The following is an 81,657-nucleotide window of genomic DNA, read 5'->3' as shown; positions in this document are numbered from 1 at the left end:
ATAGGTCGAGGGCATAACCAAAGCAGTGATAGGTTTGGATGATGATGTTGGTTTTAACTGTATGTAGTTTTGAAGGTATATGATATATAGACAGGAATGAGAAGCAGTGCGAAAGCGCTGTTTTTTTCTTTGCAAAATCAAGTAACCTACACATATTGAAAAAAATAAAAATATAGGTTACAATAATAATGGGTGATGAACTATGGAGATACAACAAACTTACAGAATGTTAAAATATCAAGAAGCACTTTATAAAAAGGAGTTGGATATTAAGAAAAAAGAATTACAAGAAATTTCTACGGAAAAGCAAAACATTACAATAAAGAAAATTCATGGCGAATTATATTATTATGCACAACAACGTAAAGATGGAAAGGTCAAAAGCAGATATCTGTCTCCAGTTATTCCGGGAAAGATAGCAGATATAGAAAATATTCAGTTAAGAATTGAGCATTTGTCAAATGAGATACAAGACTTAGAATGGGATATTATGACTGCAAGTAAGATGTTAGCGTGCTATGAGAAGAGGACTAAAAAAGAAAATTTCATGGATGAATTTACTTTTGAAGTATACTGGAAAGATGAAATTACGGCCAGAGTATATGTGAAAAAGAAAAATGTTATTGTATCACGCTTTTCAGACAATCCAGGGCGACAACTATTTGCAGAGAAGAAGATGACTCGTTATCAGTTAGGCAAGATCTTAGAATTAAGATGCTTTGAAAAAGGTAGGCCTGATATTGATGAAATCTTAAAACATCTGGGACTTAAAGAGTATAATCCATATGAAATAGTACGAAAGACACATGGTGTCAGTCATAATGATTTTATATGGTTTCGCTTTCCGGGAGAAAATATCACAAGCAAAGATGTATTGGTAAGGTGAAGATATGTTTAGTGAAAATATAGGAAATGATTATATTGTTATTCAAGAAGGAACAAGTGAAGGAACCCAGGTTAAGTATAAAAAAGATGGCTATTGGTATAAAAAAGATAATAGAGGAAATGAAGGACGTGCTGAATATCTTGTTTCAAAGTTTATGCAGTTTACTACACTTCAAGAAAATGAATTTATAAGTTATGAAGAAGGAACAATTAATGGAAAATCAGGATGTAGGAGTAAAAATTTTTTAGATGAAGAGGAAGAATTAGTCACGTTTTATAGGCTATATTATAATGAAGTTGGAAAAGATCTTTCGAAAGTCATAGCTAACATGAATACAATGGAAGAAAGAATAGAATATGTTATCCGGTTTATTGATCAAAGCTGTGGATTAAACATCCATGCTTATTTGAGTAAAGTGTTGACATTGGATATGATTTGCTTAAATGAGGACAGGCATTTAAATAATCTGGCTTTGATTATGCGTGGAAATGATTTTTATCCGGCACCAATTTTTGATAACGGAGTATCTTTGTTGACAGCAAACCAAAGTGTAAATTGGAATTTTTCTATAGAAGAAAATGTAAAAAGAGTTATAGCACGTCCATTTTGTGGCTCTCATGAAAAGATGGTTAAATATTTGGGAAGTGGTTTTTCGATTGATGTTAAGTCTGCATTATCATGGTTAGAAACAGAACCTGATTCCATAGAACGAAATGTATTAAGATATCAGATTAATAGATATAACAACCAACTTGATCTATTTTAACATCACTTGACCATATTTAACGAATATAGATAAAAAACAGATTGCACTCTATTTCTGCTTGACAAATCATACTTCTACGAGCTAATATATGACACATAAAGTTTATTATTTTAATTTCTAGGAGGAGATTATTATGAAGATGTGGAAAAAAGCCGCAAGTGTAATGCTTGCATCAGCTATGGTATTTTCATTAGCAGCATGTGGAAGTTCGGGAGATAGTGGAAAGAGTGGAGGATCATCTAACTCTGATACATTTAAAATTGGTGGTATCGGACCTACAACAGGAGATGCAGCAATCTACGGAACAGCTGTAAAGAATGGTATTCAGCTTGCAGTAGATGAGATCAACGCAGCAGGCGGAATTAACGGAAAGCAGATTGAATACAAGTTTGAAGATGATCAGGCTGATTCAGAGAAATCTGTGAACGCTTACAATACTCTGAAAGACTGGGGAATGCAGGCACTGATCGGAACAACAACTTCTACACCTTGTACAGCAGTTGTTGAGGAGACTCATTCAGATAACATGTTCCAGCTGACACCATCTGCTACAGCAGTAGACAGTATCCAGTATGACAATGCATTCCGTATGTGTTTCTCAGATCCTAACCAGGGTAGCGCATCAGCAGATTACATTGCAGAGAACAAGCTTGCAACAAAAGTAGCAATCATTTATAACAGCTCTGACACATATTCATCAGGAATTTATCAGACATTTGCGACAGAGGCAAAGGCAAAAGGACTTGATGTTGTAGCAGCAGAAGCATTTACAGCAGATAACAAGACTGACTTCTCTGTACAGATCCAGAAAGCAAAAGATGCAGGTGCTGAACTTGTATTCCTTCCAATTTACTATCAGGAAGCTTCTCTGATTCTTGCTCAGGCAAACAAAGCAGGATTTGCACCGAAGTGGTTCGGATGTGACGGTATGGACGGTATCCTTGATCTTGATGGATTTGACGCAAGTCTTGCAGAAGACTTAATGTTCCTTACACCATTTACAGCAAATGCTACAGACGAAGCAACACAGAAATTCGTTGCTGATTACAAAGAAGCATTCGGAGACACACCGATTCAGTTCGCAGCAGATGCTTATGACTGTGTATACGTAATCAAAGCAGCAGCTGAGAAAGAAGATGTTACACCGGATAAGAGCGTATCAGATATCTGTGACGCACTTAAAAAAGGTATGACAGAGATCACATATGATGGACTTACAGGAAAGAGCATCACATGGTCAGAGGATGGAGAGCCTACAAAAGATCCTACAGTAGTTGTTGTTAAGAGTGGAGAGTATCAGGTACTTCAGGCAGAAGATGCTGCTGAATAATTGATATATCAGATTCGTTTAGAAAAATAAATACAGAGAGTAGCAACGCTCTTTGTAGATACATTAAAAGAATAGGAGAAATCCCCCCGACAGACATCGTTTCTGCCGGGGGACTTCTTTTTGGAGCAGTGTTAGTCATTTGATTTACAAGATGTTTTTCCGTTGGTGTGGCCATAGTTTCAAGCTTGTGAATTTTCTATAGCATGCTGTTCTATCTTTGTGCTATTATTTATATTATACTTTTTATAAATGTAAGATATGGTGTGCTTCTGAAGAATTCGGAAGAAGCTTAAGAAAGGAAAAAATCATGAATACAGTAAAAGTAAGAAATATTGAAATTGGCGCTGGAATCCCGAAAATCTGTGTACCTATTGTTGGCGTAACAAGAGAAGAGATTCTTGCAGCAGCCGAGAATATCAAGTCAACAAAGGCTGATGTTGTTGAGTGGCGTGTTGACTGGTATGAAGATATCTTTGATTTTGCAAAGACAGAGGCGACAATGCAGGCACTTCGTGAGGTGATTGGGGAGATGCCGATCCTTTTCACATTCCGCACATCCAAAGAAGGTGGAGAAAAAGCAATCGAGACAGGGGCTTATGTTGAACTGAATCAGAATGCAGCAAAGACAGGACTTATTGACCTTGTAGACGTAGAGGCATTTACAGGAGATGAGGCTGTGAAGGCTGTTGTTGAGACAGCACATGCAAATGGAGTAAAAGTGATCGCTTCGAACCATGACTTCCACAAGACTCCGGCAAAAGAGGAAATCGTATCCCGTTTAAGAAAAATGCAGGATCTTGGAGCAGATATTCCGAAGATCGCTGTGATGCCACAGAATAAGAAAGATGTTCTTACACTTCTTGCAGCGACAGAAGAGATGGCAAGCGAGTATGCAGATCGTCCGATCATTACAATGTCTATGTCAGGAACAGGTGTGATCAGCCGTCTCTGTGGAGAAGTCTTTGGCTCTGCACTGACATTTGGAGCAGTTGGGAAAGTATCTGCACCGGGACAGATGGGGATTGAAGATCTGACAACAGTACTTGGATTACTTCATAAAAGCCTGTTTTAATAAAAAAACAGAGCGGATTCTGTTTTTTGTATTGATACAAGAAAATAATTATGCTATAATCAATTCAATTTAAAAGGTTAAAGTAGTACCTTACAAAAATATAAAAAGGATGAGAGGGACGGATATGAGCTTTATTTCATATTTAGTAAATGGACTAAGTCTTGGCAGTGTCTATGCGTTGATCGCGCTTGGATACACAATGGTATATGGAATCGCCAAGATGTTGAACTTTGCACATGGTGATGTGATCATGATCGGTGCATATGTAGCTTTGATCACAATGAAGCAGGCAGGACTTCCTACCTGGGTGGCAATCCTGATTTCAATCATTGCCTGTACAGTACTTGGTGTTCTGATGGAGCGTGTAGCGTATAAGCCGCTTCGTAATGCAACATCTTCACTTGCCGTACTGATCACAGCAATCGGTGTCAGTTATCTGCTTCAGAATGTAGCACTTCTGATCTTCGGTGCGAATGCACAGACATTCCCATCAGTGATCAAGTGGAGCGGACTTTCACTTGCAGATGGCAAGCTGAATATTTCAGGAGAGACAATTGTTACGATTGTAGTTTGTGTGGTTATTATGATTGCATTGATCACATTTGTTCAGAAGACAAAGCCAGGACAGGCGATGCGTGCAGTATCAGAGGATAGAGGCGCAGCGCAATTAATGGGTATCAATGTAAATGCAACAATTGCTCTTACATTTGCGATTGGTTCCGGACTTGCAGCAGTAGCCGGTGTGCTTCTGTGTTCTACCTACCCGAGCCTGACACCATACACAGGTGCGATGCCGGGTATCAAAGCATTCGTTGCAGCTGTATTTGGAGGAATCGGTTCCATTCCGGGTGCATTTATCGGAGGAATTCTTTTGGGAATCATCGAGATACTCAGTAAGGCATACATTTCTTCCCAGCTTGCAGATGCGATCGTGTTCGCAGTTCTGATCATTGTGTTGCTTGTGAAGCCTACAGGACTTCTGGGCAAGAAGATTCAGGAGAAAGTGTAGGTGGATGGAATTATGTTGAAGAATATGAATAAAACAAAGAGAAGTAATCTTATCACTTATGCTATCGTGATTGTAGCTTTCGTAGTGATGCAGACTTTAAGCAGCACAGGAAGTATTTCCAGTCTTTTGACAGGACTTCTTGTTCCGCTTTGTACATATATTATCCTGGCGGTTTCTCTGAACCTTGTAGTAGGTATTCTCGGAGAACTTAGCCTTGGCCATGCAGGATTTATGTGTGTGGGAGCATTTTCCAGTGCATTTTTCTCAAAATGTATGAGAGATGTGATAGAGAATTCGATTGTACGATTTCTGCTTGCACTTTTGATCGGTGTTGTAGTAGCAGCAATCTTCGGTGTTATCATCGGAATCCCGGTACTTCGTCTGAAAGGCGATTACCTTGCAATCGTTACACTTGCGTTCGGTGAGATCATTAAGAACCTTGTAAATGTCCTTTATATTGGAAAGGATTCTAAAGGATTTCATTTTGCAACAAAGGACGTTATGGCACTTGACATGGATCCAGACGGAACAGTTATCCTGAACGGTCCGCAGGGAATCACAGGAACTCCGAAGGATTCAACCTTCCTGATCGGTTTTATCCTGATCATGGTGACATTATTTATCGTACTCAACCTGATCAATTCCAGAGACGGACGTGCGATCATGGCGATCCGTGATAATGTAATCGCAGCTGAGTCTATCGGAATCAATGTTACAAAATATAAACTCATGGCATTTACAATTTCAGCAGCTATGGCCGGTGCAGCAGGTGTTCTGTATGCACATAACCTGTCAACACTGACAGCAAATACAAACAACTTTGGATACAATATGTCCATCACGATTCTTGTCTTTGTAGTACTTGGTGGAATCGGAAATATCCGTGGATCTATTATTGCAGCAGTTATCCTGACACTTCTTCCGGAGCTTCTCCGTGGACTGTCTGATTACCGTATGTTGATCTATGCGATCGTTCTGATCATTATGATGCTCTTTAACTGGGCACCAAAGGCAATCGAGTGGAGAGAGAAGTATCTTCATTTTGGAAAGAAAAAGGAGGCTTAAGTAAGAATGAGTACATTATTAGATGTAAAAAATCTTGGAATTTCTTTCGGAGGTCTCCGTGCGGTAAATGACTTTGACCTCAAGATCCAGAAAGAAGAACTTTACGGATTGATTGGACCAAACGGTGCCGGTAAGACAACCGTATTCAACCTTCTGACAGGAGTATATAAACCGGATTCAGGAAAGGTTCTTTTGGACGGAAAGGATCTTACAGGAAAGAAAAATATTGAGATCAGTAAGGCCGGAATTGCAAGAACATTCCAGAACATCCGTCTTTTCAAAGAACTGACTGTTCTTGATAATGTTAAAGTAGGACTTCACAACCATCATCATTACTCTACAATCGAAGGAATCTTAAGACTTCCGAATTATCGTAAGGTAGAAAAAGAGATGAATGAAAAGGCGATGGAGCTTCTGAAGGTATTCGATCTTGAGAAGTTTGCGTCATATAAGGCTGCAAACCTTCCTTACGGACAGCAGAGAAAACTGGAGATCGCCAGAGCACTTGCGACGGATCCGAAGCTTCTTCTTCTGGATGAGCCGGCAGCAGGAATGAACCCGAACGAGACAGGAGAACTGATGGATATGATCCGTTTCGTAAGAGATGAGTTCCATATGACGATCCTTCTGATCGAACATGATATGAAACTGGTAAGTGGTATCTGCGAGGAGCTGACAGTACTCAACTTCGGTGAAGTACTTGCACAGGGCAAGACAACAGATGTACTGAATGATCCTCAGGTAATCAAGGCATATCTGGGAGAATAGGGGGAAGATAACAATGGCAATGCTTGAAGTCAAAGACTTAGAAGTATATTATGGAATGATCCAGGCAATCAAAGGCATTTCCTTTGAGGTAAATCAGGGAGAGGTTATTGCACTGATCGGCGCAAACGGAGCCGGAAAGACAACAACACTTCATACAATTACAGGACTTCTTTCTCCAAAGAAAGGTTCTGTTATGTTTGAAGGAACTGATATCACAAAGGTCCCGGCGCATAAGATCGTGTCTATGGGAATGGCTCACGTTCCGGAAGGACGAAGAGTTTTCGCTGAATTGAGTGTTTATGAAAACCTGAAAATGGGCGCCTATACAAGAAAAGATAAAAATGAGATCGAAGAGAGTCTTGCAAATGTTTATAAGAGATTCCCACGTCTGGAAGAGAGAAGAAATCAGATGGCCGGAACACTCAGTGGTGGAGAGCAGCAGATGCTTGCCATGGGACGTGCACTGATGTCTAAACCGAAGATCATTCTGATGGATGAGCCTTCTATGGGACTTTCTCCAATCTTTGTAAATGAGATTTTTGATATTATCCAGGCAGTAAGTGAGAGTGGAACAACAGTACTTCTTGTAGAACAGAATGCAAAGAAAGCTCTTTCTATTGCGGATCGCGCCTATGTTCTTGAGACTGGTAAGATCACAATGTCAGGAAATGCAAAAGACCTGCTGGAAGATGAAGCAGTTAAGAAAGCGTATTTAGGAGAATAGGAGGCGATTCAGGTGAGCAGCAATATTGTAATTACAATGGCAAGACAGTATGGAAGCGGTGGTAAGACAATCGGAGCTATGCTTGCAAAAGAGCTTGGAATCAACTGTTATAGCAGAGAAATCTTGCGTATGGCATCCGAGGAAAGCGGAATTAACGAGAGACTCTTCGGTATGAGTGATGAGAAGATGAAGGGAGCCGGCTGGTTCAAGATCCTCAGTCGTCCATACGACGGAGAACTTCTTCCGCCGGAAGATAAAGACTTCGTTTCAGAAGAAAATATCTTTAACTATCAGGCAAAGATCATCAAAGATCTGGCTGAGAAAGAATCCTGTGTAATCGTTGGAAGATGTGCAGATTATGTTCTGAAAGACAATCCAAATGTTGTCAGTGTGTTTGTTCATGCAGATGAGAAATTCTGTCTTGATCGTGCGATGGAGCGTAATAGTATGACAGAAAAAGAAATGAAAAAATACATCGAGAAGACGGATAAATTTCGCGGTGATTTCTATCGTTACCATACAGGACACGAGTGGGCAGATGCAAGAAATTATGATTTGTGCCTGAACAGTGGAAAGCTTGGATTCCAGAAATGCGTGGAAGAGATTAAAGCATATATCAAGATCAGATTTGATCTGTAAATGAAAGAGAAAGCAGACAAAAGAAACAAGTCTGCAAGAAGAAAGAGATACGGTTGCGTATCTCTTTCTTGCTATCTGAAAAGTGCTGCATGCAGGCGACATCGTTTCATCTATCTGAAAAGTGCTGCATACAAAGCGGTATCGTTCCATCTATCTGAAAAGCGCCTATATACCATGCGACATCGTTCTACAAAATGTGAACTGATATCATGCTATACTGTGACAGAAATAAAATAAGTGTAACTGTTCAGAGCCAACCTCCAAAATGCTACGCATTTCGTCGGTGTGGCGTATCCGCCAAATAAAATTTCAAAAACAGTTTTAAAAATGCAAGCATTTTATACCTGTTTTTGAAATTTTGCTTGGCTCTGAACAGTTACAAATAAGTTATTCAAATTACAGTTAGAAAAGAGGTAAAGTTGATGTCAGGAAAAAAAGAAAAGAAGCGTTTTATAGTAGGAGTTATAATGGTTGCAATTATCGTCGCAGCAACAGCAACAATGATCTATTGTTACATAAACCGTTTTGATCCGCAGGAATATGTACAGGCATTTTTAGATGTATCTTATAAGCAGAAAACAGAATCCTATATAAAACAGACCGGCATTTCCGAGAAAGAAGCAAAACAGGTTTTCGAAGATAATCTTGCTTATACAATGGAAAAATTTCCGGAGCATGTAATGACAGATGAGATGACAGAAGAATATAGAGAACTGTTTGCAGATCTTGCAAAGAAGACATCTTATACTGTAGGAGAAGCAACCAGGGAAGAAAATGGAACTTATCAGGTTGTTCTTACAGTGAAAACAATCACATTGCTGAAGGATACTTATGCTGAATTTCAGGAGAAGGCGCAGGAATACGCCACAAAAGTTTCAAATGATGTGATGAACGGACAGGCTATGCCAGAAGAAACACAGATGCAGACAGAAATTTATCAGATCTATTATGAGGTTTTAAGACAGGCGGAAGAGAAAGGGCTGAAGTACGGAAAACCAAATAAAATTGTTCTTCATGTAGAAAAAGATAAAGAGGGAAAATATGGAATCAGAAAAGCAGACCTGCAAAATCTGGATCACCTGCTGATTGAATCTGTCGGAGAAGAACAGGAGAAAGAAAATAGTTAAACAAGAGGAAAAAAGCGAAAAGAGTGGAAGAATTGGAAAGAAAAACAGAAGAGAAAAGGATTCAAAAGAAAGAATTAAGAAGAAAAATAAAAGAAAAACTTTCTTTTATAACAGAAAAATACAGAAAAGAAGCAGACAGAAAGATTACAGAAAGTGTTTTGGAACTGAATGAATACAAGAGCGCAGACTGTGTGTTCTGTTATGTGAGCACAGAGAAAGAAATAGATACATTTTCTATATTGCAAGATATTCTTCAATCAGGAAAGCATCTTGGAGTGCCAAAGTGTACGGGAAAAGGAATTATGAACGTATACGAGATCCGCTCATTACAAGAGCTGTATCCGGGTGCATATGGAATCCTTGAACCAAAAGAAGACCCGGAAAGATTGATTCAGCCGGAAGCAATTGATTTTGCTTTCATTCCATGTATCAGCTGCGATAGAAGCGGAAGACGCCTTGGTCACGGAGGTGGATATTACGACAGATATCTGGAAAAGACGCATTGCGTGAAAGCAGCACTTTGCAGGGAGGAACTGCTTGTAGACGAAATTCCGGTGGAGGAACATGATCTGCGGATGGATTTTGTGATTTCTGAAAAAGGTTGTTATAAGATGTAAATAGTAAGGGCAGATTTAACTCGTATGAGTCAGATCTGCCCTTGAAAATTATTTAATCGTTTTCATTTCTGTAATTGGCCAGTAACGAAAGACTGCTTTCCCAAGAATCTTATCTTTGGATACATATGGATTAATCCAGTAGCGGGAATCTTTCGAATCATTTCTATTATCTCCCATCACAAAATAGCATCCTTCCGGTACGGTATAAGGACCATAATTTCCGACCATGTATTCTTTCGTCTCTACATCTTCGAGCGGTTCAGAAGAGCCATCAATGTAGATGTGACCGTCACGGATCTCCACGGTTTCACCAGGCAGTCCGATGATACGCTTGATAAAAAGCTGGCTTTCATCATCAGGATACTTAAAAATGATTACATCATAACGCTCAGGATCCTTAGTTAAATAAGAAAGCCGGTTACCAACCACACGATCTCCGGTCATGATGGTGTTTTCCATTGAACCGGAAGGGATCTGTGCATTGACGATTAGAAAATTATCAACAAATAGAGCAATAGCAATAGCTGCTAAAATGGCGATCAGCCATTGGAAAAGTTCTTTCGCAGTAGAGTCCTTCTCCTTTGCAGCAGGTTCTTTCGATGTAGATAACATATAAACTCCCCATTTCTGATATTCTTGTTCTTATTCTGAAAGATATCTTGTCTGTGTTAATCAGTATCATAACCGATGCAAAAACGAATCACAATAGAACAGTTACAATCATAACATATCTGGGAGAATGTGGCAAATGTGGGGAAATGAAAATTCTATAAAATCAGATTGCTCCTATGTCAAATGATGACAAAGATAAATGTGTTCAAAACTTCATAAAAGAAGTATAAACAATTCTAAAATAAGCGGTAAATGCACTGACAAAAAGAAAATCATCTGATAAAATACAGCCATGTCAGAAAAGAATAATATGGCATGGGTATATATAGTAGAAATGCAGATCATTTACTTATGATAGGAGACCTGAACAGGAGGTAGAACAGTATGACAATAGAACAATATTATAGATGGATCAATACAAAAGCAGGGAAGAAGATCAAAGATTTTATGAATCGTCTGATCCCGGGACTGATGCCAGAACCAGTACCGGTCAGAGTGCCGGTTAGACAGGAAGATAGATATAATAGAAGATGATGAAATAAAAAGCTTTCGGTTTAAATGAAAAAATCCGAAAGCTTTTTATATTACTACTTCATGTTACTGGTGTAGTAAGTTTGAAGAGAATTCTTAATAACCGGATGCTAGTACAGCGTTTTCAAAATAACTGCCTCATACACTTGCCTGCGAATCCGATTGCTCAGTTGAAAAAGCCTCGACGTAGCCCGCTACGCCTACGTTTTTTCAGCTGAACACTCGAATCCGCATTCTGCGTGAATGAGACAGTTATTTGTGAAACGCTGTACTAGTTACAGAAGCAAGCCGACAGGAAACGTAGCTGAGCGAAGTGACTTGACTGAGTAAATCGAAATGGAAATATGTCTGATAGTGTGATATGATTTGAATGGCAAAAGATATTTTAAGGAACAGACATGCTAGCGTTAAAGCCGGGATAAGATAGCGGTTGCAAATGAAATTCAAACAACAGAGCCAAAACCAGAATATGAGAAAATAGTGAAAGATCCTTAAGTTATGGAATTTCTGCAGATTCAGCCTGACACACATGTATATGAAGGAGATTTGGAACAGGCATAATAGAGACATTAAAATCGGAATTGTGCGCCCAGACAAGGGCGAGTAGTCTAGCAGGTGGAATGCCTGTCTGGTAAGGTCTAACCAACCGCCAGTAGCGAGTCTTGGGTGACTGCCAGTAATGGTAGTTGCTAAGCGTAGACAGCGAGAAAATAGAGAGTGTGATTGAGCCTCGAAATTTTGACATCTAGAAGGCTGACGTTTTAATTCCAGCGGAAAGCAACACAAATCAAATCGTCATGGTAAGAAATGGTTTGCTTCTGCGGGGTCAAAGAGCACTTTATGTTTTACATTGTGACTATTCAGTCAACTGGGGAGAGCCTATTGTTTCTTGCCATTGCAAGTATGGCAAACAACTGCAAAACAGGAGAATGCCAAAAGAATAGTAGGCAGTCGGATAGCTTCATAGTACTGAAGAAGTTGGGTAATGCCAATGGAGGGAAGGGAGCTACATAATAATGGTCTTTCTGAGGACACATCAACCGTACTCAGGGACGGGGGTATTGATGGAAACAAAATTAGAAAGAATAGCAGAAATATCGGCAAGTTCGCCGAGACCAGAGTTCACATCGTTGTATCATCTAATCAATAAAGAAATGCTTACGCAATGCCACAAAGAATTAGACGGAAGTAAGGCAGTTGGTATGGATGAGATTACGAAGAGAGAATACGAGAAGAATCTGGAGCAAAACATAGATGACTTGGTAGAAAGATTGAAAAGAAAATCATACAAACCACAGCCATCAATTAGGGTATATATCCCTAAAAGCAATGGAAAACTTCGACCATTAGGAATTGCGTGCTATGAGGACAAAATAGTCCAATTAGCATTAAAGAAGATATTGGAAGCTATCTATGAACCGAGATTTCTGAACTGCATGTACGGATTCAGACCAAATCGAGGATGTCATAACGCAATAAAAGAACTGTATAAGAGATTAAACAACACGAAAATCTGCTATATTGTGGATGCTGACATCAAAGGATTCTTCGACCATATGAAGCATGAATGGATTATCAAGTTTCTCAAACTTTATATTAAAGACCCCAACATAATTGGTCTTGTCAAGAAGTATCTTAAAGTGGGAGTGCTGGATAATGGTGAACTTATGGTAAATGAAGAAGGTTCAGCTCAAGGCAATATCATAAGTCCAATCCTAGCAAACATATATATGCACAATGTATTGACACTATGGTATAAGTTTATTATTACCAAAGAATGCAAGGGAGATAACTTTCTAATTGTATATGCAGATGATTTTGTTGCAGGATTTCAATACAAATGGGAAGCAGAGAATTACTACAAGCTTCTTAAAGAACGAATGGAAAAGTTCGGTTTGCAATTAGAAGATAGTAAAAGTCGTCTCTTACAAAGCGGTGCTTATATTGCAAGGGCAAAGCAAAAGAGCGGTGAGTGTATCAGATTACAAACATTTGATTTTCTGGGATTCACATTCTATTGTGGGCGTTCACGCAAAGGTATGCCATATATAATGCCAAAGACAAGTTCTAAGAAATTCAGACAGAAAATCCGAGACATAAAAGTGTGGTTATACGCAAACAAAGACCAACCACTAAAGAAACTAATGGGAATGCTTAATCTGAAGCTGACAGGACACTATAGGTACTATGGGATTAGTTTTAATGGCAGAATGATTTCAAACTACAAGCAACAGGTGAGAGAACTTCTGTTTAAGGTGTTGAACAGACGAAGTGACAGAAAGAGTTATACAAGAGAAGGATTCATTGAAATGCTGAAATATTATCCATTGGCAATACCAAAGATTTATGTCAGCTTGTTTTGAAACTGTAAATATTATTATGAAGAGCCGTATGCGGGAAAGCCGCACGTACGGTTCTGTGAGGGGCTTATATTGTGAGGTGTAAGTCTTACTCGACTCAGGAGGTGTTTTTATGCCACAAATGAATAAGGGAGGAAAATTTATTTTCGGGAAATCATTCATTCGGGCGGATGGAACATTGCGGATTCCACCGCAGGCAATGGAAGAATATCACATTGTAGATGAAGGAAAAGTATATCTTTTTACCGAAAGTAAGATTACCGGTGGCTTCTGCGTCACCCGGAAAGGCCTTTTGCATCCGTCAAAACTTGGTCACATTTTGGACGATACTCCACCGTTGCTTGACTACTCAGCAGGTTCTGGCGAATTTATCAAATACAAGGGGCGTTCCTACTGCTGGGTAGAGATTTCACAGGAGGGGCAAATTCTTCTTACGAAGAAAATGATGGATTTTTTGAAGGTGAGACCCGGAATGGAGCTGCTCTCTATCCGCAGTAGCGACATCGCGTTTACGATGGGAGCTAAAGGACCGCTATTGGAAAAAGCAGAAAACTATGATGGTGAAATTCCGCTTTTTTAAGTGTAACAATTTGAATTTGTGGAGGATAACTATTGTGGATAAAGCAGTTATTTATATACATGGAAAAGGTGGTAATGCTGAAGAAGCTATTCATTACAAACCGCTCTTTAGTAATTGTGATGTGATTGGTCTCGACTATACTGCACAGTTTCCATGGGAAGCAAAAGAAGAATTTCCATTACTTTTTAATTCAATTTATAGAAACTACAAGACTGTTGAAGTAATTGCCAATAGCATTGGAGCGTATTTTGCTATCAATGCCTTATCAAATCAGCAAATAGAGAAAGCATATTTTATTTCGCCCGTTGTAGATATGGAAAGGCTTATTGCTGATATGATGATTTGGGCAAATGTTACAGAGGATGAACTCAAAGAGAAAAAAGAAATTCAGACAACCTTTGGAGAGACTCTTTCATGGGATTATCTTTGCTATGCAAGAGAAAATCCTATTATATGGGAAATCCCAATGCACATTTTGTATGGTGAAAAAGATAATCTTACCGCTTATGGAACGATACTTGAATTTGCACAGAGAACGAATTCAACACTTTCTATTATTAAAAATGGAGAGCATTGGTTTCATACGGATGAACAAATGAAATTTCTTGATGAATGGATAATAAAATCTTCCAAATAAATTCCAGTTTGATGGAGAAAGCAAAAATCAGTCATGCCCTTTATCATATAGTTTCTGTATATTTTTTGGAAGTTTGTCAGGCAACATGGCATTTATAGCATCTTCGTTACCATCTTTTATTGCTGTTTCGTAATACCAGCACTTGAATTTTAAGAGGGAGAGAGTTTTTTGAAGTTCCTGAATTTCAGTTTCAACAGCTGATTTTCTGGTTTCAAATAATTCTTTCCTTTTTTCATAGCTGGAGCTGCCTTCAGATACCCAGATAAAAAATTGCTTTATATCTTTTATCTCAAGACCGGATTTCTTCAGACATTCAATGATACGAAGTGCTTCTAATTCATTATCGCTGAAATAACGGATATTTCCCTTGCGTTCCAGATTAGGGAAAAAGCCTTCCTTGTCATAATACCTTAATGTAGAAACAGGAAGATTAAACATTGCAGAGACCTGACCGATTGTATACATAAAAAACCTTCTTTCAAATTTATACTTGACCTAAAGTTAACTTTAGGTTGTAGGATATTTATATCATATACTATTGTTAGTGTAATTACAAGAAATTTTGCATATGGAGGTTATATTTATGTTGAAAACAGAAGAATTAAAACTAGTATCTGAATGGGATAAAACTTTTCCACAGAGTGAAAAAGTAGACCACACGAAAGTGACATTTATAAATCGTTATGGAATCACACTTGCTGCAGATCTGTATAAGCCAAAAAATGCATCTGGGAAATATCCTGCGATTGCCGTAAGCGGACCATTTGGGGCAGTCAAAGAACAGTGTTCCGGATTATATGCACAGACAATGGCTGAAAGAGGATATTTAACAATTGCATTTGACCCTTCTTTTACGGGGGAAAGTGGAGGCTATCCAAGATTTATGGCTTCTCCAGATATTAATACAGAAGATTTTATGGCTGCTGTTGATTTCCTTTCTGTTCGGGAAGATGTGGATCCGGATAAAATAGGAATCATTGGAATCTGCGGCTGGGGTGGAATGGCTCTTAACGCAGCTGCGTTGGATACAAGAATAAAAGCAACCGTTGCTTCTACCATGTATGATATGACAAGAGTAAATGCGAATGGATACTTTGATTCTGAGGACAGTGAAGAAGCACGTTATGCAAAGAAACAGTCGCTGAATACCCTCAGGACAGAAGAATACCGTAAAGGCGAATATTCAAGAGGCGGTGGTTGTGTTCCCCTTCCGGTTCCGGAAGATGCACCTTTCTTCGTAAAAGATTACAGTGAGTATTATAAAGGCAGATGTTATCATAAAAGGAGCCTGAATTCAAATGATGGCTGGAACAGTATTGGATGTATGTCATTTATGAATCAGCCAATATTAAAGTACAGTAATGAAATAAGAAGTGCAGTCCTCATCGTTCATGGAGAAAAAGCACACAGCTATTATTTTGGAAAAGATGCTTATGAAAATATGATTAAGAACAGCAAGTACACATCCAATAAAGAACTGCTGACAATTCCGGGAGCTGTTCATACAGATCTATACGATAATCCGGATGTGATTCCATTTGACAAAATTCAGAAATTTTTTAAAGAAAACGGAGTTGGTTAATTATGACGTGTGAAGAATATTTGAGTAATATGAAGCCCGGATATATCGTAGATGGTGGAAGTGAAGAACATTTGGTTATGCATGAGCTGTCTCAAAGGGCATTAAAGATAACGATGGAGCTGAATAACAAATATCATACAAAAGAAGAAATTATACAGCTTATGTCGGAACTTACCGGACAAAAAATAGATGAAAGTTTTGGAATGTTTCCTCCGTTTTATACAGACTGCGGACGAAATATCCATATAGGTAAAAATGTTTTTATTAATGCAGGATGTAAGTTTCAGGATCAGGGTGGTATTTATATAGAGGATGGAGTCCTGATTGGACATAATGCAGTATTGGCAACGATCAATCATATGGAAGATCCCGAGAAAAGAGCAGGTATGATATTTCAGCCGATTCACATCGAAAAAAAAGTGTGGCTTGGAGCAAATGTAACGGTTCTTCCGGGGGTTACGATTGGTGAAGGTTCGGTCATTGCAGCCGGTGCAGTTGTAACAAAAGATGTTCCGGCCAATATGATTGCGGCAGGAGTGCCTGCGAAAGTTATACGGAAGGTTAAAAAAGACACTGAAAAAGGAGAAATTTAATCATGGCAAAAAAAGTATTGATCATATCGACAAGTCTTCGAGGAGGCAGCAATTCTGATATACTTGCAAATGAGTGTGCAAAGGGAGCAAAAGAAGCCGGGCATGATGTGGAACTTCTTTCTTTGAAAGGAAAAGATATAAAATATTGTATCGGTTGTCTATCCTGTCAGAGGAATGGGATGTGTGTACTGAAGGATGATGTTGCAGATATTATGGCAAAAGTAAAGGATGCGGAGGTCATTGTCTATGCAACACCAATTTATTACTATGAGATGTGTGGCCAGATGAAAACACTTCTTGATAGATTGAATCCTTTATATTCGACAGATTATTCATTCAGAGATATTTATATGATTGCAACTGCCGCTGAGAATGATGAAAGTGCATTTGAAAAAGCCTACAATGGTCTGCAAGGATGGGTAGACTGTTTTGAAAAGGCTTCCTTAAAAGGCATTGTAAGCGGCGGTGGAATTGATGACGCAAATACAGCTGCAAGCCATGTGGATGTGATGAAGAAAGCATATGAACTTGGAAAGGAATTATAATTTGTTGGTTGTCGCTACAAGAAAATCCATAACTTCAAGATGTGTAGGGCTGATAATCAGTCATTCTATGATTAGAAAAAAGAGATAATTACAATCAATAACGCCGGTGCGGGATTTTGATATCCAGTACCGGCGTTATTGATTCCACAGGGGCTTGGGGGGTGTAGCCACCAAATATACTATTCGTTTTCTGCTTCGGCAAGTTTGTTAAGAATCCACTCCCGATTGATAACAATATCCTCATCATCGCGGAGATCTTTGAAATCATTGCAGTGTGAAGAAGCAAATTCATACATATTGTCAATGTCAACTGCACCAGTGATCTCACCCTTATTAATGATTACAAGAATATTTGTTCCGTCGTCATCGACAGCAAAGCACAATTCATCAAATTCTTTATTAGGATCATTTTTGAGGATAGAATCTGTCGCAAGTAATTTAACAAGTTCTATTATTCTGTCATCTTTACCAGCATCAAAGATCTGTATCTTTTCAACGAGTTGATTGGGTGACGTTACGATTCGGGCTAAATATTTTTCAATACGAAAATCAAACAAAGCATTTTCACCATAAAACATTTCATATGTCTTCTTTACTTCTGATTCAGGAACCAGATAAATCATGACAAGATCTTCCATCTGGTGATAGAGTGTGGAGTAGTTTAAACAAAAGGTCTCTCCACAGCTCGGGCAGGTATAAAGGAAAATAGATTGATTAAGTACCTTCTCTTTCATTTCAGGATCCAGTGCAGTATTAATACTGTCCCAGAGCTCAAAATCCCCCTCATGATGGCAGGAAGGACAAGTTACCTTTTCTATATGATGTCTTGACATAAATGTTCCTCCTTTCAGTGAGATAAATCTATAGTTTTCTTATTGCAGAATGCGCTTATCCTTTATTATTTTGCCAGAAAATCACTCTGTATCTCCATCGGCATATGATAAGCCTGGCCTCGTTTTGTCAGGCTGTATAGTTTAAAGCTCATGAGTTCCGGAGTCGCATTCAAAGAGCTGCAGAGTCCGAAATAATCCAGGCCCTCGTTCTGAACCATGCATCAGTTGGAAAAGATCTGATGCCGACAGAAGAGCGCGGCTCTATTGGGCAGGTAAAGCCATCTGGTTGGCATACGATCAAATATGACAATGTGGATGGCAAATATTTATATAATCGCTGCCATTTGATCGGTTTCAGCTCACTGCAGAAAATGCGAATGAGAAGAACTTAATCACTGGGACCAGATATCTGAATGTTCAGGGAATGCTGCCGATTGAGAATATGGCAGCGGACTATGTAAAAGAAACTGGAAATCATGTGCAGTATCGGGTGACTCCGGTTTTTGAAGGCAGTAATCTCGTAGCATCCGGCGTACTAATGGAAGCGGAATCCGTAGAAGACAAAGGCGAAGGTATTTTGTGCTGCGTTTACGTTTATAATGTTCAGCCGGGAATTAACATCAATTATGCGACGGGTGACAGCTCGGTTTCTGGAACAAACAAGATGGCAGTAACAGAGCAGGCCACACAGGCTGTTACGCAGGCAGCTTCTCAGCAGACCAGCACGGAATCCTATATCCTCAATACCAATACAAAGAAATTTCATCGGCCGTCCTGTTCATCGGTCAAACAGATGAAGGAGAGCAATAAAAAATCCTCATCAGAGAGTAGGGATGCGCTGATTGTTGCAGGTTATGATCCGTGTAAAAAATGCAATCCGTAAAAATGTGTCAGATATTAAAAAAATATGGAAGAGGAAGGTTGTAGTTCTATATTGCAATACTTTGGTCGGTTTCCCTGGGTGTTTTGGGCGTCAGTTGCTTTTGGAGCATTAAGGAATTGAAAGAACAGGAAAAAAGAGTGGCAAAAGGATGGTTCCCGAAGCGGAAGGTGGATAAGCACTAAAGAAGAAAGCGGGGAGATGAGAAGATGGTGGTATGGAGATTACAGATGAATACTGGAGGAGCGAACGTTGCGGATTGCTTGCAAAACCATGTTGCAGCACTTTGGGCTGGCAAGGTACTTGCTTACTTAATGGGAAATTACTATGACTCGAAAGCCACCTACGAAAAACTCTTTGATTGGACCGATGAACACAAGTTTAAAACCGGCAAATACTCTTATAAAGAGGCTGTGATCGACGAATTGGCCACAGCCTCTCCCAGTGAATATCTGACGAAAATATCGATACAAGTGTTTTAACCCTGCCGCTTCATCGCGTTTCCTCCGCACTGCCTTTACATTTCTCATAAGCAAATAGCGCCGCTCCCAGCGCACCGCAGAGCTGCGCCTCATCACAGATATAAAGTTTAGCACCAAGCTTCTCTTCCAATGCCTGGATGATACCCCGGTTCTTCGCCACACCGCCGGTCATCATATATTCGCCTGGATGATCCTTTCCAAGGCGGGCTGCCAACGCGCCGACTTTTGAGGCAACTGACACATTTAAACCGTGGATAATATCTGCCACATCCTTATTCTGTGCCACCAGCGACACGACCTCCGACTCTGCAAACACCGTACACATGCTGGAAATCACGATATTATGCTTCCATTCCAGCCCTTTCACACTCATTTCCTCCAGGGAAAGTCCCAGCGTTTTCGCCATCATTTCCAGAAAACGTCCCGTTCCGGCGGCACATTTGTCATTCATCAGGAAATTTTTCACGGCTCCCTGCCCGTCGATGCTGATCGCCTTGATATCCTGCCCGCCAATGTCGATGATAGTGCGGACATTCGGATTCAGATAATTTGCGCCCTTGGCATGGCAGGTAATCTCCGTGATGCTGTCATCCCCGCTGTCAATGTAGGATCGTCCATATCCGGTCGTATCGATCCGCACGATCTCCTCTTTCTTAATTCCCGCTTTCTCAATCGCCAGATCCAGACTCTTCTCGGCGCTCATCATCGCACCGCCGCCGGTCGGAATAATCATCGTCGATTTAATTTTTCCATCCTGATCCAGTATGACCACATCAGTACTTGTCGAACCGCTGTCGATTCCCGCCACATAAAAAATGCCCGACTCCATCTTCTTTCTTACCTCCTCACTGATACCTTTTCCCGGATCCATATCCTCTGATCCCTCGATCGTCTCCTCAAATGCCTGAATGCGCGTCAAAAGCTGCCCCGCGCTCTGGCTCGTAAAATCAGTCTCAATCTTAAGGAGCGGAACCTTGATATCCCGCTTGATACTCGCATACTCAAATCCATAATAATCACAGAACTTGATCGTGTGATAAATAATTCCCTTTAAATTCGGATCCAGATACAGACGGTTTCTGCGGATCGAACGGTTCATGCGGAAACACGGCATCTGTCCCAGCAGGACGTCCGCGTAAGAAAGAAACAGCTCCTCTTCCTCCATATTCCACATTTCATCCTGTACGACCGACAGTTTCCGACCACCCGTACAGGTCAGATTTTCCACATCCATCTGGATATTGTCTCGGATCATATCCTCCAGAATGCCGCTGACCCGCACGCCCAGCACACCAATGTACGGCTCCGTGTTCATTTCCGGCGTAATAAAGGACTTGATAAAAGCGCGTTTATCAAACACTTTCCCGGAATATGCCTCATATGCCTTTTTAAGCCTCCGGATCGTGCCCGCAAATTTCACTTTTTCACATTCATTATCATCATGCGGCAGATCCAGCATATATAAAAACTTACATTTTCCCGTGCTCTCCACGATATCGTAAACGCGCCGCATCGAATCGCAGCAGTTTACCAGCACCAGCTGTTCAACCTTTCCTTCCAGCACTGCCTGAATGACCGATTTTCCAAAGCCGCACAGATTTGCATGTGCAATTTGATCCGACTGTTCGAAATTTTCCGGCATTTCCTCCAAAACAGAACATTCTTCTCCAAACCCCCGGAACAGCTCGATTGGGGTGTACTTACAGACGTAATAAATCATACGTGTTTCTCCTCCTTGCCCTTTTCCAGCATTTCCACAAACGCCTGAAGCCGCGTCGATACCTGACCGTCGCTGGTATTGGCGGGGTTGCAGCCGTCACCGTCGAGAATCATCGTCGGAAGTCCTGTCTTTTCTAAGGACTGCTTAATCAGGCTGGATGCACCGATCGTTCCCTTACAGCCCCAGTGGGCAAATAAAACAGCACCATCCGATTCCGTGATTCTGGCAAGCCGTTCCGCTTCCTCAATTCTCTGTTTCACACTGCCATTGTAAATGCAGTAGACCATTTTCTCTGCCATCGCCTCATACGGGTCTTCCGCCTGCATCTCCTGAAAACCATCTGCGATGAAATCACAAGCGCGGATGTGCATTTTCTTACTATAATTAAAAGTATCCTTAACCGGCTCCTGTAAAAATGGCATGATGTGCATCCAGATTACCGAAAGACCATCTCCCCTCGGTGACATCCGCACATCGCGCAGAAGTTTTTCCGTATAGGTAACCGCCGTCTCTGAGCCAGCCATCAGATGGCACATAAAAAGCGCATACAATTCATTCGTCAGAGAGGTCACCGGGTCATGCGCACACCGCAGGGCAAGCTGTTTTTTATAATTCGCTGCCGCTTTCCGGCTGTTATCTACCGCACTCCGCACTGTTTCCTCCGAAATCCGTCTGTCCGTCGTCTCCTCCAGAAACCGTTTCAATTTCCGCAGCTGATCCGCCACATACAGAACCGATTCCCGGTTTTTCTCATACGGAACATCAATATAAAAGCCTGGACATTCAAATTTATCCTTTAAATACGGAAACGTCATCATATTTCCATCACACGCAAGGTTCGTATAAATCATGCAGTTCGGTTTTGGCAGAATCCCCGTCAGCGCCGCCCCCAGAAACACCCTGTGGTACGAACACATCGTCTCCGGAAATCCTTCTTCCTCCGTTTTCCGAAGAAACGTCTGCTCACACTTCGTTCCCGCCATAAAACAGGACATCGCCTCCACTGAGTACGGCGTCAGCCCTGCCGCCGTCACCAGCTCTCCCGGCACAAATATGCTGACCATCGCCGCATTCTCCGGTTCCGACAGCGACTGAATGATATTTTTCATAACCACCCGCGCCACATACTGTCCCGACGACGGCAGCCCTCGATCCGGCAAAAACTGAAGCTTCTTTTCCTGCAGGCGGTATCCCGCAAGAAGCAGCCGACGCGCTTTTTCCGGATCCTTAAGCGCCTGGCTGCTCACCCTATTTCCAAATTTTTCAATTACATCCATTGTTCTTTCTTCCATTCTTTTAAGTTCATTTTTCTGTTATATCGCCCTGATGCAGATGGATATGGTTCCGCGCCTTTGCAGGCAAACGGACATTCTTTATTATAGTCAGTTGGATGGGAATTGTAAATATATCGGATATGAAATGCGAAACAGCGAGGGAGAAGAACTTTACGCCTGTGACAAAATCATCTATATTCCAAAAAACTGAGCAAACAACCACCGTAAACGATGAATAATCCACCGTATTGCCTACTGCCTCCTTGGTATCCTTCTCCTTAAATAGGCAGTGGTTCATGGGGTTCTGGTGTTTGATTTTCAACATCAATCAATCTGCAGCAGCGTTCCTTTATAAAGTTGCTCCACGGTAACAGCTTTTCTATACCTGCGGGCTCATTTTTGTAGTCCGGCATATAAAGTAGTACTGTGTAGAGATACTGGAACACATTCAGATTGTTGGCTTTTGCGGTTTCTACGATACTGTACATGACAGCACTCAAAGGTGCATTGACTAAAAGAAAAAGATCGTATAGAAAAGCCTTTTACTTCAGCAACATACCTTCTGAAGATTGTAAGTCCGTCTCGGTAGGTTTTCACTGTTTTGGAACTGGCACTGTCCTGAGGAATATATACTGTCAGGAAATCATACGTCATTGAAAAGAAGAGTTTTTTACTTAATAGCGATGTCATCGTATCCTCACCTCCGGCAGTACAAGCGCAGAAATCGAATCTTTCTGACGGATAAAATCCAGGGATTCCAAAACCGATTAAATCTATCTCCAAGTGCACCAGAAGAAAGATGGAATGCTGGATTGACCGTTGGGAAAAGCCATTTATCCTGTACAGAAACCATGCTTTTTATGAACCGGCAATAGTTCTCTAATAGAAAAGCCATATCCTCCGAAATACTGATGATCCGTTCTTTGTGTCCCTTGGCATTCCTTATTTCGATTGTACGCTCTTTTATATGAAGCTCCGAGATCTGTATAGACACAGCTTCAGATCTCCGAAGTCCTGTAGGGAGGATCAGCCTGAAGATCTTAGATGGGTTGAGCTTGCAGTATGTATGAGAAATGCAGGACTTCCCATAGAAAGTCTGATTGAATATCAAAGGCTATTTAGGGCGGGAGATTCTACAATACCTGCATTGCACATGCAAAAGAGGATAAACAGACAGGAAAACGACCAGAGATACTAAATCTGCCACAGGACATAGATCAATATGACGAGATTTATCTTGGATACCCGAATTACTGGGGAACCATGCCAATGGCTGTATATACTTTTCTGGAAAGTTATGATTTTACAGGAAAGAAAATTCATCCATTCTGTATGCATGAAGGAAGCGGATTGTCAAATACGGAGAGTGATATTAAAAAAAGTGCAAAAGGTGCAGTGATTGAGAAAGGCATTGCGATACATGGAAGCAGCGTAGATCAAGCGAAAGATGTACTTGAAAGATGGATACAGAAATAGAGGTTAGAAAAATGGAATGCAAGGAAATACGTGTTGATGTAAGAACTGCGTCAATAAAAGAAAGTATAGAAGGGCAACGTCAGACAAAAATATTATTTCAGATTAATCATACAATGCCTTTTACTGATGAATATAATCATTTATTAAAGGAATTGTTTGGAAATAACCTAGGAGATGGGAGTATGATATCACCACCGCTTAATGGAGCGTGTGTTGGAAGCGTAAAGATTGGCAGGAATGTATTTATCAATTCTAATCTTCTTGCAATGGCAAGAGGTGGAATAACGATTGAAGACAATGCTATGATTGCTGCAAATGTACAGCTTATTTCCAATAATCATGATCCATATGATTTGTGTACTCTGACTTGTAAGCCTGTTCTGATAAGAGAATATGCCTGGGTAGGAGCTGGAGCTACGATACTTCCGGGAGTATGTATCGGAAGACACGCAATTGTGGGAGCTGGATCTGTAGTGACAAAGGATGTACCGGATTATGCAGTAGCAGTTGGAAATCCGGCAAAAGTAATAAAAATGCTTGATAAAGAAAAATTTCAGGAGGATTAAAAAGGTGGAAAATATGAAGTTGAATAACAATTTGGAATGTCCAATGCTTGGACTAGGAACTTTTATGTTATCACCAGAGGATGCCTACACAAGTACATTAGAGGCATTAAAAATGGGATATTCCCTAATTGATACAGCAAATGCTTATGTAAATGAGCGTGCAGTTGGAAGAGCAATCAAGGATAGTGGAATTGACAGAAAAAATATATTTCTATCAACAAAAATATGGGCTAGTGAATATGAAAATGAGAATACTGTAGAAGAAACTCTAGAAAGACTTGGTGTTGATTATGTGGATTTACTTTATATACACCAGCCTGCAGGCAACTGGCTTGCCGGATACAGAATGCTTGAAAAAGCGTATAGAGAGGGCAAAGCAAAATCCATTGGTATCTCGAATTTTGAAGGAAAATATATGGAAGAGTTGGAAACAAAGTGGGAAATTGTACCTCAGTTTATTCAGGTGGAAGCACATCCATATTTCACACAGAAAGAACTTCGTGTAACTTTAGACAAATATGGAATTAAGCTTATGAGCTGGTATCCGCTGGGACATGGAGATACAGCATTAATGAATGAGTTGGTATTTGCAGGACTTGGCAAAAAATATGGAAAAACACCTGCACAGGTTATTCTCCGTTGGCATACTCAGATGGGATTTGTTGTAATTCCTGGAAGTAAAAATGCAGAACACATTAAGGACAATATGGATATCTTTGATTTTGCATTAACAGATGAAGAAATGGAACAGATTGCAAAGCTGGACAAGAATGAAAGATATTATCACCGCACGGATGAACAGCTTGTACAGTTTGCAAACTGGAAACCAGAGTTTGAAAAATAATATGGAGAAAATAGTATGAGCAAAAATGATGTATGGCTGAATCGTAATGGTGGCCAACTGAGTGAACTCGATGGAACGGAATGGTTATATCCTCCGGGTGCTCCGAGCACCGGACGAGCACCGAAAGATGCTTTACAGAGATGAAAACAGGTTTTCTTATTTTGACAGGGAGTAACAGAATAGTTAGGAAAACCAAGGATTTCCTTGACTTAGGTTGACTAATCATTGTATGTATTTACAGTGGTATCTCGAGCTCCTAAGCGAAGGGTCGGAGGTTCAAATCCTCTTGGCGACGGGCTTCAAAGCGTTCTTGACACAAAATTCCATTCAAAAGGATCAATTTCCAGTTTGGAGAATTGAAAAAAAACGGAATTTACCTATTAAGACATATAAACTCTTGACAATAAAGCTCCTATATAGTATGTTTTTAATAAACTACTATATAGGAGCTTTTGTATGGAAATGAATGGAGGATTTCTTGTTACCAAAATAAAACAGCTTGGAGACCGGATTTTCGAGAAGATTCTCAGTGAAAAGAATATTGATGCGTTTAATGGAGCCCAGGGGCGTATTCTTTATGTGCTGTGGCAGAAGGATGGTATTTCAATCAGGTCACTTTCGACTAAATGCGGATTAGCGATAACATCTCTTACTACGATGCTGGAAAGAATGGAAAATCAAGGGCTGATAAGCCGTGTTCAGTCTGAAACGGACAAAAGGAAAACGCTCCTGTTTCTGACTGAGAAAGCACATGCCTTAAAGGGCGAGTACGATTCTGTATCTGATGAGATGGGCAGTATTTACTACAAAGGTTTTTCAGAGGAAGAAATTATCCGGTTTGAGGAATGCCTCGACCGCATCAGAAAGAATCTTGAGGAGTGGCAGAAGTCATGAGTATTTGTATTAAAGATCAGATTCAGAACATGAATATCGTCATTGGCTGCACAGTGGGGTGTACATATTGCTATGCCCGCAACAACGTGAAACGCTGGCATATGATTGATGATTTCGCTGACCCTGAATTCTTTCCGGGTAAGCTCAAGATGATGGAAAAGAAACGTCCGCAGAACTTTCTTCTTACCGGCATGAGCGATCTCTCTGGATGGAAGCCGGAATGGAGAGACGAGGTATTTGTAAAGATCCGTGAAAATCCACAGCATCAGTTCCTGTTCCTTACCAAGCGACCTGATTTGCTGGATTTTGATACCGATCTGGAAAACGCATGGTTTGGCGTTACGGTGACGAGGAAAGCAGAACGGTGGCGTATCGACGCCCTTCGGAAAAACGTCAGAGCAAAACATTACCATGTTACCTTTGAGCCGTTATTCGATGATCCCGGTACAGTTGACCTTTCCGGAATCAATTGGATCGTTGTGGGCACCATGACCGGAGTTCAGAGCAGGAAGATTCATACGGAGCCGGAATGGGCATGGGCTCTGGCGGACCAGGCACATAAGCTCGGCATTCCGGTGTTTATGAAGGAAGACCTTGTCCCTATCATAGGGGATGAAAATATGATTCAGGAAATGCCGGAAGAATTTAATAAAGTGTTAGAGGTACAGAAATCATGGAAGAAGTAATAAATGGAATCCTCATTCGTGAGGTGGAAACAAAGAACATCATGACTAAGTCTAGTCTGCCGGTAGGCGGTTACTCGGTCAATCCCTATGTGGGCTGTACACATGCCTGCAAGTATTGCTATGCTTCTTTTATGAAGCGCTTTACCGGGCACAAGGAGGAATGGGGCACTTTCCTTGATGTGAAGCATTGGACGGAAATTAAAAATCCGAAGAAATATGCCGGACAGCGGGTGGTCATCGGTTCTGTGACAGATGGTTACAATCCACAGGAGGAGCAATTTGGGAATACCAGAAAACTTCTGGAGCAGCTGATCGGCAGTGACGCAGATATTCTGATCTGCACAAAGTCGGATCTTGTGGTACGGGATATTGATCTGTTGAAGAAGCTTGGACGTGTAACCGTTTCATGGTCGATCAACACACTAGATGAAAATTTCAAGAACGATATGGATTCTGCTTCGAGCATTGAGCACCGTATCGCTGCTATGAAGCAGGTATATGAGGCAGGTATCCGTACAGTTTGTTTCGTATCCCCGGTATTCCCCGGTATCACGAATTTTGAAGCAATCTTTGAGCGGGTAAAGGATCAGTGCGATCTGTTCTGGCTCGAAAATCTCAATCTTCGAGGCGGTTTCAAAAAGACAATTATGGATTATATCGCCGGAAAATATCCTGATCTTGTACCACTTTACGACGAGATCTATAACAAGCATAACCGTAGCTACTTTGAAGCACTTGAAGTAAAAGCTGAGAAAATGGCTAAGAAGTATGATTGTGCCTTTGTGGATAATGAAATGCCTTATGGCAGAGTCCCGCAGGGGCATCCGGTGATCGTAAATTATTTCTATCATGAGGAAATCCGTGGGACAGAGAATACCGGAAAAAGAAATCGCTAACTTCAAGTTTGTAGAATTCAAAAATTTAATATGAAATGTGAGATAGAGCGTATGGAAATTAACTATACGTTCTATTTTTTTCCCTTTTTTGAAAAGTGATTAAAAAACTATTGACATTTTGTTACTGGTGTCCACACAAAGCACTTCCTATATTAGAAAAAATAGTGTATACTTAACAAGTACATATGTTCGAAAAAGGAGTGCAATATGAGCAAAAAGAAATTTAAAACCATATTATGTGGATGTATAACGGCCCTTTGTCTTCTTTTGACATCCTGCGGTTTACTGCAGATATCACAAGGATCAGGCAATCAGGATTCTGACCGCGGAAATCAAACGACAACAGAAACGACATTCGCATCGACAGGGAACATAGAATCTGTAGATACGCTGGAAGAAGTACCGGAGTATACAGGACAGCCATACGTGGAGATCAATGATAATGAGCCAACATTTACAGAAGATGAGCTGACGACAGATTCTTACGAAGAATACAGCCCGTTAGATGAACTGGGAAGATGTCAGACAGCGGAAGCCTGTGTAGGTGAAGATTTGATGCCGACACAGAAAAGAGAAAGCATCAGTAGTGTGAAGCCAACAGGCTGGGTGAATAAGGAATATGATGGAATTGACGGTGGGTATCTGTACAACCGCTGTCATCTGATTGGTTTCCAGTTGACAGGTGAGAATGCGAATGAACGTAACCTGATAACAGGAACACGCTATATGAATGTAGATGGTATGCTTCCGTTCGAGGATAAGGTGGCAGATTATGTCAAAGAAACGGATAATCATGTGATGTATCGTGTCACTCCAATCTATAGCGGTGATGACCTGGTGGCTTCCGGAGTCCAGATGGAGGCGAAGTCTGTGGAAGATGATGGCACAGGGGTAACATTTAACGTATACGTATATAATGTACAGCCATATGTTGTGATCAATTATGAGACAGGAGAGAGTTATCAGACGGAAGAACTCGCAACGTCGGAAGGTGAGTGGGCTCCAGGAACAGAAGCTGAAGTAACTGATAAAAATGTATCCAATTCGTCAACAACATCAAAATCAACCAAAAAAGAAACTTATATATTGAATAGGAATACAAAAAAGTTTCATAAATCAACTTGTTCTGGTGTGAAGGACATCAAAGCAGAGAACAAAGAAGAGTATACAGGAAGTAGGTCGGATTTGATTAAAGAAGGATATGAGCCTTGTGGCAGATGCAAGCCGTAAGAGTTACGAGAAGAGTTATGAGATTGGAAATGGTTGCTGGTCGCACGAAGTGAGAACAGCAACCGCTAATGTATAAGTACATGTGGTCTCAGACCTTTTTGCTATAGAGATTATTATAGAAAATATAATATCAACATATAACAGATAGTTCCACCTGCAATGGATAGAAACATATTTTTCTTCCATATATGAAGTACTGCGGTGACAAGAATGGAGATTCCTTCCGGAATTCCATGAGTTCCGTGCAGTACTTCTACATTTTTCAGACAATAGATAACTAACATTCCGAAAACAGCAGAAGGAAGAAATTTACCAAGATACTGGATATATTCCGGTGTCTTTTTATTTTCTTTAAAAATAAGGAAAGGAAGATAGCGCGTTGCCATTGTTCCAAGTATGCACATTCCGATTGTAATTATCTGTTGTGCCAAAGTCATGCTACTCATTTGGTCAGCTCCTCCTTTTCTTTAAGTTTGTCGCATTGTTCCAGCCACTTTCGAAGTACTGTCAGTAGAAGTACAATCAGTATCATTGTCGGAATCATAAAGGAATCCGCTCCGAAGAGGATCAGACATACAAGCGAAACCAGGATTCCAATCATAGAAGAAACATGGATTTTTTCTTTCATCCACTGATCCAGGAAAATTACAACGAACATAGCTGTCATGACAAAACTGATTCCTGATGTGTCGAATTTAAGAAGAGAACCAATGATTCCACCAATCGTTGCGGAAGCAACCCAATAGAACTGGTTCAATAATGTAACAAAAAAATAAAACCATCCGCGGTCTACATCTTCGGGAATCTCAGAGGTGTAATTGACGGAGAAGGTCTCATCACACATTCCGAAAATCAGATAATACTTCTTCCATCCAAGTCCTTTGAATTTATCTAACATGGAAAGTCCATAGAAAAGATGTCTGGCCTGGATCATCATAGCCATGATCAGTACCTGAACAGGTGCAAATGGACTAAGCAGCATCTCAACACAGACAAATTCCAGTGATCCGCCGAAAATCAACATACTCATGAAAAATGGGTAGATAAAAGAAAAACCAGATGCATTCATATATATTCCATAAGCCATTCCAAGAAAAATGAACCCAGTCATAATAGGGATTGTTCGTGGAAAGGCTGCCTTTAGTGCTCTACGTTTCATAATTTTATTATAGTACCTCCTGATATAGTTCAGAATTATAGCATGATAGGCTTGATTTATGTTAATGTCTTTCGGATTGTACAATTTTTTTTGAAAAAAGTGTTTACAAACCACATAAAACCATCTATAATACAAATAGAAACCACAAGAAAACAATAGTAAAGAAGAAATAAACCACACAAAACAACATTACGGTAAATGAGTAAAAACAGGAGGAGTAAAATAATATGAAGATTTTAGATGCGAAGTTTGTACAGGATTTTATTAAAATGGCAAATGACGGATTCCTTCAGGGATGGCATGAGAGAAATGGTGGTAATTTAAGTTATCGTCTGAAGCCAGAAGAGGTTGAGCTGATCAGACCACGTCTGAATGAATCAGGAGAATGGACAGAGATCGGAACAGAGGTTCCGGGACTTGCAGGAGAATTCTTCCTTGTAACAGGAAGTGGAAAGTATTTCAGAAATATTATCGTTGATCCTGAAGTATGTCTTGCAATTATCGAGATTGATTATACAGGAACAAAATACAGAATTCGTTGGGGGCTGGTAGAAGGTGGAAGACCGACAAGTGAGCTTCCAACTCATCTGATGAACCACGAAGTGAAGAAAAAAATCACAAACGGAAAACATCGTGTAATCTATCATGCACATACAACAAATACAATCGCACTGACATTCGTTCTTCCTTTGGATGATCAGGTGTTCACAAGAGAACTTTGGGAGTCAGCAACAGAGTGTCCGGTCGTATTCCCAGACGGAGTTGGAGTTGTAGGCTGGATGGTTCCGGGTGGAAGAGCAATCGCAGAGAAGACAGCTGAACTGATGGAGAAATACGATGTTGCTATTTGGGCACATCATGGAATGTTCTGTTCAGGAGAAGACTTCGATCTTACATTCGGTCTTATGCATACAGTAGAGAAGTCAGCAGAGATCCTTGTGAAGATTCTTTCTATGACACCAAGAAAGATTCAGACAATCACACCGGAGAACTTCCGCGAACTGGCACATGACTTTAATGTAACACTTCCAGAAGAGTTCCTGTATGAGAAAAAGAAATAATTAAATTTCTAAGAAAATAATAAAACGTATCAAATCGACCGGACATTCAATAGTGATAATTGAAATCCAGTCAGTTTGATACGTTTTTTTATAACCATTTCTTAAAAGTGCGTGCTATAATAAAACAGGTCGGAAATTCTATAGACGATCAGAAAAGCGAAAGGAATGGAAAAAAGTAAATCAATGTTATATACAATCCCGGATTATTATCATGAATTTACCTGTGTTGCAGGAAGATGTGAGGACACTTGTTGTGCCGGATGGCAGATCGTCGCAGATGAAGCTGCATTAGAGAAATATAAAAATGAAACAGGTGCATTTGCAAAGCGCTTGAAAGAATCTGTCAACTGGGAAGAAGGAACATTCAAGCAGGATAAAGACAGAAGATGTGCTTTTCTGAATCAATCAAACCTCTGTGATATGTATACCGCACTGGGAGAAGAGAGCCTGTGCAGAACCTGTAAATTGTATCCAAGACATATCGAAGAATTTGAAGATGTGCGGGAGGTTACACTTTCTGTATCCTGTCCGGAAGTGGCAAGAATCCTGATGAATAAAAAAGAACCGGTACATTTTCTTACTTATGAAACAGATGAGGAAGAAGATTATGAAGATTTTGATCCGTTTTTATATTCGAAACTGTTAGATGCAAGAGATGTGATGATTGAGATTTTACAGGACAGAGAGAAAAAGCTGAATCTGCGAGCAGCTCTTATTCTGGCGATTGCACGTGATCTGCAGGAATGTATTGACGAAGAAGATATATTCTCTATGGATGATGTATTTGATTACTATCAGGCTGAAGAAGGTGTGCGGGAAGTGAAAAATGCTCTTGCAGAAGTGGATTACTATACATATAATAGGAAGATGTTTCAAAATCAGTATCAGATGGAACATTTAAGAGCGGATTGGGAGTCTTATCTTCAAGAAACAGAGAAATTATTATATAGAAATGTAAATGAAAAAATAGACAAAAAACGGTATATTGAGATGCAACAAGAATTTCATGCTTGGATGGCGAAAGAAATGCCGGAATATGAGATACAGTATGAACAGCTCCTTGTATATTTCATTAGTACCTATTTTTGCGGTGCAGTATACGATGGAGAAGCGTTTGCGAAAGCACAGATGGCTGTTGTCAGCACCCTGTTGATCCATGAACTTCTGATGGCACAGTGGATGAAGCAAGAAAAAGTGCTAGATATAAATGATGTGATAGATACGGTGTATCGTTATTCAAGAGAACTGGAACATTCTGATTCGAACCTTAATTTAATACAAGAATTGCTACAAGAAAGTAACGAATAGATGGGAGAAATTCTTGACAGTGTTTTTTTAACATGTTATGCTATAGTCGATTTTGAGAGACGAAGATGCAGAGTAACAGACAGAGTCTTTTCAAAGCAATTGTTTCGGACCACCCAGTGAGGTTAAGGCCATACGGACAGCCGGGTCCACTGCCGATTATGGTAACTTTGGTTGCCTTATTGATTGAGTGAAAAGCTCTAATTTTATAAGTAGGTTTCTTTGATAGCCTTATGCGCCAGACGCGCAGACTTGTGAAACGGTCAATAAGAGTAGTAAAAGTATAATTGCTATATAGACTCTGACACGCATGATCCAGAAGTTTTATTTAAAAATCTAAGAGAAGATATTGCCTTTTCTGTTACAGCTGAGAATAAAACAGACGAATACATACCGAACGCAGGTTTGTGGCTTAGCGCCCTTATCTGCGTTTTTTCTGTATTAAGAAAGTGTTTTGACAAAGGAACCTGGAAAGAGAGGAAATATGAAAGGGAGTCGTTTTAAATTAAACCAGAATCATGCACCGATCCATGAGGCTCTGGAGACTTTCCGGCGAATGAGAGTTGTGCCATTTGATGTCCCTGGTCATAAACGGGGAAGAGGAAATCCGGAGCTGACAGAATTTCTCGGACAAAAATGTGTAGGCGTCGATGTCAACAGTATGAAACCACTGGACAATCTCTGCCATCCGGTATCTGTAATACGGGAAGCAGAAGAACTGGCAGCAGATGCCTTTGGAGCAGCACATGCATTTTTAATGGTAGGGGGCACGACAAGTTCTGTACAGACAATGGTTCTGACTGCCTGCAAACGTGGAGATGAGATCATATTGCCACGTAATGTTCACAGGAGTGTGTTGAATGCACTTGTTTTATGTGGTGCGATTCCTGTTTATGTAAATCCGGAGGTAGACCAGCGGCTTGGGATTTCCCTGGGAATGCAGAGAGAACAGGTAGCAAAAGCGATAAAAGAGCATCCAAAGGCAGTTGCAGTGTTAGTAAATAATCCGACTTACTATGGAATATGCAGTGATCTGCGAGCAATTGTTAAGATGGCACATGAGGCAGGAATGATGTGTCTGGTAGACGAAGCGCATGGAACACATTTTTATTTCGGTGGCGGACTTCCTGTTTCAGCTATGGAAGCAGGCGCAGATATGGCGTCCGTATCCATGCACAAAAGCGGAGGCAGTCTTACACAGTCGAGTCTGCTTCTTACAGGTCCGGACGTACATGCCGGGTATGTGCGGCAGATCATCAATCTGACACAGACAACATCAGGAAGCTATCTTCTGATGTCGAGTCTTGACATTTCAAGAAGGAATCTTGCACAGCGTGGCCGTCAGATTTTCCATCAGGTAGCAGATATGGCAGAATATGCCAGAGAAGAAATCAATGCAATCGGTGGTTATTATGCATTTGGAAAAGAACTGGTAAATGGAAATTCTGTTTTTGATTTTGATATTACAAAATTAAGTGTACATACGTTAGATATCGGACTCGCAGGAATTGAAGTTTATGATATTCTGCGTGACGAATACGACATTCAGATCGAATTTGGAGATATCGGAAATATTCTTGCCTACCTTTCGATCGGAGACCGCGCACAGGAAGTAGAACGGCTTGTGAGTGCACTTGCAGAGATCCGCAGACGTTTTCAGACAGACGGAACAGGACTTCTGAGTCAGGAATATATTGATCCTCAGGTAGTGACCAGCCCACAGGATGCTTTTTATGCAGATAAGTGCAGTCTGCCACTCAGGGAAACAGAAGGTATGGTCTGTAGTGAATTTGTGATGTGTTATCCGCCTGGAATTCCGATCCTTGCGCCGGGGGAACGTATTACAGCAGAAATTCTGGATTATATCGAGTATGCAAAAGCGAAGGGTTGTAATATGACCGGACCGGAAGATCCGGATATTTTGAAACTGAATGTTCTGACAGGGAGGTAATAACAATGGAAATGTGGTTTTCAGAATTCCATACACCGGATGTGAAACACAGTATCCGGGTAAACCGTCAGCTCTTTTCCAGACAGAGTGATTATCAGAGAATTGATATTTTTGAGACACCGGAATTTGGCCGTGTTCTGACTCTGGACGGAAATGTAATGCTGACGGAGCGTGACGAATTTATTTATGATGAGATGATTACGCATGTGCCGATGGCGATCCATAAAGAAGCAAAAGAGATAATGGTAATTGGTGCCGGAGATGGCGGTGTCGTTCGTGAACTGACCAGATACGACAGGGTAAGGCACATTGATCTGGTAGAAATGGATCCAATGGTAGTCGAGGCATGTCGTGCATACCTTCCGGAAAATGCATGCAGACTGGATGACAGAAGAGTACATCTTCATTACGAAAATGCACTCCGTTTTATCCGAAGATGCGAGGCGAAATATGATCTCATTATCGTAGATTCCTCGGATCCGTTTGGCCCATCGGAAGGATTGTTTACCCGCGAATTCTATGGAAATTGTTACAATGCGTTGAAAGAGGATGGAATTATGGTCAATCAGCAGGGAAGTCCATTCTACGCAGAAGATGCACATGCAATGCAGCGAAGCCATAAAAGAATTGCCAGTACATTTCAGATCAGTCGTGTTTATCAGGCACATATCCCAACCTTTGCCGCAGGTTATTGGTTGTTTGGATTTGCCAGCAAAAAATATCATCCCGTAGATGATCTGGACGCAGAAGCATGGAATGCATTAAATCTTCGTACACGTTACTATACAACAAGACTCCATAAAGGAGCATTTTACCTTCCGGCATTTCTGGAAGATATGCTGAAAGAAGTGGAGGAATAATTCATGATTTTACCGAATATAGAAACTTTTATCGGATGCGAAAGCAGCTTTGAGGAAGCATCGATTGTCCTTTATGGTGCGCCGTTTGATTCGACGACAAGTTTTCGTCCGGGCGCAAGATTCGGTCCGGCAGCTATGCGTCATGAGAGTTTCGGACTTGAAACTTACAGTCCATATCAGGACAGAGACCTTATGGATATCAGTGTATTTGACAGCGGGGATCTGGAACTTTGCTTTGGAAGCAGTGAAATGGCGCTTTCAGATATTCAAAAGAGAGCAGAAGAAATATTGAAATCAGATAAATTTCCATTGCTTCTGGGAGGAGAACATCTGGTGACGCTGGCAGCAGTACGCGCTGTAGCTGCGAAATATCCGGATCTACATATCATCCATTTTGATGCACATGCAGATTTAAGGGAGGATTATCTGGGAGCCAGATTGAGTCATGCATGCGTTCTGCGAAGATGCCATGATCTTCTGGGAGACGGACGTATTCATCAGTTCTGTATCCGAAGCGGAGAGAGAGAAGAATTTAGATTTGCCGCGCAGCATACAGATTTCCATCCACTTTCTTTTGACGGACTGGAAGAGACTGTAAGAGAACTGAAAGAGAAAAATGTACCAATTTATTTTACAATTGATCTGGATTGTCTGGATCCGGCAGTATTTCCGGGAACAGGGACTCCGGAGGCGGGGGGAGTAACTTTCTTAGAACTTCTTGAAGCCATCCGTACAGTTGCACAGGCAAATGTAGTAGGAGCGGATGTGAATGAACTTGCTCCTATGCTGGATGCAAGTGGTGTCTCAACCGCAACAGCATGTAAGGTTCTTCGTGAACTGCTTCTTGCAATTGCAAAATAAACCGGCAACTTATAAGAGAGCAATTATAAATATACAACTGTTGAAGAAAAGGAGAAGAGTTATGAGCAGAGTACTTGTAATCGGCTGCGGAGGAGTGGCCAGTGTAGCAATTCAGAAATGTTGTCAGGCAGATGAGGTCTTCACAGAACTTTGTATCGCAAGTCGTACAAAGAAAAAATGTGATGCACTTGCAGAAAAGCTGAAAGGAAAGACAAAAACAGTTCTTACGACAGCCAAGGTTGATGCAGACGATGTGGATCAGCTGATCGAACTGATCAATGATTACAAACCGGATCTGGTAATGAACATTGCGCTTCCATATCAGGATCTGACGATTATGGATGCGTGTCTGGCATGTGGCGTAAATTATATGGATACAGCAAACTACGAGCCGGAAGATACGGATGATCCGAAGTGGCGTGCGATTTACGAAAAACGCTGTAAAGAAGAAGGATTTTCAGCATATTTTGATTATTCCTGGCAGTGGGCATACCGCAAAAAATTTGAAGATGCAGGTCTTACAGCACTGCTTGGATGCGGATTTGACCCGGGTGTCACACAGGCATATTGTGCATATGCATTAAAACATGAATTTGATCAGATTGATACCATTGACATTCTAGATTGCAATGGCGGTGATCATGGCTATGCATTTGCGACAAACTTTAATCCGGAAATCAATCTTCGTGAAGTAAGTGCACCGGGAAGTTACTGGGAAAACGGACATTGGGTAGAAATCCCGCCGATGGATATTAAGAGAGAATACAACTTTGATCAGGTCGGAGACAAGGACATGTATCTGCTTCACCATGAGGAAATAGAGTCTCTTGCAAAAACAATTCCAGGTGTGAAACGTATTCGTTTCTTTATGACTTTTGGACAAAGCTATCTGGATCATATGCGTTGTCTTGAGGATGTGGGAATGCTTTCTACAACACCGATCCAGTACAATGGACAGGAAATCGTTCCGATCCAGTTCCTGAAAGAACTTCTTCCGGATCCGGCAAGTCTTGGTCCACGCACAAAAGGAAAAACAAATATCGGCTGTATTTTTACCGGTGTAAAAGATGGAAAAGAGAAGACTTACTATATCTATAACGTATGCGATCATCAGGAATGCTACCATGAGGTTGGAAGCCAGGCAATCAGTTATACAACAGGTGTTCCGGCAATGTGCGGAGCATTGATGATGCTGACTGGAAAATGGATCAGACCGGGTGTATATACTGTAGAAGAATTTGATCCGGATCCGTTCCTGGACGCACTTGACCGTTATGGTTTGCCGCGCAGTGAAAATCATGATCCGAAGTTGGTAGACTGATGGAAAGATTAGATAAAAGAGCACCATTTACAGCCACCGGCGGAATTATTCCGCCGGAATTTCAGAACATCAAAACACCTTGTTATATACTGGATGAAAAAGCACTTACAGAAAACGCAAAACTGCTCGGTGAAGTAGCAGAACGGACAGGATGTAAGATGCTTCTGGCACAGAAAGCATTCAGTAATTATGATTGTTATCCTTTTTTTGAACCGTATCTGGCGGGTACAGAGGCCAGTGGATTGTATGAGGCAAGATTAGGGGCAGAGGAAATGGCGGGAAAAGAAGTTCATGTATTCTGTGCAGGTTACCGGGCGGATGAATTCGAGGAACTTCTTCAGTATGCCGATCATATTGTATTTAATTCTCCGTCCCAGCTTCTTCGCTTTGGAAGAATGGCGAAAGAGGCAGGAAAAAGCGTGGGACTCAGGATCAATCCGGAATGCTCTACCCAGGAGGGACATGAGATTTATGACCCTTGTGCACCGGGAAGCCGCATGGGTACAACAAGAGTACAGTGGGATGAAGCAATTGTGAAGAATCCGGAGTTGATGGAACTTTTGGATGGGGTTCATTTCCATACTCTCTGTGAGCAGGACTCGGATGATCTGGAGACAACCCTTGCTTCCGTAAAGAAACAGTTCGGTGATTTGATTGCCAAAGTGAAATGGATCAATTTTGGCGGTGGTCATCATATTACAAGACCAGGATATGATATTGAGCGACTGGAGCAATGCATCCGAATGGCACAGGAAGAATGGAAGGTTGAGGTTTATCTGGAGCCGGGAGAAGCCTGGGCATTGAATGCAGGATTTCTTCTGACCAGTGTGCTGGATGTTCTGAAAAATGGAGACACACAGATTGCAATCGTAGATGCCAGCGCCGCCTGCCATATGCCGGATGTACTGGAAATGCCTTATCGTCCACCGCTTCTTGGATCATCGGATGAGACAACAGATAGTGGGATTACAGTCCGGTTAGGAGGTCCAACCTGCCTGTCAGGGGATATCATTGGAGACTATAAATTCAGCAAATTACCGGAATACGGAGATCTTCTTCTGTTTGGAGATATGGCGATTTATACGACTTGCAAAAATAATACATTTAACGGGATGCCATTGCCGGATATCTGGATCAGACATGCTGACAGAACCATGCAGCAGCTAACCGTATTTGATTATACAGATTTTAAAGAAAGATTAGGAAGCCGTGAATAGCGACTTCCTAATACATTTATCTAACACATTTCTTGTTTCACATCAACGTCCATACCCAATATACAACTCCAAGCGCCCAGCTTGTCACAATTCCATACAAGATCACAGGCCCGGCAATCGTGAAGATCTTACAACCAATACCAAAAACCTGCCCCTCCTTTTTATATTCAATCGCAGGTGCAGCAACAGAGTTGGCAAAGCCGGTAATCGGAACAAGTGCACCGGCACCGCCCCATTTGGCAAGCAGTGGATAAATTCCGGTACCGGTGAGAAGGATACTCAGAAGAATGAGCAGAATAGAAGTCCAGCTGCTGCAGTCATCCGGGGAAAGCTTTTTCAGTTCACAGAAATGATAAATACATTGTCCGATCAGGCAGATTGTTCCACCAAGGAAGAATGCCTTCATCATGTTGAACCACACATTGTGCTGTGGTGTTTTCTTTTTGACATAGGCTTCGTATTGCTTCTGTTGCTTCAATTGTTCTATTTTGTCCATAAATGAAAATCCCTTCTTTTTGTTTTTAAATTCTACACATAGTTTTTCACAAAATGAAAATAATATCCTTAAAAATAAATAATGAAACATCAGAAATGAGGAAACGATATGAATGATACGGGAAACAAGAACCGGGCAGTTGAATCAGAGTGTGGTCCTTTTCATCTGTCCCAGCTTCGTGGAGCACAGAGCATTGTATTCACAAAAGCACCTTATCTTCTAAGCGCAGCATCTGTTGCCGGAAGCAAAGAAGCGCAGGGGCCGCTTGGAAAATACTTCGATCTGACCAATGAGGATGATCTGTTTGGAGCAGAGACCTGGGAGGAAGCCGAAAGCAACATGCAGAAGGAAGCCTGTGTACTGGCACTTGGAAAGTCGCATGTGGATCCGAAGTCTGTGCGTTATCTCTTTGGAGGAGATCTTCTCAGACAAGGGATTGCAACTTCTATGGGCGTGGAAGATCTGCAGATTCCCATATTCGGCCTGTATGGCGCATGTTCCACATCAGGAGAAGCACTGGCATTAGCAGCAATGAGTGTGGCAGCAGGATACGGAGATTACATGCTGGCAGTAACTTCAAGTCATTTTGGAAGTGCAGAGAAAGAATTTCGATTTCCGTTAGGATATGCGAACCAGAGACCACTTTCCGCACACTGGACCGTGACAGCCAGCGGGGCTTTCCTTGTAGGAAGCCATTTGAATAAAATACATTCCGATAAGCAACGTCAAAGAAAATCCCAGTTCCGGCATATTCGGATCACTGGCGTTACAATAGGGAAGATCGTGGACTTTGGCTTGAAGGATTCGCAGAACATGGGGGCATGTATGGCTCCGGCTGCAACCGATACCATCTACCGTAATTTTCAGGATCTTGGACGTACACAGGAAGATTACGATCAGATCATAACAGGTGATCTTGGATATATTGGTCAGTCCATACTTTTTGACCTGATGAAAAGCAGAGGATATGATATCAGAAAAAAGCATATGGATTGTGGAATGACTATCTTTGATCAGGAGACGCAGGATACACATGCCGGCGGAAGCGGCTGTGGATGCGCAGCGTCAACACTGGCTTCTTATATTCTGCCAAAGCTTGAGAATGGAGAATGGAGAAAGATACTCTTCGTGCCGACCGGTGCATTGATGTCAACGGTCAGCTTCAATGAAGGAGCAAGTGTGCCTGGAATTGCGCATGCGATTATGATCGAACACTGTTGAAAAGCCCTATTATAATAGGAAGAAGTAAAAAATGTGCTAAGTGTGTGTTAAAAAAAGAAAAGGAATAGAAAAATGGATTATATAAAAGCATTTTTAATCGGAGGTCTCATCTGCGCTGCAGTGCAGATTCTTCTGGACAGAACAAAGCTGATGCCGGGACGTGTTATGGTATTACTCGTCTGCACAGGCGCAGTGCTTGGATTTATTGGAGCATACGAACCATTTGTAAAATTTGCAGGAGCAGGTGCAAGCGTTCCACTTCTTGGATTCGGAAATGTCCTGTGGAAAGGTGTGAAGGAAGCTGTTGATAAAAACGGATTCCTCGGAATCTTTCTGGGAGGGTTCAAGGCAAGTGCCGCCGGAATCAGCGCAGCACTGATTTTCGGATACATGGCTTCATTGATTTTTGAACCAAAAATGAAGAAATAAACAAGAAATCACAATAATGTTATAAGGTTCATAAAAATATACATGAAAATAACTTGACAGTAAAAGAAAAATAAAATATCATTAATTGGGTGTTAAAGGCAATAAGATAAGACGATACAAGGAGGCACGGCAGGACAGATTTTTTATCTCAGGTGTCTCTTTCATTATGTAAAAGGACGAGTTAAAGATGATTGATATACATAGCCATATCTTGCCTGGAGTTGATGATGGAGCGTCTTCGATGAAAGAAAGTCTTCATATGCTTTCTATGGCAAGAAGACAGGGAATCACAGATGTGTTTGCAACTTCACATTATTCCAAAGCGTTTCCAAACAAAGATCCGGAGAAGTTGAGACGGCTTCGGGATGAGTTGATGAGTCGCGCAAACCGTCCGGTGAAAGGTCCGGATGGGAAGATAAAGCGAAGACAGCCAATTCGAATCTGGACAGGACAGGAGATTTTTTATTCTAATAGTGTTATACGTCTGCTTGAAGAGGGAAAACTGCTTACGTTGGCAGACAGCAATTATGTATTGGTTGAGTTTATGCCTTCAGTACCGTATTCTGAGATATGTACAGCAGTGAGGAATCTGTCAAGAGCAGGGTATGCTCCGGTAGTTGCTCATGCAGAGCGGTATCGCTGTCTTAGAAAAGGTAAGCGTGTAGAAGAACTGATTGACCTGGAAGCATTGATCCAGATGAATTACAGATCCGTCAGCGGTGACTGGAAGGATTCGACAGCACGCTGGTGTAAGGATAATCTGAAAAAAAAGAATATCCATTTCATGGGAACCGATATGCACAATATCGGGAACAGAATGCCTGATACAAAAGAGGCAATGAGCTGGATGAGGAAGCATTTAGACAGTACTTACCTCAGACAGATAACAAAAGAGAATGCACTTCGCATTGCAGAAGGCAAAATAATAAAATAAAGGGGAGTAAAGATGGGAAATACGCATGATGACGACGAGGTCGAGATTGACCTCAGAGAACTATTCTACGCATTGAAAAAGCACATTCTGGTAATTCTTGCGGCTATATTGGCCGGAGCAGTGATTGCCGGAGCAGCAACAAAGCTTTTGATGACACCTGTTTACAGCGCAACATCTACGATGCTTGTTCTCACAAAGGAAACCACACTTTCTTCACTGGCTGATCTGCAGATCGGTACTCAGTTGACGAAAGACTACAACATCCTGATCACAAGCCGTACGGTATTGCAGGACGTAGTAGATGAACTAAATCTGGATATGACATATAAAGAGTTGAAGGAATGTATCACCGTAGAGAATCCAAGTGATACACGTCTTCTTTCCGTTACAGCAATAGACAAAGATCCAGAGATGGCAAAGAAGATTGCTGACACGCTGGCAAAGACATCAGCTGACTTTATCGGAGACAAGATGGAAGTAACACCGCCGAAGATTATTGAAGAAGGTGAAGTGCCGACAATCCAGACAAGTCCGAGTACAAAGAAGAATGTGCTGATCGGAGCACTGGCTGGTCTGGTTCTTTCCGCAGGTATTATTATCCTTCTCACACTGATGGATGATACAATCAAGTCAGAGGAAGATATCGAGAACTACCTTGGTCTGACAACACTGGCAAGTATTCCAGATAGAAAAGACTACATTACAGGAAAAGGATCTCGCAATTCAAGCAAGGCAGCATCAAAGAAAAAGAAGAAAAAAAGGAGGAAAAAATAAATGGCAATTCAGAGAGTTATGATGACGGACTCCAGAAAAGAAGACGTCTTCTATGAAGAGGCTATTAAAACCCTCCGTACAAATATGCAGTTCAGCGGTGTCGAGACAAAGAGTATTGTTATCACAAGCTGTTATCCGAATGAAGGAAAAAGTGACGTGGCTTTCCAGCTTGCAGTAGAGATTGGAAAGATGGGAAAGAGAGTTCTGATTATAGATGCAGATATCCGTAAATCCAGTTATATCAAACGTTACCAGATCAAGCAGAAGACCAATGGACTGTCACAGTATTTAAGTGGACAGGTTGCTTTGGAGGAAGTGATTTATTCTACAAATTACCGTAATCTTGAGATTATATTTTCCGGTCCGTACGCTCCGAACCCATCAGAGCTTTTGGAGCAGGGACGTTTCAGCAGACTGATTGAAGAGACGAGAAAAGCCTATGATTATGTTTTAATCGATACACCACCGATCATCAATATGAGTGATGCAGCAATCGTAGCAAAACAGTGTGATGGTGCAATCCTCGTAATCGAGAGCGAAGCAGTAAGCAGAAGAGATGCTATGAAAGCAAAAGATCAGCTTATGAAGAGTGGATGTAAGCTTCTCGGTGCAGTATTGAATAAAGTGGATATGAAGAAAGAGAAATATTATAGTAAGTATAATTCATACTACTATGGTAAAAGCAAACAGGAATAGTCGGATATGCAGTGGAGAATATCCGCTGCATATTCCATTTTACTGAGAAAAAACAAACAAAACAGTTAAGATAAATAAAATCAGATGTTTTGTTATGTAGTCAGACAGAAGATTATCAGGGGAAAAGGGTGTACGAGGAGAATGTACAGGAAGAACAGTAATAGTTGGTTGAAGCACTGGGATTTCATCATATTAGATCTTGTCGCATTACAGCTGGCTTATGTAAGCAGTTTTGTATTGCGTATGGGAATGGATAATCTGTATCATAACGGATTATATCTGAATATCGGGATTTTCATCGCACTGGTAGACATTTGCACTGCTTTCTTTACAGAGCCATATCATGGAATCATGAGAAGAGGATACTTTGTAGAGTTTAAGAATGTATTAAAGCATGTGTTTATCGTGAGTGCGCTTGTAATCGTATATCTCTTTATGAGTAAACAGGGAAGCATGACCTCACGTCTTGTGATTACATCATTTATTCCAATGTCAGTTATTTTGGTTTATGTGGTGCGAATCATATGGAAGAAATATTTACTGAAACATGGCAATATGCTCTATTCAAAAATAAATATGCTCCTTGTTTCGACAAGTGATGAAATAGATTCCATGTTAAGACAGGTGGAACAGAATGTATTTAATGAATTCGATATTGTCGGAATCGTACTTGCAGACCGCGAACCGGAAGAAAATGAATTGATCGAAGGAATTCCGGTTGTAAGTAAGATTGATACAGTAACTGAATACATACAGACAAGATGGGTTGATGCTCTTCTTGTTGGAATTAAGAAGAAAACATTGATACCGGAAGATTTGTTTGAAACATGCGTGAACATGGGAATTACAGTTCACGAATGTCTGGATGACAGAACAGGATGGACAGGCAATCAGTTTATTAACCGTATGGGTGGATATACAGTCCTGACTTCCAGCGTCAGAGTGATTTCCTCACGACAGGCTATGATGAAGAGAACGATGGACATCTGTGGCGGAATCGTTGGAATGATTCTGACAGGTATCATTACAATATTCCTTGCTCCGGCAATCTATATTGCTTCACCGGGGCCAATCTTCTTCTCTCAGATGAGAGTAGGAAAAAACGGAAAATTATTTAAAATCTATAAATTCCGAAGCATGTATATGGATGCAGAGGAACGCAAGAAAGAACTGATGAAACAGAACGAGATGAAGGGGCTTATGTTCAAGATGGAGAATGACCCAAGAATCATCGGAAGCGGAGCGGATGGAAGCAAGCATGGACTTGGCTGGTTTATCCGTAAGACATCTTTGGATGAATTCCCGCAGTTCTGGAATGTACTCAAAGGAGATATGAGTCTCGTAGGAACCCGTCCACCAACAGTAGATGAGTGGAAACAGTATGAGCCATATCACCGCGGAAGACTTGCCGTGAAGCCGGGACTGACCGGAATGTGGCAGGTGAGCGGAAGAAGTGATATCACTGATTTTGAGGAAGTTGTGAAGCTTGATATGGAATATGTCAAGAACTGGAATATCGGAATGGATATTAAGATTCTGTTCAAGACCGTCGGGGTCGTGCTTAAGGGCAGCGGATCCAAGTGATGGAATGGATGGAAGAGATAAGGAAAATGATATAAGAATGATGATCTGCAGTGGAACCGGGAGGGGAAACTGCAGGTATTATTGGTATTGAACGTATAGCTATAGGTAGAAATAAACGAAGAGGGAAGACAGGGGTGCTTGGGAGTGGAATGGAGCTTGTTGAGATGGTTTTCTTTTTTTGAGGGATTGAACGTATAGCTATACGAGAAAAAGCAAGAGGAAATTATAGGAATGTCAAATAAGAAAAATCTTCTGATTTATGCTCATTACTATATTCCGGATACTGCGTCAACGGGGCAGATTCTCCGTGAACTGGCGGAGGGTATGCTGGATAAGTTCAACATCACGATCATTTGCGTGGTGCCGAGTTACTTAGGGACGATTGAGGATAAATATAAGACACAGAAATATTACGAAGAAGAAATCAATGGCGTGAAGGTTCTGCGAATTCGAGTGCCGGAGTTCAGTAAGGCCAATAAAAAGAGCCGTGTGAAGAATATTGTTTCCTATTTCTTTGGGGCAATGGGGGCAACTTTCAAGGTTGGAAAAATGGATTATGTGTTCTCCATTTCTCAGCCTCCGATTCTTGGAGGTCTGCTGGGTGTTTGGGGTAAGTGGGTGAAGCACGCCAAGTACATCTACAATATTCAGGACTTTAACCCGGAGCAGGTGCTTGCTGTAGGCTATACCAAGAGCAAATTTATCACTGATGTCATGATGTGGTTTGATAAGTTCAGCTGCAAGCGCAGCAACCTTGTGATTACAGTCGGACGGGATTTGGTAGAAACAGTGGAGGACCGTTTTAAAGGAAAGAAAATTCCTAAGACTGTTATGATTAACAACTGGATTGATGAGAACGAAATTTATCCATTGGATGAAAATAATGAAAAGGTTCTGGCTTTTAAGAGAAAATACGGTTTGGATGGTAAGTTTGTCATCATGTACTCAGGAAACATTGGTTTATATTACGACCTTGAGAATTTGATTAAAGTTATAGAGAGATTCAAACCGGGTACAAAGACTGTAGATGGAAGAGATATTGTCTTTGCATTTGTTGGGGGTGGCTCTGTGCTGGACAAGCTGGTGCTTTATGTGAAAGAGAATCACATGGACAACGTGACTTTCATTCCGTATCAGGATAAAGCAGACCTGATTTATAGTTTAAACGCCGGTGATGTTCACTGGTGTGTGAACGCAAAAGGTATCAAAGGTGTGAGCTGTCCATCGAAGGCATATGGAATAATGGCGGCGGCTAAGCCGATTATAGGAGTTCTCGAATCAGGATCCGAGGTTCGATGCTTGATTGAAGACACACATGGCGGTCTTTGTTGTGAACCTGGAGATTATGACAAGGTAGAGGAGAATATCCGCTGGTTCATTGAGAATGCCGAAAATAGTAAATTGAAGGCAATGGGAGCCAGAGGTCGTGAAAATTTGGAGAAGAATCTGACCAGAAATGTGTCGGTGAGGAAATACGCAGAAGAAATTCTGAAGCTGTAAAGGAGGCGAGAGGTATGAACAGTAACTGGTTTAAGCTAGTTATGAAGATGACAAAAGTTGAATATGGAAAGAACCTCTTGCTGAAGGGGGTACCGATCGTCTTCAACAAGGGCGGTGCCAAGTTGAAGATTGGGGAGAACGTCACGATCAAGAGCAGTTTCCTCAGTAATCTGGTTGGTCTTTACAGCCGGACGATTATCGTAACCCGTGCTCCGGGAGCTGAGATTGAGATTGGCGATAATGTTGGAATAAGTGGAGCAACGATCTACGCCCGGAAAAAGATCACGATTGGCGATAACACCTGCATCGGTGGAAACTGTAAGATTCTGGACAACGATTTCCATCCCATTGAGGCAGAGGCGAGAAACAAACTCCTGCGAGATGAAAACGGTGGTGACAGTGATCTGGTGCCAAGCCGAGAGATTAAGATTGGCAAGAGCTGCTTCATTGGGTGCAATTCGATAATACTGAAGGGCACAGTGCTGGGAGATGGCTGCGTTGTTGGTGCCGGTGCTGTGGTTGCTGGGAAGTTTGAGGATAACTGTGTGATCGCTGGAAACCCGGCGAGAGTTATTAAAAGGTTGTGAGGAAAATAGAATGGCAAATTTAACAATTATTATCCTCACAAAGAATGAGGAGCAAAACTTAGAAAAGTGCATTGCATCTTTTAAGGGCGTGGCACAGCGTATTGTAATTATTGATTCCTATTCGACTGACAAAACAGTGGAACTGGCAAAGTCACTCGGAGCGGAAGTTTATGAGCATCAGTTTGAAAACCATGCTGCACAGTTTAACTGGGCACTGGATAATATCAACCTGCAGACCGAGTGGGTAATGAAGGTTGATGCGGATGAGGAGTTTACTTCAGAACTCGCAGATGAGATTGACGAAAAGCTGGATACTCTTTCTGCAAAAGTGAACGGTGTAATTCTTCGCCGTAGAGTTTATTTCATGGGAAGGTGGCTTAAACACGGTGGAAAGTATCCGGAACTTTTGCTTAGAATTTTCCGTGTGGGTCATGGAATGTCCGAGATGAAACTCATGGATGAGCATCTTATTGTTACGGATGGTAATGTGGTTACCTTCAAAAATGACTTTTCTGATAACAATAATAAATCTTTGGAATGGTGGATCAATAAGCATAACTGGTATTCAAATAAAGAAGTGCTGGATCAGCAAATGAAGTCGGATGCTGCAAATGGAGAGGAATCTGTGGAAGAAACCTCGACGTCAATGCAAGCGAAGGTAAAGCGTTTTGTGAAGAATCATGGCTATTATAGTTTGCCGAAGTTCTTCCGGGCGCATTTGTATTTTATTTATAGATATTATTTCAGACTTGGCTTTTTGGATGGCACTGAGGGAAAAATTTATACGTTCCTTCAGGCGTACTGGTATCGCTATTTGGTGGATGCCAAAATTTATGAATGCGAGAAGTTAGGAGTAAAAATGAAGTCACAGGGAGACTTGAAGGCGTAGGAGAAAATTAAAATGCGGGTATTACAAATTACAGCATATAGTGGATGGGGCTGTACAGGGCGGATTGCGGTAGGAATCCACAATGCATTGATAAATCAAAATCAGGAATGTGCGATTGCATGGGGCAGAATAAATACGGCAGCAGATACTGTTACGACGATTAAAATAGGAAATAAACTTGATCAAAATGTGCATGGATTGTATACACGCATTACTGATAAATGTGGCTTTGGTTCTCAAACTGTGACAAGGAAATTTTTGAAAGAGATTGATGAATATGCCCCCGATTTGATTCAGCTACATATAATGCATGGGTATTATATTAATCTGGAAATTCTTTTTGAGTATATTAAAAAGAAAAATATTCCTGTCGTTTGGACATTCCACGATTGTTGGGCATTTACAGGACACTGTCCATATTTTGATCTTATTCACTGTGAAAAATGGAAAACTGGATGCTATGACTGTGAACAAAAAAGACATCACCCAACAAGCTTGATATTTGATAACTCAAAGTGGAATTGGGAAAAAAAGAAAGAACTATTTACAGAAATTCCTGATTTAGCAATTGTAACTCCGTCTAAGTGGCTAGCTGGATTAGTAAGGCAATCATTTTTTAAGGGTTGTAGAATCGAGGTTATCAATAATGGCATAAATTTAAATGATTTTAAGCCAACGACTGGAACTATTACAGACAAGCTTCAGATAGGGAACAGAAAAGTAATTTTAGGTGTTTCTTCAACGTGGGCAAAGTCAAAAGGTCTAAATGATTTTATTCAATTGGCGAGTTTACTACCAAAAACGTATGTAATTGTTCTTGTCGGGTTGACGAAACAACAGAAAGAGGAATTGCCTAATACTATTATTGGAATTGAACGCACAGATAGTATAAAAGAATTGGCGGAGTTATACACCGTGGCAAGTGTTTTTGTTAATCCCACTTATGAGGATAACTATCCGACAACAAATTTAGAAGCATTAGCATGCGGCACTCCGGTTCTAACATATAGAACGGGAGGATCTGTGGAAGCAGCAGGAAGCGAGTATGGAAAGATTGTAGATCAAGGTAATGTAAATCAACTTGCTGAGTATATAGTGAGCCGCAAGTGGGAAAGTGTCACGTCTGAAATGTGTAGAGAAAAAGCTAAAGAGTTTGATGAGAATATCAAGTTTAATGAATATGTTGAACTCTATAAAGAACTGATAAAAAAGAGGAATGGCGAATGAAAAAAGACATAAGCGTTGAAGAATTAAAAATGATTCAATTGAAAATACTGGATTCGATAGATGATTTTTGCAAAAAAAATGGAATGCAGTATTTCTTGTTTTCCGGGACGCTAATTGGTGCAGTTAGACATAAAGGATACATACCGTGGGATGATGATGTTGACATTTGCATGAAGAGAAAAGATTATGATCGTTTCTTTGCAGAATTTAATCAACAGAGACAGGACACATTAAAGGCTATTTCAACGGAAACAGAGAAAGATTATTATCTCGCAAGTGGAAAAGTGATTGATACAGCGACAGTTATTGAAGAAGAAAATAATTATGCCATGCCGATTGGCGTGTATGTTGATGTGTTTCCGATGGATTATCTGCCGGCAGACGATAAGAAATTAAAGCAGCTAAATCACCGGATAGATATATATCGCAAAATGCTTGTTTTGAAATCGGTTCCGGTTAGTGATAGAAGATCAACTGTGAAAAATTGGGTTTTAAAGGTAAGTTCTTTTTTATTGAAGCCGATTTCGATGCAACACCTTATAAGTAAAATAGCAAAATTGGCTACATCTTATAATGATGATGCTACCTGCAATAGAATTGCAGATATATCAGTTTTTACTTATGGAATGAAAGAGGTTTTTCCATGTGAAGATTTTGCAGAAGCCGTAGAACTTGAATTTGAAGGGAAAAAATATAGTGCGCCGAAAAATTATAAACATGTTCTTTCAAATATGTATGGCGATTATATGAAACTTCCTCCTAAAGAAAAGCAGGTTTCACATCACCATTTTACAGCATACTGGAAATAACGGAGTGAAAAATGAAAATTTCAATAATAACAATTACATATAACAGTGAAAAAACATTAGAAGATACGATTCAAAGTGTAGCACGACAGAATTATCCGGATCTTGAGTATATTATTGTGGATGGCGGTTCAAAAGATGCTACTTTGGATATAGTAAAAAAATATTCGAACGTTGTAACAAAGTGGATTAGCGAACCAGATAAAGGTATTAGTGATGCATTTAATAAGGGAATTAAGATTGCATCAGGTGAATTGATTGGAATAATCAATTCGGACGATATGCTAACAGATAATTCGCTAAATATAATTGCAAAGAACATTAAGCAGGAAACAGATGTCATTTATGGAAATGCAATTATGTTTGGGGGGAGAGAAGCAAACTATCGTTGTAAGCCAGCTGATTCGCTAGAAGTTATGAGAAAAAGGATGGCAGTTGTCCATCCCGCAACTTTTGTAAAAAAATCTGCATATGATAGATATGGAACATTTGATTTGAAATATAAGTGCCAAATGGATCGTGACCTGCTTCTAAGAATGTATGTGGCAGGTGCTAAATTTCAATATTTAAATGAAGATTTGGCGATGATGAGATTGGGCGGTGTTAACCAACGTACTTATGTAAAACAAACTGTTCCTGAAGGCATAGAAATTTCGATAAAAAATGGGATGAACCCTGTGCAGGCTTATATGCTGGGTATGAAGTCAATTGCTCGATTTAGAGTAGCAAACTTTATTAGAAAACTTCCGGGATCAGAAAGCATTAGAAAGAAATTACATGCAAAAACTACAGATTTGGATGTGTAAAGGAGAATAATTATGAAGAATATTGCGCTGATTATTGCTGGTGGTGTTGGTGCTCGAATGGGACAAGATATACCCAAACAATTTATTAATGTTCATGATAAACCGGTTATAATTTATACGTTGGAAGCTTTCCAAAAGCATCCTCAGATTGATGCAATCGAGGTAGTATGTTTGGATGGCTGGCATGATGTTTTAAGAGCATATGCCAAGCAGTTTGGCATTTCAAAATTGGAGAATATTGTTTCTGGCGGAAAAAATGGTCAAGATTCAATTAGAAATGGCTTATACGATATTGTGGAAAGATATAAAAATGATGATGATGTAGTTTTGATTCATGATGCAATCAGACCGATGGTTAGTGCAGATGTTATTACGGACAACATCAGAGTTTGCCGACAGTATGGGAATGCAATCACTGTTGTGCCCTGTACGGCGGCGATGCTTAAAACATATGATGCACTTTCTACGGTGGAGCAGGTTCCAAGAGATAATCTTAAAATCACACAGACACCGCAAGCCTTTTTCTTAAAGGACATTTGTGACGCACATAAGGAAGCACTTGATAAGGGAATTACAAATTCGGTTGCCTCTTGCACGATGTACATTGAACTTGGAAGAAAACTTTATATGTCGCAGGGGTCTGAGAAAAATTTAAAACTTACAACATCTGAGGACATTGAAATCTTCAAAGCACTATTGATGGCTAAGAAAGACGAGTGGATGCACTAATGTATGGAGAGAGTATAAGAGAAACAGCTAACGCAATTGACTTAAGAAATGTATCAATTCTAGTGACTGGGGCAACTGGGCTAATTGGATCGTGCATAATAGATACTTTGCTGGTGGCAAATAAAGAATTTGGTGCCGGGATAAAAATATATGCACTTAGTAGAAGCAGAGAAAAACTTGAAAAGAGATTTGGGACGGCGGTTATACCGATTGTTCAGGATATTATGAATCCCTTGGATAAAGAAATTAAGTATGATTATATTATCCATGGGGCGAGCAATGCAGATCCTAAGTCCTATGCTACGCAACCTGTTGAAACAATACTCACCAATATTATCGGGAATAAAAATATTTTAGACTATTGCGTGAGTCACAAAGAAATCACCAAAATGATTCTGACTTCGTCGTTTGAAGTTTATGGAGAATTGAATGGACAAGACATTTATTCTGAAAATATGAGTGGAATGATAGATCAGACAATTCTCAGAAATGGTTATCCTGAAAGCAAAAGATGCTGTGAACTTCTGGTTAGAAGTTATGTTGAAGAATTTGGAATCAATGCAGTTATTGCGAGATTGCCAAGTGTATATGGCCCAACTATGCTGAGGTCGGATAGTAAGGCCCATGCACAGTTTATACGAAATGCTTTAAATGGTGAAAATATAATCCTAAAAAGTAAGGGTGACCAAAGAAGAACATATTGTTATGTTGTTGATGCTGCAAGTGCAATATTTAAAATTTTGTCTGCTGGTAAGAATGGTGAAATTTACAACATCTCAAATGAAAAATCGGTGGCATCTATTGCTGAAGTTGCAAAAATGTGTGCAGAAATTGCAGGGACAACAGTGGTATTTGATTTGCCAGACGAGATAGAAGAGAAAGGTTTTTCGCGTTCAAAAAATTGCATTTTGGATAATACAAAATTGCGAAAACTTGGATGGAATGGAAAATTTACGCTTAGAGATGGGCTTACAGAAACATTGGCGTATTTGAAGGATGAGTGATTATAATGTTAGAAGATTTAAAAATTAGTGTGTGTGATGCCAATCTTGAATTGGTAAAACGAGGTGTAGTTATCTATACATGGGGAAATGTTAGTGGGATATCCAGCGATGGAAAATACATGGTGATTAAGCCATCTGGTGTTGAATACGATAAAATGAGTCCAGATGATATGGTTGTAGTTGACATCGAAAGTGGCTTAAGAGTGGAGGGAAAATGGAATCCGTCATCTGATACCAAAACACACTTGGCATTATATAGAAAGTTCAAAAATATAAAAGGAATAGTCCATACACATTCTGTAAATGCTGTGGCCTTTGCCCAAGCAGGTATTGCAATTCCTGCGTTGGGAACGACTCATGCAGATTATTTCTATGGTGATATTCCATGCACTCGTGAACTGACAAAACAAGAGGTTATGGAAGATTACGAGGCAAATACAGGTAAAGTGATTATTGAAACAGTAGATAATGGTGGATATGATCCGATGGCAATTCCTGGAATCATTGTAAAAAATCATGGGCCATTTGCATGGGGGAAAAGTCCGGAAAATGCAGTATACAATGCTGTTGTGCTGGAAAAAGTAGCGGAGATGGATTTAAAGACGCTAGCGCTAAATCCGAAGGCTAAAATGGAAACATATATTCTTGATAAGCATTATATGAGAAAACATGGGCCGAATGCCTATTATGGACAGCGTTAAATGGCGGTTAGAGAAGGAAAGTGATAGTGATGCCTAAAACGATAGTTGAGATTAATTGCAGCACAGTTGGAAGCACTGGACGCATTATGTTTATGATTGCTAAAGAGGCAAGAAAAGCAGGATTTAAAGTATATACATGCTCAGCAGTTCATGGAAATGAAAAGAAAATAGAAGAACAAAATCATATATATATCGGAAATAAACTTGACAAAAGACTTCACCTCTTGATGGCAAAAAAGACCGGCTACAATGGTTGTTTCTCCCATTTGATAACAGGGCTGTTTCTAAGGAAACTAGATGACATAAAGCCGGATCTTATACATTTTCACAATTTACATAACTGCTATATTAACCTGCCGATGCTTTTTAACTATATAAAAAAGAGAAATATTCCAGTAGTATGGACATTACATGATTGTTGGCCGTATACAGGACATTGTCCATACTATGATTATGTGAATTGTAGCAAGTGGGAGAGTACGTGTCAGGAGTGTCCGCAAATAAAGGGCTACCCGTATAGTGATGTTGACCGTACAAAAGAAATGTTTCAAAAAAAGAAAGAATGGTTTACGGGTGCGAATATTACAATTGTGACGCCTTCTGAATGGCTTGGTTCGGAGGTGAAAAGGTCTTTTTTAGCGGAATACCCTGTTAAGGTCATTAATAATGGAATAGATTTGAATATTTTTGCACCGACAGATTCTGAATTTAAAAAAGTTCATAATATAGAAAATAACTTTATGGTTCTTGGTGTTGCAAGTGCATGGGCACCACGCAAAGGATTAGATGTATTTGTTAAGTTGGCTGAAACATTGCCTGATGAATACACAATAGTTATCGTTGGCATTGGGGAAAAGGAAAAAGATAATTTACCGGCAAATATGGTTTGTATAACACATACTAACAATCAGAAAGAACTCGCTGAAATTTATTCGGTAGCAGATATTTTTGTGAATCCAACGCGCGAAGAAAATTTTCCAACGACTAATATTGAAGCGCTAGCATGTGGAACGGGAGTTATTACTTACAAAACTGGCGGAAGCCCAGAAATTATTGATGAAGAAACAGGAATAGTTGTTGAGAAAGATGACTACGAGGCATTAAAACAAGCAATTTTCAGAGTAAAAAAAGAGGGCTTGTTTAGAAAAGAAAAATGCAGAGAGAGAGCAATGAAATATTCATGTAAGGAAAAATATAAAGAATATGTTGAACTGTTCAAAGGCATATTGGAAGGGAGATAAAGGTGTCAATACTTGCGTTTATTATTATACTTTTAGCCTTTTGCGGTTGCTATGTTAGTTATGCTAAGTACAACTCGGCACTCCATCCAATTTTTCTATATAATGCATTGTGGCTTATTGTGACCATAGTATTACAGATTAATACTATGGAGTGGTACCCGTTAGGAAATGATGTTTATGCAATATTGCTTATCGGACTGATTTCGTTTGATTTCGGGGGTCTACTAATTGGTTATGGAACAATTAACAAATCTTCAATATATATCAATACATACATTGAAGAATGCGAGAATGATGAGATAGACTATAGAAAAGTTGGAAATCGTCTGCTGATGATCCAACTAGTTTTGACGCTTATAAGTATCCCACTCTTTCTCAGAGGGCTATCTTATGTGCAAAGATATGGAATGTCCGTTATGAGAAATATTTTTGCAAATGGCGTGGAAGAAGGTTATATGACAGCTGCAGAAAGAATTCTTTTCTTACATCTAGGAATTTTTCCTGCTATGCAAACATGTTCTTTTATTCAGGTGTTTCTGTGGGCAAAGGGCAAAATAAAAGGTTGGAATTTGATAGCTAGTATTATTGATTTGGTTATAGTTGTAGTATCAACAGTAGGTAGATGGGAAGTATTTTATTTTGCGTTGGCAATGCTTTGCGCTTACATGCTCAATAAAAGCCCTAGCGACTCGGGAATGAGCATAGGAAAACAGAAAAAAATCCGAAGAAGGATTAGAATGATAATTGTAATAGCGATTATTGCACTTGCCAGTGTGACGATTCAAAGACATAAAGTTATTGGAAATATTTTTGAATCAATTCTAAATATCGTTGCAGGTTATTTTTGCTGTGGACCAGCACTTTTGCAAGTTATGCTAAAAAATCCAGTGTCATCAGGAATTTCCGCTTGGCATTGGGGACAGGCTATATTTGGAGGCCTTCTTGGATGTATCAATTATATTCTGCAGATAGTTACATTTAAGAGAGTTCATTTAAACCTTTATGACACTCAAGCGTATGCTGCTGAGTTTTATGCCGTTAGTGCCCATCAGAGTATGAACGCATATCCAACATGGTACTATTATTTCATGCAGGATTTTGGATATCTTGGAGTTGTTCTTGTGACTGCTATTATTGCAGGAATTTCTGTGAGAATATACCGAAAAGCAAAAAGAAATCCATCAATTAACAACCAACTAGCATATTTTTATGTTCTGCACGTTATTTTGTTTGCGTCAGTTTGGTGGGAACTGAGAAGATCGGATATTGTAGCAACAATTTTGCACAATCTTTGGATTATGCCATTGATTGGATTAAGTATACGAGGAAAAAAGAATGGGAAAGTCTAGGAGTGCAAATTCTGTTAGAAACGTTTCATTTGGTTTTGCACAGCAGCTAATAACGCTTGTGTTGGCTTTTGTGACAAGGACAATATTTGTAAGAAAATTAGGAGCTGAGTACACGGGGGTAAATGGCCTTTATGCAAATATTCTTACTCTATTGTCCTTAGCAGAACTGGGAATAGGAAATGTTTTAACGTATAGTTTATATGGTGCTTTACATGATAATGACCATGAAAAATTAAAGCAGCTTATAAGTTATTATCGAAAATTATATCGCTATATAGCGGCAACGGTAACCGTAGTGGGTTTAGTCATCGTTCCTTTTTTAGGGCAACTGGTTAAAAGTACATTACCTCACAATGAAGTTGTTCTGTACTATTTATTGTTTCTGTGTAATTCAGTAGTATCTTATTTTGTGATGTTTAAGGTAACGCTGCTTCGAGCAGATCAAAAGGAGTACATCAGAAACATTGTGGCGACAATCTGCTTGTTACTTCAGTATGTATTACAGATTGCCTTTTTATATGTTAACAATAATTACACGACATACTTAATCATCCAGATCTTTTTTACAATTATGCAGAATGCTGTCTGCAATGTAATAGCGAATAAGTATTATCCTTTTTTAAAGGAGTATACAAAAGAAACGAATCTTATAGACAAAAAAGGGTTAATCAGTGATGTGAAGTCTATGTTCGTTTATAAGGTTTCAAATGTTGTAGTAACGAGCACAGATAATATTCTGATTTCGATGCTGCTTGGAACAATATATGTTGGTTTTTATTCTAACTACAGTATGATTATCAACTACATTGCGACTTTTATTAATTTGATGATAACTGGTTTGATTGCAAGTCTTGGCAATCTGAATGCGGATAATGACTCAGAGCATTCATATAGTGTGTTCAAGGGCATGGTTTACTTATTTGGCGTTATAACAATTTTTTGCTCAGTCTGTGTTCTTAATGCAATCCAAGGTTTTATACCAATTTGGGTTGGACGTGAATATGTTTTGGGAAAAGATGTGCTGATTGCAATACTTGTGACTTTTTATGTTACACATGCGTTTGATCCAACATGGATGTTCTGCGAAACAATGGGGCTTTTTAAAGAACGTAAAAATGCAATGGTGATTAATGCGATTCTTAATATTCTGTTGTCCTTAGTATTAGCTAAGCCTTTTGGAATGTCAGGAATTCTTGGAGCGACAGCAATTGCAAGAGTTTTGACGATTGTATGGTGGGAACCGTATATTCTGTTTAAGAAAAAATTTAAAAGGCCTTTGGTAGATTATTTTAAACAGCAGGCTGGAATCATTGGTAGTAATGTTCTGATTGTGATTATTTCATATATGCTCTGCTCTTTTGTATCAGAATCGTTTATAGGTCTTGTTGTGCGCGTTGTGATTAGTGGTTTGACAGTACTTTTAGTTGAACTGATTTTCATGAGAAAGACAGAAGAATTTGCGTGGGCAAAAAACAAGGTAAAACAGATCATACATAGGTAGTAAACGGGGAGAAGAGGATGGAGAGAAACAAACAAGTTGATATTATTCGGGGGGGGGGGCAATCCTCCTCGTAGTTTTAGAGCACGCCCTTGGAACAAGTGATAATTTTTTTGCAAAAATTATATTGTCATTTCATATGCCAGCGTTTTTCATATTGTCTGGCTATTTGGCTCACGAAAAAATTACAGGAAATTTTGATGCTGTAATAAAGAAAAAAATCAAAAGACTATTAATACCGCAGCTTACATTGGCAATCTTATCACTTTTGTATAATTTCTTTATTGGAAAGCTAGTGTTGCATACAGCTACAGCTGAGGAACTCAGCTTTTTTTATTGCTTTTTCAGATGGTGGTTTTTACTAGTGATGGCACAAGTGATCATTGCTTGGGAAGTGCTAACCCGTATATGTAAAAATCACTTAATTGAAGCAGAAGGTATCTTGCTTGGTGTTTGTATAATTTATACCATTGTTGTTCCGCAGGGAGTGTCTGGTCCATTATATATTGCAGTGACGCCAGTTGCTTTTGGATATTATCTTGCTGGAAACATGATACATAAAGCGGGAACAATCCTTAAGGATAGGCAAATGGGTGAAAAGATTACCGGGAAGGGTAATATTGTTCTACTGCTTGTCGGCTGTGCGCTTATAACAGTATTGTCGCTGTACAATAAACCTGTTTTGATGTATGAAAATAGTTATGGCAATGTACCGATTAGTTTGGTGACAGCGTTTTTAGGATATTATATTTTAAGTGATGTAGCCAAGTTGATGCATGAAAATACCTTTTTACAGTGGTGTGGAAAAAATTCGATTATTATTTATGTAATTCATTTTTCTATAGTGCAGGGAACGCGCGGGATTCTTGTCCGATTATTACCACTGCCGATGGAAATTTTAGGTTGGATTGTTTTTGTAGTAGCAGGACTAATTGTTTTAGCAGTAGGAAAAATCTGTGAAAGACATTTTATGTTTGCATTTGGTAAATAAATTTTGAGGGAGAGTTTGGAACATGAGTCGTAGAAAACGGGGGGGGTACCGCAGTAACTCCCGGAAAAATCTGATATACGGAATAGTAATTGTTATATTAGCAGCACTGCTAGGTGTCCTTTTGTGGATGAGTAAGGTGGAAGACGATAAGCGGTCAGCAGAACTTCAAGCACTTAATAAAAAACTATATCAAGAGGAACAAGATAAACAGACCGCCTTGAAACAGCAGGAAGCAGAAGATAGCTTTTATCAGAAGTTGGCAGATGGATTTGATGTGAATGTGCTGATCGTAGGTGACTCCATTGGTGAGGGCGCAGGTACAGAGACAGATGGACAACAGTGGTTTAAACAGCTGCAGACATATCTCCAGAACGTAAATAAAGGCAAAGTTTCGGTAACCAATGTATCTATGGGTGGAAATACCTCTTACGCCGGTTATGTTCGGACAATGGCTTTAAATGATGATGTAGATTATGATCTGGCAATTATCTGTTATGGTCAGAATGATAGAACAGATGGCTTCTCCACGAACTACGAATCTATCATCCGAACTATCAGAACTAAGTACCCAGATTGCTCTATCATCTCTATTCTGGAATCCTCTCAGCGTGAGTATACGGAGAAAATGACTACTATTCAGAGCATCTGTGAGCATTATGGAATTCCAGTGGCAGATACAATCGATGCCTTTAACAATTCTGGCAAAGCTTATGATGACTTGTCCAGTGATGGTGTTCATCCGAACGATGCCGGACAGGAAATCTACTTTGAAACTGTCAAGGCAGTTATTGACGATAATGTAGCTGCTTCCACCGGAAAGATGAAAGACACTGATGTGATCAATGCTGATGTGCATAAGTTCGACAACTTTGTCTGGTACGATGCAAGTTCGGATTTTGAGCAGGTAGATGATACTACCTTTACCATCAGCACAAGTGCGTCTGGCATACTGGGTATCGACTATACCTACGAATCCGGAGATAACAAAGCAGATATCTATGTAGATGGAGAACTGTTTGAATCCCCAACGGTAACATTTGATTATGACTTCTCTCAGAGACATATCCTAGTAGTCAGCGATGACTGCACCGTGAAGAACGAAATTAAGGTAGTGTTTACCAGTAAAGAGCAGGCCGATGGCTTCAAAGGAATGTGCTTTAGCTGGGAGTAAAGGGATAAGACAATAGGAAACAAGGCCGTGTGATTTCTCACACGGTAGCTGCTCGAAAAATGCACACCGCTACGAGGCGAGCAGCAGGCAACACAGCGGAAGCTGTGGCGAAGATGCGATTATTAGAATTGAAGATAAAAAATTGTTGCCAAGAGTAATAGAAGCTTGAGACAGGCGATAGCTGTTTGAGTTAACAAAAAAAGAAATTGTATTCAACTTTTTGTTAAGCAAACTTTTCTCGGAGGAAGACAGGCGAGATGAGTAGAGTAATTATAATATATTCTGTAATAATTTTTGCAGGGGTAATATCTTTTTTTGTAGGGAGTAGATATGCTTTTCAGAAAGCCTGTAAGCGGAGGACTTCGCATCCGGTGAATTTAGAAACGGCAGATGATGAACAGAATAGTTTGTCTACAAAAAATGAAAAAATAATAATTACGGCATCAGATGGAGTGAGATTAGTAGGCTATTTTTATGAAAGAAAGAAAAATGCACCGATTGTGATTTTCTTTAACGGGCTTTGGAGCACTGGATTTGTAAATGGAAAACCAATTTACAGGATTACTGAGAAACATAATTGGAATTTGCTTTTAGCTACTTTAAGAGCGCATGGTGAGAGTGGGGGAGAATATTCTACATTTGGTGCGTTAGAGAAATATGATTGTCGTGATTGGGTGAGTTGGGCAAGAAAGAGATTTGGAACTGAATCTTTGATATTTCTAATGGGAATTTCTATGGGTGGAGCCATAGCTATGCTGAGTAGTAATTTAGAAGGTATGGAATGTGTGCGTGGCATCATCGATGAAGGTGGATATACCTCGCCGTTAGAAATGATAGAAATCAATAGTAGAGATAAGCTGCAAAGCAAATTTTTGGTGAGAATATTCTCAGAACTCGTTAATGTTGGGGCAAGAATATGGAGGAGATGTAATTTGAGAGGTGTTGATGCGTGTAAAGCACTGATGAACACGAAAATTCCAGTTTTAATTATTCATGGCGATAAAGATACGCAAGCACCGGTAGCAATGGCATATAGACTTAACAATAGTTGTAAAAGCGAAAAGCAAATGCTCATTATACGAGGTGCTGGACATACAGATTGTTATAAAATAGATCCGTTAAGATACGAAAATGTGGTGTATGAATTTATAAAGAACCATATTACGTAAATTAAACGTTTACAAATTTGAAAATAGGAGAAAAGTAAGGCGTAGTAGGAAAGGGGAGCAACTTATGGACAAAGAATTATTCAATCCACAATCTTCATCCGTAAGTTCCTCCCGAATCATTTACACCCCATCAACCTTTGCCCGGACATCCTTGCTCCATTTGCAGGAGGTCGGCTCTTTGCAGGCTGTTCACCCACATGTATCCCAGAGAGAGGATTTGATGTCGTTTCTTTGCTTCATCGTTCTGTCTGGCGAGGGAGAACTTTCCTATGAGGAGCAAACATATCAGCTGAGCGAGGGAGACTGTGTGTTCATCGACTGTCGAAAAGCGTATAGCCATTCAACCTCCGACAATCTCTGGTCGCTCCAATGGTGTCACTTCTATGCACCGTCTCTTCCAGCTGTGTATGAGAAGTACAAAGAGCGAGGCGGTCGGCCTGTGTTTCATCCAGATGATTTAACACCATTTACATCGCTTCTAACAGATCTTTACAACTTAGCTTCCTCATCTGATTACATCCGGGATATGCGGATCAATGAGAAGTTGGGAACTCTGTTGACTCTCCTGATGGAGCAGTCCTGGCATCCAGAGAGCGTAACGGTGAGCCGGAAGAGAATGGAACTGGCGGCTGTAAAGGAGTATTTGGACGAGTATTATACGGAGAAGCTTACATTGGATGATTTGTCAGAGAAGTTTTTCATCAACAAGTTCTATCTGTCCAAAATCTTCAAAGAGACTTACGGAACGACGGTCAACAACTATCTGATCTCAAAGCGGATTACCAGAGCGAAGCAGCTGCTTCGATTCACGGATATGACTGTGGATGAAGTTGGTGCTGCGGTCGGCATGGGAGATGCGAACTACTTCAGCCGGATGTTCCGAAAAGTAGAAGGCATCAGTCCAAGAGAATATCGGAAACTTTAACGGCCTTTACCTCTCTTCTGACAGATCTTTACAACTTAGCTTCCTCATCTGACTACATCTGTGACATGCGAATCAATGAGAAGTTGGGGACTCTGTTGACTCTCCTGATGGAGCAGTCATGGCATCCAGAGAGCGTAACGATATCTCGGAAGCGACTGGAATTAGCAGCCGTGAAGGAGTATTTGGACGAGCATTATATCGAGAAGCTTACATTGGAAGAGTTGGCAGAAAAGTTCTTTATCAATAAGTTCTACCTGTCCAAAATCTTCAAAGAGACTTACGGAACGACGGTCAACAACTATCTGATCTCAAAGCGGATCACCAGAGCCAAGCAGCTGCTTCGCTTCACAGATATGACTGTGGGTGAAGTTGGCGCTGCAGTCGGCATGGGAGATGCGAATTACTTCAGCCGGATGTTCCGCAAGGAGGAAGGCAGCAGTCCAAGAGAATATCGGAAGCAGTGGTAAAAACATAAGACACAGCGAGAAATCGCTGTGTTTTTCTTATGGGCTACTTACGTTGAGAATAACAAGAGGCAAGAGAAAATACTATTTTCTCTTGCCTCTTGCCATCCGTGCAGGATACCATTTTTCAAACCATGCTGTGAAAAGCCCCATCAATATAGGAATCAGATTATTCACAAGGATAAGTATATTTCCAAACCCGGCTTTCTTAAACAGAAAGGTCCAGATTGCTGTTAGTACATATAGCGTGCCCCATGCCGCGGCAAGAATATAATTTGTCTTCATAAAGAGAGGGTTCTGATGCGCATTTTCACCCCCATAATTATATTTTACATATGCAGCGCATAAAGGTTCTTTTGTCAGGCATGAAAGCAGCCAGAAGAGTCCAAATACAAGATATCCGATGTTTGTTGGAAGAACTCCGTTTCCGGTTATATTTGCCGCTGCAGAAAGTATAGCAACAGCTGCCATAGAGAGCTGATCCCAGATGACAAATTTATGTTTTCTCATAATAAACGGTACTGTTGCGACCACAAGTAGTGTTATCATAGCTCCGACTTTCGGATGAATAGAAACAGCGATCCAGAACGTAATCCATGGTATCAGCATTGTCGTCATAGAAGGATTTTTCTGTTCAATTGTATTTTGAGGCGTTTTCTCTGTTTTTTTGACCACAGATGCGCTTCCGAAGATTTTATCCCAATCAATCATCAAGGAAAAGTCGCCGGATACCGTATACATCTGTTTTCCCAATGCTTCTGCGCCACCGATTTCTCCACGGGAAATAGCTGACCATACAGTAAAAGGCGTATCTATGCGAGTAGTTGGAGAAAGACGTCCATCAGTAAATACTTCGCTTCCTGTCTTGCTAAGCTGAATCTGGTAGGTGTGATCCAAATCGGTAAAGTGAATCTCAAGCACGCGGTCTTTTCCATCGTAGGCATCTTTATTATAAAGAGCTGCCATTTGCCGGGTAAATACAAGATCATCCGGTTCTTTTTCTCCGGTTGTTTTGCTGATGCCCCAGCTGGCATCTGCCATTTTTTCAAACACATCTCTGGAATATAAAAGCGTGTGGAGTATTGCATCTGTTTCTTCAGAGATTGTTCCGGTCATTGCATATTCTGAGCCGGCACATTTTACAGTGGAAAGATATTCATCTGTTCTTGCAGACAATTCTTTTACACGGAATAATTCTCCCTGACCACAAAAGATGGTCGTATAATTTCCTTTGCCGAGAAAATGATCAAACATCCGCAATACACTGTCATAGTTTCCAACAGCAGAATAAAAGCCACAGGTGGAAATCAGAACATGCCTTTTACCTTCCATATCATATCTGGAGTCATGACTTCCGCTTCCGTATCCGTTCTGTTTTGAACTCATAAAAGGAAGACTCATAGGAAGCTGACGATCGATCAAATTCTTTAAGATACCTGGGACATTAAAATAGTACAGTGGAAAAGACCACAGAATAAGATCAGCATCAATCAATTTTTCAATAACCTTTTGCATATCATCCTTGATACAGCATATGCCAGGCGTTTTCTGCCAGCACGCAAAGCATCCTTTACACGCAGCTATATTCATTGAAGCTACATGGAGTTCATCGATGGAGATGCTTTCTTCATCATCCGTACATCCATTTTTAAATCCTTCAATAAAACTGTATGCAAGCTTTAATGAATTACTTCTTTTACCTTTAGGACTCCCATTGATCAGAAGTATCTTCATGCTTTCATCCCTCCGCATTCATACATAAGATGTTGGGGTCAAAAGGTATTTTGACCCCTATGATACACGGATTGCTTCGCATTTCATGCTCTCGCAATCCTAAAACACCTCAAATCCGCTCATTTTTCTACGAAAAATGGCTACTTTTCGGTGTTTTGCGGGTCAATAAGTCATGCTTTTTCATGCAAGCAAGAAACGCATGACCTTTTGACCCTTGTATCATACATAATAATAAAGTATAAGAGGTGCTTACAAAATCCGCAACCTGAATTTCGCAAAATTGTTGTAAAGTATTATGGAAAAGTGATATTATGATCTAATGAGGAAACAGCAGGAAAAATTAAGTGAGGAGCATTTATGGGATATGATCCTCAGTTATCAAAACATAACGTTTAAAACATATTCCGGTTTGTCGTTCACCTATGAAGTGCGAAAAGGAAGAAATGGTGAATATACAAAAGAACTTTGGATTGACCGCAGGGAAAAAAGTAAAAGTCTGGCCTGGAGTTCGGTGAGGCTGGCATTTCATAATATAAAGCAGACAGGAGAAATAGTTGAAAGGCCGAAGGCTCTTGGAGATATCAGGGGCGTTACCTACATTTATGGAATGTTTTATCGATTTGGACTGATTGATGTACCGGATAAAGTGAAAGAAAAAATGAAGGAAGTATGAAACAACAGAAATTATTAAGTCTGATCCGTCAGGCGATACAAGATTACAACATGATAGAAGACGGTGACAGGATTGCAGTAGGTGTTTCCGGCGGTAAGGATTCCCTGACTCTGCTTTATGCGATGAAGCTGCTGCAGGAATTTTACCCGAAGAGGTTCGAATTATCTGCGATTACCTGCAACGTAGGATTTGAAGGGATGGATTTTACGGGCGTAGCAGAGTTTTGTGAGCACCTGGAGATTCCTTATGAGCAGGTTGATACAGAGATTGCCCGGATCGTATTTCAGGAGAATAAGGATACAAGACCGTGTTCTTTGTGTGCAAAGCTTCGGAAGGGTGCGATGTATCAACGGCTGGGAGAGCTTGGAATCAATAAGATGGCATATGCACATAATAAGGATGATTTTATTGAGACAGCATTGATGTCATTAATCTATGAAGGTCGGTTCTATGCATTCCCACCAGTGACAGAATTGCCGGAAGCGGGAGTGACGGTGATCCGTCCGATGATGTATGTTCCGGAGCAAGGTGTAGCGCACTTTGTTGCAGACCAGGGAATCCGTGTGGTTAAGAATACGTGCCCGGTAGACGGTTCAACAAAAAGAGCATATGCAAAACAGTTGATGGAGCAGATCAACAGGGAGACGCCAGGGGCGAAGGACAGGATCATGCATGCAATCGTGAACGGAAGGTTCCCTGATTGGCCACTGTAGTGATGGGAAAGTGATTAAGAAAATGCATTTTTTACTTCCCTATTTCGCCTATCTGTGTTACACTAACGAATGAGTTATTTAACTTTTTTGTAACAATTACGAAAGTGATAGGCTCATTGAAAAGGGAAAACAACATGGAAATGCATATAACTATTTGTAGAGAGGGATGCAGATAGTTACTGTTCACTCCCGTGTCAATCACTTCGCTGATTGACACGAAGGATGCATGTTTTGGCTTGAATGCATCTCGCCCCATCGCCAAAGGCGATTTAAAATGGCGAGATGCGTTGCTGGTCGCACATCGTGTGAACAGTAACTGCAGATAGTTAATAGGAGGAATTATTTATGTGTGGAATCGTAGGATTTACAGGAAACCATCAGGCAGCTCCGATTCTGTTGGACGGATTGTCTAAGCTGGAATACAGAGGATATGATTCAGCAGGTCTTGCAGTGCGTGACGGAGAGCATCTTGCACAGGTTGTTAAGGCGAAGGGACGTCTGAGTAATCTTTCAGAGAAGACAGACAGTGGTAAGGCACTCAAGGGAACTTGCGGTATCGGTCATACACGCTGGGCGACTCACGGTGAGCCAAGTCAGGTCAATGCACATCCGCATGTATCCGGAAACTGTGAGAGAAGTGGATCCGGTACAGTTGAGGCTGAGGTTGTCGGAGTACATAACGGTATTATCGAAAACTATACAGAGTTGAAAGAGAAGCTGTTAAAGCATGGTTATACATTCTACAGTGATACAGATACAGAAGTAGTGATCAAACTGGTTGACTACTATTATAAGAAATATAATTTAGGACCGATCGATGCGATTGCCAAGACTATGGTTCGTGTACGTGGTTCTTATGCACTTGAGCTGATGTTCAAGGATTATCCGGGAGAGATCTGGGTTGCCAGAAAAGACAGCCCGATGATCATCGGTATTGCAGATGGCGAGACTTATGTTGCATCTGATGTACCGGCAATCCTGAAATACACAAGAAATGTATACTATATCGGAAACCTTGAGTTTGCAAAGCTTGTTCCGGGAGAGGCTCATTTCTATGATCTCAATGGTGACGAGATCGAGAAAGAGACAACAGAGATCAAATGGGATGCAGAGGCAGCAGAGAAGGCCGGTTTCGAGCATTTCATGATGAAAGAGATCTATGAGCAGCCGAAAGCAATCCGTGATACTCTGAATTCTGTTGTGAAAGACGGAGTGATCGACTTTACGGATATTGATATTACAGAGGAAGAGATTAAGAAATACAGCCAGATTTACATTGTTGCGTGCGGTTCTGCATGGCATGTAGGAGTTGAGGCTCAGTATGTGATCGAGGAGCTGGCTCAGATTCCGGTTCGAGTAGAGCTTGCATCTGAGTTCCGTTACCGTGAGATGCCGCTTGTGAAGGATGGTCTGGTTATCGTGATCAGCCAGTCCGGAGAGACCGCAGATACATTGGCAGCTATGCGTATGGCGAAAGATAAAGGACTTGCTACACTTGCAGTTGTAAATGTAATCGGAAGCAGTATTGCCCGTGAGGCAGATAAGGTGTTCTATACACTGGCAGGACCGGAGATTTCGGTTGCTACAACAAAGGGATACAGCGCACAGCTTGTAGCTCTTGATTGTATTGCAGTTCAGTTTGCAAAAGTGAAAGGACTGATCACAGACGAGCAGTACAGCTATTACATTTCCGAGCTTCAGACAATTCCGGAGAAGATTGAGAAGATTCTTCAGGATAAGGAGAGAATCCAGTGGTTCGCAGCCAAATATGCGAATGCACATGACGTCTTCTTTGTAGGCCGTGGAGTGGACTATGCAGTGTGTCTGGAAGGAAGTCTGAAACTGAAAGAGATTTCTTATATTCATTCTGAGGCTTATGCGGCAGGTGAGTTAAAGCATGGAACAATCAGTCTGATCGAGGACAATATTCTCGTAATCGGAGTTCTGACACAGAGCAAGCTGTATGAGAAGACAGTCAGCAATATGATGGAATGTAAGAGCCGTGGCGCATATCTGATGGGTGTGACAAACTATGGCAATTATGAGATGGAAGACAAGGTAGACTTTACAGTCTATGTTCCGAAGGTGGATGAGCACTTTATGGGAAGTCTCGCAGTGATTCCGCTGCAGCTGCTCGGATATTATGTAAGTGTTGCAAAGGGACTTGATGTAGATAAGCCGAGAAACCTTGCAAAGAGTGTAACAGTAGAATAAGAATATGATGAATCAGGCAGGTCGGGAAAATGAATCCGTCCTGCCTGATTTTGGCAAGAGCCAGAAACAGCACCGCATCTTCCCACTGTTCTGGCTCTTGTTTTATATAGGAATTATTATCTAGGCATATCCCACTTTGTATGATCTGTATGAAGCAGCATATGTGATTTGTGTGACAATGGTTTCTCAAGGAAATCGTTGTACAATTTCATAACATCCTGGTTCTCATGGGAGAAACGGATCTTTGCGTTCTTGTCAAGGAAGTAGAGGTTTGCACCGCGTGTGTGTGCAAGCTCTTCGCCGTCGTGGATCGGCTGACCGCCTCCGCCGACGCATCCTCCCGGACAGGCCATAACTTCCACAAAGTCGTAGTGTACTTCACCGTGTTCAATTGCTTCAAGCAGTTTGCGTACATTTCCAAGACCACTGACAACAGCAGCGCGGATCGTAGCATCACCGATCTGGACTTCAGCTTCTACAACACCCGTCTCAAAGGATGGACTGCGGACGATCTTAAATGCATCCGGATCCGGGTTACGTCCTGTTACAAGATAGTGTGCGGAACGAAGTGCAGCTTCCATAACACCGCCGGTAGCACCGAAGATAACACCGGCACCGGACCACTCTTTCATAAGCGGATCACATTCGCGGTCTTTCAGGCTCTTTGGATCAATATGCGCAGCACGGATCATTCTTGTCAGCTCTCTTGTAGTGAGAACTGTGTCAATGTCATGTCCGGCATACTCGCCGTAGAAAAGTTCCATGTTGCGTTCCCCTTTTTTCGCTACGCAAGGCATGACAGATACGGTGTAAATGTCCTCCGGAGCGACACCGATGGACTGTGCAAAATAAGTCTTCATAATAGCACCGAACATCTGCTGTGGTGACTTGGCTGTGGACAGCTGTGGCACCAGATGTGGGTACTGTGATTTGATGAAACGGATCCAGCCAGGGCAGCAGGAAGTGAACATCGGACGCAGCTTTAATTCTCCTTTGGTGAAGCGCTGCAGGAATTCATTTCCTTCTTCCATGATCGTAAGGTCAGCAGAGAAAGAAGTATCGAAGACGTAATCTACGCCGATCTTTTTCAAGGCATCCATGATCTTTCCGATTGTTGCTTCTTCTCTGGACAGGCCGAGAGCTTCTCCCCATGCGGCACGGACTGCCGGAGCAACCTGTGCAACCACCACTTTCTTCTTGTCAGCAATCGCACTCCATACATCCTCTGTATCATCACGCTCACGAAGTGCGCCGACAGGACAATGAGTGATACACTGTCCGCAGAGAGAACAGGAGACTTCATTGATCTTTTTATTTCCGTTTACATTGATCGTTGTTCTTGAACCTGTACTTGTAACATCCCAGATGTTCAGTCCCTGGATCTTGTCACAAATCTGGATACAGCGCATACATTTGATACATTTGCGTGAATCACGGATGAGTGGGAATGTCTTGTCCCAAGGTGTATCTTCAAAGCGTTCTTTGAACGGAAGATCGATCAGGTTCAGGTCATTTGCAACTTGCTGAAGTGTACAGTTTCCGCTTCTGACGCAGGTTGCACATTTGCAGTCGTGCTGGGAAAGGATAAGCTGTACAGTCTGTCTTCTTGCAATGCGTACCTTCGGGCTGTTCGTGTAGATCACCATGCCTTCGGTTACGACGTTATTACAGGATGTGACCAGACGGTCTTTTCCTTCAATCTCAACAACGCAGACACGGCAGGCCGCAATCTCGTTGATATCTTTCAAATAACATAATTTCGGAATCGGAGTTCCAAGCTTTGCCGCAGCTTCCATGATAGTAGTTCCGGAAGGTACGGATATTTTCTGATTATCAATTGTAACATTTACCATTTTTCTTTCCGCCCTCCTTTGAAAATACCATAACCGAAATGATCGCAGCGCAGGCATCTGTGGGATTCCTGTTTTGCTTCGGCTTCTGTCATACAGTTTTCAACGCCTTCAAAGTCACAGACACGGCTGCATGCTTCGCGTTCTGTCAGTTCAACTCTTCCGCAAGGTTCGCGGTCGCTTAAGCGAGGTTCCGGAATCTCAACATCACAGCTGATGATATGGTGGAAACCAAGATATTCATCGATATTGGCAGCAACAACCTTTGCAGCGGCAATTGCCTTGATTACGGAAGCAGGACCGGATGCACAGTCTCCACCGGCGAATACGCCAGGGATGTTGTCGAAACCGCCATAACGCTCTGTCATGATCTTACCGCGGGAAACCGGAACACCGGCTTCTGCGAAGTGTTCGGATTCGATATCCTGTCCGATTGCAACGATGAGTGTCTGACAAGGGATAAGGAAATCTTCTTCACCTGTCGGACAGACACTTGCACGCCCATCTTTGATCTTGCTGATCATCTGTGGTGTGACGTAGATACCTGAAACGTGTCCATTCTCATCAGTCTCGATTCTGGATGGTGCTTTCAGTGTGAGTACTTCAATCCCCTCTGCAACTGCACCTTCGATCTCAGCCGGAAGAGCAGTCATATCTGCAGTACGGCGTCTGTAAACGATACTTACTTTTTTCGCACCGAGACGTTTTGCTGTGCGGACGGCGTCCATGGAAACGTTACCGCCACCGATGACAGCAACTTCCTGTCCGGTAAGATCAGGGCTCTTGTCTTCTCCAACATCACGAAGGAAGGACACAGCAGAGATCACGCCTTCTGCCTGTTCGCCTTCGATACCAAGCTTCTTATCAGTGCTTGCACCGATGGAAATAAGAACAGCATCATATTCCTGGCGGAGACTCTGAATTGTGATATCTTTACCAATACGTTTTCCAAATTCTACCTGAACTCCTGTCTCAAGGATTGCCTGAATATCTTCGTCAAGACGATCTTTTGGAAGTCTGTAGTTCGGGATTCCATAGCGGAGCATTCCGCCGAGCTTTGGAAGCATCTCGAACACGGTTGTCTGATGTCCCATCAACTGCAGGTAGTAAGCAGCACTGAGTCCACCAGGTCCACCGCCTACGACAGCGATACGCTTTCCGGTGGAAGGTGCGCATTCCGGTGGTGGAACCTTGCCTGCATAATCAGCGGCCATACGTTTCAGTCCACGGATATTGATGGCATCATCTACGATATTTCTACGGCAGCGGGCCTCACAAGGATGCTCACAAATAAAACCGCAGGTTGTCGGGAACGGATTATCCTTACGGATCAGACGGATTGCGTCAGCGTAACGGCCCTCTCCGGTCAGCGCGATATATCCAGGGATATCAACATGTGCAGGACAGAGAGAAACGCAAGGTACAGGCTGTGTATAGTGGCAGGTACAGCGTCCCTGACGGACATGTTCTTCATAATCTTCGCGACAGTCTCTTAAGCTCTTATGTACCATGGCACCGGCTTCATATCCGATCGGACAGTCAGATCCTTCGCGAATGGATTCAGACAATGTGTCAATCAGATCAAGTGTCTCCATTGTAGCAGTACCGTTCATAACATCTGTCAGAAGGTTCTTCAACTGCCACAGCCCAACGCGGCACGGGGTACATTTTCCGCAGGATTGTGTCTGACACATCTCGATGAATGCACGAGTCATGTCAACCGGACATAATCCCGGAGGGCTGGATTCAATTCTGCGTTCCAGATCTTTGTACAGCTCTTCAACGACGAGCTGGCCTTTGTCTGGACCTGGGATTTCAAGTCTACTCATTTTAAACCTCTCCTTTTACCATAACGTTCATTACTGACTGATTTTAAAATTAGGAAATGTATTTGAAAAAACCTATCTTCAAACCAGTAAAGTTTCATTTGGTAATATTCTACAAATAAATCTGAAAATTATCAAGAAAAGTTTTAAAAATGACAAGCTTGTTATTTATTATACAAACAACAAGCTTGTCAAAAATAAACAAAAATATTCTAAAAAATATTGAGAAATAGCTAAAAAAATTAATTTATATAGCGGTAGCAACGAAAATGATAACAGAGCGTTCACCTAAAAATATTTTAGATTCTACCGTAGGCATTGAATTTTTGTGAAAAAACTGACATTTAGGATCGCCGGTGTTGACCGCAACTTTCCATTTGTAATGTTCAGGAAGTTCCGGCAGAGTGAGTGTGACCGGAAACCATCCGGAATTTACAGCCAGATAAACAAGATCTTCTTCTTGTATTGCTTCATCATAACCTGCGAATCGTACACAGACAACATGGCTGTCACCGGAGAAATTTGTCTCATCCGGAGTGAGCCCATGCATGCTCATTGCCGGAACACCAAGATAGCTTGGCTCGAGATCCTTACGGATGACAGGGTGATCTTTGCGGAACTGGATCATATATTGAAAGAAATCGAACAGATCCTTATTTTTTTTGAGGAGACTCCAGTCCAGCCAGGAGATCAGGTTATCCTGGCAATAAGGGTTATTATTTCCATAACGTGTGTCTGCGAATTCATCACCGGAGAGGAACATTGGAGTTCCGCGGCTGCAAAGCAGAATGGCACAGGCATTTTTCATCAGTCGTTTACGAAGTGCCAGAATGGCAGGATCATCTGTTTCGCCTTCTACGCCACAGTTCCAGCTGTTATTGTCGTCAGCTCCGTCAGTGTTCCCCCAACCGTTGGCTTCATTATGCTTCTGGTTATAACTGTACAGATCATAAAGCGTGAATCCATCATGACAGGTGAGAAAGTTGATGGAAGCATTTCCACCTCGGTAAGCAGGATCGTACAGATCAGGAGAACCTGTGATTCTTGCTGCAGCAGTCTGGGCAAGGAAGTCATCTCCTTTTAAAAAGCGGCGCATATCATCACGGTAGCGCCCATTCCATTCAGCCCAGCGCTTCCAGGAAGGGAAAGAACCGACCTGATAAAGTCCGCCGGCATCCCATGCTTCAGCGATCAGTTTTACATTTCCAAGGATCGAGTCGAATGCAAGGCTTCGCAGAAGCGGTGGTTGGCTTAGAGGGGTTCCGTCATCATTTCGCCCAAGAATGGAAGCAAGATCAAAACGGAATCCGTCTACACGGTATTCGATGACCCAGTAACGCAGACATTCCAAAATCATGTCTCGTACAACAGGGTGATTGCAGTTTAATGTATTTCCACATCCGCTGAAATTATAATAATGTCCGTCCGGAGTCAACATATAGTAAATGTTGTTGTCAAAGCCTTTGAAAGAAAAGCACGGACCGAATTCATTTCCCTCAGCAGTGTGGTTGAAGACGACATCGAGGATTACTTCTATGCCATTGTCATGGAGATCTTTGATCAGTGTCTTGAGTTCCAGTCCTTCGCGGTTATATTCCATAGAAGAACAGTAGCTTGTATTTGGTGCAAAGAAACTGACCGGATTATATCCCCAGAAATCAATAAGTTCATTTTCATCAATCAATCGTACATCACGCATCTCATCAAATTCGAAGATTGGCATTAGTTCAACAGCATTGACTCCAAGTTCTTTCAAATAAGGAATCTTTTCGCGCAGACCTTCGAATGTACCGTGGTGCTTGACACCGGAACTTTCATCCATGGTAAATCCGCGGACGTGTAGCTCGTAGATGATCAAGTCTTCCATAGGAATAGAATGGTGACGCTGGTCACCCCAGTCAAAGTTGGATTGTACCACACGGGCACGATAACCATGCTGGGCGTTATTTACATGCCCCCACTGGCTCTGTCCGGTGACGGCGCGCGCATAAGGATCCAGCAGGATTTTGTTTTTATCAAAACGGAGTCCTTTCTTTTCATCATAAGGACCATCCAATCGATAGGCGTACTCAAATTCTTCGATATCCAGATCAAAGACGATCATAGAATAGCAGAATCCAATCTTGTAACTTTCCGGAAATGGAATCACGGCGTAAGGTTCTTCGGCTTTGCGGTGAAACAGCAGAAGCTCGCAGGAGGTAGCTCCGTGTGTATGAATCGTAAAGTTGACACCACCTGGGATAGCGACTGCACCAAATTCACGGAAAAAGCCGGGACGGATCTGGAATCCATTGACAGTGTCAAGCGGCTTAAGTTGTTCGGATATTACTGGCATATAGGAAAACTCCTTTCTAATTGTATTCAAGTTAGAATGAATTAAGAATTAACATAAGTATAACACTTAGAAAAATAAAAGCATAGGTTCAGCCTATCATTCTTCAAGGAAATGTGCTACAATAATGTCATTGCGTTGCTGATCGTACATAGTGTGAGCAGTAACTCACTGTGTCAGAAAATGTCTGACGAAATGCGTAGCATTTTGGAGGTTGGCTCTGAACGGTTACATTATTTGTAGAAAAGAGGTTATGGTATTATGGCAGAAGAGCAGAAAACAGCAGGATGTTCAGAGGAATCCTGCGCCAGCTGTGCCAGTGCAGGAACATGCACAAGTAAGAAAGTTGATATGCATGAACCGATGAATATGTATTCATCTATTAAAAAAGTGATCGGCGTTGTCAGTGGAAAGGGCGGCGTTGGTAAGTCACTCGTGACAGCATCCCTTGCAAGAATGATGAGAGCAAAAGGATATAATGTTGGTATCATGGATGCAGATATTACAGGTCCATCTATCCCAAAGATGTACGGACTTCATGAGATGGCAGTAGGAACTGAGCAGGGAATTCTTCCATGTGAAGCAGCAGATGGAACAAAGATCATGTCTGTCAATCTTCTTTTGGAAGACGAGGAAGCACCGGTTATCTGGAGGGGACCAGTGATCGCAGGTGTTGTAAAGCAGTTCTGGACAGATGTTATGTGGGGAGATCTTGATTATCTCTTCGTTGATATGCCACCTGGAACAGGTGATGTTCCGCTGACAGTATTCCAGTCTCTTCCGGTTGATGGTGTTGTGATCGTTACATCTCCGCAGGATCTTGTACAGATGATCGTGAAGAAGGCATATGGAATGGCGAAGCAGATGAATATTCCGGTTCTTGGAATTGTTGAGAACTACAGCTATGTGAAGTGTCCGGATTGTGGCAAAGAGATTAAAGTATTTGGAGAAAGCCACATTGATGAGATTGCAGAAGATCTTAATGTTCCGGTTCTCGGAAAGATGCCACTTGACCCGGCAATCGCGCAGATGGTTGAGGAAGAGAAGTTTTCTGAGGCAGAGAATCCATATCTGGAAGGATTCGAACTGTAAAGCAAGTTGAGTGTATGTAATGGGAGTCATGGAAGACAAGGTTGGGGGATCGTGTCTTTCGTGGCTTTTTTACGCGAGCAACGAGCAAAGTCCGTGCTCCTAAAAGAATAACAGAAAAGCACAAATTATAAATCACACAGGAGGAATTAACACATGATAGGCGAAAGAATAGAATTATGGCACAAAGAAGAATATCATTACCCTGCGGCGCATGGTTTTATCCCGATTATGGTCAGCTATATTCATGAGGATGAGCTGATGCATCCGGCGATGCTGGTTGTTCCGGGAGGCGGTTACAGACTTGTATCGCCTTCGGAAGCACATCTGGTTGCTATGGAATTTTATCAGGCCGGTTATAATGTGTTCGTCCTTGAATATACAGTGAATCCACTGGATGAAGCACCATTAAAGCTTCAGCCGCTGAAAGATATTTCCAGAGCAATGCGAATGATCCGTTTTCGTTCGGAGCAGTTACATATTTTGTCAGATCAGATCGTGGTTTGTGGATTTTCAGCCGGAGGACATCTGTGTGCGAGTCTGTGTGTGCATGGAGCGGATATCGAGGATCCGGATGAAAAATATCAGAAGTTTTCAAACAAACCGGATGCCGCTGTGCTGTCTTATCCGGTAATCACTACAGGAAAGTACACACATAAAGATTCTTTTGTAGCATTATATGGAAAGAATCCTACAAGAAAAGAGCTGGAATATATGTCAATTGAAAAGCATGTAACAAAAGAAATGCCACCATGCTTTATCTGGCAGACAGAAACAGATGGAACAGTTCCGGTGCAGAATAGTTATCTTTTAGCACAGAAATGTCTGGAAGAAGGAGTTCCATTCGCACATCATGTATTTTCAGAAGGCGTGCATGGTATGTCTGTTGCAACAGAGGACTGGCTGGAACGCAGAGGGAGAGAACCTTATACACAGGAGCAACTTCGTATGCTGGCAGAAGCAATCCTTGCGGGAGAAACTTCATTTTCAAAGGAAAAGGGAGAAGAACTTCTTGTGCAAAATGGGATTGGAAGAACACAGCCACCGAAATGGACAGCAGAGCAGAAAGAAGAAATCCGAAAGACTCTGAAAGAAGTACAGATCTGGCCCAAACTGGCAGAGGAATGGTTGGAGAAAATAATTGATTACAAAGGAGAAGCACGATGAGAATTTTATTGATCCGTCACGGAGATCCGGATTATGTAAATGACACATTAACAGAAAAAGGAAGACGTGAAGCGGCACTGCTTGCAAAACGTGCAGCATCTATGAATATGGGGGAATGCTATAAGTCTCCACTTGGAAGAGCGAAGGATACGGCGGCTCCATGTCTTGAGGTAACTGGGAAAACAGCAGAAATATTGGATTGGCTGCAAGAGTTCCCGGCGCAGGTTGATTTGAATAAAAATCCGGAACTTGAAAAAGCATATCCCGATGTGAAAAAAGAAGGTGAGCATTTCCTGCCTAGAATTGCATGGGATATGGTTCCGGGGTATTGGACAGAACATGAAGCTTATATGGATAAAAATGCATGGCGTGAAACAGAAGTGGCGAAAAATTCTGATCTTGTAGAAGTATACGATCATGTGATTGAAGAATTTGATCGCTTTCTCGCAGAGCATGGATATGTAAGAGAAGGGGCGCATTATCGTGTGGAGAAAGAAAGTGATGAGACAGTGACATTTTTCTGCCATTTCGGAATCAGCTGCGTGCTGTTGTCCCATTTATGGAATGTATCACCATTCGTGCTTTGGCATAGTCTGGCTCTTGCACCGACTTCTGTGACAGAAGTAGTAACAGAAGAGAGAGAACAGGGAACGGCATATTTCCGAGGATTGAAAGTAGGAGATATCTCACATCTCTATGCAGGTGGAGAAGAACCGTCCTTCGCAGCAAGATTCTGTGAGACATATAGCAACAAGGAGCAGAGACATTAAAATCAAATGTCTCTGCTCCTTGCTTTATGGATTTTGGTATTATTAAACCACTTTCTGATAAGCAATTCGTTCTGTTCCATCCTCAACATATACGATTCCGCAATATTTGAATCCATTCTTATCTAACAGATGCTGCATTACGATATTGTCCCGGTGTGTATCAATACGGATGTTGCCGCATTGTTCCAAGGCCCAGTTCAGGCAGAAGGACGCAGCACCTTTTACATTTCCGGTGGAAGTGATGCGGTGAACAACCCCGTAACGGGAGTCGTTGATCCATTCACCTTCGTAGATGCGCATGTAAGTCGGATCAGCCCCTTCTTTATAATAGAAAGTAGCAACTATCTGGTCCTGTTCTGTGCAGACATAACTGTTCCCCTCAGTGATGTCATCCAGAATCAACTGTGGAGAAGGATAAGTGTTTTCCCACTGAGAAGCATTTCCGTGAGTTGCCATGAATGTCCGTGCATGCTCATACATCTTAAGAAGTACTTCAAGCTCTTCTGGTTTTGTCTTTCTGATTTCCATAATATTCCTCTTTCATAAACTAAATATAGATACGCTAATGCACTATTATATCAAAAAACAGAACGTAACTCCATTGACAAAAATATAGAGAAAAAAGAAAGTGAAAACGTTATCATAGAGGAAAAGTACCTAGAGGTTTTTCAGAAAGAAAATCAGGCCGTTTATTTGCATATGAATCCGACTGTACACATGGGAAAAATGTTCTTTTTACAGTACATTTTTACTGTACTAAAGTTCGTACAATTCCCCGTAAAATGGGCGTTTTTTCGTATATTTTGTACTAAATCGAATACAAAGCGATTTCCGATATTTATTCTCGATTTTACGCTTGTCATTTATTTAACACGGTGTTATACTATGCCCGTAAAACAATTACAAAACTATTTTAGGAAAGAATATAGGAGGATTTTTCAATGGCTAATTTTGAGCAGTGGGCTGGCTTCAAGGGAAGAAAATGGACACACTCTGTAGACGTGCGTGATTTCATCCAGGAGAACTACACACCATATGAAGGTGATGAGTCATTCCTTGAGGGACCAACAGAAGCAACAGACAAATTATGGGGAAGACTGCAGGAACTTCAGAAAGAAGAAAGAGCTAAGGGCGGAGTTCTCGACATGGAGACAGAAGTTGTTTCCGGTCTGACAGCATACGGCCCAGGATATATCGATGAGAGCATGAAAGATCTTGAGCAGATTGTTGGTTTGCAGACAGACAAACCGCTGAAGAGAGCATTCATGCCTTATGGTGGAATCAAGATGGCAGAGCAGGCTTGTACAACATACGGATATCAGCCAAGCGAGAAACTGCATGAGATCTTCACAAAATATCATAAAACACACAACCAGGGAGTATTCGACATCTACACACCAGAGATGAAGAAAGCTCGTCATAACAAGATTATTACAGGACTTCCGGATACATACGGACGTGGACGTATCGTAGGTGACTACCGTCGTGTTGCACTGTATGGTATCGACTTCCTGATCGAGAGAAAACAGTATGACTTCGAGCGTTATGCAAGACACGGCATGAAGGGTGAGGATTTCCGTCTTCGTGAAGAGCTTGCAGATCAGATCAAAGCTCTGAAAGAAATGAAAGAAATGGCTGCAGCTTACGGATTTGATATTTCACAGCCGGCTAAGGATGCTCATGAAGCAGCTCAGTGGCTGTACTTCGGATATCTTGCAGCAATCAAGACTCAGAATGGTGCAGCTATGTCTGTAGGACGTATCTCTACATTCCTTGATATCTATATCGAGAGAGACCTGAAGGCTGGAAAGATCACAGAGAAGGAAGCTCAGGAGATCATCGACCACATGGTAATGAAATTCCGTATGGTTAAGTTCGCAAGAATCCCATCTTACAACCAGCTGTTCTCAGGAGACCCGACATGGGCAACACTTGAGGTTGGTGGACTTGGACAGGACGGACGTTCTATGGTAACAAAGAACGACTATCGTTTCCTTCACACACTGAACAACATGGGACCTTCACCAGAGCCGAACCTGACAGTTCTTTATTCTTCAAGACTGCCAGAGAACTTCAAGAAGTTCGCTTCCCTGATTTCTGTAACAACAAGTTCTATCCAGTATGAGAACGATGATGTTATGCGTCCGGTATGGGGCGATGACTACAGCATCTGCTGCTGTGTATCTGCTACAGAGACAGGTAAAGAGATGCAGTTCTTCGGAGCTCGTGCAAACCTTGCTAAGTGTCTTCTTTACGCTATCAACGGTGGTATCGATGAGAAGAACAAAGTACAGGTAGGACCGGCTTACCAGCCAATTACTTCCGAGTACCTTGATTACGATGAAGTAATGGAGAAATATGACCAGATGATGGAGTGGCTGTCCAAGCTGTATGTTGATACACTGAACATGATCCACTACATGCATGATAAATACTACTATGAGGCAGCTCAGATGTCCCTGATCGACACAGACGTTAAACGTTCTTTCGCAACAGGTATTGCTGGATTCTCACATGTAGTTGACTCCCTGAGCGCTATCAAATACGCTAAGGTTAAAGTTGTCCGTGACGAAGATGGTCTTGCAACAGACTTCGAGATTGAGGGAGACTTCCCAAGATACGGTAACGATGATGACCGTGCAGATGAGATTGCTGTATGGCTTCTGAAGAAATTCATGCACAAACTGAACAAGTGCCACACATACAGACATTCTGTACCGACAACATCTATCCTTACAATTACATCTAACGTTGTATATGGTAAGGCTACAGGATCTCTTCCGGACGGAAGAAAGGCTGGAGAGCCACTTTCACCAGGAGCTAACCCGTCTTACGGCGCAGAGCAGAGCGGACTTCTTGCTTCTCTTAACTCTGTTGCTAAGCTTCCTTACGAGCTTGCACTTGACGGAATCTCTAATACACAGACAATCAACCCAGGTGCACTTGGACATACAGATGAAGAGCGTAAAGAGAACCTTGCTCACGTACTGGATGGATACTTCGATCAGGGAGCACATCACCTGAACGTAAACGTATTCGGTGTTGACAAACTGAAAGATGCTATGGAGCACCCAGAGAAACCTGAGTACGCTAACTTCACAATCCGTGTATCAGGATACGCTGTTAAGTTTATCGACCTTACTCGTGAGCAGCAGCTTGACGTTATCGCAAGAACTTGCCATGACCACATGTAAATAATGTTGCGATTTGCGGATAAAAGATCATAAATAACAGATAATATATCAGGACGCAGTCATTTCACCATGCTGCGTCCTTTTTTCATAAGACCTGCAATTATAAAGAAATGTCAGAAGACAAATCTGAAGGTTGCAGAAGAATGGCAGGAAACTGCCGGAAAAAGAAGGAGAAATATATGTCAGAAGTAAAAGGATACATTCACTCAACAGAAAGCTTCGGTTCCGTTGACGGACCTGGCGTACGCTTTATCATTTTTGTAAGCGGATGTCCAATGCGCTGTCAGTTTTGCCACAACCCGGACACATGGAAGATGCAGGACGGCGAACTGAAGACAACAGATGAACTGCTTAAGACAGCACTTCGCTATAAAAGCTACTGGAAAGATAAAGGTGGTATCACAGTCAGCGGTGGAGAACCTCTGATGCAGATGGATTTCCTGATTGACCTTTTCAAGAAAGCGAAAGAACAGGGAGTTCATACCAATATTGATACAAGCGGAGCTGTATTTACAAAGGAAGAACCATTCTTTGGTAAACTGCAGGAGTTGCTGAAATACACAGATATGCTGATGCTTGACATCAAACATATTGATGATGAACAGCATAAGATTCTCACAGGACAGAGCAACAAGAATATTCTTGAGTTTGCACGTTATCTGTCTGATATCAAGAAACCAATCTGGATCCGTCATGTACTCGTTCCGGAGCGCAGTGACAAGGATGAGTACCTGGAGAGACTTCATGATTTCATCGAGACACTGGATAATGTAGAGCGTGTTGAAGTTCTTCCATATCATACACTTGGTGCATATAAGTGGAAAGAACTGGGATATGATTACAAGTTAGAGGGAATCGATCCTCCGACACAGGAGAGAATTGAGAATGCAAACCGTATTCTTGAGACAGCGAAATATTTAAAATAAGATAAAAAAAGAACTCTGTTATGAGATGTATGAATCAATACATTCGTAACAGGGTTCTTCTTTTATAAATACTTTACTTAAAATTTTCTCAGAAAGAAGAAGGTCACGACACACACGATTGCCTCGGTAACAGGAAGGCAGAGCCAGATACCTGTCATTCCAAAAAGTGCGGCAAGCAGGAACGCAATCGGCAGAATCAGTACAAGTCCACGCAGGATGGAAATGATGAATCCCGGTACCGGCTGATCAGAAGCACTTAAATAAGTCGCTGACACCATATTGATGCCTGAAAAGAACAGGCTTACAAAGTAAATGCGCATGCCTTCTGCTGCCATTGAAGTAAGCAGTGGATTCTTGTCTTTATTAAATAAGTCAGCAATCGGAACTGCAAAGACAAACACAACCAGATAGGCGATGAAAGCCATAAGTAATGCAGTGCTTAATGCATAACGTCTTACCTGGTGGCGTACAGGAGCTCCATTTTTACCAGGGTGACTGCTGACAATCGGCTGGATGCCCTGCCCGATTCCGGTAAAGATCGCCACAAGTACAAGTGCAATATTAGCAAGGATACTGTATGCCGCAAGTCCGGTCGTTCCGCTGAATTTCAGAGTCAGCATGTTAAAGACAAGAATTACGATGCCGGAAGATAATTCAGCGACAAGAGAAGAAACTCCAAGCCGGCAGATATCTATAGCAGTTTTCAGATGTATCCTTGTTTTTACCAGATGAAACTGATTCTTCTTTTTCCAGAAATGCATGGACAGAATACTCATTCCAACCAGTGGAGCGGTTGCAGTGGCCAGTGCAGCTCCGGTCATGCCAAGCTGCATAGGATAGATGAAAATGTAATCCAGCACAATATTTGTCAGACTTCCAACAAGCATTGCAGTCATTGAAAGCCGCGGTTCTCCATCATTTCTGACAAAACAATTCAACAGATTGTTGCATAAAAACAGCGGAGAAAACATGAGCAGAATGCTGATATATGGAATTGCATGCGGCAATGTAGTTCCGTC

General features: G+C 41.2%; 81 protein-coding genes and 1 pseudogene (1 of these 82 running past the window's edge). 66 read left to right on the top strand and 16 right to left on the bottom strand.

The window, feature by feature from the left end; all coding sequences use genetic code 11:
* The first annotated feature begins 202 nt into the window (after nt 1-202).
* The 11 genes from LI126_RS06705 to LI126_RS06655 all read left to right on the top strand — a co-directional run bounded on the left by LI126_RS06705 (nt 203) and on the right by LI126_RS06655 (nt 10,003).
* Nucleotides 203-886 (top strand): hypothetical protein, encoded by a 684-nt coding sequence (locus LI126_RS06705; protein WP_117953991.1) that lies wholly within the window; start codon nt 203-205, stop codon nt 884-886.
* Nucleotides 887-890: 4 nt separating this feature from the next.
* Nucleotides 891-1,652 carry a hypothetical protein gene (locus tag LI126_RS06700; protein ID WP_055173524.1) on the top strand — a complete coding sequence of 254 codons (762 nt, stop codon included), beginning with the start codon at nt 891-893 and terminating at the stop codon, nt 1,650-1,652.
* 133 nt (nt 1,653-1,785) lie between these two features.
* The gene (locus LI126_RS06695; protein ID WP_227165073.1) at nt 1,786-2,982 is read left to right on the top strand and encodes an ABC transporter substrate-binding protein; all 1,197 of its coding nucleotides are present in this window, start codon (nt 1,786-1,788) and stop codon (nt 2,980-2,982) included.
* Nucleotides 2,983-3,289: 307 nt separating this feature from the next.
* Entirely contained in the window at nt 3,290-4,054 is a 765-nt protein-coding gene (aroD, locus tag LI126_RS06690) for a type I 3-dehydroquinate dehydratase (RefSeq protein ID WP_155205128.1), read from the top strand.
* 124 nt (nt 4,055-4,178) lie between these two features.
* Entirely contained in the window at nt 4,179-5,063 is an 885-nt protein-coding gene (locus tag LI126_RS06685) for a branched-chain amino acid ABC transporter permease (RefSeq protein ID WP_015528707.1), read from the top strand.
* 24 nt (nt 5,064-5,087) lie between these two features.
* A complete protein-coding gene (locus tag LI126_RS06680; protein ID WP_412292670.1) occupies nt 5,088-6,128 on the top strand; it encodes a branched-chain amino acid ABC transporter permease in 1,041 nt (346 codons plus the stop codon).
* A 6-nt stretch (nt 6,129-6,134) separates the two neighbouring features.
* A complete protein-coding gene (locus LI126_RS06675; RefSeq protein WP_020436965.1) occupies nt 6,135-6,896 on the top strand; it encodes an ABC transporter ATP-binding protein in 762 nt (253 codons plus the stop codon).
* Nucleotides 6,897-6,909: 13 nt separating this feature from the next.
* Entirely contained in the window at nt 6,910-7,620 is a 711-nt protein-coding gene (locus LI126_RS06670; protein WP_055145020.1) for an ABC transporter ATP-binding protein, read from the top strand.
* 36 nt (nt 7,621-7,656) lie between these two features.
* The gene (locus tag LI126_RS06665; protein ID WP_054752649.1) at nt 7,657-8,259 is read left to right on the top strand and encodes a cytidylate kinase-like family protein; all 603 of its coding nucleotides are present in this window, start codon (nt 7,657-7,659) and stop codon (nt 8,257-8,259) included.
* A 422-nt stretch (nt 8,260-8,681) separates the two neighbouring features.
* Nucleotides 8,682-9,386 carry a hypothetical protein gene (locus LI126_RS06660; protein ID WP_227165072.1) on the top strand — a complete coding sequence of 235 codons (705 nt, stop codon included), beginning with the start codon at nt 8,682-8,684 and terminating at the stop codon, nt 9,384-9,386.
* Between the two features lie 23 nt (nt 9,387-9,409).
* The gene (locus tag LI126_RS06655) at nt 9,410-10,003 is read left to right on the top strand and encodes a 5-formyltetrahydrofolate cyclo-ligase (protein ID WP_227165071.1); all 594 of its coding nucleotides are present in this window, start codon (nt 9,410-9,412) and stop codon (nt 10,001-10,003) included.
* Nucleotides 10,004-10,051: 48 nt separating this feature from the next.
* On the opposite strand, the gene lepB is transcribed toward LI126_RS06655, so the two are convergent.
* Nucleotides 10,052-10,615 carry a signal peptidase I gene (gene lepB, locus LI126_RS06650; RefSeq protein ID WP_227165070.1) on the bottom strand — a complete coding sequence of 188 codons (564 nt, stop codon included), beginning with the start codon at nt 10,613-10,615 and terminating at the stop codon, nt 10,052-10,054.
* 384 nt (nt 10,616-10,999) lie between these two features.
* Between lepB and LI126_RS06645 the strand changes: the two genes are divergently transcribed.
* The 4 genes from LI126_RS06645 (at nt 11,000) to LI126_RS06630 (ending at nt 14,723) form a co-directional block, all read left to right on the top strand.
* Complete coding sequence (locus LI126_RS06645) at nt 11,000-11,149, top strand: hypothetical protein (protein WP_155205133.1); 150 nt, start codon at nt 11,000-11,002, stop codon at nt 11,147-11,149.
* A gap of 1,061 nt (nt 11,150-12,210) precedes the next feature.
* Complete coding sequence (gene ltrA / locus LI126_RS06640) at nt 12,211-13,509, top strand: group II intron reverse transcriptase/maturase (RefSeq protein WP_227165069.1); 1,299 nt, start codon at nt 12,211-12,213, stop codon at nt 13,507-13,509.
* Nucleotides 13,510-13,618: 109 nt separating this feature from the next.
* Complete coding sequence (locus LI126_RS06635; protein WP_227165068.1) at nt 13,619-14,086, top strand: hypothetical protein; 468 nt, start codon at nt 13,619-13,621, stop codon at nt 14,084-14,086.
* A 34-nt stretch (nt 14,087-14,120) separates the two neighbouring features.
* The gene (locus tag LI126_RS06630; protein WP_227165067.1) at nt 14,121-14,723 is read left to right on the top strand and encodes an alpha/beta hydrolase; all 603 of its coding nucleotides are present in this window, start codon (nt 14,121-14,123) and stop codon (nt 14,721-14,723) included.
* Between the two features lie 27 nt (nt 14,724-14,750).
* Here the strand turns inward: LI126_RS06630 and LI126_RS06625 are convergent, their stop codons facing one another.
* Nucleotides 14,751-15,188, bottom strand: coding sequence for a MerR family transcriptional regulator (locus LI126_RS06625; RefSeq protein WP_226866429.1), 438 nt, complete (start codon nt 15,186-15,188; stop codon nt 14,751-14,753).
* Between the two features lie 118 nt (nt 15,189-15,306).
* On the opposite strand from LI126_RS06625, the gene LI126_RS06620 reads away from it, so the two are divergent.
* Genes LI126_RS06620 through LI126_RS06610 form a run of 3 tightly spaced genes read left to right on the top strand, consistent with a single transcriptional unit; the run spans nt 15,307 to nt 17,443 of the window.
* The gene (locus tag LI126_RS06620; RefSeq protein ID WP_226866428.1) at nt 15,307-16,305 is read left to right on the top strand and encodes an alpha/beta hydrolase; all 999 of its coding nucleotides are present in this window, start codon (nt 15,307-15,309) and stop codon (nt 16,303-16,305) included.
* Between the two features lie 2 nt (nt 16,306-16,307).
* A complete protein-coding gene (locus LI126_RS06615; protein WP_118512141.1) occupies nt 16,308-16,898 on the top strand; it encodes a sugar O-acetyltransferase in 591 nt (196 codons plus the stop codon).
* A gap of 2 nt (nt 16,899-16,900) precedes the next feature.
* Nucleotides 16,901-17,443 (top strand): flavodoxin family protein, encoded by a 543-nt coding sequence (locus tag LI126_RS06610; protein WP_226866426.1) that lies wholly within the window; start codon nt 16,901-16,903, stop codon nt 17,441-17,443.
* 179 nt (nt 17,444-17,622) lie between these two features.
* On the opposite strand, the gene LI126_RS06605 is transcribed toward LI126_RS06610, so the two are convergent.
* Nucleotides 17,623-18,276: a CpXC domain-containing protein gene (locus tag LI126_RS06605; protein WP_226875910.1), complete on the bottom strand. Its 654-nt coding sequence runs from the start codon at nt 18,274-18,276 to the stop codon at nt 17,623-17,625.
* A gap of 218 nt (nt 18,277-18,494) precedes the next feature.
* Here LI126_RS06605 and LI126_RS06600 point away from each other — a divergent pair.
* The 3 genes and pseudogenes from LI126_RS06600 to LI126_RS06590 form a co-directional block, all read left to right on the top strand.
* A pseudogene (locus LI126_RS06600) lies at nt 18,495-19,159 on the top strand (DNA/RNA non-specific endonuclease); the annotation flags it as partial.
* A 50-nt stretch (nt 19,160-19,209) separates the two neighbouring features.
* Nucleotides 19,210-19,341: a DUF4491 family protein gene (locus tag LI126_RS15885; RefSeq protein ID WP_412310415.1), complete on the top strand. Its 132-nt coding sequence runs from the start codon at nt 19,210-19,212 to the stop codon at nt 19,339-19,341.
* Nucleotides 19,342-19,386: 45 nt separating this feature from the next.
* Entirely contained in the window at nt 19,387-19,638 is a 252-nt protein-coding gene (locus LI126_RS06590) for a hypothetical protein (protein ID WP_226877220.1), read from the top strand.
* A gap of 10 nt (nt 19,639-19,648) precedes the next feature.
* On the opposite strand, the gene LI126_RS06585 is transcribed toward LI126_RS06590, so the two are convergent.
* The 4 genes from LI126_RS06585 to LI126_RS16300 all read right to left on the bottom strand — a co-directional run bounded on the left by LI126_RS06585 (nt 19,649) and on the right by LI126_RS16300 (nt 23,626).
* Entirely contained in the window at nt 19,649-21,358 is a 1,710-nt protein-coding gene (locus LI126_RS06585; RefSeq protein WP_227165066.1) for an acyl-CoA dehydratase activase, read from the bottom strand.
* On the bottom strand, nt 21,355-22,635 hold the full coding sequence (locus LI126_RS06580) for a 2-hydroxyacyl-CoA dehydratase family protein (RefSeq protein ID WP_227165065.1): 1,281 nt from the start codon (nt 22,633-22,635) through the stop codon (nt 21,355-21,357). Before LI126_RS06580 ends, LI126_RS06585 begins: the two co-directional genes overlap by 4 nt.
* Nucleotides 22,636-22,910: 275 nt before the next feature.
* The gene (locus tag LI126_RS15880; RefSeq protein ID WP_226866389.1) at nt 22,911-23,120 is read right to left on the bottom strand and encodes a transposase domain-containing protein; all 210 of its coding nucleotides are present in this window, start codon (nt 23,118-23,120) and stop codon (nt 22,911-22,913) included.
* 209 nt (nt 23,121-23,329) lie between these two features.
* Nucleotides 23,330-23,626, bottom strand: coding sequence for a hypothetical protein (locus LI126_RS16300; RefSeq protein WP_426743795.1), 297 nt, complete (start codon nt 23,624-23,626; stop codon nt 23,330-23,332).
* Between the two features lie 152 nt (nt 23,627-23,778).
* Between LI126_RS16300 and LI126_RS06560 the strand changes: the two genes are divergently transcribed.
* From LI126_RS06560 to LI126_RS06530, 7 genes are all read left to right on the top strand, one after another.
* Entirely contained in the window at nt 23,779-24,108 is a 330-nt protein-coding gene (locus LI126_RS06560) for a flavodoxin (protein WP_227165076.1), read from the top strand.
* Complete coding sequence (locus LI126_RS06555) at nt 24,093-24,674, top strand: acyltransferase (RefSeq protein WP_227165064.1); 582 nt, start codon at nt 24,093-24,095, stop codon at nt 24,672-24,674. Before LI126_RS06560 ends, LI126_RS06555 begins: the two co-directional genes overlap by 16 nt.
* 4 nt (nt 24,675-24,678) lie before the next feature.
* Complete coding sequence (locus tag LI126_RS06550; RefSeq protein WP_008393853.1) at nt 24,679-25,518, top strand: aldo/keto reductase; 840 nt, start codon at nt 24,679-24,681, stop codon at nt 25,516-25,518.
* Nucleotides 25,519-25,974: 456 nt separating this feature from the next.
* Nucleotides 25,975-26,412 carry a radical SAM mobile pair system MarR family transcriptional regulator gene (locus LI126_RS06545; protein WP_008704238.1) on the top strand — a complete coding sequence of 146 codons (438 nt, stop codon included), beginning with the start codon at nt 25,975-25,977 and terminating at the stop codon, nt 26,410-26,412.
* Nucleotides 26,409-27,098 (top strand): radical SAM mobile pair protein A, encoded by a 690-nt coding sequence (locus LI126_RS06540; RefSeq protein WP_226866386.1) that lies wholly within the window; start codon nt 26,409-26,411, stop codon nt 27,096-27,098. Before LI126_RS06545 ends, LI126_RS06540 begins: the two co-directional genes overlap by 4 nt.
* Nucleotides 27,086-27,994, top strand: a complete 909-nt coding sequence (locus tag LI126_RS06535; RefSeq protein ID WP_226866385.1) for a radical SAM mobile pair protein B — start codon at nt 27,086-27,088, stop codon at nt 27,992-27,994. The genes LI126_RS06540 and LI126_RS06535 overlap by 13 nt, the downstream gene beginning before the upstream one ends.
* Before the next feature lie 207 nt (nt 27,995-28,201).
* On the top strand, nt 28,202-29,224 hold the full coding sequence (locus LI126_RS06530) for a DNA/RNA non-specific endonuclease (protein ID WP_227165063.1): 1,023 nt from the start codon (nt 28,202-28,204) through the stop codon (nt 29,222-29,224).
* A gap of 113 nt (nt 29,225-29,337) precedes the next feature.
* Here LI126_RS06530 and LI126_RS06525 read toward each other — a convergent pair whose 3' ends face one another.
* Together LI126_RS06525 and LI126_RS06520 are read right to left on the bottom strand one after the other, a co-directional pair.
* On the bottom strand, nt 29,338-29,661 hold the full coding sequence (locus LI126_RS06525) for a branched-chain amino acid transporter permease (protein WP_279306445.1): 324 nt from the start codon (nt 29,659-29,661) through the stop codon (nt 29,338-29,340).
* 5 nt (nt 29,662-29,666) lie between these two features.
* A complete protein-coding gene (locus LI126_RS06520) occupies nt 29,667-30,383 on the bottom strand; it encodes an AzlC family ABC transporter permease (protein WP_227165062.1) in 717 nt (238 codons plus the stop codon).
* Nucleotides 30,384-30,610: 227 nt separating this feature from the next.
* On the opposite strand from LI126_RS06520, the gene rhaD reads away from it, so the two are divergent.
* From rhaD to LI126_RS06485, 7 genes are all read left to right on the top strand, one after another.
* Nucleotides 30,611-31,444: a rhamnulose-1-phosphate aldolase gene (gene rhaD / locus LI126_RS06515; RefSeq protein WP_227165061.1), complete on the top strand. Its 834-nt coding sequence runs from the start codon at nt 30,611-30,613 to the stop codon at nt 31,442-31,444.
* Between the two features lie 165 nt (nt 31,445-31,609).
* Complete coding sequence (fliB, locus tag LI126_RS06510) at nt 31,610-32,752, top strand: flagellin lysine-N-methylase (protein ID WP_227165060.1); 1,143 nt, start codon at nt 31,610-31,612, stop codon at nt 32,750-32,752.
* Nucleotides 32,753-33,233: 481 nt separating this feature from the next.
* Nucleotides 33,234-34,700 (top strand): aminotransferase class I/II-fold pyridoxal phosphate-dependent enzyme, encoded by a 1,467-nt coding sequence (locus tag LI126_RS06505; protein ID WP_015528171.1) that lies wholly within the window; start codon nt 33,234-33,236, stop codon nt 34,698-34,700.
* Nucleotides 34,701-34,705: 5 nt separating this feature from the next.
* On the top strand, nt 34,706-35,560 hold the full coding sequence (speE, locus tag LI126_RS06500) for a polyamine aminopropyltransferase (RefSeq protein ID WP_020436216.1): 855 nt from the start codon (nt 34,706-34,708) through the stop codon (nt 35,558-35,560).
* 3 nt (nt 35,561-35,563) lie between these two features.
* Complete coding sequence (gene speB, locus LI126_RS06495) at nt 35,564-36,421, top strand: agmatinase (protein ID WP_227165059.1); 858 nt, start codon at nt 35,564-35,566, stop codon at nt 36,419-36,421.
* 61 nt (nt 36,422-36,482) lie between these two features.
* On the top strand, nt 36,483-37,742 hold the full coding sequence (locus tag LI126_RS06490; RefSeq protein WP_054752429.1) for a saccharopine dehydrogenase family protein: 1,260 nt from the start codon (nt 36,483-36,485) through the stop codon (nt 37,740-37,742).
* A complete protein-coding gene (locus LI126_RS06485) occupies nt 37,742-38,959 on the top strand; it encodes a carboxynorspermidine decarboxylase (protein WP_227165058.1) in 1,218 nt (405 codons plus the stop codon). Before LI126_RS06490 ends, LI126_RS06485 begins: the two co-directional genes overlap by 1 nt.
* Nucleotides 38,960-38,996: 37 nt before the next feature.
* On the opposite strand, the gene LI126_RS06480 is transcribed toward LI126_RS06485, so the two are convergent.
* Nucleotides 38,997-39,455, bottom strand: a complete 459-nt coding sequence (locus LI126_RS06480) for a SpoVA/SpoVAEb family sporulation membrane protein (RefSeq protein ID WP_015528166.1) — start codon at nt 39,453-39,455, stop codon at nt 38,997-38,999.
* 165 nt (nt 39,456-39,620) lie between these two features.
* Between LI126_RS06480 and LI126_RS06475 the strand changes: the two genes are divergently transcribed.
* From LI126_RS06475 to LI126_RS06365, 23 genes are all read left to right on the top strand, one after another.
* Nucleotides 39,621-40,676, top strand: a complete 1,056-nt coding sequence (locus tag LI126_RS06475; protein ID WP_227165075.1) for a stage V sporulation protein AD — start codon at nt 39,621-39,623, stop codon at nt 40,674-40,676.
* A gap of 72 nt (nt 40,677-40,748) precedes the next feature.
* Nucleotides 40,749-41,105: a stage V sporulation protein AE gene (spoVAE, locus tag LI126_RS06470; protein WP_226900878.1), complete on the top strand. Its 357-nt coding sequence runs from the start codon at nt 40,749-40,751 to the stop codon at nt 41,103-41,105.
* Nucleotides 41,106-41,292: 187 nt separating this feature from the next.
* Nucleotides 41,293-42,039 (top strand): CpsB/CapC family capsule biosynthesis tyrosine phosphatase, encoded by a 747-nt coding sequence (locus LI126_RS06465; RefSeq protein ID WP_054752433.1) that lies wholly within the window; start codon nt 41,293-41,295, stop codon nt 42,037-42,039.
* A gap of 12 nt (nt 42,040-42,051) precedes the next feature.
* Entirely contained in the window at nt 42,052-42,813 is a 762-nt protein-coding gene (locus LI126_RS06460; RefSeq protein WP_054752435.1) for a YveK family protein, read from the top strand.
* The gene (locus tag LI126_RS06455) at nt 42,814-43,509 is read left to right on the top strand and encodes a CpsD/CapB family tyrosine-protein kinase (protein ID WP_054752437.1); all 696 of its coding nucleotides are present in this window, start codon (nt 42,814-42,816) and stop codon (nt 43,507-43,509) included. It abuts the gene before it with no gap.
* Between the two features lie 141 nt (nt 43,510-43,650).
* Entirely contained in the window at nt 43,651-45,093 is a 1,443-nt protein-coding gene (locus LI126_RS06450; RefSeq protein ID WP_046438305.1) for a sugar transferase, read from the top strand.
* Between the two features lie 231 nt (nt 45,094-45,324).
* On the top strand, nt 45,325-46,593 hold the full coding sequence (locus LI126_RS06445; RefSeq protein ID WP_227165057.1) for a glycosyltransferase family 4 protein: 1,269 nt from the start codon (nt 45,325-45,327) through the stop codon (nt 46,591-46,593).
* A 14-nt stretch (nt 46,594-46,607) separates the two neighbouring features.
* Nucleotides 46,608-47,180 (top strand): acyltransferase, encoded by a 573-nt coding sequence (locus tag LI126_RS06440; protein ID WP_227165056.1) that lies wholly within the window; start codon nt 46,608-46,610, stop codon nt 47,178-47,180.
* A 10-nt stretch (nt 47,181-47,190) separates the two neighbouring features.
* On the top strand, nt 47,191-48,069 hold the full coding sequence (locus tag LI126_RS06435; RefSeq protein ID WP_054752442.1) for a glycosyltransferase family 2 protein: 879 nt from the start codon (nt 47,191-47,193) through the stop codon (nt 48,067-48,069).
* A gap of 12 nt (nt 48,070-48,081) precedes the next feature.
* Nucleotides 48,082-49,296 carry a glycosyltransferase gene (locus LI126_RS06430; RefSeq protein ID WP_227165055.1) on the top strand — a complete coding sequence of 405 codons (1,215 nt, stop codon included), beginning with the start codon at nt 48,082-48,084 and terminating at the stop codon, nt 49,294-49,296.
* Nucleotides 49,293-50,105: a LicD family protein gene (locus tag LI126_RS06425; protein WP_227165054.1), complete on the top strand. Its 813-nt coding sequence runs from the start codon at nt 49,293-49,295 to the stop codon at nt 50,103-50,105. The genes LI126_RS06430 and LI126_RS06425 overlap by 4 nt, the downstream gene beginning before the upstream one ends.
* A gap of 11 nt (nt 50,106-50,116) precedes the next feature.
* The gene (locus LI126_RS06420) at nt 50,117-50,908 is read left to right on the top strand and encodes a glycosyltransferase family 2 protein (RefSeq protein WP_227165053.1); all 792 of its coding nucleotides are present in this window, start codon (nt 50,117-50,119) and stop codon (nt 50,906-50,908) included.
* A 12-nt stretch (nt 50,909-50,920) separates the two neighbouring features.
* On the top strand, nt 50,921-51,637 hold the full coding sequence (locus LI126_RS06415) for an IspD/TarI family cytidylyltransferase (protein ID WP_054752453.1): 717 nt from the start codon (nt 50,921-50,923) through the stop codon (nt 51,635-51,637).
* The gene (locus LI126_RS06410) at nt 51,637-52,641 is read left to right on the top strand and encodes an NAD-dependent epimerase/dehydratase family protein (protein WP_196021511.1); all 1,005 of its coding nucleotides are present in this window, start codon (nt 51,637-51,639) and stop codon (nt 52,639-52,641) included. The genes LI126_RS06415 and LI126_RS06410 overlap by 1 nt, the downstream gene beginning before the upstream one ends.
* Nucleotides 52,642-52,646: 5 nt before the next feature.
* Nucleotides 52,647-53,342, top strand: a complete 696-nt coding sequence (locus tag LI126_RS06405) for an L-ribulose-5-phosphate 4-epimerase (RefSeq protein WP_118508967.1) — start codon at nt 52,647-52,649, stop codon at nt 53,340-53,342.
* Between the two features lie 29 nt (nt 53,343-53,371).
* Entirely contained in the window at nt 53,372-54,583 is a 1,212-nt protein-coding gene (locus LI126_RS06400) for a glycosyltransferase (RefSeq protein WP_054752457.1), read from the top strand.
* Between the two features lie 2 nt (nt 54,584-54,585).
* Nucleotides 54,586-55,932, top strand: coding sequence for an O-antigen polymerase (locus tag LI126_RS06395; RefSeq protein ID WP_227165052.1), 1,347 nt, complete (start codon nt 54,586-54,588; stop codon nt 55,930-55,932).
* Nucleotides 55,919-57,433 carry an oligosaccharide flippase family protein gene (locus LI126_RS06390; protein ID WP_227165051.1) on the top strand — a complete coding sequence of 505 codons (1,515 nt, stop codon included), beginning with the start codon at nt 55,919-55,921 and terminating at the stop codon, nt 57,431-57,433. The genes LI126_RS06395 and LI126_RS06390 overlap by 14 nt, the downstream gene beginning before the upstream one ends.
* Before the next feature lie 61 nt (nt 57,434-57,494).
* Nucleotides 57,495-58,421: an acyltransferase family protein gene (locus LI126_RS06385; protein WP_227165074.1), complete on the top strand. Its 927-nt coding sequence runs from the start codon at nt 57,495-57,497 to the stop codon at nt 58,419-58,421.
* A 22-nt stretch (nt 58,422-58,443) separates the two neighbouring features.
* A complete protein-coding gene (locus LI126_RS06380) occupies nt 58,444-59,592 on the top strand; it encodes an SGNH/GDSL hydrolase family protein (protein WP_227165050.1) in 1,149 nt (382 codons plus the stop codon).
* A 257-nt stretch (nt 59,593-59,849) separates the two neighbouring features.
* Nucleotides 59,850-60,761 (top strand): alpha/beta hydrolase, encoded by a 912-nt coding sequence (locus tag LI126_RS06375; protein WP_227165049.1) that lies wholly within the window; start codon nt 59,850-59,852, stop codon nt 60,759-60,761.
* Between the two features lie 64 nt (nt 60,762-60,825).
* On the top strand, nt 60,826-61,686 hold the full coding sequence (locus LI126_RS06370; protein WP_227165048.1) for an AraC family transcriptional regulator: 861 nt from the start codon (nt 60,826-60,828) through the stop codon (nt 61,684-61,686).
* 170 nt (nt 61,687-61,856) lie between these two features.
* Nucleotides 61,857-62,153, top strand: coding sequence for a helix-turn-helix domain-containing protein (locus LI126_RS06365; protein WP_227165047.1), 297 nt, complete (start codon nt 61,857-61,859; stop codon nt 62,151-62,153).
* Between the two features lie 81 nt (nt 62,154-62,234).
* Here the strand turns inward: LI126_RS06365 and LI126_RS06360 are convergent, their stop codons facing one another.
* Entirely contained in the window at nt 62,235-63,884 is a 1,650-nt protein-coding gene (locus LI126_RS06360) for a flavodoxin family protein (RefSeq protein WP_227165046.1), read from the bottom strand.
* A 319-nt stretch (nt 63,885-64,203) separates the two neighbouring features.
* On the opposite strand from LI126_RS06360, the gene LI126_RS06355 reads away from it, so the two are divergent.
* The 3 genes from LI126_RS06355 (at nt 64,204) to glmS (ending at nt 67,484) form a co-directional block, all read left to right on the top strand.
* Nucleotides 64,204-64,557 carry a hypothetical protein gene (locus tag LI126_RS06355; protein WP_196021556.1) on the top strand — a complete coding sequence of 118 codons (354 nt, stop codon included), beginning with the start codon at nt 64,204-64,206 and terminating at the stop codon, nt 64,555-64,557.
* Nucleotides 64,554-65,270 (top strand): tRNA 2-thiocytidine biosynthesis TtcA family protein, encoded by a 717-nt coding sequence (locus tag LI126_RS06350; RefSeq protein WP_227165045.1) that lies wholly within the window; start codon nt 64,554-64,556, stop codon nt 65,268-65,270. Before LI126_RS06355 ends, LI126_RS06350 begins: the two co-directional genes overlap by 4 nt.
* Nucleotides 65,271-65,615: 345 nt before the next feature.
* Nucleotides 65,616-67,484, top strand: a complete 1,869-nt coding sequence (gene glmS / locus LI126_RS06345; RefSeq protein WP_054752485.1) for a glutamine--fructose-6-phosphate transaminase (isomerizing) — start codon at nt 65,616-65,618, stop codon at nt 67,482-67,484.
* Between the two features lie 116 nt (nt 67,485-67,600).
* Here glmS and LI126_RS06340 read toward each other — a convergent pair whose 3' ends face one another.
* From LI126_RS06340 to glgX, 3 genes are all read right to left on the bottom strand, one after another.
* Nucleotides 67,601-69,337: a [FeFe] hydrogenase, group A gene (locus LI126_RS06340; protein WP_055170443.1), complete on the bottom strand. Its 1,737-nt coding sequence runs from the start codon at nt 69,335-69,337 to the stop codon at nt 67,601-67,603.
* Nucleotides 69,331-71,163, bottom strand: coding sequence for an NAD(P)-binding protein (locus LI126_RS06335; protein WP_177289910.1), 1,833 nt, complete (start codon nt 71,161-71,163; stop codon nt 69,331-69,333). Before LI126_RS06335 ends, LI126_RS06340 begins: the two co-directional genes overlap by 7 nt.
* Before the next feature lie 244 nt (nt 71,164-71,407).
* A complete protein-coding gene (gene glgX / locus LI126_RS06330; protein ID WP_227165044.1) occupies nt 71,408-73,495 on the bottom strand; it encodes a glycogen debranching protein GlgX in 2,088 nt (695 codons plus the stop codon).
* A 258-nt stretch (nt 73,496-73,753) separates the two neighbouring features.
* Between glgX and LI126_RS06325 the strand changes: the two genes are divergently transcribed.
* The 3 genes from LI126_RS06325 to LI126_RS06315 all read left to right on the top strand — a co-directional run bounded on the left by LI126_RS06325 (nt 73,754) and on the right by LI126_RS06315 (nt 76,518).
* Nucleotides 73,754-74,584, top strand: a complete 831-nt coding sequence (locus LI126_RS06325; protein ID WP_117499222.1) for an Mrp/NBP35 family ATP-binding protein — start codon at nt 73,754-73,756, stop codon at nt 74,582-74,584.
* Nucleotides 74,585-74,737: 153 nt separating this feature from the next.
* Nucleotides 74,738-75,748 carry an alpha/beta hydrolase gene (locus tag LI126_RS06320; RefSeq protein ID WP_227165043.1) on the top strand — a complete coding sequence of 337 codons (1,011 nt, stop codon included), beginning with the start codon at nt 74,738-74,740 and terminating at the stop codon, nt 75,746-75,748.
* Nucleotides 75,745-76,518, top strand: a complete 774-nt coding sequence (locus LI126_RS06315) for a histidine phosphatase family protein (RefSeq protein ID WP_055144939.1) — start codon at nt 75,745-75,747, stop codon at nt 76,516-76,518. Before LI126_RS06320 ends, LI126_RS06315 begins: the two co-directional genes overlap by 4 nt.
* A 42-nt stretch (nt 76,519-76,560) precedes the next feature.
* On the opposite strand, the gene LI126_RS06310 is transcribed toward LI126_RS06315, so the two are convergent.
* On the bottom strand, nt 76,561-77,046 hold the full coding sequence (locus tag LI126_RS06310; protein WP_227165042.1) for a GNAT family N-acetyltransferase: 486 nt from the start codon (nt 77,044-77,046) through the stop codon (nt 76,561-76,563).
* A gap of 413 nt (nt 77,047-77,459) precedes the next feature.
* Here LI126_RS06310 and pflB point away from each other — a divergent pair, with 413 nt between their 5' ends.
* Together pflB and pflA are read left to right on the top strand one after the other, a co-directional pair.
* Nucleotides 77,460-79,712, top strand: a complete 2,253-nt coding sequence (pflB, locus tag LI126_RS06305) for a formate C-acetyltransferase (RefSeq protein WP_227165041.1) — start codon at nt 77,460-77,462, stop codon at nt 79,710-79,712.
* 179 nt (nt 79,713-79,891) lie between these two features.
* Nucleotides 79,892-80,638: a pyruvate formate-lyase-activating protein gene (gene pflA / locus LI126_RS06300; protein WP_055144933.1), complete on the top strand. Its 747-nt coding sequence runs from the start codon at nt 79,892-79,894 to the stop codon at nt 80,636-80,638.
* A gap of 77 nt (nt 80,639-80,715) precedes the next feature.
* Here the strand turns inward: pflA and LI126_RS06295 are convergent, their stop codons facing one another.
* Nucleotides 80,716-81,657: the 3' portion of an MATE family efflux transporter gene (locus LI126_RS06295; RefSeq protein ID WP_227165040.1), read on the bottom strand. It continues 381 nt past the right edge of the window; 942 of the gene's 1,323 nt are visible here — the last part of the coding sequence; the start codon falls outside the window, past its right edge; the stop codon is at nt 80,716-80,718.

The sequence above is a fragment of the Mediterraneibacter sp. 210702-DFI.5.30 genome (genome assembly GCF_020560115.1).
In the GTDB taxonomy this organism is placed as follows: domain Bacteria; phylum Bacillota; class Clostridia; order Lachnospirales; family Lachnospiraceae; genus Mediterraneibacter; species Mediterraneibacter faecis.
This window is presented reverse-complemented; position numbering and strand designations above follow the sequence as displayed.

What these genes read in the sequence shown, in the direction of transcription:
- LI126_RS06585 (WP_227165066.1), bottom strand. Translation starts at nt 21,358, where the DNA reads ATGATTTATTACGTCTGTAAGTACACCCCAATCGAGCTGTTCCGGGGG.
- LI126_RS06325 (WP_117499222.1), top strand. Translation starts at nt 73,754, where the DNA reads ATGGCAGAAGAGCAGAAAACAGCAGGATGTTCAGAGGAATCCTGCGCC.
- LI126_RS06665 (WP_054752649.1), top strand. Translation starts at nt 7,657, where the DNA reads ATGGCAAGACAGTATGGAAGCGGTGGTAAGACAATCGGAGCTATGCTT.
- LI126_RS06310 (WP_227165042.1), bottom strand. Translation starts at nt 77,046, where the DNA reads ATGGAAATCAGAAAGACAAAACCAGAAGAGCTTGAAGTACTTCTTAAG.
- LI126_RS06360 (WP_227165046.1), bottom strand. Translation starts at nt 63,884, where the DNA reads ATGAAGATACTTCTGATCAATGGGAGTCCTAAAGGTAAAAGAAGTAAT.
- LI126_RS06685 (WP_015528707.1), top strand. Translation starts at nt 4,179, where the DNA reads ATGAGCTTTATTTCATATTTAGTAAATGGACTAAGTCTTGGCAGTGTC.
- LI126_RS06580 (WP_227165065.1), bottom strand. Translation starts at nt 22,635, where the DNA reads ATGGATGTAATTGAAAAATTTGGAAATAGGGTGAGCAGCCAGGCGCTT.
- LI126_RS06460 (WP_054752435.1), top strand. Translation starts at nt 42,052, where the DNA reads ATGGGAAATACGCATGATGACGACGAGGTCGAGATTGACCTCAGAGAA.
- LI126_RS06335 (WP_177289910.1), bottom strand. Translation starts at nt 71,163, where the DNA reads ATGAGTAGACTTGAAATCCCAGGTCCAGACAAAGGCCAGCTCGTCGTT.
- LI126_RS06645 (WP_155205133.1), top strand. Translation starts at nt 11,000, where the DNA reads ATGACAATAGAACAATATTATAGATGGATCAATACAAAAGCAGGGAAG.
- LI126_RS06440 (WP_227165056.1), top strand. Translation starts at nt 46,608, where the DNA reads ATGAACAGTAACTGGTTTAAGCTAGTTATGAAGATGACAAAAGTTGAA.
- LI126_RS06535 (WP_226866385.1), top strand. Translation starts at nt 27,086, where the DNA reads ATGGAAGAAGTAATAAATGGAATCCTCATTCGTGAGGTGGAAACAAAG.
- LI126_RS06625 (WP_226866429.1), bottom strand. Translation starts at nt 15,188, where the DNA reads ATGTATACAATCGGTCAGGTCTCTGCAATGTTTAATCTTCCTGTTTCT.
- LI126_RS06620 (WP_226866428.1), top strand. Translation starts at nt 15,307, where the DNA reads ATGTTGAAAACAGAAGAATTAAAACTAGTATCTGAATGGGATAAAACT.
- LI126_RS06700 (WP_055173524.1), top strand. Translation starts at nt 891, where the DNA reads ATGTTTAGTGAAAATATAGGAAATGATTATATTGTTATTCAAGAAGGA.
- LI126_RS06610 (WP_226866426.1), top strand. Translation starts at nt 16,901, where the DNA reads ATGGCAAAAAAAGTATTGATCATATCGACAAGTCTTCGAGGAGGCAGC.
- spoVAE (WP_226900878.1), top strand. Translation starts at nt 40,749, where the DNA reads ATGGATTATATAAAAGCATTTTTAATCGGAGGTCTCATCTGCGCTGCA.
- LI126_RS06670 (WP_055145020.1), top strand. Translation starts at nt 6,910, where the DNA reads ATGGCAATGCTTGAAGTCAAAGACTTAGAAGTATATTATGGAATGATC.
- LI126_RS06350 (WP_227165045.1), top strand. Translation starts at nt 64,554, where the DNA reads ATGAAACAACAGAAATTATTAAGTCTGATCCGTCAGGCGATACAAGAT.
- LI126_RS06390 (WP_227165051.1), top strand. Translation starts at nt 55,919, where the DNA reads ATGGGAAAGTCTAGGAGTGCAAATTCTGTTAGAAACGTTTCATTTGGT.
- LI126_RS06400 (WP_054752457.1), top strand. Translation starts at nt 53,372, where the DNA reads ATGCCTAAAACGATAGTTGAGATTAATTGCAGCACAGTTGGAAGCACT.
- LI126_RS06480 (WP_015528166.1), bottom strand. Translation starts at nt 39,455, where the DNA reads ATGGACAAAATAGAACAATTGAAGCAACAGAAGCAATACGAAGCCTAT.
- pflB (WP_227165041.1), top strand. Translation starts at nt 77,460, where the DNA reads ATGGCTAATTTTGAGCAGTGGGCTGGCTTCAAGGGAAGAAAATGGACA.
- LI126_RS06355 (WP_196021556.1), top strand. Translation starts at nt 64,204, where the DNA reads ATGAGGAAACAGCAGGAAAAATTAAGTGAGGAGCATTTATGGGATATG.
- LI126_RS06530 (WP_227165063.1), top strand. Translation starts at nt 28,202, where the DNA reads ATGAGCAAAAAGAAATTTAAAACCATATTATGTGGATGTATAACGGCC.
- speE (WP_020436216.1), top strand. Translation starts at nt 34,706, where the DNA reads ATGGAAATGTGGTTTTCAGAATTCCATACACCGGATGTGAAACACAGT.
- rhaD (WP_227165061.1), top strand. Translation starts at nt 30,611, where the DNA reads ATGAAGATTTTAGATGCGAAGTTTGTACAGGATTTTATTAAAATGGCA.
- LI126_RS06540 (WP_226866386.1), top strand. Translation starts at nt 26,409, where the DNA reads ATGAGTATTTGTATTAAAGATCAGATTCAGAACATGAATATCGTCATT.
- LI126_RS06410 (WP_196021511.1), top strand. Translation starts at nt 51,637, where the DNA reads ATGTATGGAGAGAGTATAAGAGAAACAGCTAACGCAATTGACTTAAGA.
- LI126_RS06380 (WP_227165050.1), top strand. Translation starts at nt 58,444, where the DNA reads ATGAGTCGTAGAAAACGGGGGGGGTACCGCAGTAACTCCCGGAAAAAT.
- LI126_RS06340 (WP_055170443.1), bottom strand. Translation starts at nt 69,337, where the DNA reads ATGGTAAATGTTACAATTGATAATCAGAAAATATCCGTACCTTCCGGA.
- speB (WP_227165059.1), top strand. Translation starts at nt 35,564, where the DNA reads ATGATTTTACCGAATATAGAAACTTTTATCGGATGCGAAAGCAGCTTT.
- fliB (WP_227165060.1), top strand. Translation starts at nt 31,610, where the DNA reads ATGGAAAAAAGTAAATCAATGTTATATACAATCCCGGATTATTATCAT.
- LI126_RS06450 (WP_046438305.1), top strand. Translation starts at nt 43,651, where the DNA reads ATGTACAGGAAGAACAGTAATAGTTGGTTGAAGCACTGGGATTTCATC.
- LI126_RS06615 (WP_118512141.1), top strand. Translation starts at nt 16,308, where the DNA reads ATGACGTGTGAAGAATATTTGAGTAATATGAAGCCCGGATATATCGTA.
- aroD (WP_155205128.1), top strand. Translation starts at nt 3,290, where the DNA reads ATGAATACAGTAAAAGTAAGAAATATTGAAATTGGCGCTGGAATCCCG.
- LI126_RS06635 (WP_227165068.1), top strand. Translation starts at nt 13,619, where the DNA reads ATGCCACAAATGAATAAGGGAGGAAAATTTATTTTCGGGAAATCATTC.
- LI126_RS06435 (WP_054752442.1), top strand. Translation starts at nt 47,191, where the DNA reads ATGGCAAATTTAACAATTATTATCCTCACAAAGAATGAGGAGCAAAAC.
- LI126_RS06445 (WP_227165057.1), top strand. Translation starts at nt 45,325, where the DNA reads ATGTCAAATAAGAAAAATCTTCTGATTTATGCTCATTACTATATTCCG.
- LI126_RS06430 (WP_227165055.1), top strand. Translation starts at nt 48,082, where the DNA reads ATGCGGGTATTACAAATTACAGCATATAGTGGATGGGGCTGTACAGGG.
- LI126_RS06455 (WP_054752437.1), top strand. Translation starts at nt 42,814, where the DNA reads ATGGCAATTCAGAGAGTTATGATGACGGACTCCAGAAAAGAAGACGTC.
- LI126_RS06705 (WP_117953991.1), top strand. Translation starts at nt 203, where the DNA reads ATGGAGATACAACAAACTTACAGAATGTTAAAATATCAAGAAGCACTT.
- pflA (WP_055144933.1), top strand. Translation starts at nt 79,892, where the DNA reads ATGTCAGAAGTAAAAGGATACATTCACTCAACAGAAAGCTTCGGTTCC.
- ltrA (WP_227165069.1), top strand. Translation starts at nt 12,211, where the DNA reads ATGGAAACAAAATTAGAAAGAATAGCAGAAATATCGGCAAGTTCGCCG.
- LI126_RS06695 (WP_227165073.1), top strand. Translation starts at nt 1,786, where the DNA reads ATGAAGATGTGGAAAAAAGCCGCAAGTGTAATGCTTGCATCAGCTATG.
- LI126_RS06545 (WP_008704238.1), top strand. Translation starts at nt 25,975, where the DNA reads ATGGAAATGAATGGAGGATTTCTTGTTACCAAAATAAAACAGCTTGGA.
- glgX (WP_227165044.1), bottom strand. Translation starts at nt 73,495, where the DNA reads ATGCCAGTAATATCCGAACAACTTAAGCCGCTTGACACTGTCAATGGA.
- LI126_RS06425 (WP_227165054.1), top strand. Translation starts at nt 49,293, where the DNA reads ATGAAAAAAGACATAAGCGTTGAAGAATTAAAAATGATTCAATTGAAA.
- LI126_RS06315 (WP_055144939.1), top strand. Translation starts at nt 75,745, where the DNA reads ATGAGAATTTTATTGATCCGTCACGGAGATCCGGATTATGTAAATGAC.
- LI126_RS06525 (WP_279306445.1), bottom strand. Translation starts at nt 29,661, where the DNA reads ATGACTTTGGCACAACAGATAATTACAATCGGAATGTGCATACTTGGA.
- LI126_RS06420 (WP_227165053.1), top strand. Translation starts at nt 50,117, where the DNA reads ATGAAAATTTCAATAATAACAATTACATATAACAGTGAAAAAACATTA.
- LI126_RS06590 (WP_226877220.1), top strand. Translation starts at nt 19,387, where the DNA reads ATGAATACTGGAGGAGCGAACGTTGCGGATTGCTTGCAAAACCATGTT.
- LI126_RS06405 (WP_118508967.1), top strand. Translation starts at nt 52,647, where the DNA reads ATGTTAGAAGATTTAAAAATTAGTGTGTGTGATGCCAATCTTGAATTG.
- LI126_RS06660 (WP_227165072.1), top strand. Translation starts at nt 8,682, where the DNA reads ATGTCAGGAAAAAAAGAAAAGAAGCGTTTTATAGTAGGAGTTATAATG.
- LI126_RS06485 (WP_227165058.1), top strand. Translation starts at nt 37,742, where the DNA reads ATGGAAAGATTAGATAAAAGAGCACCATTTACAGCCACCGGCGGAATT.
- LI126_RS15880 (WP_226866389.1), bottom strand. Translation starts at nt 23,120, where the DNA reads ATGTACAGTATCGTAGAAACCGCAAAAGCCAACAATCTGAATGTGTTC.
- LI126_RS06490 (WP_054752429.1), top strand. Translation starts at nt 36,483, where the DNA reads ATGAGCAGAGTACTTGTAATCGGCTGCGGAGGAGTGGCCAGTGTAGCA.
- LI126_RS06680 (WP_412292670.1), top strand. Translation starts at nt 5,088, where the DNA reads ATGAATAAAACAAAGAGAAGTAATCTTATCACTTATGCTATCGTGATT.
- LI126_RS06605 (WP_226875910.1), bottom strand. Translation starts at nt 18,276, where the DNA reads ATGTCAAGACATCATATAGAAAAGGTAACTTGTCCTTCCTGCCATCAT.
- LI126_RS06675 (WP_020436965.1), top strand. Translation starts at nt 6,135, where the DNA reads ATGAGTACATTATTAGATGTAAAAAATCTTGGAATTTCTTTCGGAGGT.
- LI126_RS06370 (WP_227165048.1), top strand. Translation starts at nt 60,826, where the DNA reads ATGGACAAAGAATTATTCAATCCACAATCTTCATCCGTAAGTTCCTCC.
- LI126_RS06505 (WP_015528171.1), top strand. Translation starts at nt 33,234, where the DNA reads ATGAAAGGGAGTCGTTTTAAATTAAACCAGAATCATGCACCGATCCAT.
- LI126_RS06375 (WP_227165049.1), top strand. Translation starts at nt 59,850, where the DNA reads ATGAGTAGAGTAATTATAATATATTCTGTAATAATTTTTGCAGGGGTA.
- glmS (WP_054752485.1), top strand. Translation starts at nt 65,616, where the DNA reads ATGTGTGGAATCGTAGGATTTACAGGAAACCATCAGGCAGCTCCGATT.
- LI126_RS06465 (WP_054752433.1), top strand. Translation starts at nt 41,293, where the DNA reads ATGATTGATATACATAGCCATATCTTGCCTGGAGTTGATGATGGAGCG.
- LI126_RS06320 (WP_227165043.1), top strand. Translation starts at nt 74,738, where the DNA reads ATGATAGGCGAAAGAATAGAATTATGGCACAAAGAAGAATATCATTAC.
- LI126_RS06415 (WP_054752453.1), top strand. Translation starts at nt 50,921, where the DNA reads ATGAAGAATATTGCGCTGATTATTGCTGGTGGTGTTGGTGCTCGAATG.
- LI126_RS06555 (WP_227165064.1), top strand. Translation starts at nt 24,093, where the DNA reads ATGGATACAGAAATAGAGGTTAGAAAAATGGAATGCAAGGAAATACGT.
- lepB (WP_227165070.1), bottom strand. Translation starts at nt 10,615, where the DNA reads ATGTTATCTACATCGAAAGAACCTGCTGCAAAGGAGAAGGACTCTACT.
- LI126_RS06520 (WP_227165062.1), bottom strand. Translation starts at nt 30,383, where the DNA reads ATGAAACGTAGAGCACTAAAGGCAGCCTTTCCACGAACAATCCCTATT.